Origin of the sequence: Massilia hydrophila (genome assembly GCF_020208145.1) — a bacterium.
Taxonomy (GTDB): domain Bacteria; phylum Pseudomonadota; class Gammaproteobacteria; order Burkholderiales; family Burkholderiaceae_D; genus Telluria; species Telluria hydrophila.
Window position 1 is genome coordinate 1,472,999 of the sequence record NZ_JAHYBX010000001.1, and the last position, 93,572, is coordinate 1,566,570.

The window sequence follows — 93,572 nt, forward strand, 5'->3', positions numbered from 1 at the left end:
GCTGATGACGAAGGGACCGGTGACGGTCACGGTCTTGTTCTGGCCGGCGTTGGCGTTGTCATACCGGCCCTGGACGGGGCCGTCGATGACGACGGCGTCGCTGGCCACGATGCCGCTGAGGACGAACTGGCCGGGAGCCAGCGTCGCGACGGTATTGCCGTCATAGACCTTGCGCACCTGGCCGGTGAGCCCGATCTGCGCTTCGCGCGGCGTGATCGAGGCGGTGGTGGTGAGCGGGCCTTCCAGCACGTAGTTGGCGGCGTCGCGGCCGGCCGCTCCGCTGGCGGTAATCGTGACGGTCTTGTTGTTGCCCACGTTCTTGGTGTCGAATTGCCCGTTGAGCTGGCCGGCCCTGAAATCGTCGCCCGGCAGTACGCCGGACAGGCGACCGCTGACTTCGGCGTTGCGCGTGCCGTCGTAGACCTTGTCGGCGGCGACCAGGCCGTCGGCGGTAACGGGGCGCGGCGTGATGTCGGCGGTGGTGCTCAGGTTCGACGGCGGGCGGAAGACGTAGTTGCGTGCATCGTCACCTGCCAGGGTGCCCACGGTAACGCTGACTTGCTTGTCCTGGCCAACGTCCTTGGTGTTGAACAGGCCGTGCAGCTCGGTGAGCCTGACGTCGTCGCCCTCGATGCTGTTGAGCAGCAGGCCGCTGACGGAAGCGTTGCGGCTGGCGTCGTAGACCTTGTCGGCGGCCACCAGGCCACCCACGCTGAGCTCGCGCGCGGCAATGTCGCCGACATAGTTTTGTTTCGCGCCATACACCGGGACGCCATGGACGGTCTGGACCTTGAACAGTTCTCCGTCACCGCGGTAGATGATGGGCTTGTCGGTGCCGACGTGCTTGTCTTCGAAGTTCGCCTGGGCAGTCGTCCAGCTGCCGGTGCGCACGAGGTCGAAGCCGACAGGGATGTTGCTCGACAGGACGCCGGTGAAGTCGGCATTGGTTCTACCGTTGTAGTCGCGCTGTACGACTTTTAGCTGAAGATCGAGTGATTCAGGTATCACGATGCCGTTCTGGCCGACACCAGAAAGCGGAGGCCTGTTCCAGGACCCGTCGTTGGCGAGTGCGTCGACCAGAACAAATCGGTAGTCCAGTTCGGAGAAGGCGTCTGCGTTGAAACTTGAGCCGGGGCGATAGAAAAACAGCCAGCGCCCATTATTGGCAGTTAATTCGCTCCCATTGCTTGAAAATTCGCTGCCTGTGAAATTGATGGCATTGCCGGTCGCCCCCGACGAAAGCCGAGCTGCATTCAGGTTGGTCCGACTGCTTTCATAGAACTGTGGGCCGCCAGAGGCAACCTGTGCTTGGTTGATGTCAATTACGGTCCCTAACAATGCAACTGGGTTTGGACCGCCGATGATTCTGCTCCCTCGCAAGAGGATGTAATCGCTTGAGTTGGGGTTAGTGGAGTTATCCCCCGGGGTTGGCCCACTTATACGAATGCCTCGATTAGTTGTAACCGTGCTTCCTTCCAGCAAGCTTACCTTTGAGCCTTCCAATGAAACGTTGTAGCCAAACAGATTTGCTTCGCTGTCGAGGGCGGATATGCTGCCACGCATGGTGAGTGTTCCGTCCCGCGCCATGACTTTCATGATTCCAGCACGGTTGCCCGAGGTGTTCAGAACCGCGTTTTCTCCGATCAGGACGTCGGATCCGCTTAGCCTCATGTCGGCGCTGGCCGCGTTCGGACTAGCTTCTCGTCCAAGGTTCGAGAGCGTGCCCATCACTGTCAGCGTACCAGTCCTGGCATCGATGTTCAGTTGCCCGCCATTGATACCCGATGAGTCCACTCGCCCGGTTTCACCAACCGTCACCTTGGCGCCGCTGAGTGTCGCCAGGCCGCCATTGCCGTCATGACCATCGACCCAAATCGTACCTGACACGCTGAGATCCTCCGCCGCGTCGATATGCACTTTTCCGCCTTCAGCGCTGTCTGCGAGAACCATCCCTGACACGGATATCGCGCGGCCTCGCAGTGTGACATCACCTCCGCTGGGCGTAACGTTATCGTTATCGTTATCGCCATCGTCTTCGCTTTCCAGGCCGTATGCGCTTACCGTTCCCGCCACATCCAAGGTACCGGTCGCGTCTACCTTGATCGTTCCCCCCTTAATGCCTTCTGCTGCGACCCTGCCAGTGATCGCTATGTTCCCTCCCTTGAGGACGACGCCGCCGCCAGCGCCGTCGCCACCGTCCGCCCATACAGAGCCTGCGACGGCTAGTTGTTCGCTTGCATCCAAGGTCACGTTTCCACCCTTGTTGCCGTCCGCCCAGACTGCCCCGCTGATAGTAAGGTCGCGCCCCTTCAATGTGACATTGCCGCCAGTGCCATCGTCACCGTCCGCCCAAACGGAACCTGAGACGGCGAGCTTGTCGCTTGCTTCCACATTCAAAGTCCCACCTTCGGCGCCGTCTGACCAGACGGACCCGTCGACGGCGACGTCGCGCCCTTTCAGTGTGACGTTCCCACCAGAGCCGCTGTCGCCTTGCGCCCACACCGAGCCTGAGACCGCTAACTGCTCCCTTGCTTCCAGTTTCAGGGTTCCTCCCTTGCTGCCATCCGCCCAAATAGACCCGTCAACAGTGACCTTCGCTCCGGAAACGGCAACGGCGCCGCCAACACCGGTTCCGCTCCCTGAAGCGTCGACGTCTCCGCTAACAACACTTGTCGCGGCGGCGGAAACGTCAATGGAGCCACCGTTGTGGCCGGCCGCTGAGAGATCGCCTTTGACCAGGATTCCCGCTGTTTCGGATTTGATCGCGATAGTGCCACCTGAACGACCGGCCTCGATGGACCTGGCGCTGGTTACACTGCCTTCGCCAAGGGTCACGTTCCCTTTCCCAAGGATGTCGACTCTGCCCAGCGCATCCAGGCTCTCGGCGCGCACGATCCCTGCCTGGTTGACGATCCCTCCATGCAGGTCGATCCTGCCATCGATCGCCGTCACCGTGCCGGTATTCACGGTCTGCTGGTCCGACGCATTCACCCGCAGCGTGATGTTTGGCAGCCCCGAGTCTACGATCTCGACGCTGCTCCCGGACGCAAGGACAACGCTGCCCTGCTGCGCATGGATGGTTCCCGTGTTCTGGACCGTCCCGCCCACCAGCCACACCCGGCCGCCGAAACTGGTGCTGATCGCCCCGTCGTTGCGCACTTCCCGGTTCGCGCCTCCCGCCGCGTCGAACCTAGCGCGTCCGGCCAGGAAGTCGGCATTCGACAACGCCATGGTCGATGCCACCAGCCCGCCGACATCGATCCGCGCACCCTGGCCGAACAGCACGCCATTCGGATTGATCAGCCACACGCTCCCGTTCGAGGTCAGCGCCCCCAGGATCTGCGACGGGTCGTTCCCGACCACCCGGTTCAGCACCTTGCTGGCCGCATCGGCCTGGGCGAAGTGCACGGTGTTCTGCGTGCCGATCGAAAAACTCTGCCAGTTCAGGACCGCGTTCGGCGAGTTTGTGATGGTCATCTGGCTGCCGTTGGTGTTGATGCCGGCATTGCCGTTGACGACCTGGGCTCCGGTGGGCAACTGGGCCCAGGCCGGGATGGCGCAGGTGCCGAAGGCGGCGGCCAGCGATGCGGCGATGGCATGCAGCGCGAAGCGGGCGCATGGGGCGGGGCGCGCGGCGCGCGGTACGGATAGCTGTCTCATGTTGTCACCTCGCGAGGTCGATGCGTGAATGAGGGGTCGTGCTCAGAAAGCCAGGTTGACGGCGACGTGTCCACGCACGTCGCCTTTCGCAGTTGCCGAGCCCTGCCTGAGGGCGCGGCCGAGGTCCAGGCTCGCGCTGAGCCTGCGGTTCCATCCGAAGCGGGTGCCGATGCCGACGCTGCTCAGCGAGCAGGTGGTGGACGTCCCCACGCCGCAGGCCAGGTCGCCATGGTTACGTACCCGTCCATGGTCGATGAAGAGGTAGGGCTGCACGCGCAGCTTGTCGGCCAGGTTCGGCACCGTGGCGGCCAGCTCGATGCGCGCCAGCAGGCCCAGGTCTCCGCTCGCTTCGCGCTCGCGGTAGCCGCGCACGCTGTTCACGCCGCCCACCCCGTAGCGCTCGGCCGAGATCAGCCGGTGCGGGCTGTATTGCAGTTCGAGCCGACCGTTCAGCGACAGGATGCTGCTTAAACGACGCTCGGCAAACGCCGTCATGCGCGTGATCGCATAGTGGCGCTTGCCGCCGATGCGCGCCGCCTCGTAGGTGTTGCGCGCGCTGCCGCCCGCGTTCACCGAGGCCGACAGGTTGACGCCATAGGCCAGCTCCGCGCCCTGCTTCTGGCCGACATAGGCGATGCTGAGCGGGATGGTGGTGACGTCCACCGCCGCCGTGCCGCACTGGTCACGGCCGAAGTCGCCGAAGCTGCAGGTGTCCTCGTAGTCGCGCCAGTCCAGGCCCAGGGTCACCTGGTGGTCGTATTCGCCGAGGCGGTCCAGGTAGCGATTCAGGCGCACCCCGGCCATCGTGCCCTTGCCGGTGAAGGCCAGGGTGCCGAGGGTGGCGATGGCGGTGGCGATGCTCACGCTCGAATGTGCCACGTAGGCATCGACCGATGCCGCCTGCGCGTACAGCGGCACCCGGTAGCTGGCACTGAAGATCTTGACCTTGTCCGGGTCCTCGGGCGAGGTCTGGAATTGCAGGGTCCCTACGTGATCCCGCCCGAACAGGTTGGCGTGCTGCACCCCAAGGCTGAGCCGGTGGCGGCCGGTGAGCGGCGTGCCGGTATTGTTGTAGCCGACCAGGTACTGCAGCGGATCGACGTCGGTCACGTCCACGCTGGCGTCGATCTCGCCGCTGCGCGCGCCGGCGGCCAGCGTCACTTTCAGGTGCTTGGCCGGATTGTCGTTGGCCAGCTGGATGTCGCGGTCGATCGCGCGCACCAGGGGCGTCGTGCCCTCGCGCAGGTGGGGCAAACCGGCGCGCACGTTGGCCGTGTCGAAGTGCTCGTTGCCGGTCACCCGCACATTGGCCAGCTTGCCCTCGACCACGCGCATGACGATCTGGCCGTCGCCGCTTTGCTGCGGCGGAATGAACACCACCACGCCGCCATAGCCCGCATCGCGGTAGGCCTGCTGGACGCGCGCCGCCGCCGCGTTGAGCTCGTCGAGCGAACGCTGGCTGCCAGCCAGGTCGGCCGTCAGGGCACGCACGGTGTGCTCGGGCAGCAGGGTATTGCCTTCGACCCGCACGCCGGCCACCGCCATCTTCTGCGGCTCCTGCGCCGCTGCGCCGCCCAATGGACATAGCAGCAGCATGGCGCAGGCGGCGCCGCGCAGCAGGCCGCGAGCATGTGCCGGAGCGAGGGGAGGGGAGGAACTGGCCGGACGGAAGGCATGGGCGAGCAGCGACACAAGCGTGCGCAGGCGTAGAGTCATCGTTATCCCCTTCAGAGCGTACTGGACATGTGGCCGGGCCGGCCCGGTAAGCCGGGCGCCCGCTATGCGCATCGCATGCCCCGCGCCCGCACGAACCCCATGACCGGATAGGGCCATCGAAAAACTTGAGTGCAGGAAAGAAGCCGTTGAGCGCTATTGCCGCGATTAAACTATTATTTAGAGCTATTTATCGCAAGACTCAGAAGCTGAATAAATACTACTCCTTCATTCCGCTTTGATAAAAAAATTTTAACTTGTGGTGTGCATACAACCACAACCGTGACGCGCCGGCGCCACCTGCAGCGCCGCCGCTTGGGGCCAGACGTCGGCTTCGCCGCTGCACCCAATGCACACACCGGTTATGATTGGCGTTCATTCAACACAGGAACCGACGCTCCATGACGACTTCCAGCTATCCCGATACCCGCCTCCTCATCGCCAACGAATGGCGCGACGCCACGGGCGGCAAGACGATCCCGGTGCTGAACCCAGCCACCGGCCAGGCCATCGGCACCGTCGCCCATGCATCCATCGCCGACCTCGATCACGCGCTGGCCGCGGCCCAGCAGGGCTTCGAAGCCTGGCGTGCCGTGAGCGCCGCGGAACGCGCCGCGACCATGCGCCGCGCCGCCACCCTGCTGCGCGAACGCGCCGCCGACATCGCGCGCCTGCTCACCCAGGAGCAGGGCAAGCCGCTGGCCGAAGCCAAGATGGAAACCATGGCCGGCGCCGAGATCATCGACTGGTTCGCTGCCGAAGGCATGCGCGTGTACGGCCGCATCGTCCCGGCGAGGAATCCCGCCGCGCAGCAGCTGGTGCTGAAGGAGCCGGTCGGTCCGGTGGCTGCCTTCACGCCCTGGAACTTCCCGATCAACCAGATCGTGCGCAAGCTGTCGGCCGCGCTGGCTACCGGCTGCTCCTTCCTGTGCAAGGCGCCGGAAGAAACGCCCGCCTCGCCGGCCGCCCTGCTGCAGTGCTTCGTCGATGCCGGCGTGCCGCCGGGCGTGGTGGGCCTGGTGTTCGGCGACCCGGCCGAGATCTCCGGCTACCTGATTCCGCATCCGGTCATCCGCAAGGTCACCTTCACCGGTTCGACCCCGGTCGGCAAGCAGCTGGCGGCGCTGGCCGGGGCCCACATGAAGCGCGCCACCATGGAGCTGGGCGGCCACGCGCCGGTGATCGTGGCCGAGGATGCCGACGTCGCGCTGGCCGTGAAGGCCGCCGGCGCCGCCAAGTTCCGCAACGCCGGCCAGGTGTGCATCTCGCCGACCCGCTTCCTGGTCCACAAGGCGATCAAGGACGAGTTTACGCGCGCCATGGTCAAGCATGCGGAAGGCCTGAAGCTCGGCGACGGCCTCCAGGATGGCATCACCCTCGGGCCGCTGGCCAATGCGCGCCGCCTGACCGCGATGGCGAAGGTGGTCGAGGACGCGCAGGCCAGGGGCGCCACCGTGGCGCACGGCGGCCAGCGCGTGGGCGAGGCGGGCAACTTCTTCGCGCCGACCATCCTGGCCGACGTGCCGCTCGAGGCCAGCGTGTTCAACGACGAGCCCTTCGGACCTGTGGCGGCGATCCGCGGCTTCGACACGCTGGAGGAAGCGATCCAGGAGGCGAACCGCCTGCCTTACGGGCTGGCCGGCTATGCCTTCACGCGCTCGATCAAGAATGCGCAACTGCTGATGAACCGGGTCGAGGTGGGCATGCTGTGGATTAACCAGCCGGCCACGCCAAGCGCGGAGCTGCCGTTCGGCGGTATCAAGGATTCCGGCTACGGGTCGGAGGGCGGGCCGGAAGCGCTGGAGGCCTATCTGAACACCAAGGCGGTCTCCATGATGGGGATGTAAGCGGCCCGCGATACCAGGTTGCGCCTTCCCGCGCCGCGTCGGGCCGCATGGGCGCCGGCAAACGCGGATTCAGGGCACACTGGCGCCTGATTCCACAAGGTTGAAGGAGCGGGGATGGCGGCACAGGGCGCGACGGTCGAACAGGGCATACGCCTGGCGGGTGTGGGCAGGTTCCAATACCGGCTGTTCGCGATCTTCGGACTGGTCTGGATGGCCGATGCGATGCAGGTGCTGTCGATCGGTTTCACCGCGCCCTCGATCGCCCGGACCTTCGGCATCGGCGTGCCGCAGGCGCTCGAGACGGGCACCGCCTTCTTCATCGGGATGCTGCTCGGGGCCTTCGGCTTCGGACGCCTGGCCGACCGCATCGGGCGCCGGCCCGTGCTGATGGCGGCGGTGCTGGTCGACGCCTGCTTCGGCGTGGCCTCGGCCTTCGCGCCGGATTTCCACTGGCTGCTGGCCTTGCGCTTCCTGACCGGCATCGGCGTGGGTGGCACGCTGCCGGTCGACTACACCATGATGGCGGAATTCCTGCCCAGCGACCGGCGCGGACGCTGGCTGGTGATGCTCGAATCGTTCTGGGCGGTGGGTACCATCGCGCTGGCGGTGCTGGCCCTGGTGGCGCTGCGCTGGGATGCCGATGCCTGGCGCCTGATCTTCTTCGTGACCGGACTGCCGGCCCTGGCGGGCGTGGTGCTGCGCCTGTACGTGCCGGAGTCCCCCATGTACCTGAACCGCAACGGCAAGGCGCAGCAGGCGCGCAGCGTGCTGGAACGGGTGGCGCGCGTCAATGGCAGCGCGCAGGCGATCCCGCCGCTGCTGCCGGAAGCCCCGGTGCGCGGCGCCCTGAAGGCGCTGTTCGCGGGCACGCTGCGGCGCCGCAGCCTGGCCCTGTTCGCGGCATGGGGCTTGACCTCGATCGCCTACTACGGCGTGTTCGTCTACCTGCCGGTGCGCTTGAGCGCGCAGGGCTTCGGCTTCATGCGCGGCCAGGAATTCCTGATCGTGCTGGCACTGGTGCAGCTGCCCGGCTTCGCGCTGTCGGCCTATGGCGTGGAGCGCTGGGGCAGGAAGCCCACCCTGGTCGGCTTCCTGCTGCTGAGCGCCGCGGGCTGCATGGCCTACAGTTTCGGCAGCGCCACCGCACTGGTGGTCGGCTCGACCCTCCTGATGAGCTTTGCCCTGCTTGGCACCTGGGGCGCGCTGTACGCCTTCACCCCGGAGGTCTATCCGACCGAGCTGCGCGCCAGCGGCATGGGCATGGCGGGCGCCGTGGCGCGCTTCGGCGGCCTGTTCGCGCCGGCCATCGTGGCGCCCGTGATGGCGACCCACTTCACGCTGGCGCTGGGGATGCTGGCGGCCTTCCTGGTGCTGGGCGCCGCGGCGGTCGGGATGGTGGACGTCGAATCGCGCCGGCGCGCGCTCGACTAGTCCGGCATCAGCGGAACTCGCCGCGCCCGCCGCCCTTGCCATCCTCGTCCGGCCCGTCGGGGGTACGCGCGGTGGGCAGGTGCCAGCCGTAGCGGATTGCGGCCACGCGCAAGCCGAAGCACAGGGCGGCGCCCGCGCAGGCGGTGGCGGTGGTGGGTAGCTGCAGGGCGTCGCCCAGCACCACCACGCTGGCTCCGGCCAGGGAGGCGACCGCGTAGATGTCCGAGCGCAGCACGGCCGGCACGTCGGACAGCAGCACGTCGCGCGCGATGCCGCCGCCGATCCCGGTCAGCATGCCGAGCAGCGCGGCCATCACGGGTTCCAGTCCGAACACGAGCGCCTTCTGGGCGCCGGCCACGCAGAACAGGGCCAGGCCGGCGCCATCGAAGATCAGCACGGCGTTGCGCAGGCGGTTGACGAGCGGATACCAGAACAGGATCGCGAGCCCGGCCAGCAGCGACACCGCCAGGTAGCGCCAGTCGCTGATCGCGGCCGGCGGCGTGGCGCCGATCAGGAGGTCGCGCACGATGCCGCCCGAGTTGGCGGCAACGAAGGACAGCACCAGCACGCCGAACACGTCGAGCCGGCGGCGCGCGCCGGCGGTGGCGCCACTGAGGGCGAATACGAAGGTGCCGATCAGGTCGAGGGTCAGCACCAGGGTTTTCATGGCGGCTCCCATGTCGAGAGCGAGTACGGCGAACACGTGGGTCCTTGCGTCGGGGTGGCGGAGAATGCCCGGCATGGTAACGCAGAATCGCGTTGCGCCGCCCGCCGGGCTCTGCTTTGCGCCCCGAAGCACCCCTCCACACGCCCGCTTCTTAGTCCGCTTCTTAGTCCCGCTTCTCAGTCCCTGTGCGCTTCGAGCCAGCGGAAGATCGCCGGCCACAGTTCGCCATGGGCGCTGGCGCCGACCAGCACGCCCACATGCTGCAGGTTGACCCCGACGTCGCCGCCATAGTGCAGCAGGCACTTGTGCGTGCTGGCCGCCGCGTCGTGGAAGCGTGCCAGGGCCGCTACCGGAATCAGCCGGCTGCGCGGGTCGACCACGCCCAGCAGCGGCGCGCGCAGCGCCTGCGGACCAATGCGGCGGCCGTCGATCTCCAGCTCGCCGCGCATGAAGGCGTCCCTGCGGTACAGGTCCTCCACGAGCTCGGTGAACAGGCGCCCCGGCAGCGCGAATTCGTCGTGGGTCCAGCGCTCCACGCGCATGTGGGTGGCGAGCCGCTCCGCGCTGCCGAGGGAGAGCCAGCGGTCGGCCATGCGCTCCCACTGGAAGGCCCGTGGCTCGGCCAGTGCGCTCATCAGGTTGAGGAAGACGCCTGGCACCTGGCCGAAGGCGGCGGCCACCCGGCCGGCGTCCGGCGTCGCTTCCACCAGCGCGCGGAACGGGCTGGCGGCGCCGCCGAAGTGCAGGGGCGACTCGAGCAGGACGGTGGCGCGCACCCGGTCGGGATGCAGGCAGCCGTAGATGGCCGCCAGGATGCCGCCCAGCGAATGGCCGGCGACGGTCAGCGTGCCTTCCGCGCTGTCGGCCTCGATGGCCTGCTGGCAGGCGGCCAGCAGGCGGCTGCCGTAGTCGGCCAGGCCGAGATCGGGCCCGTCTTCGGGCAGCGGTGTCCATTCGGCCAGGTAGACGCGATAGCCGGCATCGATCCAGCGGCGCACGACGCTGACCTCGGGCGCGAGATCCCAGATATAGGAACGCTTGATCGGGGCCGGCACCAGCAGCGCGGCCGGTGCACCGGCGTCGGCCTGCCCGTCGTAGCGGCGCAGGTTCAGGCCGGGTTCGCGGTGCAGGACCGTATGCGGGCTCTCGCGCGGGCCATAGCCGGCCTGTTCGAACAGCCTGCCGCGCGCCTGGCGGCTGCGGTCCATGTGCTTGAGGGCGGCGGCGCCGGCGGCGGTGTAGTCCGGCAGCCCGAAGGGGGAGGTGGTCGGTGCGTACATGGGGCTCTCTTGGTGGTCATCGTTGACGGGACCTGCCACTCTACGCCGCCCGCACCTCGCCCACAATCGCGCGCGCCGCCTCGCGCGCCGGCCCTTGCGGCGTATTAAACTGGCGGAACGCAGCGCTTTCCGGAAGTCTCAACATGGGTTACCGATTCCTCGCCGATGCCGTGCTCCTGCTGCACCTCGGCTTTATCCTGTTCGTCGTGTTCGGCGCCTTGCTGGTGGCGCGCTGGCCGCGCCTGCTCCCGCTGCACCTGGCGGCCGCGGCCTGGGGCTTCGGGATCGAGGTGCTGGGCGCGGTCTGCCCGCTCACCTACCTCGAAAACCGCCTGCGCGCGCTGGCGGGCGTGGCCGGCTACGCGGACGGCTTCATCGAGCACTACCTGCTGCCGCTGGTGTATCCGGGCGCGATGAGCCGCGGCCTGCAACTGGCGCTGGCCGCCGGAGTGCTCGCGGTCAACGCGGCGCTGTATGCCTGGCTCTGGCGGCGCCGCACCCGGGTGCCCTACTCGACCCAGGCGAAACCGTCGCGCGCCATCAGCGCGAACGATTCGGCCGGGCCCCAGGAGCCGGCCGGATAGGGGTGGGGCTTCTCGCCCAGCGTGCCCCAGCTCTCGATGATCGGGTCGGCCCATTCCCATGCGGCCTCGAGTTCGTCGCGCCGCATGAAGTGGGTCAGGCGCCCGCGCACGACGTCGATCAGGAGGCGCTCGTAGGCTTCGGCGCGGCGCTGCTGGAAGGCCGACTGCAAATCGAGGTTCAGCGCCACCTGCTGCATCTGCATGCCGCTGCCGGGCTGCTTGGCCATGATCTGCAGCTTGATCGCTTCTTCCGGCTGCAGCTCGATCACCAGGCGGTTGGCGACGCCGCCCGGCATGTCGGGGAACAGCGGGAACGGAGGATTCGCGAACTCGACCACGATCTTCGACGAGCGCCGCGCCATGCGCTTGCCGGTGCGCAGGTAGAACGGCACCTTCGACCAGCGCCAGGTGTCGATGTGGGCGCGCAGGGCGACGAAGGTCTCGGTGCGGCTGCCCGGCGGCACGTTCTGCTCCTCGAGGTAGCCGTCCACCTCCTGGTTGCCGCTGACGCCATGGGTGTACTGGCCGCGCACGGTGTCGCGCGCGATGTCCGCCAGCTTCATGCGGCGCAGCGAGCGGAGCACCTTCAGCTTCTCGTCGCGCACCGCGTCCGGCGCCAGCGAGGTGGGCGGCTCCATCGCGACGATGCACAGCAGCTGCAGCAGGTGGTTCTGCACCATGTCGCGCATGGCGCCGGTGCCGTCGTAGAAGCCGGCGCGGCTGCCCACGCCCACTTCCTCGGCCACCGTGATCTGCACGCTCGAGATGTTCGGCGCGCGCCACAGCGGTTCCAGGATCGAGTTCCCGAAGCGCAGCACCATCAGGTTCTGCACCGTTTCCTTGCCTAGGTAGTGGTCGATGCGGTAGATCTGGGATTCGGCGAAATGGCGGCCCACCGCCTCGTTGATCTCGATGGCGGAGGCGAGGTCGTGGCCCAGCGGTTTCTCGAGCACCACGCGGGCATGGGCGTCGACCAGGCCGGCCGCGGCCAGTTTTTCGCAGATGGTGGTAAACAGCGCGGGGGCCGTGGAAAGGTAGAACACGCGCTGGGCGCCGGCATGCGTGGCGCGCGCCAGGGCGCCGAAGTCGGGCGCCTGCTGGACGTCGAGGCGCACGTAGTCGAGCAGCTGCAGGAAGCCGTCCCAGGTTCTGTCGTTGTAGTTCGCGTCGGCGATGAAGGGACGCGAATGCGTGGCGATGTGGGCCAGGTAGGCGTCGCGCTCGAACTCCTGGCGCCCGGTCGAGATGATGCGGGTCGAGGACGGCAGGTTGCCGTGCAGGTAGGCCATGTAGAGCGCGGGCAGCAGCTTGCGCATGGCCAGGTCGCCCATGCCGCCGAAGATGATCATGTCGAGGGGAAGGCCGGAATCGGTGTCGTTCGCAGGGGTCATGTCGGATAGCCAAACGGTCAATGGAGGCGGCGCGCGCGGGCGCCGGCCCTGTAGCTTACCTCTTGGGAAACAATAAGGAAATGGCAAACGTCCCAGGGGGAGGCGATCCTGGTCCGGCGCTGATCACGCAAAATTCGGACACAACCGTCCTCATGCACAGATTATTTGCCTAAAGCGCAGTTTGGCAAAATTTCGCGCACCGGAATGGGACGGGTACGGCCATGAATGCCGGACCAGAAAAAACCCTTTCGTTTCACTCACGCGCTGGCGGCGCGCTTGTTGGCCTGGGTGATGGTCCAGAAATAGATGCTGCGGCCGTCCACCTCGTCCTTTCGCTCGGGTGGCCAGTCCGGCCCCATGTCGAAGGCGTGCGACACCACCCGGGTGCCGACCCGCAGCTGCCGCCACAGGCGCGGACGCAGCTTCAGGTTGACCGAGGGCAGCAGGTACAAGGTCACCACCGTGGCCGGCGAGACGTCGGCCTGGAACAGGTCGCCGACCAGGAAGTTGACGCGTCCGCTCACCCCGGCCTTTCTGGCGTTCTCGCGGGCCTCGGCGATGCGCACCGGGTCCAGGTCGATGCCGGTGCCGCGCGCGCCGCGCGCGCTGGCGGCGGTGATGACGATGCGGCCATCGCCGCAGCCCAGGTCGTACAGCACGTCCTGGCTGCCGACCCGGCCCATCTCGAGCATGCGCTCGACCACGTCCTGCGGGGTCGGTACGTAGGGCACGTCCAGGCGCGAAGGCGCGGCGGCATCCTGGGCCAGGGTGTGGCCCGGCAACAGCTGCGCGCCGGCCAGTGCGGCGGCCGACAGCAGCAGGGTACGGCGGTGGGGATCGGGCTTCATGGGCACTCCTTCACGAGGTGGTTGGGGCAGGGCTCAGGACGGGCCGCGTTCGCTGCGGCCGAGGAACAGCAGCAGGAGCCCGCCGCTGGCCAGCACCGCCAGCCCGATCCAGGCCGCGTTGATGCCGCCGAGCGACTGGCTGCCCACGTAGGACAGGCTGGACCAGAGCATGTAGGCACAGCTGGCGCAGAACAGCAGCGGCAGCGCGGGATAGAACGGCACCAGGAACGGGCGCGGCAAGGCCGGCTCGCGCCGGCGCAGCACGAACAGCGACAGGCCGCTGAGCAGGAAGAACAGCCAGAATACGGGCGCGGTGAATTCGACCATGGCCTTGAAGCCGCTGCCCGAGGCCACGCCCAGCCCGACCAGCAGCAGGGCGGCGCCGCACTGGACCGACATCGCCACCGCCGGCGTGCCGCGCTCCCCGTCCCACTGGCCGAGGCGGCGCAGCGGCGCCCAGTCGCGGCCCATCGCGAAGCCGGTGCGGGCACCGACGATCATGGTCGCGTTGATCGAGGTGAGCGCCGAGACCGCGACCAGCACCGAGATCAGCTTCTGGCCGGAAGGCCCGAAGGCCAGGCCCATGACGTCGGCCGCCAGCGCCTCGGAGCGGGCCATGCCGTGCATGCCCAGGCTCTGCAGGCAGGCCCAGGTCACCATCAGGTAGAGCACGGTGATGATGCCGATCGACAGGGTCAGCGCGCGCACCATGCTGGCGGCACCGCCGCGCACCTCGGCGCTGATGTAGGCCGCCTCGTTCCAGCCGCCGTAGGTCAGCAGCACGAACACCATGGCCAGCCCGATCGAGGCCGGGGCCGCGGTCGTGGCCGCCGCGTCGGCGGGCGGCGGCGGGGCCGGCGAGGCGAAGAAGGCCGCGGCCACCGCCAGCAGTACCAGTCCGCCGATCTCGGCCATGGTAAGCCAGGTCTGGGCCCCCGCCCCGGCGCGCAGGCCGCGCAGGTTGAGCAGCGACAGCAGCACGATGACCGCGCAGGCGTAGGCGGCCGCGCCCCAGCCCTCGGGCAGCATGGCCAGCGGCAGCGCCTGCTGCATGTAGTCGCCGAACACGAAGGCCAGCAGCGCGATCGAGCCGGTGGTGATCACGGCGAAGCGCGCCCAGCCGAACAGGAAGGCGGTACCGCGGCCATAGGCGCGGTGCAGGTAGTGGTAGTCGCCACCCGGGTGCGGATAGGCCGTGCTGAGTTCGGAGTAGCAGAGCGCGCCCACCAGCGAGATCAGGCCGCCGAGCAGCCACAGGGCGAACATCCATCCGGCGCTACCGCTGAGGCCGGCTACGATGGAAGGGGATTTGAAGATACCGGCGCCGATCACCACGCCCACGATCAGGGCAATTGCCTCGCGCAAACCCAGCAGCCGGCGCGGTGCGGCGCCGTCGCCGGCCGCGGCCGTTCTGGGCAAGTCCTCGTCGCTGCGGTCCATGCCGAAGCCGTTTCGTGCCAGTGCGTACCGGTCCAGGTATCCAGAGGAAGCATTCCGGCGAACAGCGGTCGCCGGTCCGGGGAGCAGGGCGCCGGCCGGGTGCGCAACCCGCCCAGCCTGCGCCACGCGATTATAGACAGGGCTGCCCCAGGCCCGGCGCGCGCCTGAACGTTCGCCGTCTCGCTTCGCTCAGGCGCCAGGGGGCGCGTCCAGGCGCAGGAAAGGCAGCACCCGCCGTACCAGGGCGTGCGGCGCTTCTTCCGGGATGTAGTGGCCGCAATCGAGGGCTTCGCCTTCCACCTCGGTGCCGAGCCGGCGCCATTGCGCGAGCGGATCGAAGCAGCGCCCGACCACGCCCTGCGCGCCCCACAGCACCAGCAGCGGGGTGGCGAAACGCCGTCCGGCCGCACGCTCCGCGCGCTCGTGCTCGAGGTCGATGCCGGCCGCGGCCCGGTAGTCTTCGCAGATGGCGTGGGCGGCGCCGGGCCGGGCCAGGCAGCGCGTGTATTCGGCCAGCGCGCGCGGGTCGAACGGGGCCAGGCCGGCACTGCGGCGGCCCATCACGTCGCGCAGGTAGGCGGCCGGGTCGGCCTCGATCAGGCGTTCCGGCAGCGGCGCCGGCTGGATCAGGAAGAACCAGTGCCAGTAGGCGCGCGCAAACGCCTCGTCGGCGCCCTCGTACATGGCGAGCGTGGGCGCGATGTCGAGCAGCACGGCACGGGTGACGGCATCCGGGTGGTCGGCCAGCAGGCGGTGCGCGACGCGCGCGCCGCGGTCGTGGCCGATCACGGCGAAGCGCCCGAAACCGAGCGCGCCCATCACGGCCGGGAAGTCGGCCGCCATGCTGCGCTTGCTGTAGCCGGCATGGTCGGCCGCGTCGGCGGGCCGCGACGAGTCGCCATAGCCACGCAGGTCGCAGGCGACGACGGTGAAATCGGCGGCCAGCAGGGGCGCGACCCGGTGCCAGATCGCGTGCGTCTGCGGGTGGCCATGCAGCAGCAGGAGCGGCGGCCCGGCGCCGCCCAGCACCCCCGCGATGGCAACGCCGTCCGCGCCGGGAAGGACGAAGCGGCGAAAGCCAGGAAACAGTGCTTCGGTTGGATGCGTCATGCCGGCATCATGTACCAGCCGGGCCGCGGACGGCGTCCGCCTGCCGCAGGCTCAGGCGCCGGCCGCGCCGGCGCCGGCGCCGGCGCTGAGCAGCCAGCTCACCAGCAGCAGGAACAGCACCCACAGGGACACCAGCTTGCCCAGGCGGCGGATGTCGCCGGCGTCCTCGAACAGGGTCGGGCGGCTATAGTTCACCCCCGCGAAGTAGGCGGCGAACACGGTCGCCAGGTAGTGCACGGCGCCGAACATCTCGCCCAGCTCGCCCTTGCGCGGATGGTCGATCAGCAGGTGCGACAGCGCCACCAGCACCAGGTAGGGGATCGAGGCCGCCAGCGGCGGCAGGTACAGCCCGAGCGACTCGACCCAGCGCTGCACGCCCGGCTTGACGCGCGCCACCAGCGGCAGCACCAGGTTGTGGGCCAGGCCGACGATCACGATCAGCTTCAGGATCACGTTCTTGTGCAGGCTGCCGCTGCCGACCGCCATGTTGTGCAGGTTGGTTTCGGCCTGGCGGTTATTCTGCAGGAAGAACTCGGGCGACTGGATGTCGAGGACGCGCTGGAACCAGCTGATCTCTTCGAGCGCCGCCAGCGCGCACAGCAGGCTCAGGCCGCCCAGGGCCAGCAGTTCCAGTGCGCTGCGCTCATTGCGCTTCAGGCGCTCGCTGAAGGCGAAGCCGAGCAGCAGGGCGATCACCGTGAAGCACAGGAACTGCATCCACTCGACGATGCCGTCCTCGCTCAGCAGGCGCCACAGCTTGGCGCTGTCGCCGGACCAGGCCACGGCCAGCAGCAGGACAAAGACGTTGATGAGGATCCCGGTGGCGAGCACGGGATGCAGAATCGGATTCCGGGTGGTCAAGATGACTCCTTGAGGGATGAAAACGGTTCGGTGCCGCCAGCCTGCATGGCGGGCAGCTGTGGCTCGATGGGCTGGTGCCCGCCCACGCCGCGGCGCTGCACGACGCGCAGTCCGGCCAGGCCCAGGGTCGACAGGGCCCAGGCCCACAGCAGCGGGTCGAGCAGCGCGTCCCACAGGTTCCCGGTGGGCAGGCGCGCGCCGGAGAACAGCAGGATGGCGCCGAGCAGCGCGCCGGCCTGGGCGCGGGCCCGGCCACGGACGATGCAGGCTGCGCAGGCCGCCGCCAGCAGCACCGCGAGCAGGGCCGCGCCGGCGCCGAAGCCGGCGTGGTAGTAGCCGTGCGCGAGCAGGCCGAAAGCATCGAGGTAGAGCAGGGTGCCGGCTGCCGCCAGCGCCGCGGCGAGGCGCAGCGGCAGGAGCGGCCGGCTGCGCGCCACGCCGTGCCAGCGCGCCAGCAGGCTGGCCGCGCACAGGCAGGCCAGCAGGGCGCTTGGGGACTGGAAGGCCAACCCCAGGTGCCAGGCCGGGGAGGCCTCGCCCGGCAGCGCCATCCAGGCCAGGCTCAGGAAGGCGATCGCGGCCAGCGGCTTGCGCGGCAGGCGCCAGCGCTGCGGCTGGGTGCGCGCCAGCAGCAGTTCGAGCACGCCGGCCACCAGCGCGGCCAGCACCAGGGCCCAGCCCAGGCGGGCATAGGCGAATTGCCAGGACAGTTCAGGCAGGCTCATTCAGATGTTCTCTCCAATGCTGATCCGGTAACGGTGGTGCGCGATTGCCTGGCGCTGGTGGGTATAGGTCAGGTGCAGCTCCCTGCCGACCAGCTGCATGGTGGGGTAGGAGAATTCGGCGCCCGCGCCGCCGCTGGCGACATCGGCCACGGTGTGCCAGGTCTGCCCGTCGCGCGAGAGCGACAGCCGCAGCAGGCTGCGCGCGGAACCGCCGTCCTGGATGTGGTTGTGCAGCATGAGGAAGTCGCCGTTTTCCAGGCGCAGCACCGCCATCGAGGTGTTCTCGTTGTTCAGTGCCAGCGGCGGCAGGTCTTCCCAGCTGGCGCCGCCGTCGCGGCTGTAGGCATGCTGCACCCGGCGCTCGTCGCTGGCGTCGCGCATCCAGGCCCTCGCCTCCGTGCCCGAGACCGGCACGATGGCCGGCTGCAGGGTCGTGGTGCGGGCGCCGATGCGCGCCATCCCGGTCGGCTCGCCGTCCGGGCCGAAGGCCATCAGCATCGGATACTTGATGCCGAGTTCGAAATACACGGGCAGCCACCAGCCGCCGTCGACCAGGCCGACCGCATTCGTGCGCACCAGCACGCTGGTATTGAACAGGGGCGACATCGGCAGCACGCGCTTCATCGCGAAGCTGGCGCCTTCGTCGGACGAGACCAGGTGCGCCACGCGCGACGCCGCCCAGCCGCCCAGGCCGGTCGCCACCACATACAGGTGGATGCGGCCGTCGGGCCCGGTCCAGGCCACCGGGTTGCCGATGCGGCGTACGCCGAAGCCGAGCGCCGCCCCGAGCGAGGCACGGCTGGCGACTTCCCATGGCGTACCCCATTTGCCGTTATGCCACTGGGCGGCATAGACCTTGACGTCCGGACCGCTCTCGCGGCTGCCGGCCCACCAGAAGGTGAGCAGGCGGTCGCCCGGCAGTGTCGCCAGGGCGCTCGCATGGGCCGAAGGGGTGTTGCGCGGCATCGGGATCAGGGAACGCGACAGTTCATGCAGGCTGACGCGCCCCGGCACCATGGCCGGCAGGCTGGCCGGGGCGGCGGCGCGCGCACTGCGGGCCCAGCGCGCCGCCTCGGCGGCGGCGACGGCCAGCACAAGGGCCGTGCAGGCCAGGACGGTGCGGCGGCGCACGGTGGCGCGCGGTAGCGGCGAATGCTCCATACACTTCGGGCGGAACCAGGCGGGCCGGTTCCGCGATACTCTGTCGATGATCGGGTTGAGAACTGCAGGGTGCGCGGCCATGTGCGAGCGGGTTGTCCGCGCTCGCCCTGAGGATGAATGGCTGGGCTAAACCTGATTAAAGGCACTATCCTACAGGAAACAGGCCGACTGTGACATAGGCCGCGTGGCGATGGCGCGCGCGCCAGGCGGGTTCACGGCGCGGGAAGCGGCGTTCGTCGCATCGTGCTTGCCGCCGCCGCGTCGTCTCTGCAGAATGCGCTATCCCGAATCGTCCCGCGAGGAAGCATGAGCAGCCTGTTCCCGGCCACCGCGGCCGCCCCCGACCACCCGCCCCCCGTCGACCAGGGTGCTTTCGCCCTGCGGCTGCTGCGCGACCTGCGCTTCGCCACGGTGGTGGGCGTGCTGGCGGCGTTCATCATCACGCTGGTGGTGGGACGTCCGGAAACCCTGTACGAGCAGGTGCTGTACTCCTGCTTCATCTCGGTGTCCGGCTTCGCCATCGTCGACACGGCCCGCCTGCTGTGCTGGCCACAGTCGGGGCGCATGCGGCGCCCGCGCCGCCAGTGGCTGGCGCTGGCGGCGGTCGGCGCCGTGGCCGCGCCGCTGGCGCACTTCAGCGCCGTGCAGCTGGTCGGGCCGCTGTTCCTGCATCCCGTGCCTTCGCTGGCCGAGTATCCGACCCTGCCGCGCCTGAGCATGGTGCTGCTGAGTTTCATGGTGCTGATGGCGGGTACCTGGCTGATCGAGTTCCGCGAAGGGCTGCGCCACGCCAGGCTGGAGCAGCAGGCGGCCCTGCTGCGCGCCGAGACCATCGAACGCCAGGCGCTGCAGGCCCAGCTGCGGCTGCTGCAGGCCCAGATCGAACCGCACATGCTGTTCAACACCCTGGCCAACCTGCAGGGCCTGATCGCGATCGATCCGGACCGCGCCAACGCCATGCTTGACCAGCTCATCCAGTACCTGCGCGCGACCCTCGGCGTCTCGCGCGCCGACAGCACCACGCTGGGCGAGGAGTTCGCCGCGATGGAGGCCTACCTCGGCCTGATGGGCGTGCGCATGGGTGAGCGCCTGCGCTATCGCCTGGTGCTGCCGGCGGAGCTGGGCCAGGCGCGGCTGCCGCCGATGCTGCTGCAGCCGCTGGTGGAGAACGCGATCGTGCACGGACTGGAACCGAAGATCGAGGGCGGCGAGATCCTGATCGAGGCCGCGGCGCGCGGTGTCCTGCTCGAAGTCAGCGTGTGCGATTCCGGCCTCGGCCTCGGCGTGGGCCTGGACCCGGGGCCGGCCCGTTCCGGCACCAGGGGCGGCGGCGTCGGCGTCGCCACCACCCGCGAACGCCTGCGCGTGCTGTACGGCGACCGCGCCGCCATCCTGCTGGAACCGGCGCAGCCGCACGGCACGCTGGCCCGCCTGACCCTACCCCTGGAGACCCCATGAGCATCCGCGCACTGATCGCAGAAGACGAACCGATCCTGGCTGCCACCCTGGCCCGCATGCTGGCCAGGCTGTGGCCAGGCCTGGAACTGCTGGGCAGCGCGCCGAACGGTGTCGCCGCCGTCGAGCAGGCATTGGCCACGCGCCCCGACGTGCTGTTCATGGACATCCGGATGCCGGGCCAGACCGGCATCGAGGCGGCCGAGGAACTGGCCGAGCGCTGGGACGGACCGGCGCCGTTCCCGCACGTGGTGTTCGTGACGGCCTACGACGACTATGCGGTGCAGGCCTTCGAGCAGGCCGCCGCCGACTACGTGCTCAAGCCGGTCAACGAAGCGCGCCTGGCGCGCACGGTGGAGCGGCTGCAGGCGCTGCTGGGCAGCAGGGCGCCGCAGGCGGACCCGCTGGCCGACCTGGTGGAACGCCTGCAGTCGCTGATGCCGGTCGCCACGGCGCCCGCGCGCCTGGACATCGTCCGCGCCGCCGTCGGCAACACCGTGCGCATGATCCCGGTCCCGGACGTCGTGTTCTTCCAGGCCACCGACAAGTACGTCAATGTAGCGACCGCCGAGAGCGAAGCCCTGATCCGGGTGCCGCTCAGGGAACTGCTGGCGCAGCTCGACCCGGCGCGCTTCCGCCAGATCAACCGCAGCACGGTGGTGAACATGGCCTGCGTGGCCAGCGCCGCGCGCGACGAGACGGGCAAGGTGACGCTCAGGCTGCGCAACCGCCCCGAGCAGCCGAAGGTCAGCCCGGTCTACGCGCACCTGTTCCGCCAGATGTGACCAGGGCAGGGCGGCGCAGCGCTTTGCTACACTAGCGGTTTTCGTGATCCCGATAGGCCCGACCATGGCGCAACCGCTGGAGCTTCGCGCACGCGCTCTGCACTCCCTGCTGGAAACCGATCCCGCCGCCAAGACGGCCGAGGTCGCGGCGCTGTGCGCCGCGCACGCGCGCGGCGCGACCGGCCTGGCGCCCGATGCCGCGCTGGCGGCTCCCGCAGGTATCCCGGGGCGGCCGGCCAGGCCCGAGCTGGTGCCGCCGCGGCTGGTGGGGCGGCGTTCGATGGCGACGCCGGAAGGGCGGGCGATGCTGGTGCACGCGCTGGCCCACATCGAATTCAATGCCGTCAACCTGGCGCTCGATGCGGTGTGGCGCTTCCCGGGCATGCCGCCGGCATACTACGGCGACTGGTTGCGGGTGGCGGGCGAAGAGGCGCGTCACTTCGAGATGCTGTGCGCGCACCTGGCTACCCTCGGCTTCGCCTACGGCGACTTCCCCGGCCACGACAGCCTGTGGGAAATGGTCGGGAAGACCAGCGGCGACGTGCTGGCGCGCATGGCCCTGGTGCCACGCACGCTCGAGGCGCGCGGGCTGGACGCGATTCCCCCGCTGCGCGCCAAGCTGGCCCAGGCCGGCGACCTGGCCGCCGCCGCCATCCTCGACGTGCTGCTGCGCGACGAAGTGGGACACGTCGAGATCGGCAACCGCTGGTACCTGTACCTGTGCGGCCTGCGTGGCCTGGAGCCGGTGTCGACCTATGAAGCGCTGACCGTGCGCTACGGGGCGCCGGTGCTGAAAGGGCCGTTCAACATCGAGGCGCGGCGCCAGGCGGGCTTCAGCGAAGCGGAGCTGGCGCGCTTCGCCTAGCCTCCCATGGATGCCGCACCGCTGCAGGGCTTCCTGCTGACGCGCCACTGGCGCGACCTGGATTCGGGCCTCGAGGTCGAGTACTGGATCGCCACCGACCAGGGTCCGCGCCGGGTGCGGCTGGCGGCGCAGACCGCGGTCGCCTTCCTGCCGCTCGAGCAGCGCGCGGCTGCCGAACTTGCGCTGCACGGCGAGCCGCCGGGCTGGGAGCTGCGCGAACTGGCCCTGTGCGACTTCCACCACCGTCCGGTGCTGGGACTGTACTGCCGCCACTACCGCCAGTTGCTGCGGCTGGAGAAGCGCCTGCGCGAATTCGGGGTCGCCGTCTACGAAGCCGACGTGCGCCCGCCCGAGCGCTACCTGATGGAGCGCTTCATCACCGCGCCGGTCCTGGTGCACGGCACGCCCGACGCGCGCGACCCGGCCCTAGTGCGCGAGGCCCAGCTCAGGCCGGACGGCGGCTACCGTCCGCGCCTGCGCCTCGTCTCGCTCGACATCGAGACCAACCAGCACGGCGAACTATATTGCATCGGCCTGCAGGGCTGTGGCCAGCGCCAGGTCTACATGCTGGGTGAGCCGGACGAGGCGCCGCCGGCAACGGCACCGGAGCGGGATTTCCGGCTCGACTACTGCGCCAGCCGCGTGGAACTGCTCGAGCGGCTCGAAGCCTGGGTACGGGAACACGATCCGGATGCGATCATCGGCTGGAACGTCATCCAGTTCGACCTGCGCATGCTGGTGCAGGCGGCCGAACGGGCCGGGCGCCCGCTGCGCCTGGGACGCGACGGCAGCGCGATTTCGACCCGCGCGCATGGCCGCTCGGAGCACTTCTTCGTGTCGATCGCGGGCCGCCTGGTCATCGACGGCATCGAGGCGCTGCGCTCGGCCAGCTACAGCTTCCCCTCGTTCAGCCTGGAGGCGGTGTCGCAAACCCTGCTCGGCGAAGGCAAGGCGATCGACAATCCCTACAGCCGCATGGACGAGATCAACCGCATGTTCGCCGAGGACAAGGCGGCGCTGGCCTACTACAACCTAAAGGACTGCGAGCTGGTCACCCGCATCTTCGAGAAGACGGAGCTGATCCGCTTCCTGCTGGAGCGGGCCAGCGTCACCGGCCTGGCCGTGGACCGCAGCGGCGGCTCGGTGGCGGCATTCGAGCACCGCTACATGCCGCTGATGCACCGCCAGGGCTTTGTCGCGCCCAACATCGGCGACGTCGCGGCCGGCGACAGCCCGGGCGGCTTCGTGATGGACTCGCGCTCCGGCCTGTACGACTCGGTGGTGGTGCTCGACTACAAGAGCCTGTACCCATCCATCATCCGGACCTTCCTGATCGACCCGGTCGGCCTGGTGGCGGGCCTGGCCGAACCGGAGGAGGCGACCGTGCCGGGCTTTCGCGGCGCGCGCTTCTCGCGCAGCCGCCACTGCCTGCCCGACATCGTGCGCCAGGTGTGGGAAGGACGCGAGGCCGCCAAGCGCGAACGGAACGCGCCGCTGTCGCAGTCGCTGAAGATCATCATGAACGCCTTCTACGGCGTGCTCGGCACCCCGGCCTGCCGCTTCTTCGACCCGCGCCTGGCCTCGTCGATCACGCTGCGCGGGCACGAGATCATGCACCGCACCCGCGCGCTGATCGAGGAGCAGGGCTATGCCGTGATCTACGGCGACACCGATTCCACCTTCGTCTGGCTCGGCGCACCGCATTCGCATGCAGACGCCGAGCGGATCGGCCAGGCGCTGGTACAGCGCGTGAACGGCTGGTGGCGCGCCCACCTGGAGCAGGAGTACGGACTGGCCTCCAGCCTGGAACTCGAGTTCGATACCCACTACTGCCGCTTCCTGATGCCCACCGTGCGCGGCTCGGACGAAGGCAGCAAGAAGCGCTACGCCGGCCTGGTGCGGCATGCGGACGGCAGCCAGGAAGTGGTGTACAAGGGCCTGGAGACGGTGCGCAGCGACTGGTCGCCGCTGGCGCAGCAGTTCCAGCAGGAGCTCTACCTGCGCGTCTTTACCGGCCAGCCCTACGCGGCCTGGGTGGCCGACTTCGTGGCGCGCACCCTGCGCGGCGAACTCGATGCGCTACTGGTCTACCGCAAGCGCCTGCGCCGCCCGCTCGACGACTACGAGCGCAACGTGCCGCCGCACGTGCGCGCGGCGAAGATGGCGGACGCCTTCCATGCCGCGCAGGGCCGTCCGCCCCAGTACCGCAGGGGCGGCTGGATCCGCTACGTGATGACGACGAGCGGACCGCAGGCGCTGGAACTGCGCGACGCCGGCGCTGCGGCGCCGGTCGACTACGCGCATTACCTCGACAAGCAGCTGGAGCCGGTGGCCGATGCGATCCTGCCCTTCCTGGGCGACAGCTTCGCCCGGCTCACCAGTCCGCAGCGCGCCCTGTTCTGAAGGCGCCGCGCTGCGCCTCAGTCTTCTTCGTGGAAGGCTTCCTCGCGCTTCCTGCGCAGCGCCGGCAGCAGCACGACCACGAGCGCCAGCGCCGCCATCGCCAGCAGGGTGGCGCTGATGGGGCGCGTTACGAACACGGTCGGGTCGCTGTGCGAGAGCAGCAGGGCGCGCCGCAGGTGCTCTTCCATCATCGGCCCGATGATGTAGCCGAGCAGCATCGGCGCCGGTTCGGCGCCCAGCTTGGCGCAGATGTAGCCGAACAGGCCGAACAGGGCCATCAGGTAGACGTCGAACTGGTTGTTGTTCAGGCTGAACACCCCGATCGAACAGAACATCAGGATCGCCGGGTACAGCCGGTGGTAGGGCACCATGATCATCTTGACCCACAGGCCGATCATGGGCAGGTTCAGCACCACCAGGAACAGGTTGCCGAACCACATCGAGACGATCAGGCCCCAGAACAGGTCCGGCTTGTCGGTCATTACCGCCGGGCCGGGCTGGATGCCCTGGATGATCATGGCGCCGATCATCAGCGCCATCACCGGGTTCGAGGGAATGCCGAGCGTGAGCATGGGGATGAAGGAGGTCTGGGCGCCGGCATTGTTGGCCGCTTCCGGCGCCGCCACGCCCTCGATCGCGCCCTTGCCGAACTGGGCCGAGTTGGGCGACACCTTCTTCTCGATCGAATAGGCCGAGAACGATGCCAGCATGGCGCCGCCGCCCGGCAGGATGCCCAGCACCGAGCCGAGCGCCGTCCCGCGCAGGACCGGCGCCACGATGCGGCGCAGGTCCTGCCGGGTCGGCATCAGGCCGGTCACCTTCTTCATCAGGAGGCTGCGGTCCTCGTCGTGTTCCAGGTTGCGGATGATCTCGCCGATGCCGAACATGCCCATCGCGACGATCACGAAATTGATGCCGTCCGCCAGCTCCGGCAGGTCGAAGGTATAGCGCTGGGCGCCCGAGTTGACGTCGGTGCCGATCAGGCCCAGCAGCAGGCCGAGCAGCACCATGCCGATCGCGTTCAGCAGCGAGCCGCTGGCCAGCACCACCGCCGCGACCAGGCCGAGCACCATCAGCGAGAAGTATTCGGCCGAGCCGAACTTGAGCGCCAGCTCGGCCAGCGGCGGCGCGAACAGGGCCAGCAGCACGGTGGCGACGCAGCCGGCGAAGAAGGAGGCCAGGGCCGCGCTGGCCAGGGCCTTGCCGGCATGGCCCTGGCGCGCCATCTGGTAGCCGTCGAGGGCCGTGACCACCGAGGACGACTCGCCCGGCAGGTTGACCAGGATCGCGGTGGTGGAGCCGCCGTACTGGGCGCCATAGTAGATCCCGGCCAGCATGATCAGGGCCGAGGTGGGCGGCAGGCCGAAGGTGGCCGGCAGCAGCATCGCGATGGTGGCGATCGGGCCCAGGCCGGGCAGCACGCCGACCGCGGTGCCGACGAACACGCCGACCAGGCAGTAGAACAGGTTGGTGAGGGTGAAGGCCGTTTCCAGGCCGAGCGCGAGGTTGGCGAAGATGTCCATTTCAGCCTCCCGTCAGCCAGGGGCCGACCACCGGCATCGGCAAGCCGAGCAGCTTGACGAACAGCAGCACTGCGAACAGGGTCAGGCCGGCCGCCAGCAGGGCGGTGGGGCCGGGGCGGAAGCTGCGGCTCGCAACTGAACTGAGCATTACCAGCACGAAGGCGGCCACCGCCAGCCCGGCGCCGCGCATCAGCACGCCGAACAGCAGCACCGAGGCCAGGATGATGAGGATGTCCTTGAGGTGGAAGCGGCCGACCGCCTCGCCCTGGCCGAAGAACGAGCGCCCGATGGCGACCAGGCCGATGAAGGCCAGCAGGTAGCCGAGCGCGGTGGGGAAGTAGCCGGGACCCATGCGCCCGGCGCTGCCCATGCCGAGTTCGCGGCCGAAATAGACCCCGGCCAGCCCGAACGTCACAAAAATGAAGCCGATCCAGAAATTCTTCGGATGGCGGATGATGGAAGCCACTGCGAACCCCTTGTTGCACGCGTCAGGAGAAAGCGGCGGACCGTGCGGCCCGCCCCCCGTTGGATGCCGCTCAGTCGGCGTACTGGCCGGCCTTGGTGATGATCGGACCCCAGCGGTCGATTTCCGCCTTCAGGTGCGCGCGCAGGGCTTCCGGCCGGGCGCGGCTGTCGGCCACCGGTTCGGTGCCGAGGTCGGCGAAGCGCTGCTTAACGGTCGGGTCCTTCAGGGCCGCGCGCAGCGCGTTCGAGAGGGTATCGATCACCGGTTTCGGCGTGCCCTTCGGTGCGTACATGCCATGCCAGACCGCCACTTCGAAGCCCGGCAGGCCGGCCTCGCTCATGGTCGGCACGTTCGGCATCGCCGCCAGGCGCTGCCTGGTCGTCACCCCGTATACCTTGACCTTGCCGCTCTTGATCTGGCTGGTGGTATTCGTGGTCTGGTCGCACATCAGGTCGACCTGGCCGCCCAGCATGTCGTTCATGGCGGGGCCGGTGCCCTTGTATGGCACGGTGGTCAGGTCGACCCCGATCGCGGTCTGGAACAGCATGCCGCACAGGTGCGAGGCCGAGCCCAGGCCGGCGTTGGCATAGGTGACCTTTTCCTTGTTGGCCTTCACGTAGGCCAGCAGCTCCTTGAAATCCTTCGCGGGGAACTCCTTCCTGGCGATCAGGGTCATCGGCACGTCGGTGACCATGCCGATCGGCTCGAAGCTGTCGATCGCGTTGTAGCTCAGCTTGCGGTACAGGCCGGGTGCGGTCGAGTGGCCGATGTGGTGCAGGAACAGGGTGTAGCCGTCCGGCGCGGCCTTGGCTACGCGCGCCGCGCCGATGGTGCCGCCGGCGCCGCCCACGTTCTCGATGATGATCTGCTGCTTCAGGGTGTTGCCCATCGACTGGGCGACCAGGCGCGCCACGGTGTCGGTCGGTCCGCCGGCGGCGAAAGGCACGATCATCGTAATGGTCTTGCCGGGATAGTTCTGGGCATGGCTGCCGGATGCCGCGGCCACCAGGGCAATGGCTGCGACGGTGCGCAGGAACGCTGTTTTCATCGGTGTCTCCTCCAAGGCTCGCTTTGGCTCGGTGTATTCGATCGATCAGTCGGCAACGCAGGCACGCGCAAGACATCAGAAGCAGGCCACGACACCAGCCGGGAGGCATCCGGCCGGCGGGCATGGAGCGCGTGCATACGCAAGGTTTGTTGTACCAGTAAATTGATTGATATGCAACTACACGTCCATGCGTGCCGCATGCGTCCCGCATGGATGCCCCGCGCTGGCGAGGCCCGATTCTGTTGACAGAATCCTACGCGCCCGACACACTCGTCTTACTGTTGAGCAGTGCCAAGCCCGCGCCGGGCGTGCCGGCTTAACTTGGCAGTTTTGTTCCCGGAGGGAAAATGTTTGCCTTGACCAGACTGGCGCCGCTTGCGGCCTTCGCCGCGCTGTTGCTGGGATACCCGCATGGCGCCCGTGCGCAAGAAGCGGTCCCGACCACCGTCGACGCCTTCAGTCCGGAGGGGCAGGTGAAGGCGGTGCGCCAGGTGACGGCGCGCTTCAGCGCACCCGTGGCACCCTTCGGCGACCTGCGCGCCGAGGCGCCGTTCGCCGTCGACTGCCGCGCCGGGGACGAGCGGCTGGACGGCAGCGGGCGCTGGATCGACGCCAGTACCTGGAGCTACGATTTCGCGCGCGACCTGCCCGGCGCCACCGCCTGCCGCTTCACGCTGCGCGACGGGCTGCGCGACCTGGCCGACCGGCCGCTGGGCGGCCAGCGCAGCTTTTCCTTCAGTACCGGCGGTCCGGCGGTCCTGCGCATGCAGCCGCACGAGGGCAGCCAGATCGACGAGAACCAGGTCTTCCTGCTGGCGCTCGACGCGCCGGCCACGCCCGCCTCGATCGCGGCGCATGCCTGGTGCCGCGCCGATGGCATCAACGAGAAGATCGGCGTGCGCCAGCTGCAGGGCGAGGAGCGTGACCGCCTGCTGGCCCTGCGCCGCGACTTCCTCGACCGCCACCTGGCGGCCTATGGCAAGGCGCGCGGCAGGCAGGCCGCGGCGCGGGGCGAACCGCTGCCCGTGGCGGTCCTGCAGTGCAAGCGCAGCCTGCCGGCCGATGCCCGCGTGAGCCTGGTGTGGGGCGCGGGCGTGGCGGCACCGAACGGCATCGCCAGCGCGCAGGACCAGGAACTGGCCTACCGCACCCGGCCCGACTTCCGCCTCTGGCTCAGTTGCGAGCGCACCAATGCGCGCGCCGGCTGCGTGCCCTTCCTGCCCTTGCGGGTCGCCTTCAGCGCGCCGGTGCCGGTGGAAGAATTGCGCAAGCTGGTGCTGGAAGAAACCGGCGGCAAGCGCCACGCGCCCCAGCTGGACGAGGAGGCGAAGGGTGGCTTTGCGAGCGCCGTGCAGTTCCCCGGCCCGTTCGGCGAGCTGGCCACGCTGCGGCTGCGGGTACCGGCCTCGCTGCGCGACGACGCCGGGCGCGCGCTGGCCGTGCCGGCGCGCGCGCTTTCCGTGAAAGTGGATCGCCAGCCGCCGTTGGTAAAGTTCGCCGCGCCTTTCGGCATCCTCGAGGCGCGTGGCGACCGCCTGCTTCCGGTCACGGTACGCAACGTCGAAGCCCCGCTGGCGACCGCCGTGCGCAGTGGCGCCACCCTGCGCGTGGAGCGCGAGGCCGACGTGCTGGACTGGCTGGGCCGCATGAACCCCTGGGGGCGCGACCCCTGGACCCAGGAAGAAGGCAAGCTGACCCGGCAACTGCTGGGGCCGAAGGCCCCGGGCCGGATCGAGCGCTTCGCGCTGCCGCGCGCCGGCGGGCGGCGCCCCTTCGAGGTGATCGGCATCCCGCTGAAGAAGCCGGGCTTCTATGTGGTGGAGGTGGCCAGTCCGCTGCTGGGCAAGGCGCTCAACGCTAAACGCGGAACCGCCTACGTGCGCACGGCTGCCCTGGTCACCAACATGGCGGCCCACCTCAAGCGCGGCGCGGAGTCCTCGCTGGTATGGGTCACCTCGCTCGACAAGGGCCGTCCTGTGGCCGGTGCCCGGGTGGCGCTGCGCGACTGCGCCGGGCGCCAGCTGTGGCAGGGCAGCACCGGCCCCGACGGCGTGGCCCATATCCGCGAAGCGCTGCCGCGCGCGAAGTGCGGCGACCAGCTGTTCGTCAGCGCGCGCAGCGGCGAGGATTTCACCTTCACCCTGTCGAGCTGGCAGAAGGGCATCGAGCCGTGGCGCTTCCAGCTGCCGCAGGGCAGCCTGGATGAGGACAGCCGCATCGTCGCCACCGTGTTCGACCGCAGCCTGCTGCGCGCTGGCGAAACCCTGCACATGAAGCACTTCCTGCGGCGCCGGGTCGGCACCGGCCTGGCGCTGGTGGCGGCGGGCGAGCCCACGCCGGTGCCCGGCTATGCCCCCCTGGGCGAGGAGACGCTCGAGCGCGGCGCGCTGCCGGCCAAGGCCTGGATCGCGCACCAGGGCAGTGGCGACAAGATCGCGCTGCCGCTGGCCTGGGACGCGGCCGGCCAGGCCCACGGCGAGTGGAAGATACCCGAGGCGGCGAAGCTGGGCGCCTACCAGGTCGTGATCGGGAACCAGGTGGCGGGCGAATTCCGGGTCGAACAGTTCCGGGTGCCAACCATGAAGGCGGTGCTCAAGGGACCGGCCCGGCCGGTGGTGGCCGCGGGCACGCTGGCCCTCGACGCCCAGGTGAATTACCTGAACGGCGGACCGGCCGGCAGGACGCCGGTCACGCTGCGCACGGTAATCGAGCAAACCCCGGGAAGTTTCGACGGCTTCGACGGCTTCAACTTCGGCGGTGGCGACGTCAAGGAAGGCATCGCGCAGCGCGGAGAAGAGGACGAGGACGGCTGGTACGAACAGGGCAACGAGCCTGACGAGGATGCCGACGACGCCGGGGCGCCCGCGCAGGAGGGCGCGCGCCAGGGCGAGGCGGCGCGCACCCAGCGCCTGGTCCTGGACCGCAACGGCGGTGCGCGCATCGAGGTCGGACAGCTCCCTGGGGTCGACCGCCCGCGCAGCCTGCTTGCCGAACTGAGCTGGCAGGACGCGAACGGCGAGATCCTCACTGCCTCCACCCGCGTGCCCCTGTGGCCGGCGGCGCTTGCGGTCGGCATCAAGCCGGAAGACTGGATGAACCGCGAGCGCCTGAAGTTCCAGGTGGCCGTGCTGGGCCTGGATGGCAAGCCGGCGCCGGGCGTGGAGGCCAGCGTCGACTTCTTCCAGCGCGCCACCTGGTCGCATCGGCGCCGCCTGGTGGGCGGCTTCTATGCCTACGAGTCGAGCAGCGAAATCCGGCGTATCGCGGGCGGCTGCCGCGGCCGCACCAATGCCCAGGGCCTGCTGTCGTGCGACGTGCCGGCGCCGGGCGAAGGCGAGATCATCCTGCGCGCCCGTGCCGAGGATGCGCAGGGGCGCGCCGCGGTCAGCCAGCAGGAAGTGTATGTGGCAGGCAAGCGTGAATCGTGGTTCGATGTCGCCGACAGCGACCGCATCGACCTGCTGCCGGCCAAGCCGCGCTTCGAACCGGGCGAAGAGGCCCGCTTCCAGGTGCGTGCGCCCTTCCGCGATGCCACCGTGCTGGTGACCGTGGAGCGCGAAGGCATCCTCGACACCTATGTGCGCCAGCTGTCCGCGCTTGAGCCGACGATCGCGATTCCGATGAAGGCGCACTATGCGCCCAACGTCTACGTGTCGGCGCTGGTGGTGCGCGGCCGGGTGGCGGAAAGCAGGCCGACCGCGCTGGTCGACCTTGGCAAGCCGGCCTATAAACTCGGCATCGCGCCGGTGAAGGTGGGCTGGGCGGCACATGAACTGCGGGTGCAGGTGCTGCCCGCGCGCCAGGTGTACAAGGTGCGCGAGCGCGCCAGCGTACGGGTGAAAGTCACGCGCGCCGACGGCAAGGCCTTGCCGGCTGGCGCCGAGGTGGCGCTGGCGGCGGTCGATACCGGCCTGCTCGAACTGAAACCGAACGACAGCTGGCAGCTGCTCGAGGCGATGATGCGTCCGCGCAGCCAGCAGGTCGAGACCGCGACCGCGCAGATGCAGGTGATCGGCAAGCGCCACTTCGGCCGCAAGTCGGTCGCCCACGGCGGCGGCGGCGGGCGCACCGCCAGCCGCGAGCTGTTCGACACCCTGCTGCTCTGGAAGGGCAAGCTGGTGCTGGACGCGAACGGCGAAGCCGAGGTGCAGGTGCCGCTGAACGACTCGCTGACCGGCTTCCGGATCGTGGCCATCGCCAGCGCCGGCAGCGGACTGTTCGGGACCGGCGCGGCCGAGATCCGCAGCACCCAGGACCTGATGCTGCTCTCCGGCCTGCCGCCGCTGGTGCGCGAGGGCGACCGCCTGCGCGCCGGCTTCACGGTGCGCAATGCGGCCCAGGCTGCGCTCGACATACGGCTGGCGGCCAGCATGGCGGCGGATGGCGGCGCGGCCCAGGTACTTCCGGTCCAGACCCTGCGGCTGGAAGCGGGAGCGGCGCGCGAACTCTTCTGGGACGTGACGGTGCCTCAGGGCGTCAGCCTGCGCTGGCAGGTCGACGCCAGCGCAGGCGCGGCGCGCGACAGCCTGCGCGTGAGCCAGGCGGTCGCGCCCGCGGTGCCGGTCCGCACCCTGCAGGCCACCCTGGTCCAGGTCGACGGACCGAAGACGGTGCCGGTCCAGCGCCCGGCCGATGCGCTGCCTGGCAAGGGCGGCGTGCGTACCAGCCTCAGCCCGCAGCTGGCCGGCGGCCTGGACGGGGTGCGCGACTACATGGCCCGCTATCCCTACACCTGTTTCGAGCAGCGCACTTCGCAGGCGGTGGCGCTGGGTGACCCGAAGCGCTGGAGCGCCGTGGCGGCGACGCTCCCGGCCCACCTCGACGGCGACGGCCTGCTGAAATACTTCGCCCCCATGCGCGAGGGCGACGACGCGCTGACCGCCTACGTGCTGTCGGTCAGCGCCGAGGCGGGCTACCCGATCGCGCCCGAGCAGCGCGAGCGCATGGAGGCCGCGCTGCTGGCCTTCGTCGAAGGCCGCATCGTGCGTGGCAGCGGGCTGCGGACCGGCGAGCTGGCGGTGCGCAAGCTGGCCGCGCTGGAAGCGCTGTCGCGGCGCCAGCCGGTGCGCGCGGCCTGGCTCCAGTCATTCCGCATCGAACCGAACCTGTGGCCGACTTCGGCCGTGCTCGACTGGTACCTGGTGCTGCAGCGCTCGCCGGAGCTGCCGGAGCGCACGTCCCTGCTGGCCCAGGCCCAGCAGATCCTGCGCGCCCGCCTGAACCTGCAGGGCACCAGCATGGGCTTTTCGACCGAGCGCAGCGACAACTGGTGGTGGCTGATGGCCTCGCCCGACGTGAACGCGAACCGCCTGCTGCTCGCCATGCTCGACAATCCCGGCTGGCGGGCCGACATCGGACGCATGGCGCGCGGCGCGCTGGGACGCCAGCAGCGCGGCCACTGGGGCACGACCCTTGCCAATGCCTGGGGCGTGCTGGCAATGCGCAAGTTCTCGGACAAGTACGAGGCGGTGCCGGTCACCGGCACCAGCAGCGTGACGCTGGCCGGCAATACCTGGCGCGGCGGTGTGCCGTCCAGCGTGCTGCAGGCATGGCCCGCGGGTCCCGCCCGGCTCGAGATCCGGCACGAGGGCGCCGGCAAGCCCTGGGCCACGGTGCAAAGCCTGGCCGCCATCCCGCTCAAGGGACCGCTCGCGAGCGGCTACCGGATCGCGCGCACGGTCACGCCGGTGGAACAGGCGCGACCGAACGCCTGGAGCCGTGGCGACATCTACCGCGTGCGCCTGGTGCTGGAGGCGCAGGCCGACATGAACTGGGTGGTGGTGGACGACCCTGTCCCGGCCGGCGCCAGTATCCTTGGCAGCGGCCTGGGTGGCGATTCGCGCATCGCCACCGGCGGCGAAGCCCGTCGCGGCTGGGTCCAGCCGGATTTCGAGGAACGCACCAGCGCGGCCTTCCGCGCCTATTATTCCTTCGTCCCGAAAGGCAGCTGGAGCATCGACTACACGGTGCGCCTGAACAGCGAAGGGCGCTTCAGCCTGCCGCCGACCCGGGTTGAGGCGATGTACAGCCCCGAGATGTTCGGCGAAGCACCGAACCCGCCGGTGCTGGTGGGACGCTGATGCGGCGCGCGGCGCTATCGGCGCTAAAGGGGCCATGGGCGCCGTGGGCACTGTGCGCGCTGCTGGCGGCACCGGCGCAGGCCGCAGTCCCCACCCCGGCCCAGGTGCGCGCCGCCTGGCAGCCGTCCGAGGCACGCCTGCTCGACCGCCATGGGGTGGTACTGGATAGCTTGCGGGTCGACCTGCAGGGCCGCCGCGCGGACTGGGTGGCGCTGGCCGACATCTCGCCGGCGCTGGGCGCGGCGGTGCTGCAGGCCGAGGACGCACGTTTCATGGAGCACGGCGGCGTCGACCTGCGGGCGGCCGCACAGGCGGCCTGGGACAACCTGCTGCGCCAGCGCCCGCGCGGCGCCTCGACCATCACGATGCAGCTGGCGGGCCTGCTCGACCCCGCGCTGCGCGCCACGCGCGAGGGGCGCAGCTGGACCCAGAAGGTGGACCAGGCACTGGCGGCGCGCGCCCTCGAAGCCGGCTGGAGCAAGGCGCAGATCCTCGAAGCCTACCTGAACCTGGCCAGCTATCGCGGCGAGCTGCAGGGCATCGGCGCCGCGGCGCGGGCGCTGTTCGGCAAGGCCCCGTCGGGCCTGGATGGGGCGGAAAGCGCGATCCTGGCGGCCCTGCTGCGCGCGCCCGGGGCGGCGCCCACGGCGGTGGCGCGCCGCGCCTGCCAGCTGGCGGCGGAGCTGGCATGGCCCGGGACGTGCGCCGCCATCACATGGCGCGCCAGGGTGGCGCTGGCGCGGCCGGCGCCCGTCGCCAGCCCAGCGACCCCGGCTGCCTTGCGCCGGCTGCTGGGCGGGGCGGGCAGCAGCGTGCGCACCACGATCGACGCCGAAGTGCAGCGCGTGGCGCGGGACGCCTTGCGGCGCCACGTGCGCGAGCTGGCCGGCCGCAACGTCGGCGACGGCGCGGCCGTCGTGATCGACAATGCCAGCGGCGAACTGCTGGCCTATGTCGCGAACACCGGCGCCAGCGAAGTCGATGGCGTGGCGGCGCCGCGCCAGGCCGGTTCCACCCTGAAGCCCTTCCTGTACGCGCTGGCGCTCGAGCGGCGCGTGCTGAGCGCGGCCTCTCTGCTGGACGACAGCCCGGTCGGCATCGCCCAGGACGACGGCGCCTACGTTCCGCAGAACTACGACCGGTCCTTCCGCGGCTACGCCAGCGTGCGGACCAGCCTGGCCAGTTCGCTCAATGTGCCGGCCGTGCGCAGCCTGCTGCTGGTGGGCGTCGAGCGCTTCCATGCGCGCCTGCGCGCCCTGGGCCTGAGCACCCTGGTCGAGGATGCCGACTTCTACGGCCCGGCGCTGGCGCTCGGCGCGGGCGAAGTGACGCTGCTGGAGCTGGCCAATGCCTACCGTACGCTGGCCAACGGCGGGCGCCACGGCGTGCCGACGCTGCGCCTTGGCGCGGGCGCGAAGGCGCCTTCCGTGGCGCAGGTGCTGGACCCGGCGGCGAGCTTCGTGGTGGGCGACATCCTGGCCGACCGCGCCGCGCGCAGCCCGACCTTCGGCCTGCGCAGCGACCTGGCCACCGCCTACTGGAGTGCGGTCAAGACGGGCACCAGCAAGGACATGCGCGACAACTGGTGCCTCGGCTACAGCGAGCGCTACACGGTCGGGGTCTGGGTCGGCAACTTCGATGGCCAGCCGATGTGGGACGTGTCCGGGGTGTCGGGCGCGGCGCCGGTCTGGCGCGAGGTGATGGACCATCTCCACCGCGGGCACCCGGGCCGCGAGCCGGCGCCGCCGCCCGGGCTGGTGCGCACCCGGGTCGCGTATGCACCAGCCTACGAGCCGGCGCGCGATGAATGGTTCCTGCGCGGGACCGAAACCGCCCTGGTCGAAGCGGTGCCGGCGGCGCGCCGTGCGCCGCAGATCGTGTATCCGGCCGACGGCAGCATCCTGGCACTGGATCCCGACATCCCCGACCGGATCGAGCGCGTACTGTTCCGGGCCCAGGGGGCGGGCGGACAGCGCTGGCGCCTGGACGGCACCGAACTCGGCCCGGCGAGCGAACCGGTGGCCTGGCAGCCGCGCGTGGGAAACCACCGGCTGGAACTGGTCGATGGCGAAGGCGCAGTGGTGTCCAGCAGCCGCTTCGAGGTGCGCGGGATTGCGGGCCCGGCGCACTAGCGGCGTGGCGTGGCCTGCTGCCAACGGCCCCGCCGCTAGCGCTCCTGCACCGGGACGTCGTGCTCGCCCAGCAGGATCTTGTCCGGCGTGATGGGCGTGCCGCGCAGGCGCCGCCCGGTGGCATGGAAGATCGCATTGCTGATCGCCGCCGATACCCCCACGATCCCGATCTCGCCGACCCCCTTGGCCCCCAGCTGCTCGCTGACGATGCGGTCGTCTTCGTTGGCGAAGATGACCTGGATGTCGTGCACGTCGGCGTTCACCGCCACGTGGTACTCGGCGAAATTGTGGTTCATGAACCGGCCAAACCGGTGGTCGGTGAAGCTTTCCTCGTGCAGCGCCTGGCTGATGCCCCACACCACGCCGCCGATCACCTGGCTGGCGGCGGTCTTGGCGCTGATGATGCGTCCGGCCGCCACCGCATTGACCACACGCGTCACCCGTACGATGCCCAGCTTCTCGTTGACCCGCACTTCGCAGAATACCGCCGAATGCACCGCACGCGTGTACTTGCGCTGCTTGAGCAGCGAAGGCTTCATGAAGAACTTCTCTTCCACGCGGTCGACACCGGCGGCGGCCAGGACATCCCGTAGCGGGACCGCGGTCTCGGGCCGGTTCCGCAGCTGCACCTTGCCGTCGGCGAATTCCAGGTCCTGCGGGCGCGCCTTCGCCAGCTTCGAACCCGGCATCGACTTCGTCAACCGGACCAGGCGCTTCTTGAGCTTGTCGCAGGCGCCGTGGACGCCGCCGCCCACGGTCGTCACGTGCGAGGAGCCGCCTTCGACCGGCGCGAAGGGCAGGGTCGAGTCGCCCAGCTGGAAGGTCACCCGCTCCAGCGGCAGGCCCAGGCTTTCGGCGGCGATCATCGACATCACGGTATAGGTGCCGGTGCCGATGTCGGAGGCCGCACTGCTCACCACCAGGCGCCCGTCCGCATGGAACACGGCGCTCACGCGCGCCAGCATCACCAGCGAATCCCACATGCCGGTGGCCATGCCCCAGCCGACCAGTTCTTCGCCGTCGCGCATCGAGCGTGGCTCCAGCGGCCGGTCTTTCCAGCCGAAGCGCGCCGCGCCCTTGTCGTAGCACTGGCTCAGCTCCTTGGCCGAATAGGGCTTGTCTTCCAGCGGGTTGCGGTCGGCGTAGTTGATGCGCCGGAATTCGAGCGGATCGATGCGCAGGCGGTAGGCCAGTTCGTCCATCGCCACTTCGAGCGCATGCATGCCGTGCGCGGCCCCGGGCGCGCGCATGTCGATCGGCGAGTGGCGGTCGTGCGCCACCAGCTTGTAGCCGAGCTTGATGTTCTTGCAGGCGTACAGCTGCCCCGACCAGTTGACCACCACCTCGACGTAGTCTTCCAGGCGCGAAGTCTCCTGGATCGCCTCGTGCAAGATCGCGCTCAGCTTGCCATCCGCGGTGGCGGCCAGCTTCACCTTCTGCCAGGTCTCGGGCCGGTGGCCGAAGCTGAACATCTGCTGGCGCGTAAGCACCACCCGCACCGGGCACGCCAGCCTGAGCGCCGCCATCACGGCCAGGGTCAGCTGGTACTGGGGGCGCAGGCCGGAACCGAAGGCGCCGCCCACATAGGGGTTGCGCACCGTGACCTTTTCCTTCGGCAGGCCGAACACGCGCGAGACGTACCAGCGGTTGTTCTGCGAGCTCTGCGTCTTTTCATAGATGGTCAGGTGGCCGTCCTCGCCATACAGCACCGTGGTGGCGTGCATCTCCATCGGGTTGTGGTGCTCGACGCCGTGGTAGAACTGCGATTCGATCTTCACCGGTGCCTCGTTCCAGGCCTTGTCGGCGTCGCCGGTGGAGCTGGGCGGGGTGAAGCCGGCCTTCAGTGGGCGCGGCTTGTAGGCTTGATCGAGGCTGGCGAGGAGATTGGTTTCATGCGCTTCCTGCTCGTAGCGCACGTCGACCAGCCGGGCCGCGTGGCGTGCCGCTTCGAAGCTGTCGGCCAGCACCAGCGCCACCGGTTGGCCGCTGTAGAAGATGCGGTCCGAGAACAGGGGGCGGAAGGGTGAGCCGCCCGGCGCCGTCATGTCCTTGTAGGCCAGGTCCCAGGAGCGGATTTTCGGTCGGTTCAGGTGGGTGAGCACCTCTACCACGCCCGGCACGGCCAGCGCGGCGCCGGTCTCGATGGCCGTGATGCGCCCGCGCGCGATGGTGCCGCTCACCACCACGCCGTAGCGCAGGCCCGGCGCCTCGTGCTCGGCGGCGTACCGGGCTTCGCCGGTCACCTTGGCGCGGCCGTCCACGCGCGACACCGGCATGCCGCTGCGCACCCGGCCGGTGCCTTCGGGCGCGGTCGGGGTGCGCAGTTCCGGAATCAGGTCGGTCATCGTGCTTCTCCCTTCGCATGGTCGGTCCCGCGCGCGGCGGTGCCGAGCGCCTGTTCGATGGCGTTGCGCGCCAGCGTCAGCTTGAAATCGTTCTGGCCGAAGCCGCGCGCGCCGCGCAGCACGATGTCGGCGGCCACGCCGAAGGCGTCGTGGCCGGGCGCCTTGCCCTCCAGCGCGGCCTCGGCTTCCTCGACCCGCCAGGGCTTGTGCGCCACCCCGCCCAGCGCGATGCGGGCGGCGCGGATGCGGCCGTCTTCGATGTCGAGGGCGGCCGCCACCGACACCAGTGCAAAAGCATAGGACAGGCGCTCGCGCACTTTCAGGTAAGTCGAATGGCGGGCGAAGCGGGCGGCGTCCGGCAGCGTGATGTGGGTGACCAGTTCGCCCGGCTCCAGCGTCGTGTCGCGCTCGGGCTGGTCGCCGGGCAGGCGGTGGAAGTCGGCGAAGGGAATGCTGCGCTCCTGCTGCCCGTCGCCTTGCGCGCGCACGTACACCACCGCGTCCAGCGCGCGCAGGGCCACGCACATGTCGGACGGGTGGGTGGCGATGCAGTGCTCGCTGGTGCCGAGGATGGCGTGCAGGCGGTTCAGTCCTTCGCGCGCGGGACAGCCGCTGCCGGGCGCGCGCTTGTTGCACGGGGTGCCCAGGTCGTAGAAGTAGTAGCAGCGGGTGCGCTGCAGCAGGTTGCCGCCGTTGGTCGCCATGTTGCGCAGCTGGGGCGAGGCCCCGGCCAGGATCGCGGCGCTCAGCAGCGGATAGCGTTCGCGTACCAGCGGGTGGTAGGCCGTGTCGGCGTTGCGCGCCAGCGCGCCCAGGCGCAAGCCGCCGCCTTCCTCGGCCTCGATGCGGTCCAGGCCCAGGCGGTTGATGTCGACCAGTTCGCCCGGCTGCATCACGCCTTCCTTGACCAGGTCGAGCAGGTTGGTGCCGCCGGCGATCGGGCGCGCGCCAGCCGCCAGGCGCGCCAGCGCGGCGTCCACGTCGCTGGCCTGGCTGAAGATGAACGGGTTCATGCGAGCACCGGACCGGTCGTGAACGGCTTGCCGGGCTGGCTCGATGCTCCCGGCTGCACGTCGTCGATGCCCATCACCTGCGCCACGGCGCGGGTGATCTGGGGATAGGCGCCGCAGCGGCACAGGTTGCCGCTCATGAGTTCGCGCACGTCGTCGACCGTTTGCGCCTGGCCTTCGGCGATCAGCCCGGCCGCCGAGCACAGCTGGCCGGGCGTGCAGTAGCCGCACTGGAAGGCGTCGCAGTCGATGAAGGCCTGCTGCAGCGGATGCAACGCGTCGCCATCGGCCAGGCCCTCGACCGTGGTGACCTCCTGGCCGTCGTGCATCACCGCCAGGGTCAGGCAGGCGTTGATGCGCCGGCCGTCGAGCAGGACGGTGCAGGCGCCGCACTGGCCATGATCGCATCCTTTCTTGGTGCCGGTAAGGCCTGCGCGCTCGCGCAGGAGGTCGAGCAGCGTCACCCAGGATTCGACGGAAAACCGCCGTTCTTCTCCATTGATGCGCAGCCGGATCGGGGTTGCCTGGTGCAGGTCCATGGGCGTCCTTTCGTGAGCGAAGCCCCTACCTTACTCCTTCGGTCAAGACCCTTCGGTTAGTTCGCACACCCAGCACGGCGCTCCGGCCTCATTGCAGCTGCAGCACCGCGACCTGCGGGTCGACCATGCGCAGCATGCGCAGCACGGCATCGGTCGATACGGTGTCGATCTGCCCGGCCATGCGGCGTTCGAATGGGTGGTCGTCGAAGGCCACGTTGGCGCGGAACATGCGTGCCCCGAGGCGCACGGCGGCCGGGATCTCGATCGTGGGCGGCTGGTAGCCGATCGAGCGCAGCCAGGCCTGGGCCTCCTGGCGCGTCTCGACCCGTCCCGCCGGGGCCAGCCCGGCGGCCAGGGTTTCCAGCACCCACTGGTTGGAGTTCTGGTACCTGGTTGAGTATACGTAGGACAGCATGTTGTAGCGCGGCTCGTGCAGGCGCAGCGGGGTGCGGCTGGCCAGCAGCGCGGCCAGCCTGTCCTGGAGCTGCGGGCCGGGAATCAGGAGCTGGGCGTCGTGGCGCACCAGGTCGGTCAGGAAGAAGTTGCCCATCCCTTCGTTGTACAAGCCTGACACCGCCGAGCCGCAGTCGTTCAGCGCGTGGACCACGGTCCAGCGGCCGGCCGGATGCTCGCGTACCGCGATGCCCATGTGCGAATAGCGCAGGCCATACTTGCCGAGGTCCTGGCCGGCGCGCGCCACCAGTGCCACCCGGGCGCCGCTGGCCTCCAGCGCCTGCACGGTGCGCTGGGCCAGGTCCATCGACAGCACCACCTCGTGCGGGGCCAGCGGGCGCTCTTCGCAGGGCTGGCCGGCGCGGGCCGGCAGGCTGGCGGCAAGCAGGGCGGGGAGCAGCAGGGCCGCTGCCAGCAGGGTGCGCGGCCTCATGCCGCCCTCGCGTGGTGCAGCAGCGCCTTGCCCGCTTCGTTCGGCAGGAAGGCCAGGGCCTTGCCCGACATGACCAGCACGTAGCCGGTGGAGGCGCCCACGACTTCCAGCGTGGTGCCGGCCGCGAGCGAGAGCCCGCCCAGTGCGCGGCTGGACAGGCGCACCGTGGCGCGGCTGGCGTCGATCGTACTTTCCAGCACCAGTTCGATGCCTTCCGCGACGGCGCTGGCGCTGGCCACCACCACGCTGCCGCCGGCGGCCACGGCCAGTATCGAGCCGCCGACGACCACGCCGGAGAGGTTGGCGCTGGCATTCGAGGCGGCCGAGGCGGCCGAGTGGCCGGCGGCCTGGCCGGCTTGGCAGGTGACACCCAGCAGGGCAAGGAGGAGGGCAGGCAGGATGCGTTTCATGGTGAACTCCGTGTGATCGATGGAGTCATGATCCCGCGCAAGCCGGCCCCCGGCAAGCGGACGGCGCAGGGTAGCATCCGCTTGCCGCCCGGGTAGCGCAGAACGATACCGCGGACGGCCTGCGCACGGTCGCTCAGGGCCCGCGGAACACGATGGTCTTGTTCCCGTGCAGGAAGACCCGGCGCTCGATATGGAACTTGACCGCCGCCGCCAGCGCCATGCACTCGTTGTCGCGCCCCACCCGCACCAGCTGCTCGGGACGGAAATTATGGTCGACCCGGGTGACCATCTGTTCGATGATCGGCCCTTCGTCCAGGTCCGGCGTCACGTAGTGGGCGGTGGCGCCGATCAGCTTGACGCCGCGGTCGTAGGCCTGGTGGTAGGGCTTGGCACCCTTGAAGCCGGGCAGGAAGGAATGGTGGATGTTGATGCAGCGTCCCGCCAGGCGCCTTGCCAGCTCGTCCGACAGGATCTGCATGTAGCGCGCCAGGATTACCAGCCCGGCGCCGGTTTCCTCCACGACTTCCAGCAGGCGCGCCTCCTGCTGTGCCTTGTTGTCCGCGTTCACCGGCAGGAAGATGAAGCGGATGCCCTCGCGCTCGACCATCGGGCGCAGGTCCAGGTGGTTCGATACCACCGCCGTGACAGCCATGTTCAGTTCGCCGTTGCGGCGGCGGTAAAGCAGGTCGTCCAGGCAGTGGTCGTCCTTCGACACCATGATCACGGCGCGCACCGCTTCCAGCGGGTCGTGGATTTTCCAGTCCATGTCGAAACGGTGCGCCACGCCATCCCCGAACTGGGCGCGGATGGCGCCGATGGCGGGCGAGCCGACCTGCAGGCGGAACACGGCGCGCAGGTAGAAGCGCGCGGTGGAGTCGTCGTCGAACTGTTCCAGCGCGCAGATGTAGCATTCGCGCTCGGCGAGGAAGGTGGCGACGGCGGCCACGATGCCGATGCCGGCGCGGCAGCTGGCGTTGAGGATGTATTCGGACGGGGCCTGCGGCGCCCGCGCCTGGTCGTTGGGTGTCATGCGTTCGTCCTGTCGGGTGGTATCGAAAATGCCTGCGCTGCCGCGGCCACGCCCCGGAAGCGGCGGCGGGTAGCCGCGGGCCTTGGGACGGCGCCGGACAAGCCTCGTGGACGAAGCAGACTCCGCCATGCTGGCGGACGCCTAGCATGGCCGATGCGGGCGGGCGCGTCAAGGCGCGCCCGGGCGGATCAGTCGCGGAACAGGTAAGTGAAGCTGCGGCTGACCGGCAGCTTTTCCTCGCTGCCGCGCAACAGCACCTGCATGCGCTCGGCATCGACCCGCTCGACCGCGGCGATGGCATTCACATTGACCAGGGTGGCGCGGTGGATCTGCCAGAAGCGGTCGCGGTCCAGGCCGCCCAGCAAGTCCTTCAGGGGGATGCGCACCAGGGCTTCCGAACCGGGCAGCACCACCCGCGTGTACTTGGTGTCGGACTGGAAGAACAGCACCTCGTCGACGTCGATCAGGCGGATCTGCTTGCCGACGGTGGCCTTGATCCACTTCATTTTTTCGGCGCGCACGCCAGGCAGGGCGCTCTTCAGGTGGCGCAGCAGGTCGCCCAGGTCGGCCGGCGACTCCTTCAGCTTGGCGCGGATGCGCGCGACCGCGCGTTCCATGCGCTCGGCCTGGACCGGCTTGAGCAGGTAGTCGACCGCGCCCGCGTCGAAGGCGTCGACCGCGTACTGGTCGTAGGCGGTGACGAACACCACGTGCGCGCTGCTGCCGATGCGCTCGGCCACTTCGAGCCCGGACAGGCCCGGCATGCGGATGTCGAGGAACACCACCTCCGGCTCGTGCTCGAGGAAACCGTCCCAAGCATCGTTGCCGTTCTCGGCCTGCAGGACGACCTGGGCCTCGGGCCAGCAGCTGGCGAGCAGTCCGGTCAGGCGCTCGCGCATCAGGGGCTCGTCTTCGGCGATCAGAATGCGGGTCATGCGGTTTCCTTGTCGGCGTTGCGTGGAATGTGGAGTTCGGCCACCAGGCCAGGATCGGCTTCGTGCAGCGCGAGGCGCGCGCCCTCGCCATAGGCCAGCTGCAGGCGGCGGCGCACGTTGTCCAGGCCCGCGCCGCTGCCGGGCGTGGCGGCCATGCCGACGCCGCTGTCGTGGACGCGGATGCGCACGGCCCCGTCCAGCGCCGCGGCCGAGACGCGGATCTCGCCGCCGCGCAGCGACGGTTCGATGCCGTGCTTGATTGCGTTCTCCACCAGGGTCAGCACCAGCATGCTGGGCACGCCGATGTGGGCCACGTCCTCGGGCAGCGCAAGCTCGAAGCGCAGCCGCGCGCCCATGCGGGCCTGCATGACCCGCAGGTACGCGGCGACGGTCGCGAACTCGCTTTTCAGGGTCAGCTGCTCGCAGCGCAGGTCGCTGAAGCTGGCGCGCAGGAAGGCGATCAGGTCGGCGGTGAGCGCGGCGGCGCGTGGGGCGCCGTCGGCCGCCAGCTGCTGCACCGCGCCCAGGGTGTTGAACAGGAAATGCGGCTCGATCTGGGCGCGCAGCACGCGCAGCTGCGCTTCGCTCAGTTCGCGCGCCAGGCGGTCGCGCTCGGCGTCGCGCTGGAGCTGCTCCATCAGGGCCGCGTGCTGGCGCCGGCGGTAGCGGCTCAGGACCAGTAGCGGCGTCGTGGCCAGCAGGCCGACCACCGCGGCGGTCGGCATGACCTGCATGAGGCGCGGCAGCTGTTCGGACAAGGGCCTGCCGTCGCTCAGGAACACGCCGACGCCGGCGCCGACGCCGCCGCAGACCAGGCCGAGCAGGAACTTGCGGCGGTTCTGGAAGGCCTGGCTGGCGTTGAACCACACGCCGATGCCGCCGAACAGCAGGCCGAAGCCGAGCAGGTTGGCGGCGAAGATGGGCACATGCCAGTTGCCCTTGCCGGTGAGCAGGGCCAGGCCGACGCCCGCAAGCGTGAAGCAAAGGGCCAGCTTGGCCAGCGCGATCCACAGGCGCCGGCCCCTGTAGGCCAGCGAAAATTCGCGCAACTGCTGGCGCTCGACCGGCGACATGGCTGCGAGATTGTCCGCCATCCTGCGCCGGTAGCCGGGCGCGACCGAGGCCGCCAGTTCGGGCCGTTCCAGCACGGCCAGCTGTTCGCGTTCGAGGTCCTCATACCAGTCGGTGATTCTGCGCCACATCGTGCTCTCCTTGCTGTTCAATATAAGGCAATGTGGGCAGTCTAGGAAAGGATGCGGCGGCCGCCAAGCAAATGGCGACGAAGGACGAATCCGCGGCGGCGAATGACGAGGCGGGCCGTGGGCGGGTCGTTCATGCTAACATCCCGGGCTTGTCTTGCGCTCTCCCGACGACGTTCATGCAGTCTCCAGACCCTTGCCACGTGCGCGCGCTGCGCCCCGCCGACCTCGACGCCGTGCTGGCGGTGCAGGCCGCCTGTTATCCGCCGGCGATGCAGGAAGCGGCCGGCGTGCTGCGGGCGCGCATCGCCGCGGCCGGCGCGACCTGCGTCGTGGCCGAGGACGAACACGGACTGTGCGGCTACCTGTTCGCCTATCCAAGCAGGCTGGGCACCGTGACGCCGCTTGGCGCGGCCTTCGATCCCGCTCCCGATGCCGATACGCTCTATGTGCACGACCTGGCGGTGGCGCCGCGCGCGCACGGCCGCGGCCTGGCGCGCCGGCTGGTCGCGCAGCTTCTGGAGCAGCCGGCCGGCTGGCGCTGGTCGGCGCTGGTCTCGGTGCAGGACAGCGAAGCGTTCTGGCGCGCGCTCGGCTATGCCACGGACACGGTGCACGACGCGGCGGCGCGCGCCGCCCTCGCCAGCTACCCGGCAGGCGCACGCTACATGCGGCGCGCCCTTGCCGGCACTTACTGAACCCGGCGCACCTTCGCCGAATTATTGGTCCCCTCGACCCTGAGGAACAGGGTGCCGAACAGGTTGCGCTCGATACGCACCTTCGGGTCGCGCATGCGCGGCAGTACCGCTTCGCTACCGTCGATCACGCGCCATACCTGGCCGTTGGCCAGGCGGATCTGCGCACCCGGTCCCCAGCCCTGGAACTCGCCGGGGATGGTGCTGGCGATCGCGTCCGGTTCGCGTTCGCGACGCTTGGCGGCTTCCAGGCCGAAGCTGGCCTCGTGGCTGGCAGCCGGCGCGGGCGCCATGGCCGGAGCAGGGGCCGGGGCTGCGGCAGCAGTCCGTGCAGCCGCGCCGCCGGAGCGGGCCGCGACCTGGATCGCGTCGTAGCAGGCCAGTCGCGCGCCGCCGTCGGGCAGGGCGCGGCAGGCCAGGATCGCCTGGTCGTCCGCCAGCGCGGCGCCGCATACCAGCAGCAGGGAGAGGGGCAGGGCTTTCATCGTCATCCTTCGCCTTTGTCATCGAAACAATTGAACTAGCGAAAGATTATATCGGCAAGCCAGGCGCCTGGGGCGTCTTGAGCGGGCCCGCGCCATTCGCCGCATACTGGCGGATGAAGTCGGCGCAATCGGCCGCGGCCAGTGGCCTGGAATAATAGAAGCCCTGGATCTGGTCGCACTCGGCCCTGCGCAGCGCCGCCACCTGGTCGGCGTTCTCGACCCCTTCGGCGATCACCGCCAGCTTCAGGCGATGCGCCATCGCCACGATGGCCTGCACGATGGCGGACGATTCGGCGCTGTGCGCCATGTCCTGCACAAAGGACTTGTCGATCTTGAGCTTGTCCAGCGGCAGCCGGCGCAGGTAGCTGAAGCTGGAAAAGCCGGTGCCGAAGTCGTCGATGCTGAGCATGACGCCCAGCGCGCCGAGGCCGCGCATCACCACCACGCTGCGCTCCGGATCGGCCATCGAGACGCTTTCCGTCAGTTCCAGTTCCAGCAGGCCCGGCGCAAGGCCGGATTCGGCCAGCAGTCCGCCCACCGTCTCGACCACTTCGCTTTGCAGGAACTGGCGCGCGGACAGGTTGACCGCGACCGGCGCCAGTGGCAGGCCCGCGTCGCGCCACGCGGCCAGCTGCGCCACCGCGCTGCGCAGCACCCATTCGCCGATCGGGACGATCATCCCGCTCTCCTCGGCGATCGGAATGAATTCATCGGGCGCGATCACGCCGTATTCCGGATGGCGCCAGCGCACCAGGGCCTCGAAGCCGGCCAGGGTGTCCGAGCGCAGCTCGACCTTGGGCTGGTATTCGACGAACAGCTCCTCCTGGGCGATGGCACGCCGCAGGTGGCTTTCCAGGGTCAGGCGGCGGCCCTGCTCGGTGCGCAGGTCGGGCGCATAGCGCACCATGGCGCCGCGGCCCTGGGCCTTCGCGTGGCGCAGCGCGGTGACGGCGTTGTTGAGCAGGGCATCGGCATCCATGCCGTCGCGCGGCAGCAGGGCGCTGCCGATGCAGCAGGTCAGGGCGATCTCGCCGCCGGGGGTGGGCACGGCGCGGTTGGTCGCGGCCATCAGGCGTTCCAGCGCCCGTTCCGGTGCCGGATCCTCGCCGTTCGCGTGCAGCAGCACCAGGAATTCGTCGCTGCCGGCGCGCGCCAGCAGGTCGCCTTCGCGCAACAAGGCCTGCAGGCTGGTGGCGATGGCCATCAGGATCTCGTCGCCGGCACGGTGCCCGAGCAGCTCGTTGAAATGCTTGAAGCGGTCGATATTGATGCAGGCCACCAGCGCCGGTGTGCGTCTGGCGCGCCAGTTGGCGATGCTGCGGCCGATCGCGCGCAGCATGGCCTGGCGGTTCGGCAATCCGGTCAGCAGGTCGTGCGCCACCAGCCAGGCCAGCTCGCCGCCCGGCGTGCCCCTGGTGTCGCCATCCGGGACGCTCAGGTCCTGCAGGCGCTCGCTCAGCGACTGCGCCGCCATTGCCAACTGGCGGTGGTAGACCAGCCCCTCCACCATGCGCGCCAGGTCGCGCAGCGCGTCGAGCTGACCCAGATCGAGACGGCGCGGGCGGCGGTCGATGATGCACAGGGTGCCGATCTTCTTGCGTTCCACCGAGTACAGCGGCACCCCGGCATAGAAGCGCAGGTGCGGTTCGCCGGTGACCAGCGGGTTGTCGGCGAAGCGCGGGTCGCGCGCGGCGTCGGGCACCACCAGCCCCTCGTCGGCCAGGATCGCGTGGGCGCAGAACGAGATGTCGCGCGGGGTTTCGGGGGTCTCCAATCCGGTGCGCGACTTGAACCACTGGCGGTCGCGGTCGACCAGCGAGACCAGCGCGATCGGCACGCCGAACAGGCGGGTGGCGGTGCGGGTGACGCGGTCGTAGCTTTCCTCCGGCGCGCTGCCGAGCAGGCGGGTCGCGTGCAGGGCCGCCAGGCGCTGCGCTTCATCGACGGGGAGGCGGGGCCGTTCCATGCCGTTCCGCTCAGGCCAGCCCGGCCAGCAGGGCGGCGGTATCCTGCGCCCCCATGCGGCGCGCCGCCTCCAGTGCGGACACGCCGTCCGCATCGCGCGTGCCCGGGTCGGCCCCGCGCGCCAGCAGCAAGCGGGCGATCTCGACCCGGTTGAACATGGCGGCGAACATCAGCGCGTCCTTGCCGCCCGGGCCGGCGGTGTCCGGTTGCGCGCCGTGCTCGAGCAGCAGGGCGGCCAGCGCCAGGTCGCCCTTGAAGGCCACGCCTGCGAGCGGGGTCTGGCCGGCGTCGTTCATCAGTTCCGGATCGGCGCCGTGGGCGAGCAGCACGCGCGCGGTAGCGTGGTGGCCGTGGTAGCAGGCCAGCATCAGCAGGCTGTCGCCGCGCTCGTTGCGCAGGTTCGGCGGCAGGCCCTGGTCCAGCAGGCCGGCCAGGTCCGCCGTGTCGCCGCTGCGCGCGTGCCGGAACACGCGGCGCACGAACGCCAGCGTGTCCTCGTCCAGGCTGTGTGCGTCGGGTGGCTGGCGGTCGGGCTGCATGGCGTCTCCATGGCGTGGCGGTGACCCATTAAAGCACAGGGGGCGGCGGCGGGGACGCACGCTTTCCACGGGGCCGACCGGCATGTGCTTGCTGATTAGCAATACATGGCCAAGCGGGCGCGAGTATTCTGGCCGGGATGCTATCGTCGGTCCCGACACCTTACCCAAACGTCAACATGTTCAAGTTCATCACCGACTTCCTGGATAGCACGCACTACCTTGGTGTGTTCCTCTTAATGGCGCTGGAAAATATTTTTCCGCCAATACCGTCCGAATTGATCATGCCTTTCGCCGGCTTCGTCGTCGCACGCGGCGACCTCAACCTGGCCGGGGTCCTTGCGGCCGGCACGGCCGGGTCGATCGCGGGCGCCATGCCCTGGTACTACGCGGCCCGCGTATATGGCAAGGAGCGCCTGAAGCGCTTCGCCGACCGCCATGCGCGCTGGATGACGGTGGGCGCGTCCGATATCGACAAGGCGATCGCGGCCTTCGACCGGCACGGCCGCTCGGTGGTGCTGTTCGGACGCCTGATCCCGGCAATCCGGACCCTGATTTCGGTGCCGGCCGGTCTTGCCTGCATGTCGCTCGGGCAGTTCCTGCTGTATTCGACGATCGGCTCGCTGGCCTGGACCGGGGTGCTCACCGGCGCCGGATTCATCCTTGAAAGTAACTACGAACAGGTCGGCAAGTACGTCGATCCGGTCTCGAAGGCGATCTTCGGCATCCTGCTGGCCTGGTACATCTACCGGGTGATCACGCACCGCCCGGCCAAGTCCGACGCCGCCTAGGCCTGGGAGCGCGCGGGGGCCGCCGCCAGGTCGGCGCCCGCGGCCGGCGCCTGGCGCGCTTCCCGTCCGGGGGCATGCGCGCGCACCGACCACGTCACGCCCGCCACCAGCAGCGCCACCGCCGCCAGTTCCAGCGGGCGCGGACCGAAGCCACGGTGCAGGAAACCGTACAGCAGTGCGAACAGGGTCTCGAACAGGATCAGCTGGCCGGACAGCGTGACCGGCACCCGGCGGCTGGCCACGTTCCACAGGCCGTTGCCGATCACCGAGGCGCCCAAGGCCAGCAGGGCATTGCAGGTCCAGAACAGGGCCAGGTCGCGCGCCGGCCCGGCCGCGCCGTCGGCCAGCGGCCAGGCCCAAGCCAGTAATCCGAGCGGGAGTGCCACCACGCCGGTGGCCAGCCCGTACAGGGCCGACCACTGGGTACTGGAAAACTGCGGATTGCGCTTCAGGTAGCGCGCATTGTCGAGTGCATACCAGCTCCAGCACAGCAGGGCACCGGCGGCGCAGGCCAGTCCGAAGGCGATCTCGCCGGCGGACCGCGACGGGCCCGCGTGCAGGAAGCTGTCGACATTGATGCAGGCGATGCCGGCGCCCACCAGCAGCAACGGCAGCGCCAGGCGCCGCAGCGGCGCCGCGCCATGGTCCTTGCGCCCCAGCAGGGTGACCAGCACCGGCAGCATGCCGACGATCAGCGAGGTCGGGGCCACCCCGGCGTACTTCACGCCGGTGGCAAGCAGCATGTAATAGACCAGGTTGCCGGCCAGCGCATGACGCAGCAAGGCCAGGTAGTCGGGACCGGCGAGGCTGGCCAGCAGGGATTTCAGGCGCGGCAGCAGCAGGACGAAGGCCATCGCGCCATAGGCCAGGTAGCGCCCCACCGCCAATTCCAGCGCCGAAAATCCGGCCAGCAGTTCAGGCACCACGAATACCAGGCCCCATACCGCACCTGCCAGCAAGCCGCACAACACACCGATCCACATACCGCCACCCAGCCCAGCACGAGCAAAACGGTGATTGTACCGCGCCCACAAAAATGCCATCAGGACACGCCGGCGCAGAAATGTTTGCTATATTAGCAAGCATCACCGACCCAGGAGACAGGCTTGTTCCCTTTTATGCTCCGCCTTGCCGGTCCGGCCGCAACGCTGGCCGCGGCCCTGCTGTGCACGGCCCCGCGCGCGTGCGCGCAGACCGAGCTGCGCATGTGGACATTGCTGGGCGGTGGCGACGGCGCCCGCATGGCCGCCCTGGTCGAACGTTTCAATGCCAGCCAGCGTGAGGTGCGGGTGACCAGCACCACCCTGGCATGGGGAGAACCTTTCTATACCAAGCTGATCACGTCATCCGTGGTCGGCGCCGGTCCGGACCTGGCCATCGTCCACCTGTCGCGCCTGCCCAACCTGGCCGGCGGCGGCGTGCTGCGCCCGATCGCCGCTGCGGAACTGCGCACTGCCGGGCTGGCGCCGGGCGACTTCTATCCGCGCCAGTGGCAGAAGTCCCTGTACGCGGGGCGCAACTACGCGGTGCCGCTCGACCTGCATCCATTGGTCCTGTACTACAACAAGGCCCTGGCTGGGCGGGCCGGCCTGCTCGACGCGGACGGGGCGCTCAAGCCGCTCGTGGGCATCGACGCCCTCGGCGACGCCTTCCGCGCCGTGCGCCAGGCCACCGGCCGGCCCGGACTGACGATGGAGAGCAGCCAGAGTTCGTACGCCGTGTGGCGCCTGTGGGTCTCGATGCTGGCCCAGCGCAACGCCCCTCTGATCCGGGACGGGCGCTTCGCCTATGGCGCCGCCGGGGCCGATTCGCTGGCGCGGGTGGCGCGCTGGTTCCAGCTTGGCTATGCCCAGCCGGGACTGGACTACGCCGCTTCCACCGGCCAGTTCATGGGCGGCCAGGCCGGTTTCATGATCAACGGCGCATGGGAAGTGCCGGAACTGGTACGCGCGAGCCGGCGCGGCACGCTCGGCTTCGACTACGGCATCGTCCCGCTGCCGCGCATGTACGGCAACGACAGCGTGTGGGGCGATTCGCATGCCTTCGCGCTTCCCGCGAACGCGGGAAAGCCGCTGCCGCCACATAAGCTGCGGGCGGCGCTGCGCTTTGTCGCCTTCGTCAGCCGGAATGCCGACGCCTGGGCCGAGGGCGGGCACCTGCCGGCCTACCGGCCGGTCGCGGAATCCCCCGCCGTGCGCGCCTTGATGCCGAACCGGCTGTATGCCGGGGCGGCGCGCAGCGTGGTCTACGACCCGGACGGCTGGTATATGGGCGCCGCCGGGCCGCTCGAGGCGATGGCCTCGAAATACCTGCCGGCGGCCCTGTCCTCGCAGCTGACGCCGGCGCAGGCGCTGCGCCTGTTCGACACCGAGGCCGCGCGCATCCTCGCCCGGCGCGCGCCGCGCTACTAGGAGCCCCGCATGCTTGATTTCCAGACTGGTCCCGGTACGGCAAGGCGCGGCGAAGGCTTGTCGGCCGCGCTACTGCTGGCGCCGTTCGTGCTCGCCTTCGTGCTGTTCTTCCTGCTGCCGGCGCTCGCAACCTTCCACATGAGCCTGACGGAGAGCAGCCTGACCCGCACCGGCGCCCTCGTCGGCATCGACAATTACCTGGCGCTGGCCGAGGATCCATCGTTCTGGGCGGCGCTTGGCAACACCTTCTACTTCGCCCTGCTGACGGTGCTGCCGCTGGCGGCGCTCGGATTGCTGATGGCCCTGCTGGTGCACCGCTTCACGCGCGCCGCGGGCTGGCTGCAGGGCGCCTTCTTCCTGCCCTACCTGCTGCCGATCTCGGTGATGACCCTGATCGCCGGATGGATGCTGCAGCCTTCCTCCGGCGTCGTCAACCACCTGCTGGGCATCCAGCGCGCGTGGCTGGCGGACCTGACCTGGGCCATGCCTTCGGTGGCGATCGCCACCATCTGGTGGACGGTGGGTTTCAACATGCTGATCTTCCTGGCCGGGCTGCGCAACATTCCGCGTGAACTGTACGAGGCGGCGGCGCTGGACGGGGCGCGCGGCTTCGCCCTGTTCCGCCACATTACCTGGCCAGCCCTGCGTCCGGTCGCCGGCATGGCCCTGGTGTTGCAGCTGATCGCCTCGATGAAGATCTTCGGCCAGACCTACCTCCTGACCGCGGGCGGACCCTTCAACACCACGCGCGTGACCCTGCATTACATGGTCGAGACGGCCTTTACCCAGAGCGATGCCGGCTATGCCGCCGCGATCGCGATGGCGTTCATGGCGATCGTGGCGGCGCTGTCGCTGGCCCAGGCCGGGCTGATGCGCTGGCTGGGCAGGAGGCAGGCATGACGCGCCGTGCGGGCAGCGCCTGGACCGCCATCGGCGCGCTGGCCGCTCTGCTGCTGGCGGCACTATGGGTCGCGCCCCTGGTGTGGGCGCTCGGCACGGCCCTGCGGCCCGAGCACGAGACCGTGTCCGCCGTGTTCCACTGGCTGCCGCGCGACTGGACCGTGGATGCCTTCGTGCAGGTGCTGGGCGCCGGCAGCGTGGGACGCTGGCTGTTCAACAGCGCGCTGGTGGCCCTCCTGGTGACGGTGTTGACCATGGCGCTGTCCCTGATGGCCGCGTACGCCTTTTCCCAGTTGCGTTTCCGTGGCCGGAGGCTGGCGTTCGGACTGGCCATGCTGGCTTTCCTGCTGCCCTTCGAGGCGCTGCTGGTACCCCTGTTCCGGATGATGAACGGGCTCGGCCTGGTCGACAGCTATGCCGGTATCGTGCTGCCCCAGGTGGTGGCGCCGGTGGCGATCTACGTCTTCAAGCGCTTCTTCGACGCGGTGCCGGCCGAGTTCCGCGAAGCGGCCGTGATGGACGGCGCGGGGCCGCTGCGCATCCTGTGGAGCGTCTACCTGCCGCTGTCAGGCAATATCGTGTGGGCGATGGCCATCGTCAGCTTCATCGGCGCCTGGAACAACTTCTTGTGGCCTTACATCATCGTCACCTCGACCGACATGATGACCATCCCGCTCGGCCTGACCCAGGTCCAGGACGCGTTTGGCGTGCGCTATGCGCGCATGATGGCGGCGGCGCTGGTGGGCGCGCTGCCGGTGGCGCTGGCCTATGTACTGTTCCAGCGCCGGGTGACGCGCGGCTTCCTCGCCGCCACCGGCCTGAAGGGATAAACGGAGAGTTCATGGCATCTGTACGCCTGCAAGGCATGACCAAGTGGTACGGGGACCAGCCGGTCCTCCAGGACATCGAGCTCGAGATCGCGGACGGCGAATTCGTGGTGCTGGTGGGACCGTCCGGCTGCGGCAAGTCGACCCTGCTGCGCATCCTCGCCGGGCTCGAGGACGCCGATGCCGGCCTCGTGGAAATCGGCGGCCAGCCGTGCAACGGGGTCGAGCCGGCACGGCGCGGTATCGCCATGGTGTTCCAGAACTATGCGCTGTATCCGCACATGACGGTGGCCGGCAACATGGGCTTCGCCCTGCGCCTGGCCGGGGTGCCGCGCGCCGAGATCGCGCAGCGGGTCAAGCGCGCCGCCGCGGCGCTGCAGATCGGCCACCTGCTCGCGCGCCGCCCGGCGGAGCTGTCCGGCGGCCAGCGCCAGCGGGTGGCGATCGGGCGCGCCATCGTGCGCCAGCCCGAGGTCTTCCTGTTCGACGAGCCGTTGTCGAACCTGGACACCGCCCTGCGCGGCCAGACCCGGGTCGAGCTGGCACGCCTGCACCGCGAACTGGGCGCCACCATGCTCTACGTGACCCACGACCAGGTCGAGGCCATGACCCTGGGCCAGAAGATCGTGGTGCTCAATGGCGGCCGTGTCGAGCAGGCCGGCACCCCGCTGGAACTCTACGAGCGGCCGGTGAACCGCTTCGTGGCCGGCTTTCTCGGTGCGCAGCGCATGAACTTCCTTCCCGGAATGCTGGCCGGGGAGGAGGGCGCGACCACCCATGTGCGCCTGCCCGGCGGCGCGGTGGTGCAGGTGGCGGCCGACGCGACCCGCGCCGCGCCGGGCGCCCCGGTGAGCCTGGGCATCCGGCCGGAACACCTGCGTCTCGCGGCGGATGCCAGGACCGTGGATGGCGGCGCCACGGTCGCCGCCACGGTATCCCTGGTCGAATACCTGGGCGAGGCCAGCATCGTCCATGTGCAGGTGGACGGGGTGCCGGAAATGCTGGCGCTGAAGTGCCGCGCCGGCGCCGGCTGGCCGGAACCCGGCGCGCGGGTGGCGCTCGACTTCGACCCGGCCCACGGCCACCTGTTCGACGCGGAAGGCCTGGCGCTGCCACGCGTGCTCCCGGACGGGGGAGCCGGCGCTCCCGGTGTACAGTAGCGGCGACGAGGGAGGCCCCATGCTCAATACCTACTGCAACCCGGTCTATCCGGAGATCATGGCCGATCCCTTCGTGCTGCGGCACGAGGGACGCTACTACGCCTATGGCACTGCGCCCGCGGGTCCGGGTGGCGGCCGTTTCCCGGTGCTGGTGTCGAACGACCTGGTCGACTGGCACCGCGCCGGATACGCCATGGCCGCCCCGGGCGCCGACGAATTCTGGGCGCCGGAAGTGGCCCATGCCGATGGCCGGTTCTGGCTGTACTACTCGCGCGGCGACAGCCAGGGCCACGGCCACCGGCTGCGGGTGGCCGTGGCCGACCATCCGGCCGGGCCTTTCAGCGACTGCGATACCCTGCTGGTGCCGGACCAGCCCTTCTCGATCGACGCCCACCCGTTCCGCGACCATGATGGCCAGTGGTACCTGTACTACTGCGTGGATTTCCTGGAGCTGGAGGACGAGCACCGGATCGGGACCGGCATCGTGGTCGACCGCATGCTGGCGATGGACCGGCTGGCCGGGCAGCCACGCACGGTGGCGCGCCCGCATGCCGACTGGCAGCTGTTCAAGAAAGGGCGCGCCATGTACGACGCGGTCTACGACTGGCACACGGTGGAAGGCGCTTCGGTGCTGGTGCATGGTGGCCGCTATTACTGCTTCTACAGCGGCGGCGCGTGGGAACAGGAGAACTACGGCGTGAGCTGGGTGGTGGCCGAACACCCGCTCGGACCGTTCACGCGGCCCGAAGGCAGCGAGCACGCGCTCCTGATGCGCACCCGGCCCGGCAACGTGATCGGGCCCGGCCATAATTCCTTCACCACCTCGCCCGACGGCAGCCAGGACTGGATCGTGTACCACGCCTGGGACCCGGCCATGACGGGCCGGCGCATGTGCATCGACCGCCTGACATGGGATGGCGGCCGCCCGTCGACGGCGGGGCCGAGCTTCACGCGCCAGCCGGCACCGGCCGGGCTGCTGTTCTAGGCCGGCCATGCGGGGCAATGCGATGTCCACCACGGTGCCGAGGCTCCTGCGCAGCGCGCTGCTGGCCTGTGCCGCCCTCGCGGGCGCGGCCTGCACGCTGAACGCGGCCAGGCCGCTGCCCGCCGGCGGCCGGCCTGCGGCGGACCGCGCCGTGATCGTGTACGGGGTACAGGTCGCGGGCCACTGGCCCCATGCGGGCTATGCCGTGCAGGTCGCCCACTACGACCCCGGGCGCCAGAACATCACGGGGGACTGCTGGCGCTTCACCCGCACCGAGGGACGCGTCGCTCCGGAGCCCGGCGCGGTCGCCTACTTCGCCTTCGACGTGCCGCCCGGCCATTATGTGTACAGTCCCTTCAACGGCGCCCCGCTGGCCGGCCCGGTGATCGCCTTCGCAGCCCCGGCCGGACGCAGCGTGTACATCGGCCACTTCACCTACGGGATGGACGGCCAGGTCTCGCTGGACCGTGCGCTGGGGCCGGCGCGGGATGGCATTCGCCGCGCGCTCCCCGGCCTGGACGAAGGGCTGGCACTGGCGCAGGCGAGTCCCGCGGCGCGGCCGCGCCCCTTCCTGTGCACACCCTGAAGTGCGCTACGCGGCCGGCGCCAGGCGTGCATATTGACGAAATCGCTTCTTTTCCTTTCTGTTACCTGTATCACTTCGCATTTATAATCGTGAATTAAGGAAAACGCCGGAAGGAAGCACCATGAACGACAGGAGTGGCAGCGCCCAGCGACTGGCGGACGACGCCGCCGCGATCCTGGAGGGCATGTCGGACGGCTTCTTTTCGGTCGACAGCGCGTGGAAGTTCGTTTATCTGAACGGGCGCGCCGAAGGCCTGCTCGGTGCCTCACGCGCCGCGCTCGTCGGCAAGACGCTGTGGGAAGCCTTTCCGGCGCTGGCCGGTACCGCGTTCGAGGAAGTCTACCGCAAGGCCATGCGCGAACATGGCGCTGCCGAGCTGACCGCCTACTATTCGGATCACCGCAGGTGGTACGAGGTGCGGATCGCTCCCGCCGCGGCCGGCCTGTCGTTCTATTTCCGGGATGTCAGCGCGCAGGTCGCGACGCAGCAGGCACTGCGCGAGAGCGAGCGCGATTTCCGCCTGATGGCGGACTCGGTCCCGCAGATCATCTGGATCGTCATGGCCTCCGGCGAGGCGGTCTACTTCAACCGCCAGTGGGAGGACTACACCGGGGTGCCCATCGTCTCGTCCACGCCGGCCGAGGTCGCCAACGATTTCGTCCATCCCGACGACCTGGGCCCGACGATGGCGGCGTGGGCGGAGGCATACGCACAGCAGCGTGGTTTCCACGTGCAGCACCGGATCCGGTCGCGCACCGGCAGCTACCGCTGGTTCCTGGTGCGCGCCGAGCCGGTCATGGACGCGGCTGGCGCCATCGTGCGCTGGTTCGGCACCTCGACCGACATCCACGAGGAAAAGATGGTCAAGCTGGCGCTCGAGGCGGCCGAGCGGCGCCATGCCTTCCAGCAGGCGCTCGCGGACCGCATCCGTCCGCTGCTCGACCCGGAGGAAGTCGCCGCCGCGGCCTGCGCCATGCTTGGCCAGTACCTAGGCGCCGGGCGCGTGGTGTACGGCGAAGCGGACGATGGCGGCATGCAGCTCGACATGAAACCCGACTGGACCGACGGCAGCCTGGCGTCGATGGGCGGCCGCCGCCTGCGGCTCGAGGACTTCGGCATGGCGGTGTCCGATATCCTGCGCGCCGGCCACAAGCTCGTGATCGACGACGTGCTGCGGGTCGATGCGGCCCAGCCGCACCTGCCGAACTACATGGAGGCCGGGATCCGGGCGGTGCTGGCGGTCCCGCTGGTCAAGGAAGGGCGGATGCGCGCCGTGCTCAGCGTGCATGACGGCGCGCCCCGGGCCTGGAGCGCCGAGCAGGTCGCGATGGCGGAAGACATGGTGGACCGCACCTGGTTCGCCGTCGAGAGCGCGCGGGCGCAGGCCGAACTGCGCGCCGAGCGCGACCAGAGCCGGCAGATCTTCGACAGCATGACGGAAGGATTTGCCCTGCTCGACAGCGACTGGACGGTCCTGCAGGTCAACGAGATCGGCGCCCAGCTGGCGCGCACGCCGCGCGCCGCGCTGCTCGGGCAGGAGCTGTGGACGGCCATTCCGCAGCTGCTGGGCAGCGAGGTCGAACGGCTCTACCGGCGGGTGCAGGCGCAAGCCCTGCCGGCGACCCTCGAATACGCGCAGGCGCTGCCGGCAGGCGGCACCGCCTGGCTCGAGCTGCGCGCCTACCCGCTGCCGGGCGGTCGCCTGGCGATCTTCTTCCGCGACATCGGCGAACGCAAGGCGGCCGAAGGCCAGCTGCGCGAGGCGGACCGCCGCAAGGACGATTTCCTGGCCATGCTGGCCCACGAGCTGCGCAATCCGCTGGCGCCGATTGGCGCGGCGGCGCATCTGCTGCGCGTCGGGCGGCTCGACCCGGACCGCGTGCGCCACACCAGCCAGATCATCGGGCGCCAGGTCGACCACATGACCCACCTGGTCAATGACCTGCTGGACGTATCGCGGGTCACACGCGGCCTGGTCGAGCTGGAAAGCGCGCCGCTCGACCTGCGCGATGTGCTGGCCGACGCCGCCGAGCAGGTGGCGCCGCTGGTCCAGGCCCGGCGCCACCTGCTGCGTGCCGAGATCGCGCCGGAAGGCGCCATGGTCGTGGGCGACAAGAAGCGCCTGGTGCAGGTGTTCGCCAATATCCTCAACAACGCGGCCAAGTACACGCCGGAGGGTGGCAGCATCACGCTGTCGCTGCTGGCGCAGGCGGACAGCGTGTGCGTCGACGTCGCCGACAACGGCATCGGCATGGCGCCGCAACTGGTGAGCCACGTGTTCGAACTGTTCGCGCAGGCCGAACGCAGCTCCGACCGCTCAGCGGGCGGCCTGGGACTGGGCCTGGCGCTGGTGCGCAGCCTGGTCGAGCTGCACGGCGGCACGGTTAGCTGCCATAGCGCCGGTCCAGGGCTCGGCAGCCGCTTCTCGGTCCGCCTGCCGCGGCTGGCCGCTGCCGCGGCCGATGCCGGCCCGGACGCAGCGGCACCGGCCATGGCCGCGGGAGGGCAGGGGCTGCGCGTGCTGGTGGTGGACGACAATACCGATGCCGCGGACATGCTGGGCATGGTGCTGGAAGGCCTGGGCCACCAGGTGGCGGTGGAATACGGCTCGCACGCGGCGCTGGCGCGCGTGCGGACTGCGTCGGCGCCGCCCCAGGTCTGCCTGCTCGACATCGGCCTGCCCGACATCGACGGCAACGAACTCGCGCGCCGCCTGCATTCGCGACCGGAAACGGCGGACGCGGTCCTGGTCGCGGTGACCGGCTATGGCCAGGAGAGCGACCGCCAGGCGCTTGACCCGGCCTTCGCGCACCACCTGGTCAAGCCGGCGGACATCGGGCGCCTGGCCGCGATCCTGGACGGGGTCGCCCGCGCCGCGCGCTCCTGACGCGGCCTCAGGCGCCGGACCCGGACGGCGCTGCCAGCAGGGCCTCGAGCTTGTCCAGGGCCATCGGCCGCGCCAGGTAGTAGCCTTGCGCCTGGTCGCAGCGCGCCGCGCGCAGGAAATCGAGCACGTCGCCGGTTTCGACCCCTTCCGCCACCACCGCCATGCCCAGCGCATGGGCCAGGTCGACGAAGGCTTTCACGAAGTCGAAGGTGGAACCGTTGCCGTCGTCCTGCAGCACGAACGAGCGGTCGAGTTTCAGCACGTCGATCGGGAAGCGGCGCAGGTAGGCCAGGCCCGAGTAGCCGGTGCCGAAGTCGTCCACCGCCAGCCGGATGCCGAGCAGTTTCAATTCGCGCAGCATCGAGGCGGTGCGCTCGATGTCCTCGATCAGGGCACTCTCGGTCAGCTCCAGTTCCAGGCAGCCGGGCGGCAGGCCGGTGCGCGCCAGCACCGCGCGCACCTCGTCGGCGAAGCCGGCCTGGGCCAGCTGGCGCGCCGACACGTTCACCGACACGACCATCGAGTGCCCGTGCTCGTCCATCAGGCGGCGGGTGCGGGCGCAGGCTTCTTCCATGACCCAGCGCCCGATCTCGACAATCAGTCCGGTCTCTTCGGCGATGCCGATGAACTGCTGCGGCGAGACCTGGCCGCGCTGCGGATGATTCCAGCGGATCAGCGCCTCCACGCCGAACAGGCGCATCCCGTCCAGGGCGTAGCGCGGCTGGTAGTGCAGCTCGAACTCGCCGCGCGCCAGCGCCGGGCGCAGCGAGACCTCGAGCGCCATCCGTTCCTGGGTCGCCACCGTCATCGCCGGCTCGAACAGGCGGTAGCGGTTGCGGCCGGCATCCTTGGCGCGGTACATCGCGGTGTCGGCGGTCTGGAACAGCAGCTCGCGGGTCTGGGCGTCCTGCGGGTACATGCTGATGCCGATCGAGGCGCCCACGATCACGTCGCTGCCGCCGACCTTGATCGGGGCGGTCAGGACGTCGAGCAGCTTGTCGGCGATGCGGGCGGCGGCCGGCTGGCCACTGGCACAATGGGCGGCCACCACGAATTCGTCGCCGCCCAGGCGCGCGATGATGTCGGTCGGGCGGATCACCCGGCGCAGGCGCGCCGCCACCTCGCACAGCAGCGCGTCGCCCATCTCGTGGCCGAAGGAGTCGTTGACTTCCTTGAAGCGGTCGAGGTCGAGGAACATGACGGCGACACTGTTGCCGGGCGGGCAGGCGTCCAGCATCTGCTGCACCCGCTCGCCGAGCAGGGCGCGGTTGGGCAGCCCGGTCAGGGTATCGTGGGTGGCCAGTTCGTGCAGCCGGCTCTCGGCCGCCTTGCGGCCCGTGATGTCGGTCATCAGCCCGGTCAGGGCCAGCGGTTGGCCGTCGGCGTCGCGCTTGATGCTGGCGTTGAGCAGCACATGGATGTGGTGGCCATGGCGGTGGCGCAAAACCGCCTCGGCGCCCTGCAGCACGGTAGCGACCTCGCCTGGTCCATGCGTGCCGATTTCCGGCGCCAGCGGCGACGACACGAACAGGTCGTCCAGGCGCAGCGCCAGCAGCATCGCACGCGGGTAGCCCGACAGCGCGCACAGGGCCGGGTTCACGTCCTGCAGCACGCCTTCGCGGTCGGCGAGCAGGTAACCGGCCGGCGTCATCTCGATCACTTCGCGCAAGCGCTGCTCGCTCGCGCGCAACTGCTGTTCGGCGCGCTCGCGTTCGCTGACGTCGCGGATCACGGCGAGGAAGAATTCCTCGCCCTCGTCGTCGAAGCGCGAGACCTGCACCTCGGCCGGGAAGGTCGTGCCGTCCTTGCAGCGCTTGAGCAGTCGCAGGAGCTGGGCCTGGCCGGCGCGCAGGCCGTCCAGCAGCGCCTGCGTCTCGGGATAGCCGAAGTTGATATCGGCCGCCTGCATGCCTGCGAACTCCTCGCGGCTGTAGCCGAAGCGGGCGCAGGCCTGGTCGTTGACCGACACGATGCGTAGCGCCTCGTCGACGATCATGATGCTGTCGCCCGCCTGGTTGAGCAGTTTGCGGAAGCGCTGCTCGCTCTTGCGCAGGGCCTGCTCCGCGGCGCGCTTGGCGGTGACCTCGTGGAAGTACACCGACAGCCCATCGTCGTTCGGGTAGATGCGGGTCTCGACCCACACCTGGCGCGGCTCCCACAGCGTCTCGAAGGTATCCGCTTCGCGCGTTTCCATCGCCCGCCGGTAGCGCGGCAGCGCGGTTGATTGCAGCAGGTCGGGCACGAGCTCCATCAGCGGGCGGCCGATCGCGGCGGCCGCGTCGATGCCGACGAAGTCGCCCGCCTTCTGGTTGGCATAGGTCAGGCGCCAGTCGCCATCGACCGCGAAGAAGGCGTCGCCGATGCTTGCCAGCATGCTGTTGAGCGCCATCTCGGAGCGCACCAGGGCCTGGCGCGCGCGCTGGCGCTCGGTGGCATCGCGCGCGCTCAGGAAGATGCGCTGATGCGCGGCCGACCAGCGCACCGCCGCCGCCATCAGGATCACCTGGCCATCGCGGCGCCGTACCTGCATCGGAAAATCGGGACGCTCCGGGTGGCCGTTCTGCAGGCTGGCCTGGACCTCGAGCGCCTCGGCGTGCTGTTCGCGCGGAAGCAGGGCGGTGTAATGCTGGCCGAGCAGCTCGCCCGGCGCATAGCCGAGCAGGACCTGCGCGGCGCCGTTCGCGCGCAAGATCACGCCGTCGGGACCGAGCACGAGCATCAGGTCGAGGGCGTTGTCGATCATCGCCGCGTTTTCTTCGGCGAGCGCTGCGGATCCGTTGTGCAAAGGATTGGAAATTTCCAAGGTATTCACTTAATTCGCGGCCCGTTGCCGCTGCTGGGGGAAGCCGCGCCGGACGGCGGCAACGCTGAGGTCGTCCAGTATAGCGTTTCCATGTGGAAACTGGCGATGTGGGCGAATTAACGACAGCTTTCCGCTCGCTGGCCTGTCGCGATAGCAACACTGTGTCTTGCGATACCCCTGTCTTGTTACATCGATGTATCAATGTTTGCGTTGAGATATTACAATTGCCGAATCCTCGACAACGCGATTCCAGCATGGCGCACCCGGCAGTTGCATTACCCCGACCCTTCGCCTCCGGCGCAGGCGCGATCGGCAAGCTCATTGACGAATTCGACTGGAGCGCCACCAGTCTGGGCCCCATCTCCGGCTGGCCGGGCGTGGTGCGCCACACGGTCGACCTGATCCTGCGTTCGCCGCTGCCCATGGTCACGATGTGGGGCGCGGACGGGATCATGATCTACAACGAAGGCTATGCCCGGATCGCGGCCGGGCGCCATCCGCAGCAGCTGGGGGCCCCCGTGCGTGCCAGCTGGCCGGACGAAGCGGCCTTCAACGACAATGTGATGCGGGTCTGCATGGGCGGCGCAAGCCTGTCCTACCGCGACGCCGAGCTGACGCTGGGCCGCCACGGCGCGCCTGAGCAGGTCTGGCTGAACCTGGATTATTCCCCCATCGTCGCCGAGGACGGCAGCGTGGCGGGGGTGCTGGCGCTGGTGGTGGAAACCACCGACAAGGTGCGCGCCGAGCGCTACCTGGCCGGCGAGCAGGACCGCCTGCGCGCGATGTTCGGCCAGGCGCCGGGCTTCATGGCCATGCTCACCGGTCCCCAGCACCGCTACGAACTGGTCAACGATGCCTACCTGGGACTGGTCGAACGCAGCGACGTCATCGGCCGCAGCGTGCGCGAGGTCCTGCCCGAGGTCGCGTCCCAGGGCTTCATCGCGCTGCTCGACGGGGTCTATGCCAGCGGCGAACCCTACAGCGGCGCGGCAAGCGAAGTCTGGCTCACCGCCGCCGACGGCGCGAGCCGCCTGCACTACCTCGACTTCGTGTTCCAGCCGGTGCGCGACCCGTCCGGTACCGTGTTCGGCATTTTCGTGCAGGGCAACGACGTCACCGAGCGGGTGCAGGCCGAGCGCGCGGTGCGCGCCAGCGAAGCGCGCTTCCGCAGCTTCGCCCAGGCCATGCCGAGCCAGGTCTGGGCCGCCGACGCGCGCGGCCAGCTGAACTGGTTCAACGAACGCATCCTGGCCTACACCGGCCTGGCGCACGAGGACCTGCTGGGCGATGGCTGGGGCCGCGTCGTCCATCCGGGCGACCTGCAGATGGTACGCAGCCGCTGGACCGAGGCGGTGGCGACCGGCACCGTGTACGAGGCCGAGGTGCGGCTGCGACGCGCCGATGGCAGCTACCGCTGGCACCTGAACCGGGCGCTGCCCCTGCACGGGGGCGCAGGCGCGGCGGGCGTGACCGACGGCTGGGTCGGCACGAATACCGATATCGAGGAACAGAAGAACACCGCCCAGCGCTACGCGGCGCTGAGCGCCGACCTGCAGGGCCAGGTGGCGCTGCGCACGGCCGAGCGCGACCGCATGTGGCGGCTGTCCAAGGACATCCTGCTGGTGTGCGGCTACGATGGCCGGGTGGAGGCGGTCAGCCCGGCCTTCGGTACCCTGCTGGGCTGGCAGGAGACCGACATCCTCGGCAAGAACTTCATGGAGCTGGTGCACCAGGAAGACCGTGGCGCCACCGTGGCGCAGATGGCGGCGCTGGCGCGCGGCGTCTACGTCTACAAGTTCGAGAACCGTTTCCGGCGCAAGGACGGCGGCTGGTGCCTGCTGTCCTGGAACGCGGCCGGCGACGAAGGCCAGGTGCACGCGATCGGGCGTGACATCACTGCCGACCGCGAGCAGCTCGAGACCATCCGCCGCACCGAACTGGCGCTGCAGCAATCGCAAAAGATGGAAACCATCGGCAAGCTGACCGGCGGCGTGGCGCACGATTTCAACAACCTGTTGCAGATCATCTCCGGCAACCTGCAGCTGCTGCAGGTGTCGGACCTGGCACGGCGCGGATCGGGCGACGCCGCGCGCTGGATCGACAGCGCGCGCTCGGCGGTGGACAAGGGCGCCAAGCTGGCCAGCTACCTGCTGGCCTTTGGCCGCCGCCAGCCGCTCGAGCCGAAGGTGGTGCGCATCGGCCGCCTGGTGTCAAGCATGGAAGACATGCTGCGTCGCTCGCTGGGAGAAGAGATCGCGATCGAAATGGTGATCTCGGGCGGGCTGTGGAACACCGCGGTGGACGTGACCCAGGTCGAGAACGCGCTGCTCAACCTCGCCATCAATGCGCGCGACGCGATGGCCGGCAGCGGGGATGGGCAGCGCCGCCTGACCATCGAAGCCACCAACGCCGTGCTCGATGACCTGTACTGCCGGTCCCACGGCGACGTGATGCCCGGCCAGTACGTGATGCTGGCGGTGAGCGACACCGGTTGCGGCATGCCCCCGGAAGTGGTGGCGCATGCGTTCGAGCCCTTCTTCTCGACCAAGCAGGAAGGCAAGGGCACCGGCCTGGGCCTGTCGATGGTCTACGGTTTCGTCAAGCAGAGCGGAGGCCACGTCAAGATCTACAGCGAGCCCGGACGCGGAACCACCGTCAAGGTCTACCTGCCGCGCTCCACTGCCGCCGAGGACCCGGTCGGGCCGGTCGAGACCGGGCAGGCGGAAACGGGCAGCGAGACCATCCTGGTGGCCGAGGACGACGAGGCGGTACGTGCCACCGTGGTCGAGATGCTACGCGGCCTCGGCTACCGCGTGCTGAAGGCGCCGGACGCCGCCAGCGCCTTGGCCGTGATCGATAGCGGGGTGCCGATCGACCTGCTGTTCACCGACGTGGTGATGCCCGGCACCCTGCGCAGCACCGACCTGGCGCGCATGGCGCGTGAACGCCTGCCAGGGCTGGCGGTGCTGTTCACCTCCGGGTACACCGAGAACGCGATCGTGCACGGTGGCCGGCTCGATCACGGGGTCGAGCTGCTGGGCAAGCCGTACACCCGCGAACGCCTCGCCGGGCGCATCCGCCAGGTGCTGGCCGGCCAGAAGCAGGGCGCGGCCATGCCCGTCCCCGCGCCTGCGCCGGGCGCGATGGCGGCCGCGAATGGCCCCCTGTCCATCGTCCTGGTCGAGGACGAGGACAGTATCCGCGCCAGCACCGCGGCCCTGCTGGCCCACCTCGGGCACCGGGTACAGGCCGCGGCCGACGCTGAAGCGGCACTGGCGCTGATTGGCGCCGACACCGACGTCCTGGTCACGGACGTGCAGCTGCCGGGGATGTCGGGCGACGCGCTCGCGGCCCAGGCCCACGCCAGGGCGCCCGGCATGCGCATCGTGTTCGCGACGGGAAACGGCGAAGTGGCGAACTGGCCCGATGCCGTGGTGCTGCGCAAGCCCTACGATCTCGACGCCCTGCTGCGGGTGCTGGGGCGCCCGGCGGCGCTGGCCTGAGCGGGCGCTGTTTCCCGCGTCCGGTCTTTCCTACATGGAGCGCCGGTCTGGGCCTATTCGTGCGCGGGCCGCGCGGCGCTATCATGGGCATCCAACCGCGAACAGGAGAGCATGATGTCGATGCAGAGCGAAGGCAAGGACGCCAAGGGCCGCAACTACCACCAGAGCACGCACGACGGCACCGGCAGCGCGGCCAGCGTGGGCACCGGCGGGACCGGCGACATCGGCGCCATGGGCAGCGAGAACGCCGGGGGCAGCCGCCAGTCGGCCAGCCGCAGCGACGACCTGCTGGCCGGCGATACCAGCCAGCAGGAAGCCGAACAGGCCTTCGGCGGCGCCAGCCAGGGCGGCGCCCTGCGCACCGGCATGGAAGGTATCGACAGCGGGGGCAAGGATGGCAAGGGCGGCAGCCGACAGGCGGAACAGCCCGGAACCCGGCAGGCGGCGGACACGCAGCGCCAGGGCGGCCTGCCGGCCAGCCAGACCGACGACGACCAGTACGACCAGGGCACTGCAGCAAAGGAGCGCTGATCCTGCCCCATCGTGGCCGCCGACGATGTCGGCGTTCTCGCCGACACGGCGCGTTTTTCCTACACGTAACATTGTCAGGATGATGACAAGTTTCTGTGTAGAATGTGGGCATGAAAGCTGAGCTCAACCATTCCCGCTCGTACCGTGGATTGACCCAGGACGAGCGGCGCACCGAACGCCGGGCCCGCCTGGTCGCGGCCGCCATTGCCGTGTATGGCGAGCGCGGCTATCACCAGGCCACCGTCAAGGCGGTCTGCGAAGCCGCCGGCCTGACCGAACGCTATTTCTACGAATCCTTCGTCAACAGCGAAGCCCTGCTGATCGATTCCTTCAACCTGGTCACTTACTCGGTACTGGGGGACGTGAAGCGGGCCGCGCGCGAAGCCGGCCGCGGACGCGTTGCGCGCCTGCGCGCCATGCTGCACGCCTACTTCTCCGCCCTGCAGCGCGAGCCCCAATCGGCGCGTGTGTTCCTGGTCGAGATCCGCGGCGTCAGCCGGGCCGTGGACCAGGCCTTCGACGCCGCCCTGCGCGCGATCGGGCACGAGGTGGCGCGCATTGTTGCCCCGTCCGGGCAGCCCGGGGACGAATTGCTGCAGGCCGGCGTGGTCGGCGGCGTCATGCACATTGCGCTGCGCTGGATCGATGCGGGCTACCGGCCCGGGATCGAGAGCGTGGTCGATTCCGCCCTGCAGCTCGGCATGCTGCTGTCGGCCCGGCCCGCGCGCGGCGCGCGGGCGCGCGCCGCCGGGACGCTTACTGCGCCTGCTCCATCTGCGTGATGGTGGCGCGCATCTCGGTGTCGAACGCGGCCGGATCGGTCGCGCCATCCACCTTCGCCATCATGGCCCGTCCCAGCCGATTGTCGGCTTCGCCACGGTAGAGCGTCGCGCCGTCGGGGCGCGCGGCCAGCATGGCGGTGAAGCGGGTCGCCACGGCGACCTTGCTGGCCAGCGTGCCCGGATCCTTGTGCTGGGCCCCCAGCATGATCGCCAGCGCCGCGTCCGAGCGCGAGATCACGCCCTTGTCGAGCGCCTGGACCCAGTAGTCCAGGCCGGCCGGATCGGCTTCGCGCTGGAACAGGTTGCGGTACAGGCCGGCAACGAATTCCCTGGTGCTGCCGGAGGTTTCGCGCGCTTCCGTGCTGTTGGCGAAGGCATCCAGCATGGCGCGCACGCCCGGATTGTCGCGGTACTGGCTGGCCAGCGCGGCCGGCTCGGTGGCCGCCGCCGCCGCCGCCAGCTGGCGGCCCCAGTGTTCCAGTCCGGCCGGGTCGGCCGGGCGGCCGAAGTAGGCCAGGTAGACGTGCTGCAGGACCGGCGTGTACGGCTGCCAGGCCACGTTGGCTGCTGGTGTGCCGGGTGCCGCTTCGGCGCCAGGCTGGGCACCGGGAGGGGTCTCGCGCTTGCCGCAGGCGGCAAACAGCAGCGGGATGGCGATGGCCAGGGCAAGCGTGGCGGTGCGCCGCGGCGCAGTTGCCGAACGTTCGGTGGAGGCGGAAGAAGCGGAATAAGCGGAAGAAGCGGCTGGCTGCATGGAAGTCCGGTGTGGTTGAGATGCCGGAAGTATACGGTTCTTTTTGCTTCTTGCACGCAGGAATGAAGGAAAAATGGCGGCGCAGCCTGCGAAGCCTGCGCCGCCATTCCTGGGCTGGGACTTAGAACTGGAAGGCCACGCCGGCGCTCAGGTTGGTCGCGTCGCTGGCAGGCTTCTGCACTTCGACCCGGGCCGAGACAGCCGGGTTGAAGGCATAGCTGAGGCCAACGCCGTACAGGGCCTTGGTGTCATGTTCCTTCGAGCGCCAGTTGTCGATGCTGGCCTTGGCTTCCAGGCGGTTCACGCCCAGGCGGCCGTACACGCTCACGCTTTCGCCCACCGGCAGACTGCCGATCACCGACAGCGACAGCTGGTCCACCTTGGCGTTGGCGCTCAGGGCGCCCGAGCGATAGTCCTCGTCGAACAGGCGACGGTAGCCGCCTTCCACCGCGAAGTTCTGGTGGAAGTTGTAACCGACGAAGGCGCCGGCGCTGGTGTCGCGCTCGCCGATACCGTCGACCTTGGTGCGGCCGACGTCGGCGCCTGCATAGAAGGTGTTGGGCTGGGCGGCGAAAGCGGCGGAGGAAGCGAGGACCAGGGCGGTGGCGGCTGCGATTTTCTTGAACATGTCATGCCTTTCTTGTTAGCGTGCGCTGGGGCTCATTCCCGAGCGCGAGGCGATTATTGCACTCAGGATAAACTTAACCTAGGCACAATTTGCAAATAATGTTTGCAAATGTAACAAAGTATGCATGGATCGTTTGCTGCTCGGGCAAACCTGGCAAAGATTCAGCGGTGGCACGACAATAAAAAAACCGCCCCGAAGGGCGGTCGTTCGGATAGCGGTCGCGCTATCCGTCGGGCGGGCGGGTATCCGCCCACGCGGTCCACACTCAAATGTGCAGCGCATGTCCGAGCGCGCGCAGGCAGGCTTCCTGCACCGCCTCGCCCAGCGTCGGATGCGCATGGATGGTGCCGGCCACGTCCTCCAGCAGGGCGCCCAGTTCGATCGACTGGGTGAAGCCTGCCGCCAGTTCCGAGACGGCGCCGCCCACGGCCTGCCAGCCGATGATGCGGTGGTCGCCCTTCCTGGCCACCACCCGCACGAAGCCATCCGTGCTTTCGATCGTCATGGCGCGGCCGTTGGCGCTGAACGGGAAGCTGGCGGTGATGATCTCGATGCCCGCCTTGTCGGCATCCAGCGGCGACATGCCGACCACCACGATTTCCGGATCGGTGAAGCAGACGGCCGGAATCGCCGCCGGGGCGAAGTGGCGCTTCTTGCCCGATACGATCTCGGCCACCATCTCGCCCTGCGCCATTGCGCGGTGCGCCAGCATCGGCTCGCCGGCCAGGTCGCCGATCGCCCACACGTTGCGCATCGAGGTGCGGCACTGGTCGTCCACCTTGACCGCGCGGCCGTCCATGTCGAGCATCAGGTTTTCCAGGCCCCAGCCGGTCGTGGCGGGCTTGCGGCCCACGGCCACCAGCACCCGGTCCGCTTCCAGCACCGCGTCGACCCCGGAAGCGTCGCGTACCCGCACCCGGCCTTCCTCGTCGAGTCCCTGCACCGAGCAGCCCAGGCGCAGTTCGACACCCAGGCGTCCCAGCGCCGCCGCGACCGGCTTGACCAGGTCGGCGTCGTAGGCGGGCAGGATACGGTCGGCCGCTTCCACCACGGTCACCTGGCTGCCCAGCTTGTGGTAGGCGGTGCCCAGTTCCAGGCCGATGTAGCCGGCGCCGACGACCACCAGGCGTTGCGGGACGCTGGCGGGGGAGAGCGCCTCGGTGGACGAGATCACCGGTCCGCCGAAGGGCATGAAGGGCAGTTCGACAGGGTGCGAGCCGGTGGCCAGCAGCATGTGCTCGCAGCGGATGCGCACGCTGGCCTGCCCCTCGCCGTCCTGGCGCACCTCGACCGTCTTGCCGTCGAGGATGGTAGCCCACCCATTCACGAGCCGGACGCCGTTCTTCTTGAGCAGGGCGCCAACCCCGCCGGTGAGCTTCTTGACGATGCCGTCCTTCCAGGCCACCGTGCGCTCCAGGTCGATGCGCGGTTCGCTGGTGGTGATCCCCAGCGGCGAGGTCTCGGCCGCGTAGCTGCGCGCCTTGCAGAATTCCTCCGCCGCGTGGATCAGGGCCTTGGACGGGATGCAGCCGATGTTCAGGCAGGTGCCGCCGGGCGAGGCGCCCTCGACCAGCACGGTCTGCACACCGAGCTGGCCGGCGCGGATCCCGGCCACGTAGCCGCCGGGACCGCCGCCGATGATCAGGAGGGTAGTATTGATGGTCTCCATGCGCCTTTACTCCACGAAGATGGTGGCCGGGGTTTCGAGGTAACCGCGGATGGTCTGGACGAACTTCGCCGCCACCTGGCCGTCGATGACGCGGTGGTCGAACGACGAGGACAGGTTCATCATCTTGCGCGCCACCATGGCGCCATCCTTGATGACCGGACGGTCGACGATGCGGTTGGGGCCGATGATCGCCACTTCCGGACGGTTCAGCACCGGGGTGGTGACGATGCCGCCCAGCGGGCCCAGGCTGGTGATGGTGATGGTGGAACCGGTCAGCTCCTCGCGCGTGGCGCGGCCGGCGCGCGCGGCATCGGCCAGGCGCGCCACTTCGGCGGCCGCCGCCCACGGGTCGAGCGTCTCGGCGTGGCGCACCACCGGCACCATCAGGCCGGCCTCGGTCTGGGCTGCGATGCCCAGCTGGACGCCGTCGTACTGGGTCAGCATGTTGTTGGCGTCATCGTAGCGCGCGTTCATCATCGGGTACTGGCGGATGGCCAGCACCACGGCGCGCATCAGGAGCGGCAGGAAGGTCAGCTTGCCGCGCTCGGCGCCATACCTGGCGTTGAGCTGGGTGCGCAGGGCTTCCAGTTCGGTGACGTCGACTTCTTCCACATAGGTGAAGTGCGGGATGTTGCGCTTGGCTTCCTGCATCTTCTCGGCGATCTTGCGGCGCAGGCCGATCACCGGCGCGGCGCGCTCGCCTTCGCGTTTCGCGTAGCGGTTGTCGCGTCCGCCGGCCTGGGCGCTGCCGCGGTGGCCCGCCACGTGGGCGTCCAGGTCGGCATGCGTGATGCGTCCGGCCGGGCCGGAACCATGCACGAACTGCAGTTCGATGCCCAGGTCCCAGGCACGCTGGCGCACGGCCGGCGCCGCCAGCGGCTTCTCGCCCTCGGCGCGCAGCGGCACCGGACCCTTCTGGTAGGCCTGCGTTTGCGGGCCCGCAGGCTTCGCCGGCGGTGGGGCCGCGGGCGCCGGGGACGGCGCGGCCCTGGAGGACGCGCCCTGGGCCGCTTCGGCCTGCGCCACCGCAGCCAGCTGCGGATCGCCCACTTCCTCGGCCGGGGCGGTGGCGGCGGCCGACTTCACCGGCTCCTGCTTCGCCTTCTCGGCCGCGCTCTTGCCAGTGAAGTTACCGGCGCCTTCCACTTCGAGGCGGATCAGCTCCGCGCCCACGGCGAGCGCCTGGCCCACGGCGCCGCCCAGCGAGGTGATGACCCCCGCCACCGGCGAGGGAATCTCGACGGTGGCCTTGTCGGTCATGACATCGGCCAGTACCTGGTCTTCCTTGACCGTATCGCCCGGCTGCACGTGCCAGGCCACGACTTCGACTTCGGCGATGCCTTCGCCGAGGTCCGGCATCTTAATGACGTGAATGCCCATCGGTTCAACCCTCCATCGCACGTTTCAGGGCCGCGCCGACACGGTCGGGCCCCGGGAAATAAGCCCATTCCTGCGCATGCGGATACGGGGTGTCCCAGCCGGTGACGCGCTCGATCGGCGCCTCCAGCTGGTAGAAGCAGTGTTCCTGGACCAAGGCCGCCAGCTCGGCGCCGAAGCCGCTGGTGCGGGTGGCTTCGTGCACGATCACGCAGCGGCCGGTCTTCTTGACCGAATTGACGATGGTCTCGAGGTCGAGCGGCCAGATGCTGCGCAGGTCGATCACTTCGGCGTCGACGCCGCTCTCGCGCGCCGCCGCTTCCGAGACCCAGACCATGGTGCCATAGGCCAGCACGGTCACGTCGTTGCCCGGGCGGACGATGGCCGCCTTGTCCAGGTCGACCTTGTAGTAGCCGGTCGGGACGTTGCCGGCCGCGTGGCCGGACCAGGGGACGACCGGACGGTCGTGGTGGCCGTCGAACGGGCCGTTGTACAGACGCTTTGGCTCCAGGAAGATCACCGGATCGTCGTTCTCGATCGAGGCGATGAGCAAGCCCTTGGCGTCATACGGATTCGACGGCATCACGGTGCGCAGGCCGCACACGTGGGTGAAGAAGGCTTCCGGGCTCTGGCTGTGGGTCTGGCCGCCGTAGATGCCGCCGCCGCAGGGCATGCGGATCACCATCGAGGAGGTGAACTCGCCCGCAGAACGGTAGCGCAGGCGCGCCGCTTCCGACACGATCTGGTCGGTCGCCGGATAGAAATAGTCGGCGAATTGGATCTCGACCACCGGGCGCAGGCCGTAGGCCGCCATGCCGACGGCGGTGCCGACGATGCCGCCTTCCGAGATCGGCGCGTCGAACACGCGCGACTTGCCGTATTTCGCTTGCAGGCCATCCGTGACGCGGAACACGCCGCCGAAGTAGCCGACGTCCTGGCCGTACACCACGACGTTGCCGTCGCGTTCCATCATCACGTCCATGGCCGAGCGCAGCGCCTGGATCATGGTCATCGGCATGCTGGTACTGGCCTGGTCCTGCTGCGGATCCCGGCCCCGGTCCTTCTCATTCGCTTGATCATCGCGCGCCATGCTCATACTCCCAGTTGCTGACGCTGCCGGCGCAGGTGCTCCGGCATGTCCTTGTAAACGTCCTCGAACATCGTGGCCGCGCTCGGGGCGCGCTCGTCGCCCAGGATGCCGTAGGATTCGGCTTCCTTCTGCGCGGCGAGGATCTCGGCCTCGAGTTCGGCCTGCACCTTGTCGTGCTCTTCGTCCGACCACCAGCCCTGTTTCGTGAGGTACTGGCGCAGGCGCTGGATCGGGTCGCCCAGCGGGAAGTGCTGGAAGTCGTCGGCCGGGCGGTAGCGCGAAGGATCGTCGGAGGTCGAATGCGGACCGGCGCGGTAGGTGACCCATTCGATCAGGGTCGGTCCCAGGTTGGAGCGGGCCCGTTCGGCCGCCCAGCGCGAGGCGGAGAGCACGGCCAGGAAATCGTTGCCGTCCACGCGCAGCGACGCGATGCCGCTGCCGATGCCGCGGGTGGCGAAGGTGACGCTCTCGCCGCCGGCGATGGCCTGGAAGGTCGAGATCGCCCACTGGTTGTTCACCACGTTCATGATCACCGGCGCGCGGTACACGTGGGCGAAGGTGAGGGCGGTGGAGAAATCGGATTCGGCGGTGGCGCCGTCGCCGATCCAGGCCGAGGCGATCTTGGTGTCGCCCTTGATGGCGGACGCCATGGCCCAGCCCACGGCTTGCGGGTACTGGGTGGCGAGGTTGCCGGAAATCGTGAAGAAGCCGGCGCGGCGCACCGAGTACATGACCGGCAGCTGGCGGCCCTTGAGCGGATCGCGCTCGTTGGACAGCAGCTGGCAGATCATCTCGACCAGCGGCACTTGCTTGGCCATCAGGAGGCTCTGCTGGCGGTAGGTCGGGAAGTGCATGTCGCCGTCTTCCAGGGCCAGGGCCTGGGCCGTGCCCAGGGCTTCCTCGCCGAGCGACAGCATGTAGAAGGACATCTTCTTCTGGCGCTGGGCGATCACCATGCGCGCGTCAAAAATGCGGGTCTTCATCATGGTGCGCAGGCCGAAGCGCAGCAGTTCGGGCTCGACCTCGGGTACCCACGGACCGACGGCGTCGCCGTTCTCGTCCAGGACGCGGATCAGGCCATTGGCGATGTCGCTGGTCTCCAGCGGCGCGACGTCGATGGGCGGACGCCGGACCGAACCGGCGGGACTCAACTGCAGATACGAAAAATCGGTCTTGCATCCCGGGCGGCCGGTAGGCTCCGGTACATGCAGCGACAGAGGCTTACTCTGACTCATAAACGCTACCCCTTTGTAAGGTGAATTGCGGCAAGCATGATACGGCGAACGGCCGCGCACACGAAGCTTTTGGCCAAGTATTTTTATTTTGCTATGCAGCATAAACGGCACGCCCGGTCCGAGGGCAACGCCCGATTGCCGGGCGCGGACGGCGTCTGTAGTATGGGACTGTGCAGCACAACTCCCATGCCTGGGCTCAAACTCGATATGCAGGAAGTCATGCAGAAAACCGCGGTCATGTTGCTGACGCTGCTGCTGGCGCTGGCCGGGATCGGCTTGCCGATCTGGCTGGCGATCGAGGAATCCGAGCGCCAGGCCTTCAAGGCCGAAAGCGCGCATGCCCTAGGCTACGCGCGCGACGTCGTGCTGCGCGCCAACGAGACCGGCCAGCAGGTGCAGGCCGCGGTGGAGCGGCTGGCCCCATACACGGCGGCGCCATGCGCGCAGGCCAGCCTGGACGAGATGCGCGAGATCGACCTTGGTTCGACCTATATCCAGGCGGTCGGCTACGTGCAGGGCGACAGCATGCCCTGTTCCTCGATCCTGGGCACGGCGCGCCGGCTCGACCTGGGACCGCCCGACTACGTGAGCGCGGACGGCGCCCGGATCTGGCGCGCGGCGCGCTTCCCGTTCGCGCCGCAGGAACGCTTCCTGGTGCTGCAGTACGGGAGGTTCGCCGCCATCCTGCACGCGCAGCTGGCGCTCGACACCGCCAAGAGCGAGCCGGACGTGGCGCTGGCCGTGCTGCCCTTCGACTTCCCGCAGCCGATCAGCGCGCGCGGCGCGGTCGACCCGGCCTGGCTGGCGCGCCTGGGCAAGGCGCGCGAGGCGGTGTTCGTGGACGGCGAGCAGCTGGTGGCCGTGGCGCGCTCGGACCGCTTCCGGGTGGCCGGGGTGGCGGCGCTGCCGCTGCACTACGTGCAGGGACGGTCGGAGGCACTGGCGATGCGCCTGGTGCCGGCCGGGCTGGCGGCTGGCGTGATGCTGAGCCTGGCGATCCTCTACCTGGCACGCTTGCAGATGGCCTTGCCGTATGCCGTCAAGAACGCGCTGCGCCGGCACGAACTGTTCCTCGAGTACCAGCCGGTCGTGGACCTGGCCACGGGGGCGTGGATGGGGGTCGAGGCGCTGGTACGCTGGCGCCGGCCCACCGGCGAGATCGTGATGCCGGACCTGTTTATCCCGATCGCCGAGCAGAACGCGCTGATCGTGCGCCTGACACGCCAGGTGCTGGACCGGGTCTGCCGCGACACCGGCTTCTATCTCGAGATGCACCCCGACTTCCACATCGGGATCAACGTCGCGCCGGCCGATTTCCACTCCCCCGGCTTCGTCGAGCACCTAGAGGAGACACTGGGGCGGATGGGCGCGCGTCCATCCAACCTGATCCTGGAAGTGACCGAGCGCGGCCTGCTCGACCCGGTCGTGGCGCGCCAGACCTCGGGTGCGCTGCGCCGGCTCGGCTTCGCGCTGGCGATCGACGATTTCGGCACCGGCTATTCGAGCCTGTCCTACCTGGAGTCGCTGGAGCTGGATTTCCTGAAGATCGACCGCAGCTTCATCGAGGCGATCGGCACCGGCGCGCCCACCAGCCAGGTGGTCGGGCACATCATCCGCATGGCCAAGGACCTCGGCCTGCGCATGATCGCGGAAGGAGTGGAGAGCCATGCCCAGGCCGATTTCCTGCGCGCCCAAGGCGTGCAGTATGGCCAGGGCTGGCTGTTCGGGCGGCCGATGTCCTTCGTCGAGGTGGTGCGGCGGATGGAAGAGATGGCACGCGCGCAGCCGCTCCACGCCACCGGTTGAACCGGGCGGCCGCCTCCTCCCCCGGAGGGGACGGATTCAGGGAATGTGCTCGGCGCCGGCCGGGGGGACCACCCAGCCATGCATCCGCTCTTCATAGACGGACACGGTCGGCGCTGGAAAACCGGGGTCGGCGAAGGCGCCGACCGGAATGCTGAGCAGGCCCGGGAACGCATCGGCCTCATAGTAGACGGTCGCCCCGCAGCGCGGACAGAAGTGGAAGCGGGCCTGCGCGCCCGAATCGCCGGCCAGCGTGTACACGCTCGCACTGCCGCTCACCGTCACGTCCGCGCGCCGGAACCTGGCCTGCTGCGCGAACGGACTGCCGGTACGGCGCTGGCAGGCCAGGCAATGGCAGATCGAGACCCGCAGCGGCGCGCCGGCCACGCGCGCCGTCAGCTGGCCGCAGCTGCAGGAAGCGAGACGGGTCGGCATGGCGCGGGTCTCCTCGATGCCGTCCTGGTCCTAGCGCAGCACCGGGAGCTCGATGTAGCTCGGATTGGCCGCATCGTGATGCAGGGCGTTGTCGGCCACCACGCCTTCCTTCTCGCTCTCGTTCGGACCACCCGTGTTCAGGTTGCGCACGAACTTCGGGAAGTTGGACGAGGTCACCTCGACCCGGATCCGGTGCCCCGCGCCGAACTGGATCGCGGTCGCGATCGGGCTCGGGCGGATGGTGGCGACCTCGCCGGCCTTGAGCGGTTCCGGGCGCTCGAAGCCGTTGCGGTAGCGGGCCCGGAAGATGGTGTCGCCGATGATCCAGGCGGTGCCGTCGGGTGCGACGTCGACCAGCTTGACGGCGAAATCGGTGTCCTTCGCGTTCGACGAGACTTTCAGCACCGCATCCACGAAGCCGGCCACGCTCACCGCCTGCGGCAGCGGGTCGCTGGTGTAGACCAGCACGTCGCTGCGGACCTCGACCGGGCGCTGGTCGAAGGCGCCGGGCACCACGATGCCGCCGTTGCAGCAGTCGCCGCCGCCGATCGTCTGCACCGGGTTCATCGGGTCGTAGCGGTAACGGTCCGGCGCTTCGCCCGCCGCCGGCGCTTCCATGCTGAGCCGGCCGTCGCCGTGCAGCGAATTGGCCCGGCCGCCGGAGCGCAGGTAGAGGCGCATCGGCCTGGCGTTCTGCGGCGGCCAGGTACTGGCACCATGCCAGCGGTTGGCGCCCATCTCGTAGTAGCGCACGTGCGGGGTGCTGGCCGGGAAGGCCTTGGCGTCGCCCTTCAGCCAGCGGTCGAACCAGCCGTAGACGGCGCCGTCGACATCGAAGCTGGTGTCGCCCATGGCGCGCGCGCCGACCGTGGTGTCGGGCCCCATGCGGGAATAGGCGCAGTGCGGGATCGGCGCCACCACCGCGTACTGGTTGGCGCTTGCCTCCTTGTCGGTGCCGGCGGCGCGCGCATGGTTGAACAGTTCCAGGTTGGGGCCGATCGAGACGTCGTACCAGCTGTTGAACCACAGGGCCGGTACGCCCCAGCCCATGCCTTCGTGGTACAGGCCGCCCTGGCGCCAGCCCGGGTCGGCCGGGGTGCGCCCGATGAACTGTTCGAAGGTGGCGGGCGGCTCGCCCAGCGAGGACAGCATCCGGTCCACCGGCAGGTGCCTGATCTGCTTGTTCCAGTCGACCGCCGGCTTGCTCGCATGCAGGTCGTTGTAGGCCTCGACCCGGGCGCGCAGGCGCTCGTCCTGGATGCCGGCGGGCAGGCGCGCGCGCAGCGGGTTGTCGACCCCGTACAGCCAGACGAAGAACAGGTTGCGCGGTACGCCGCCGGTGTACCAGTTGCCCTGTTCCTGGAAGCGCCCGACCTTGCCGATGCCGGCCCCGGCCGACATCGGCACCATCGCCGCATGCGCGGGGTGGTTCAGGGCGGCCAGGGCCAGCTGCCATTCGGCCGAGGACGAGCAGCCCAGGGTGCCCACCTTGCCGTTCGACCAGGGCTGCTGGGCGATCCACGACAGGGTGTCGTAGCCGTCGGTCTGCGGGTTGCCGAGGATCTGCCAGTCGCCTTCCGAAAAATAGCGTCCGCGCTCGCTCTGGACGATGAAGACGTAGCCGCGCTTGACCGACTCCAGCACGTAGCGCTGGGTCGAGCCTTTCAGCTTGCCCTCGTTGTAGGGCGTCTTCCACAGGATGACCGGCAGGCGGCCGCTGGCGTTCTTCGGCAGGTAGATGTCGGTCGAGAGCCTGACCCCGTCGCGCATCGGCACCATCACGGACAGCTGCTTGCTGGCGATGCGCGCCAGTTCGCCCTCCATGGCCTCGGGACTGTACTTCGCGTAGTCCTGGGCCAGGGCCAGGGTGGTGGCATCGCTGGCCAGCAGGGCCAGGGCAGTCAGGGTGGCGGCAATCTTCTTCAAAGGCGGTCTCCTCGGGTGGAATGGGCGTTGCTATGCGTAGACACTTTAGCAAGCGCGCGCCCGGCAGGCCAGCGCCGCGTGCAGCGCCACCCCCGCGCTGCGGCTATTTGGCGTCTTTACCCGCGCCGCGCAGCCGGTAGCCCAGGCCCAGCAGGAGCAGCCAGGCCGGCATCATCCACACCGACACCCGCAGGCCCGGGGTCAGGTACATCACCAGCACGATCCCGGCCAGGAACGCCAGGCACAGGTAGTTCGTGAGCGGGAACAGCGGGCTGGGGAAGGCGGTGGCCTGGCTGGCGGCGGCCTTGGCGCGGCGGAAGCGCAGGTGGCTCCAGCAGATCATGCCCCAGTTGATGACCAGGGCGGCCACGGCCAGGCCCATCAGCATGCCGAAGGCTTCGCGCGGCAGGAAGTAGTTGATGCAGATGCAGATGCCGGTGGCCACCGCCGAGACGCCCAGCGCCGCCAGCGGCACGCCGCGCCGCGAGAGCTTGAGCAGGGCGCGCGGCGCATTGCCCTGTTCGGCCAGGCCGAACAGCATGCGGCTGTTGGCGTACACGCAGCCGTTGTAGACCGACAGGGCGGCGGTGAGCACCACCAGGTTCAGCACGTTGGCCACCAGGTTGCTGTCGAGGGCGGCGAAGATCAGCACGAAGGGGCTGCCTCCCAGCACCACCTTCTGCCACGGGTAGAGCATCAGGAGCACGGCCAGCGCGCCGACGTAGAAGATGGCGATGCGCCAGATGGCCTGGTTGATCGCACGCGGGATCGTACGCCCCGGGTTGTCGGCTTCGGCGGCGGTGATGCCGATCATTTCCAGGCCGCCGAAGGAGAACATGATCACCGCCATCGACAGCGCCAGGCCGGCAAAGCCGTTCGGGAAGAAGCCGCCGTGGCGCCACAGGTTGTCCACGCCCGCCTGCGGCCCGGCGCTGTCGCTGAGCAGCAGGTAGCAGCCGAACACGATCATGCCGACCACCGCCGCCACCTTGATGATCGCGAACCAGAATTCGAGCTCGCCGAACGCCTTCACGTTGAGCAGGCTGAGCGCGTTGACCAGGCAGAAGAAGCCGAGCGCCGAGACCCAGGTGGGAATTTCCGGGAACCAGTACTGGACGTAGATGCCGAGCGCCGACAGCTCGGCCATGCTGACGAGGATGTACATCACCCAGTAGTTCCAGCCGGAGACGAAGCCCGCCATCGGGCTGCCGTACTTGCTGGCGAAGTGGCCGAAGGAGCCGGCCACCGGCTCCTCGACGATCATCTCGCCCATCTGGCGCATGATCAGGAAGGCGACCAGGCCGGCCAGCGCATAGCCGAGCAGGGCCGAAGGGCCGGCCTGCTGGATGGTCTGGGCCACGCCCAAGAACAGGCCGGTGCCGATGGCGCCGCCGAGGGCGATCAGCTGGATGTGGCGGTTCTTGAGGCCGCGCTTGAGGGTGGCGCCGCCTGGTTCGGCAAGGGTGTGCTGCAGTTTGTCCATCGTCGGCCTTAAGGTGGGTGCTGCGAAAGTTGCCTTAAAGCCAGCGATTCTACTGCATCGCGCGCCGGCGTGGACGCCGGGCCGGCGCAAAACTGGCGCCGCCCGGCGCCGGTTCAGTAGCGGCGGTAGCCGCCACGCCCGAGCGGATAGCGGCGCGCCATGCGGCCGCCGAACTTCTTCCAGAGCAGGCCTGCAATGGCCATCATGATCATCTTGCGCATGGGGTTCTCCTTCGCGAAAGCGGGCCGCGCGGCGCGCGGCATCGGAACCAGCCTAGCAGGAAGGCGGACGGCGTGGCGCAGGCCTTCAGCCCGGCATCGTGAAGAAGGCCAGCATCCCGACCAGGGCCGCGCCCAGCATCAGCAGCACGAAGCCGGACAGGCGCGCCAGCGCGCCGAGGCGGGCGCCCTGCGGGCGGCTGCGCAGCAGGTAGAGCCCGATCCCGAGCGGGGCCGCTGCCACCACCGCCGAACTCATCCAGCGCGGGCGGCGGTACAGGCGCGCTTCGCTGTCGAGGCGGTACCAGTAGTAGGGCAGGAAGCTGAGCAGGAAGGCGCAGAGCAGGGTCCACCAGGCCGGCAGGTGCAGGCGGGTGGCGCCGGACAGGGCTTCGGTCATGCCGCAGGCAAACATCAACATCAACAGCGCGTACAGGGTGTTCTTGGGAGTCATTGCATTGAATCTGGAGCGAAGGCGCCGAGCATAGCACCCGGCGCGGGGCGCGAAATTCAACAAAACTCACCACCGCGCACGAATATGCATGTTGCCTATCGTAAATATGGCGCCACATTGCCCGCGATGCGGGCCAGTTCCGCATCGCTCAGGGGCAGGGCGCGCAGGGCGGCCCAAGCCTGGCGCGGGCGCAAGTTGGTGGGCGTGGCCGCATCCGAACCGAACAGGATCCGGTCCAGGCCCACCATGCGCAGCCGTGCCGCCATCTGGCGCGCCTGTTCCGGGGTGATGGCGGGGGTGGCGATCGAGGCGATGTCGAAGTAGAGGTGGCGCGTGCGCGGGTCCTTGCGCGCCGCCGCCTCGGCCAGCACCCGCATCACGGCCTGGGCCGGCGGGTCCTCGTAGCCGGGCCCGGCGCCTGCCAGGTGCGCCACCTGCACCACGCTGTCCGGCGCCTCCGGCATCAGCTGCTCGAGCAGGGCGCGCGCCTGGGCTTCGCCATACGGGCGCTGGAGCGAGACCGAGGCGCGCAGGTGGATCGCGATCGCCATCCGGTGCCGATTCGCGGCGCGGAATACCTCCTTCAGGCGGGCCACGTGGTCCGGGTTCTCGAGCTGCACGTCGGAATTCCCGAAATGCATCTTGATCCCGTGGCGCAGGCCGGGGAGGGCGGCGCAGCGCTCCAGTTCGGCCAGCGCATAGTCCTTCAGCGGGTTGAAGCCGCAGAAGGCGCGCAGCCGGTCCGGACACAGGGCCGCCTGGGCCGCGGTCCAGTCGTTCTCGGCGCGGACCTTCGCATATTCGTCCGGCACCGCGCGCGAAGGGCGGCCGAACATGTAGGCGGTGGACATCAGCACGGCGCGCCCGATGCCGGCTTCGTCGAGCAGGGCGACCAGTTCCGCCGCCGCCAGCTCGCGCAGCGCGTCGGGGCCGGGAGCGGGCGCGATCAGGGCGATGATCGGGGCACTGAACAGGTGCTGGTGGTGGTCGGCCTGCGGGACGGCGGGCATGCCGTCGGCGGCGCGCGCGCCGGGCCCCGGCAGCAGCGACAGCAGGAAGGCCAGGAAGAGCGCAAAACACGGGGGAAAACACGGGGAAAAACACGGGGTGGACAGGCGGCGCATGGCGGTTCTCGCTCGATGGACACCGGCCCAGGCTAGCGGGCGGCGGCGCCGCTGTCCATCACAAATGGATGCATATGCCGGCGGCGCGTCCATCCTGTGCGGATTCGTGGGCCGCTTCCGCTGCGCCCTCAGGTGCAGCGTAACGACCTGCACGCAGTATAGGAAGAAAGCTGCGGCGGGTCTGCCCCCCTGGCGGGGGGAAGGCGCGGGTCGGGACCGCCCGCCGCGCCGCGCGGGCGCCAGTGCGCAAGTTCAGTCGTCCGGCGCCTGCGCGGCGCCGAGCGTGGCCAGCACCTCGTCCAGCGGCGCCGGACGGGCGAACAGGTAGCCTTGCATGCAGGGACAGCCGTGACGCACCAGGTAGTCGGCCTGCTGCGCGGTCTCGATGCCTTCGGCCACCACGCGCAGGCCGAGGTGGTCGGCCATCGCCAGGATCGACTGGACGATGGCGGTGCCGTTGACATCGTTCGGCGTGTCGCGGATGAAGCTGCGGTCGATCTTCAGCTCGTACAGCGGCATCTTCTTCAGGTAGGCCAGGTTCGAATAGCCGGTGCCGAAGTCGTCCACCGAGAAGCGGATCCCGAGCGCGGCCAGCGCGTGCATGCGGGCAATGGTCTGGTCCAGGTCCGACACCAGCAGGCCCTCGGTGACTTCGAAGATCAGCCCGTGCGCCGGGGCGCCGGTCTCGCGCAGCACCGCGGCGACCTGCTCGACGAAGTCGGGCTGGCGGAACTGGGCCGGGCTGACGTTGATGGACAGCGGCAGCGAGTGGCCGGCGCGCTCGAGGCGCAGCCAGGCCTCGCAGGCCTGGCGCAGCACCCAGTTCCCCAGCTCGACGATCAGGCCGCTCGCCTCGGCGATCGGGATGAAGGTATCCGGCGCCACCATGCTGCCGTCCGCGCGGCGCCAGCGCATCAGGAGTTCGGCGCCGACCGGCTGCCGGCGCTGGTCCACCTGCAGCTGCAGGTGCATGGCCAGCTCGCCGTTGGCGAGGGCGTGCGCCAGGTCGCGCTCGATGCCGAGTTTCTGCTCTGCCTCGGCCAGCATGCCATGTTCGAACAGGGCGACCCCGTGGCGTCCGGCCGCCTTGGCCTGGTACATGGCGACGTCGGCCTCGCGCAGCAGGTCGTGCGCGCCTTGTGCGCAACGCTGCAGCAGGGTCACGCCGATGCTGCCCGAGGGGCGGTAGTGGTGTTCGCCGATCGCCACTTCCTCGCCGAGCGCGCCCAGCACCTTGTGCGCGATGCGCATCGCGGTGCCGGTGGCGGCCTCCGGGTCCTTGCCCAGCCCGCCCAGCAGGATCACGAATTCGTCCCCGCCCAGGCGGGCCACGGTGTCGTCGGCGCGCACGCTCGCCACCAGGCGCGCCGCGACGTGCTTGAGCAGGGCGTCGCCGGTGGCGTGGCCGCGCGCGTCGTTGACCTGCTTGAAGTTGTCGAGGTCGATGAACAGCACCGCGCCCAGGGCGCCGCCGCGCTGGCGCGCCGCCACCAGCGCTTCCAGGCGCTCGGTCAGCAGGCGCCGGTTGGGCAGGCCGGTCAGGCCGTCGTAGAAGGCCAGCCGGTGGATCGCCTTGGCCGAGTTGCGGCGCTCGGTGATGTCGCGTCCCACCACGACCCAGTGGGTATTGCGCCCGCCCTCGCTGGCGAAGGGCACCATCTCCACTTCCAGCCAGTAGGGTTCGCCGGCCCGGTCGTAGCTCACCAGTTCGGCGCGCACCGCCTCGCTGCGCGCCAGCGCGGCCTGGATGCGGGCGACTTCGGCCGGGTCGGTGTCGGGCCCGGCCAGGATCTGCATGCTCTGGCCGACGATGTCCTCGCGCCGGTAGCCGGTGCGGCGCTCGAAGGCTTCGTTGGCGAAGATGATCGGCTGGGTCACGCCTTCGCCTTCGACCGCGCGCGCAATCAGCACCATGTCGTTCAGGCGCGCTACCGCGGCCGAAGTCAGGCGCAGCTCGGCGTTCAGTTCGACCAGCCTGGCCTGCTTGGCCTCGAGCGCGGCGGCGCCGCTGCGCACCTCGTCCAGGGTCTGCGCCAGGCCCTTGAGCAGGGCGCCGCAGCAGACCGTGAGGACGGCGCCCACGCACAGGTAGTTCAGGGCCACGGCGATGCTCGGCAGCAGGGCCCCGTCCGGCACGCCGTTCACCAGGAAGCGCGCCTGGCCGGTCATGCCCAGCACCAGGATGGTGGCCCCGCACAGGCCCAGGAAGGCCAGCGCGGGGCGGATCCCGAGCAGGATCACCGCCAGCACGGGCGGTCCGATCAGGTAGAGCTGGCTGACGCCGCCCACGCCCAGCATCAGGCCCACGCCCACCAGGTACATGATGGCCAGCAGGTGCATCACGCGCCAGGCGTAGGCCAGGCGCTTGCTGCGCCAGACGCCGAACAGCCAGGCCACCGCCAGAACGTCCATCAGCGCGATCGGCCACAGGCCCTCGGCCAGCGCGAAGACGATGCTGGGAATGGCGGCCGCTGTCCCCAGCGCCAGGGTGGCGCCGATCAGGGTCGCGAAAATGCGGGAGCGCCAGTGCGCCAGGTCGTGGTTCTCAGTCATGCGTTGCAGCGTACGCATGCCGGATGGTTGTTCAGCGCACTATGGATTGGTTAAGGGAAACATGATACCTGTCGTCGGCCGGCACCGACGATCCGGGACGATTGTCGCACGTCCACCGCATGGGAGCGGCTCACATGCCATGCGGCAGGCCGAGCTGGCGGTTGGCCGGCACCGCGATGTCGATCAGTTTCGGGGGCGGCAGGTTCAGGGCGCCCATCAGGGCCACGAAGTCCTCGCGCGAGCGTCCGGCCAGGCGCGCGTTATGGTGCTTCTCCCAGCCGATGGTGGTCACCGACTGGCCCTTGTAGTCGTGGCCCGGCCAGACCCGGGTGGCCTCGTCCAGGGTGAACAGCTTGCGCGTGATGCTGTCGTACAGGGCGGAGGCGGAGCCGCCCTGGAAGTCGGTGCGCCCGCAGCCGTCGACCAGCAGGGTGTCGCCCGAGAACAGGTTGCCGCGCCACAGGTAGCACATGCTGCCGGCCGTATGGCCCGGCGTGTGGATGACGGCGATCTCTTCGCCGGCGCCGAAGGCGATCCGGTCGCCGTCCTCGAGCTGGACCTCGGCCGGCGGAATGCCGCAGCCGCTCGGCACGCAGGCCCGGGCGCCGGTGAGGGCGCGCAGGCGGCCGGCCGAGGTGACGTGGTCGGCATGGGCATGGGTTTCCAGTACGTGGGTCAGGCGCAGCCCGAGGCGCTCGATGTGGGCCAGGTCGCGCTGCCAGTGGCGGTCGACCGGATCGATGATCGCCGCCCCGGGGTCGCCCGGCGCCGCCAGGATGTAGGTATAGGTCGAGGATTCGGCGTCGAACAGCTGGATCGGGTTGACTTGCATGGGCTTCTCCTGGTTGCGCCGACCTTGTACCACAGCTTGCGGGCCGGGGGAAGAGCCCAAAGGTTCAGCGCCGCTCGGGTTCCGGCGCCGGCGCGGGCGGGTCCTGGCGCGAGACCAGGATGCGGTCGATGCGGTTGCCGTCCATGTCCATCACTTCGAAGCGGAAGCCCTCCCAGTCCACCATGTCGGACGGCTTCGGGATGTAGCCCAGCTGGTAGAGCAGGAAGCCGGCCAGCGTATGGTAGGCGCCTTCGTCCTCGCCCGGGAAGGCGAGCCCGGTCTCGAGCAGGTCGCGGAAGCGGTCGAGCGCCACGCCGCCATCGAGCAGCCAGCTGCCGTCGGCGCGCTGCACCGCGTCGGCATCGTGCTCCTCGCCCGCCACGGTGACGTCGCCCACCAGCGCGCTCATCACGTCGCTCAGGGTGACCATGCCCTGGATGTCGCCGTACTCGTCGACGATCAGGGCCAGTTCGGCGCGGTTCTTCTTGAACATCTCGAGCAGGGCCATCGCGCTCACCGTCTCCGGCACGTACAGCAGCTCCTGCACCGCGCCGTCGATGTCGATGGTATCGATGCTGCCGGTGCGCACCGCCTGCCCGAACAGGTCGCGCGCCGTCACGTAGCCGAGGATGTGCGAGCGGTCGCCGCGGCATACGGGAAAGCGGCTGTAGGGATTGGCGGCGATGGTTTCCAGGTTGTGGCGGCGCGCATCCTCGAGGTCGAGGATCACCAGGTCCACGCGCGGCGTCATCAGGGATTTCAGGTGCTGGTCGTCCAGGCGCAGCGCGCGCTGCACGATGTCGTACTCGGTTTTCTCGAAAACACCGGTGTCGGCGCCTTCCTTGATCATGCCGGTGATGTCTTCCTCGGTCGGCGCTTCCTCCTTCGCCTCGCGGATGCCGACCAGGCGCACGATGGCGTTGGTGCTCATGGAGAGGAAGGCCACGAAGGGCGACATCAGCACCGACAGCAGGCGCAGCGGCTGGGCGATCAGGATCGCCATCGTCTCCGGGAAGGCCATGGCGATCCGCTTCGGCACCAGTTCGCCGAAAATGATCGAGGCCACCGTAATCACCAGCACCACCGTCGCCAGCGCCACTTCGCGCGCATACGGCCCGACCACGGGCAGCTGCTCGAGATGCGGGGCCAGGTGGCTGACCAGCGAGGCTTCGCCGAAGGCGCCGTTGAAAATGCCGATCAGGGTGATGCCGACCTGCACCGTGGACAGGAAGTGGCTGGGGTCGTCGGCCAGCGCGAGCGCGGCGCGTGCGCGCCGGCTGCCTTCCTCCGCGCGCCGCTCGAGGCGGATGCGCTTGGCCGAGACCAGTGCCAACTCGCTCATGGCGAACACTCCATTCGTCAGGATCAGAAGGGAGATGATCAGTATGTCGGTCAGCACGGGCGCGGGGCCTCCGTCGGACAAACCGGGCCGCGGCCGGGCGCGCCAGGAGCGGCGCACGCCGCATCATCGCATGCCGGCCGCGGTTCGCGCCACACGAATTGCCAAATCGGCATCAAGGGCGGCGCGGAAGCGGAATCAGGGACGGGTAGGGTCGAACTGCTTCGCGATCCCGGCCCAGCAGGCCTGGTAGTCGCCCTGCAGCTGGGGCGAGGCCAGGGCCGCCGCGGTCGGGACCAGCACGTTGCGGGTCTCGAACATGAAGGCCATGGTGTCGGCCACCTTGTGCGGGCGGCTGGTGTCGGCGCTGCTGGCCTTGTCGAAGGTGGCGGCGTCCGGGCCGTGCCCGCTCATGCAGTTGTGCAGGCTGGCGCCGCCGGGCACGAAGCCCTCGGCCTTGGCGTCGTAGGCGCCGTGGATCAGGCCCATGAACTCGCTCGCCACGTTGCGGTGGAACCAGGGCGGGCGGAAGGTGTCCTCGCCCACCAGCCAGCGTGGCGGGAAGATCACGAAGTCGAGCGTGTCCACACCCGGCGTATCGCTGGGCGCCTGCAGCACCAGGAAGATCGACGGGTCCGGATGGTCGTAGCTGATCGAACCGATGGTGTTGAAGTGGCGCAGGTCGTACTTGTAGGGCACGTAGTTGCCGTGCCAGGCCACCACGTCCAGCGGCGAATGCCCGATCGGGGCGCGCCACAGGCCGCCGCAGAACTTGGCCACCAGTTCGAACTCGCCTTCCAGGTCTTCGTAGCGGGCGCTAGGGGTCAGGAAGTCGCGCGGGTTGGCCAGGCCGTTCGAGCCGATCGGCCCCATGTCCGGCAGGCGCAGCAGCGCGCCGAAGTTCTCGCAGATATAGCCGCGCGCCTCGCCGTCCGGCAGGCTGACCTGGAAGCGCACACCGCGCGGGATGACGGCGATTTCCTGGGGCGCGATCTCGAGCAGGCCGAATTCGGTGGCGATCGCCAGCCGGCCCTGCTGCGGCACCACCAGCAGCTCGCCGTCGGCGCTGTAGAAGTAGCGTCCCGCCATGTCGCGGTTGGCGGCATACAGGTGGATCGCGCAGCCGCTCATCGCCTCGGCCGAGCCGTTGCCGGCCATGGTCACCCAGCCATCGATGAAGTCGGTGGGCACGCCCGGCATCGGCAGCGGGCTCCAGCGCATCTGGCTGGGCGGCGCCGGGGTATCGAAGCGCGACACGATGCGCCCGGCCGGCAGCGGGCTGAAGCTGCCGTGCACGGCGCCCGGGCGGATACGGTACAGCCAGCTGCGTCGGTTGTGGGCGCGCGGCGCGGTGAAGGCGGTGCCGGACAGCTGTTCGGCGTACAGGCCATAGGCCACGCGCTGGGGCGAATTGCGGTGCGCGGGCAGGGCGCCGGGCAGGGCTTCGGTGGCGAATTCGTTGCCGAAGCCGCTCATGTAGGCGCTGGCGGCCGGCGCGCGTTCGACGGACTGGCTCATGGGGTTCTCCTGGTTGGGAATCGCCGCCACTGTAGAAGAAATCACAGGGTTTTACGAGATGAATAGAAGAATGTAGACTATTGATATACTAAATACTACTGGCAGGGCAGGCGCGCCGCGCCCACAATGCATCCTGCCCGCACATCCATGATCGAACCGCATGCCATCGACCTGAACCTGCTGGCGGTGTTCCAGGAAGTCTATCGGGAACGGCAGATCTCCTCGGCCGCGCGCAGGCTGGGCCTGAGCCAGTCGGCGGTCAGCAATGCGCTGGCCCGGCTGCGCCGCGCCTTCGGCGACGAGCTGTTCGTGCGCACCGCGAGCGGCATGCAGCCGACGCCGCTGGCGGCCCAGATGGCCGAGCCGATCGGGGCGGCGATGGCGCAGGTGGCGCTGGCGCTGAACCAGCGCAGCCGCTTCGACCCAGCCAGCAGCCGGCGCCGCTTCGTGCTGGCCATGACCGACGTCGGCGAGATTTATTTCATGCCGGCCCTGATCGAGCGCTGCCGGGCCCTGGCGCCGCAGGTCGAGATCAGCTCCCTGCGCGCCGGGGCGCTGGCCTTGAAGGAGGCAATGGAAAGCGGGCGGGTGGACCTGGCGGTGGGGCCCTTCGAGGATATCTCGGAAGCGCTGTACCAGCGCCAGCTTTTCCGCCAGCCCTATGTGACGATGATGCGCAAGGGCCATCCGCTCGCCAGGGGTGAGCTGAGCCTGGAGCGCTTCGTGCAGGCCGAGCACCTGCTGGTCGATGCGAGCGAAAGCCCCTACGACCGCATCAACGCGCTGCTGGCGCGCGCCGGCGTGGGCGGCGAGCGGGGTGCCGCCGTGCGCTTCCGGGTGCCGCATTTCACCGCGGTGCCCTACATGGTGGCGGGCTCGGACCTGGTGGTCACGGTGCCGCAGAAGCTGGCCGAGCGCGCCGCCCAGCCCTTCGGCCTGGAATGGGTGCTGCCGCCGCTGGAACTGCCGGCGCTGCAGACCAACGTGTTCTGGCACCGGCGCTACAACCAGGACCCGGGCAACCAGTGGCTGCGCGGATTGCTGGCCGAGCTGTTCGCCGAATAGAAGCACCGCATTACCCCGGCCGCCAGGAGACGGCGGCCACCCGACAACGTCATACAAGGAACAAGAAATGGCAGACCTGTTTGAGAATCCGATGGGATTGGATGGCTTCGAGTTCGTCGAGTTCGCCTCGCCCACCCCGGGCGTGCTGGAACCGGTGTTCGAAGCGCTCGGCTTCACCAAGGTGGCGCTGCACCGCTCGAAGCAAGTGGTGCTGTACCGCCAGGGCGGCATTAACTTCATCGTCAACAACGAGCCGAAGAGCTTCGCATCCTACTTCGCCGCCGAGCACGGTCCGTCCGCCTGCGGCATGGCCTTCCGCGTGAAGGACGCGCACAAGGCGTATGCGCGCGCGCTCGAACTCGGCGCCCAGGCGATCGAGATCCCGACCGGCCCGATGGAACTGCGCCTGCCGGCCATCAAGGGCATCGGCGGGGCGCCGCTGTACCTGATCGACCGCTACGACGAAGGCGGCAACACCGGCAAGTCGATCTATGACATCGACTTCGAATGGATCGAAGGCGTCGAGCGCAACCCGGTCGGCCACGGCCTCTCGATCATCGACCACCTGACCCACAACGTCTACCGCGGCCGCATGGCCTTCTGGGCCGGCTTCTACGAGAAGCTTTTCAACTTCCGCGAGATCCGCTATTTCGACATCAAGGGCGAATACACCGGCCTGACCTCGAAGGCGATGACGGCGCCGGACGGCAAGATCCGCATCCCGCTGAACGAGGAGGGCAAGGCCGGCGGCGGCCAGATCGAGGAGTTCCTGATGCAGTTCAACGGCGAAGGCATCCAGCACATCGCCCTGTTGACCGACGACCTGATCGCCACCGTCGACAAGCTGCGCGCGGCCGGCGTGCCGCTGATGGCGCCGCCGCCGGACACCTATTACGAGATGCTCGACGAGCGCATCCCGGGCCACGGCCAGGACGCCGCGGCGCTCAAGATGCGCGGCCTGCTGCTCGACGGCGCGGTCCAGGATGGCAAGGCGCGTCTCCTGGTGCAGATCTTCGGCGTGCCCCAACTGGGCCCGGTGTTCTTCGAGTTCATCCAGCGCAAGGGCGACGACGGCTTTGGCGAAGGCAACTTCAAGGCCCTGTTCGAGTCGATCGAACGCGACCAGCTGCGCCGCGGCGCGATCGCGGGCGCCCCGGCCACCGCCTGAGCCAAGCACGGATGCGCGGCGGGCGCGCGGCGGGCGCACGCCGGCCGCGCGCTTTTGCTATGCTGGACCTTTTGCGCCCGTCCAGCCCATGCTCGCCGCCTTCACCATCCTGCTGCTGTTCCAATGCCTCGGCGAAGGCATCGTCTTCCTGTTCCAGCTCCCGATTCCCGGCCCGGTGGCCGGTATGCTGCTCCTGATGGCGGCGCTGGCCGCCTGGCCACCCTTGCAGGACAGGATCGAGGGGGCAGCCAATGCGCTGCTGTCGCACCTGTCCCTGCTGTTCGTGCCGGCTGGGGTCGGGATCGTCGCCACCGCCGCCCGTGGCAGCGGCCACTGGCTCGCCATCCTTGCCTCGCTGGCCGCCAGCACCGTGCTGACGCTGGCCATCACCGCACTGCTGCTGCGCGGGCTGGGAAAGGACAGCGATGCCTGACTTGCCCGCCTTCGGCGAATTGGCCCGCTTCTGGGTCTACCTGTCCGCGTCGCCGCTGCTGGGGCTGACCATGACCCTGTGCGCCTACCTGGCGGCCTACCGCATCACCGCCGTCTTCAAGGGCGCGCCGCTGGCCAATCCGGTGGCGCTCGCGATCGGCCTGCTGGCCCTGGCGCTGTGGCTGTCCGGCATGTCCTACCAGACCTATTTCGCCGGCGCGCAGTTCGTCCATTTCCTGCTCGGTCCCGCCACGGTGGCGCTGGCGCTGCCCCTGGTGCGCCAGTTGCCGCGCCTGCGCCGCTCCCTGCTGCCGCTGTCGTGCGCGCTGTTGTGCGGCTGCGTGGTGGCGATCGTGTCCAGCGTCGCCGTGGCGCTGCTGCTGGGCGCGACGCCCGAGCTGGCGGCCACGCTCGGGCCGAAGTCGGCGACCTCGCCGATCGCGATGGCGGTGTCCGAGCGCCTGGGCGGGATCCCGGCCCTGAGCGCGGCGCTGGTGATCGGGACCGGCATCTTCGGGGCGATGACCGGGCCCTGGCTGTTCGACCGCCTGCGCATCGCCTCGCCGGCGGCGCGCGGCTTCGCACTCGGCCTGTCGGCGCACGGCGTCGGAACCGCGCGCGCGTTCCAGACCAGCGCCGAGACGGGCGCCTTCGCCGGCCTGGCGATGGGACTGAACGGCGCCCTGACGGCGCTGCTGGCGCCGTGGCTGGTGCCGCGCGTGATGGCCTGGTTCGCGTGAAGGAGGGCGCTTGGCCCGTCTGGCCCGCCCGGCCGGGGGCGGGGGCAAAAGAAAACCGGCCGCGATGGCGGCCGGCATCCAGCTTGCCCGCAGCGGGGACTCAGGCCGGGTTCGACTTCCAGGTCTTCTTCGGTGCGAAGGCCTTGGCGGCGAACAGCGCGCTGGCCAGGCCGACCACCACGGCGGCGGTGCTGCCCGAGAATCCGACCGCGTGTTCCTTGGCCAGCTTGCCGGCCTTCGGTCCCACCAGTTCCATGCGGCGGCGGGTCATCTTGGCGCCCATGTCGGACAGCATTTCGCGGCTCAGCTTGGCCTCGGCGTGGGGCAGCAGGGTGGTTTCCTCGTCGGCCACGTGGTGCATCACGTCGCGCATCAGCTCCATCACCAGCTTGTCGTGGCGCGGATCGGCGCCGCTGGTACGGCGTAGTTCGGCGATCAGGCGGCGCATCTCGTCGTGCTCCGGCTCGGCCTTGTGCATGAAGGGTTCGCCCGCATCGCGCTGGCGCATCACCGGGTAGAAGATCTCTTCCTCGAGCGTGGCGTGGATTTCCAGCGCATCGCAGATCGTGTCCGCCAGCGCCTTCTTCACCCGCGCCGGCTTGTCCTTCTCGTACTGGTGGAAGGTGACCATCACGTGCGAATGGTCGAAGCGGATCATGTTGGTGATCGTCGGACTCAGCTTATTCAGGTTAAACATCGGTACCCCCTTTATGGTCATATAGCTAACATGGTAGTGCGCCGTGACGCATGCTTACTGTAGGAGCGCACGCCGCGCCCTTGTCAGCATGGAGCGAAGGGGACTGCCGGTGCAGGCTCGCGCCCTCGTAAACCAGCTTTCTTCTCCCCTTGATCAGATTCAACAATTTCAGCGACATCGTTAATTGTCGCCCTAGTCCTACACTGGCACGCGCGAACACCTGATCCCCACTGCCGGGCCACGCTGCGAAGATGAATCCATGGGTTGGCGGACACGACGCCACCCGAAGGGCGACGCTCCGGCGCGCCGTTTCACTCATCAACGGAGGAATTGTTCATGTTTGCACATAACAAACGCCTGCAATATACGGTCCGCGTCAGCGAACCGAATCCGGCCCTGGCCAACCTGATGCTGGAGCAGTTTGGCGGACCGCAGGGCGAACTGGCCGCGGCCATGCGCTACTTCACCCAGGCCGTATCCGAGGACGACCCGGGCCGCAAGGACATGCTGTACGACATCGCGACCGAGGAGCTGAGCCACCTGGAGATCATCGGCCACATCGTCGCGATGCTGAACAAGGGCGCCAAGGGCCGCCTTGCCGAGGCCGTGGACAGCGAGGCCGACATGTACAAGGCGATTACCGGCCCCGGCAACGACAGCCATATCACCCAGGTGCTGTACGGCGCCGGCACGCCGCTGGTCAATTCCGCTGGCGTTCCCTGGACCGCCGCCTACATCGATTCGATTACCGAGCCGACCGCCGACCTGCGCTCGAACATCGCCGCCGAGGCGCGCGCGAAGATCGTCTACGAGCGCCTGATCGCGCTGACTGACGACCCGGGGGTGAAGGAAGCGCTGGGCTTCCTGATGACGCGCGAAGTGGCGCACCAGAAGTCGTTTGAAAAGGCGCTGTACGCCATCGAGCCGAACTTCCCGCCGGGAAAAATGCCGGCCGATCCGCGCTTCGCCAGCGTGTACTACAACATGTCTCAGGGTCCGGGCGAGATGCGCGGCCCCTGGAACCAGGGTGCCGACTGGGACTTCGTCACCGACCGCGAAAAGCAGCAGGCGGTGGACGGCGGCTCCGGCGAAGCCGAGGTGGCGCTGCCGAGCAGCGACATCGACATCCTCAAGCAGATGGCGATGCGCACCATGTCCGACCCGATGTCGACCCCGCGCACCGGTGCGGAACTCGGCATGAGCATGCAATCGGACAGCAGTGCTACGATGGGCGGATCGTCGGGCAATGCGATGGGCCGGGCGGTCACCGCCAACAACGGCGGCGAGCTGGATGACACTGGCATGAGCCATCCGGTCGACAAGGGTGTGTCCAAGTCGATGAAGGCGATGAAGCCGGGCAAGAAATAGCAGAGCGCCGCGCGCCCCGGGCGCAGCCCGGCGCGCGCGGCCGAGACTGGATAGTGCATGGATTCTCATACGGACAAGTACCACGACAGGCGCCTGATGTCGCTGCGCGGGCTCCTGCGCGCGCTCAGCCTGCGGCGCGTGCTCGGCTTCCTGGTGTGTGGCGTCGGCGGCATCCTCCTGCTGGGCAGCCTGGCGGAACAGGTCATGAACGCCGATCCGCGCATGCACCGCGCCCTGCTGGGTGGCGCCACCGCGGCGGCGGCGACGGCGCTCGGGACCTTGCCGGTCCTGCTGGCGCAGAATTTTTCAAAACGGGCCTACGATTCCTTCCTCGGTTTCGGCGCCGGCGTGATGCTGGGCGCCACCGCATTTTCGCTCGTCATTCCCGCAATCGCCGCGGCCCGCTCGGCCGGCGCGGGGAGCTGGGAAGCGAGCCTGATGGCGGGTGCAGGCATCATGGCCGGGGCCGGCGCCATCCTGCTGCTCGGCCGCGCCGTGCACGCCGAGGATATCCTGGCCGAAGGCGAGGCCGGCGTCTCGCTGCGGCGCGCCTGGCTGTTCGTGTGGGCGGTGGCCCTGCACAACCTGCCGGAAGGCCTGGCGATCGGCGTCGGCTATGCCGGCATCGACCTGGAAAAGGCGAATGCCCTGGCCACCGGGATTTCGATCCAGGACGTGCCGGAAGGCCTGGTGGTCGCGCTGGCCCTGCGCACGGTGGGCTACAGCCGCTTGAGCGCGGTCGGGATGGGAGCGGCGTCGGGCCTGATCGAGCCGGTCGCCGCCGCCGTTGGCGTGGCCCTGATCGGCATCGCGTCCGGCATGCTGCCCTTCGCGCTGGCGGCAGCGGGCGGCGCCATGCTGCTCGTAATCGCCAATGACGTGATTCCGGAGATGCGCCAGAACGGCAACGGCACCGTGGCCAGCATCGCGCTGGTGTTCGGTTTCGTGCTGATGACCGTGCTCGATACCGCGCTCTCCTGAACTCATTGACGTGAAGAATATGATGGGCATAATATGATGCTCATCATATCTACGCGGTCCGTCCATGAGCCCATCGTCCAAATCCAGCAAGCGCGAACAATCCCATCATCGTATCGTCGAGGTTGCCAGCCGGGCAGTGCGCCGCCATGGCTGTGCCGGCGTCGGCGTGGCCGAGGTCATGAAGGAGGCCGGCCTGACCCACGGCGGTTTCTACGCCCATTTCGGCTCGCGCGACGCGCTGCTAGTCGAGGCGATCGAACATGCAGGCGGCGTCAGCAGTGCAATGCTGGACCAGCGCATCGCCGTGCGCGTGCAAGAGGGAGAGGAACCGCTGCGGGCCCTGATCGCGCTTTATTTGTCCGACGAGCAATTGGCTCAGCCCGAGGAGGGCTGCGTGGTGGCCGCGCTGGTGGGGGAGCTGCCGCGCCTGGAGGAAGTGGTGCGCACTGCGGCCAGCCAGCGCCTGGACCGGCTGGTGCGGCGCGTCGCCTCCGCCTTGCCCGAGGGCGCGCAGCCGGCGCTGGCTGGCGTGATCGCCGGCGCGCTGCTCGGGAATTTGCAGCTGGCGCGGGTGCATGGCGATAACCAGGAAGGCCGGGCGGCGCTGGCGGCGGCAAGGGAGCTTCTTGTCTCGCTATTCATTCCCGTTGGCGAAACTTGACCTGCACGGTTCGTCGCGTCACTTTCTGCCGGCATTTGAAATATGATGATCATCATATGACGCTCATCATATGAAGCCTATCATATGGCGGGCATCATATTTATCGACTGGCGCTCCAGCCTGGCTCGTCGTATCCACGCGCACGCAAAAACGCCCCGGAGCGACATGCGCTGCGGGGCGTGGTGAACTGGAACGGGCGCGGTCCGGCCGCGCCCTTGCCCTAGGGTCTGTCTGACTGAGCGAAGGCGAAGAATGAGAGAATTAGATCGGGAGGGCTATGAAGATGAGCCGAACTGATCTAACCGAGAAGCAATGGCGGCGGTTGGAATCCCATCTGCCGCCAAAT

The 93,572-nt window shown here is 69.3% G+C and carries 72 protein-coding genes and 1 pseudogene (1 of these 73 cut by a window edge); 29 read left to right on the plus strand and 44 right to left on the minus strand.

Translation table 11 applies throughout. The annotated features are described in order from the left end of the window. From LE190_RS22010 to LE190_RS06710, 3 genes and pseudogenes are all read right to left on the minus strand, one after another. Positions 1-1,008: the 5' portion of a YDG domain-containing protein gene (locus LE190_RS22010; RefSeq protein WP_225238070.1), read on the minus strand. The gene continues 3,144 nt to the left of window position 1, outside the view; the window shows 1,008 of its 4,152 coding nt (coding positions 1-1,008); its start codon is at positions 1,006-1,008; the stop codon falls past the left edge of the window. A 2,001-nt stretch (positions 1,009-3,009) separates the two neighbouring features. Beyond that, positions 3,010-3,660: pseudogene (locus tag LE190_RS22015) on the minus strand (two-partner secretion domain-containing protein); the annotation flags it as partial. A gap of 42 nt (positions 3,661-3,702) precedes the next feature. Next, positions 3,703-5,376: a ShlB/FhaC/HecB family hemolysin secretion/activation protein gene (locus LE190_RS06710; RefSeq protein WP_225237951.1), complete on the minus strand. Its 1,674-nt coding sequence runs from the start codon at positions 5,374-5,376 to the stop codon at positions 3,703-3,705. A 398-nt stretch (positions 5,377-5,774) separates the two neighbouring features. On the opposite strand from LE190_RS06710, the gene LE190_RS06715 reads away from it, so the two are divergent. Next, positions 5,775-7,220 carry an NAD-dependent succinate-semialdehyde dehydrogenase gene (locus LE190_RS06715; protein WP_225237952.1) on the plus strand — a complete coding sequence of 482 codons (1,446 nt, stop codon included), beginning with the start codon at positions 5,775-5,777 and terminating at the stop codon, positions 7,218-7,220. 114 nt (positions 7,221-7,334) lie between these two features. Further along, complete coding sequence (locus LE190_RS06720; protein ID WP_225237953.1) at positions 7,335-8,651, plus strand: MFS transporter; 1,317 nt, start codon at positions 7,335-7,337, stop codon at positions 8,649-8,651. Between the two features lie 7 nt (positions 8,652-8,658). On the opposite strand, the gene LE190_RS06725 is transcribed toward LE190_RS06720, so the two are convergent. Together LE190_RS06725 and LE190_RS06730 are read right to left on the minus strand one after the other, a co-directional pair. Beyond that, complete coding sequence (locus tag LE190_RS06725; RefSeq protein ID WP_225237954.1) at positions 8,659-9,393, minus strand: trimeric intracellular cation channel family protein; 735 nt, start codon at positions 9,391-9,393, stop codon at positions 8,659-8,661. Positions 9,394-9,494: 101 nt separating this feature from the next. Continuing rightward, on the minus strand, positions 9,495-10,598 hold the full coding sequence (locus LE190_RS06730) for an alpha/beta fold hydrolase (protein ID WP_225237955.1): 1,104 nt from the start codon (positions 10,596-10,598) through the stop codon (positions 9,495-9,497). A 143-nt stretch (positions 10,599-10,741) separates the two neighbouring features. On the opposite strand from LE190_RS06730, the gene LE190_RS06735 reads away from it, so the two are divergent. Beyond that, the gene (locus LE190_RS06735) at positions 10,742-11,182 is read left to right on the plus strand and encodes a DUF2784 domain-containing protein (RefSeq protein ID WP_225237956.1); all 441 of its coding nucleotides are present in this window, start codon (positions 10,742-10,744) and stop codon (positions 11,180-11,182) included. Here the strand turns inward: LE190_RS06735 and zwf are convergent. The 7 genes from zwf to LE190_RS06770 form a co-directional block, all read right to left on the minus strand. After that, positions 11,107-12,573 carry a glucose-6-phosphate dehydrogenase gene (gene zwf, locus LE190_RS06740; RefSeq protein ID WP_225237957.1) on the minus strand — a complete coding sequence of 489 codons (1,467 nt, stop codon included), beginning with the start codon at positions 12,571-12,573 and terminating at the stop codon, positions 11,107-11,109. The two genes, LE190_RS06735 and zwf, sit on opposite strands and share 76 nt — an antisense overlap. 257 nt (positions 12,574-12,830) lie before the next feature. Then, the gene (locus tag LE190_RS06745; RefSeq protein ID WP_225237958.1) at positions 12,831-13,421 is read right to left on the minus strand and encodes an SAM-dependent methyltransferase; all 591 of its coding nucleotides are present in this window, start codon (positions 13,419-13,421) and stop codon (positions 12,831-12,833) included. Between the two features lie 33 nt (positions 13,422-13,454). Then, positions 13,455-14,861: an APC family permease gene (locus LE190_RS06750; protein WP_225237959.1), complete on the minus strand. Its 1,407-nt coding sequence runs from the start codon at positions 14,859-14,861 to the stop codon at positions 13,455-13,457. Between the two features lie 189 nt (positions 14,862-15,050). Beyond that, on the minus strand, positions 15,051-15,971 hold the full coding sequence (locus LE190_RS06755; RefSeq protein WP_225237960.1) for an alpha/beta fold hydrolase: 921 nt from the start codon (positions 15,969-15,971) through the stop codon (positions 15,051-15,053). Positions 15,972-16,022: 51 nt separating this feature from the next. After that, positions 16,023-16,832, minus strand: coding sequence for a hypothetical protein (locus LE190_RS06760; RefSeq protein WP_225238076.1), 810 nt, complete (start codon positions 16,830-16,832; stop codon positions 16,023-16,025). Next, positions 16,829-17,557 carry a hypothetical protein gene (locus tag LE190_RS06765; protein WP_225237961.1) on the minus strand — a complete coding sequence of 243 codons (729 nt, stop codon included), beginning with the start codon at positions 17,555-17,557 and terminating at the stop codon, positions 16,829-16,831. Before LE190_RS06765 ends, LE190_RS06760 begins: the two co-directional genes overlap by 4 nt. Further along, positions 17,558-18,718, minus strand: a complete 1,161-nt coding sequence (locus tag LE190_RS06770; RefSeq protein WP_225237962.1) for an exo-alpha-sialidase — start codon at positions 18,716-18,718, stop codon at positions 17,558-17,560. 306 nt (positions 18,719-19,024) lie between these two features. Here LE190_RS06770 and LE190_RS06775 point away from each other — a divergent pair, with 306 nt between their 5' ends. The 4 genes from LE190_RS06775 to LE190_RS06790 all read left to right on the plus strand — a co-directional run bounded on the left by LE190_RS06775 (position 19,025) and on the right by LE190_RS06790 (position 24,226). Then, positions 19,025-20,176, plus strand: coding sequence for a sensor histidine kinase (locus LE190_RS06775; protein WP_225237963.1), 1,152 nt, complete (start codon positions 19,025-19,027; stop codon positions 20,174-20,176). Beyond that, the gene (locus tag LE190_RS06780) at positions 20,173-20,958 is read left to right on the plus strand and encodes a LytR/AlgR family response regulator transcription factor (protein WP_225237964.1); all 786 of its coding nucleotides are present in this window, start codon (positions 20,173-20,175) and stop codon (positions 20,956-20,958) included. The genes LE190_RS06775 and LE190_RS06780 overlap by 4 nt, the downstream gene beginning before the upstream one ends. Positions 20,959-21,022: 64 nt before the next feature. Continuing rightward, a complete protein-coding gene (locus LE190_RS06785) occupies positions 21,023-21,823 on the plus strand; it encodes a ferritin-like domain-containing protein (RefSeq protein WP_225237965.1) in 801 nt (266 codons plus the stop codon). Positions 21,824-21,829: 6 nt separating this feature from the next. After that, entirely contained in the window at positions 21,830-24,226 is a 2,397-nt protein-coding gene (locus LE190_RS06790; RefSeq protein WP_225237966.1) for a DNA polymerase II, read from the plus strand. Positions 24,227-24,243: 17 nt separating this feature from the next. Here the strand turns inward: LE190_RS06790 and LE190_RS06795 are convergent, their stop codons facing one another. The 3 genes from LE190_RS06795 to LE190_RS06805 form a co-directional block, all read right to left on the minus strand. Continuing rightward, complete coding sequence (locus tag LE190_RS06795) at positions 24,244-25,749, minus strand: tripartite tricarboxylate transporter permease (protein ID WP_225237967.1); 1,506 nt, start codon at positions 25,747-25,749, stop codon at positions 24,244-24,246. Between the two features lies 1 nt (position 25,750). After that, positions 25,751-26,215 (minus strand): tripartite tricarboxylate transporter TctB family protein, encoded by a 465-nt coding sequence (locus LE190_RS06800; RefSeq protein ID WP_225237968.1) that lies wholly within the window; start codon positions 26,213-26,215, stop codon positions 25,751-25,753. A gap of 70 nt (positions 26,216-26,285) precedes the next feature. Next, positions 26,286-27,263 (minus strand): tripartite tricarboxylate transporter substrate binding protein BugD, encoded by a 978-nt coding sequence (locus LE190_RS06805; RefSeq protein WP_225237969.1) that lies wholly within the window; start codon positions 27,261-27,263, stop codon positions 26,286-26,288. A 347-nt stretch (positions 27,264-27,610) separates the two neighbouring features. Between LE190_RS06805 and LE190_RS06810 the strand changes: the two genes are divergently transcribed. Continuing rightward, complete coding sequence (locus LE190_RS06810; protein WP_225237970.1) at positions 27,611-33,343, plus strand: alpha-2-macroglobulin family protein; 5,733 nt, start codon at positions 27,611-27,613, stop codon at positions 33,341-33,343. Next, positions 33,343-35,475 carry a penicillin-binding protein 1C gene (pbpC, locus tag LE190_RS06815; RefSeq protein WP_225237971.1) on the plus strand — a complete coding sequence of 711 codons (2,133 nt, stop codon included), beginning with the start codon at positions 33,343-33,345 and terminating at the stop codon, positions 35,473-35,475. Before LE190_RS06810 ends, pbpC begins: the two co-directional genes overlap by 1 nt. A 35-nt stretch (positions 35,476-35,510) precedes the next feature. Here pbpC and LE190_RS06820 read toward each other — a convergent pair whose 3' ends face one another. From LE190_RS06820 to LE190_RS06855, 8 genes are all read right to left on the minus strand, one after another. Then, positions 35,511-37,820, minus strand: a complete 2,310-nt coding sequence (locus tag LE190_RS06820) for a xanthine dehydrogenase family protein molybdopterin-binding subunit (protein ID WP_225237972.1) — start codon at positions 37,818-37,820, stop codon at positions 35,511-35,513. Further along, positions 37,817-38,833, minus strand: coding sequence for an FAD binding domain-containing protein (locus tag LE190_RS06825; RefSeq protein ID WP_225237973.1), 1,017 nt, complete (start codon positions 38,831-38,833; stop codon positions 37,817-37,819). Before LE190_RS06825 ends, LE190_RS06820 begins: the two co-directional genes overlap by 4 nt. Next, a complete protein-coding gene (locus LE190_RS06830; protein WP_225237974.1) occupies positions 38,830-39,369 on the minus strand; it encodes a (2Fe-2S)-binding protein in 540 nt (179 codons plus the stop codon). The genes LE190_RS06825 and LE190_RS06830 overlap by 4 nt, the downstream gene beginning before the upstream one ends. Positions 39,370-39,457: 88 nt before the next feature. Then, positions 39,458-40,255, minus strand: coding sequence for a DUF2145 domain-containing protein (locus LE190_RS06835; RefSeq protein WP_225237975.1), 798 nt, complete (start codon positions 40,253-40,255; stop codon positions 39,458-39,460). After that, on the minus strand, positions 40,252-40,665 hold the full coding sequence (locus tag LE190_RS06840; protein ID WP_225237976.1) for a hypothetical protein: 414 nt from the start codon (positions 40,663-40,665) through the stop codon (positions 40,252-40,254). The genes LE190_RS06835 and LE190_RS06840 overlap by 4 nt, the downstream gene beginning before the upstream one ends. A 133-nt stretch (positions 40,666-40,798) precedes the next feature. Beyond that, positions 40,799-41,695 (minus strand): formyltetrahydrofolate deformylase, encoded by an 897-nt coding sequence (gene purU, locus LE190_RS06845; protein ID WP_225237977.1) that lies wholly within the window; start codon positions 41,693-41,695, stop codon positions 40,799-40,801. 188 nt (positions 41,696-41,883) lie between these two features. Then, positions 41,884-42,630: a LytR/AlgR family response regulator transcription factor gene (locus LE190_RS06850; RefSeq protein WP_225237978.1), complete on the minus strand. Its 747-nt coding sequence runs from the start codon at positions 42,628-42,630 to the stop codon at positions 41,884-41,886. Then, positions 42,627-43,724 (minus strand): sensor histidine kinase, encoded by a 1,098-nt coding sequence (locus LE190_RS06855; protein ID WP_439847472.1) that lies wholly within the window; start codon positions 43,722-43,724, stop codon positions 42,627-42,629. The genes LE190_RS06850 and LE190_RS06855 overlap by 4 nt, the downstream gene beginning before the upstream one ends. A 284-nt stretch (positions 43,725-44,008) precedes the next feature. On the opposite strand from LE190_RS06855, the gene LE190_RS06860 reads away from it, so the two are divergent. Continuing rightward, on the plus strand, positions 44,009-44,527 hold the full coding sequence (locus LE190_RS06860) for a GNAT family N-acetyltransferase (protein WP_225237980.1): 519 nt from the start codon (positions 44,009-44,011) through the stop codon (positions 44,525-44,527). Here the strand turns inward: LE190_RS06860 and LE190_RS06865 are convergent. Genes LE190_RS06865 through LE190_RS06875 form a run of 3 tightly spaced genes read right to left on the minus strand, consistent with a single transcriptional unit; the run spans position 44,521 to position 47,513 of the window. After that, on the minus strand, positions 44,521-45,009 hold the full coding sequence (locus LE190_RS06865; RefSeq protein ID WP_225237981.1) for a hypothetical protein: 489 nt from the start codon (positions 45,007-45,009) through the stop codon (positions 44,521-44,523). The two genes, LE190_RS06860 and LE190_RS06865, sit on opposite strands and share 7 nt — an antisense overlap. 46 nt (positions 45,010-45,055) lie before the next feature. After that, positions 45,056-46,975, minus strand: coding sequence for a putative bifunctional diguanylate cyclase/phosphodiesterase (locus LE190_RS06870; protein ID WP_225237982.1), 1,920 nt, complete (start codon positions 46,973-46,975; stop codon positions 45,056-45,058). A 10-nt stretch (positions 46,976-46,985) separates the two neighbouring features. Continuing rightward, positions 46,986-47,513 carry an ankyrin repeat domain-containing protein gene (locus tag LE190_RS06875; RefSeq protein ID WP_225237983.1) on the minus strand — a complete coding sequence of 176 codons (528 nt, stop codon included), beginning with the start codon at positions 47,511-47,513 and terminating at the stop codon, positions 46,986-46,988. A gap of 236 nt (positions 47,514-47,749) precedes the next feature. Here LE190_RS06875 and LE190_RS06880 point away from each other — a divergent pair, with 236 nt between their 5' ends. After that, on the plus strand, positions 47,750-48,301 hold the full coding sequence (locus LE190_RS06880; RefSeq protein WP_225238071.1) for a DedA family protein: 552 nt from the start codon (positions 47,750-47,752) through the stop codon (positions 48,299-48,301). Here the strand turns inward: LE190_RS06880 and LE190_RS06885 are convergent. Continuing rightward, complete coding sequence (locus tag LE190_RS06885; RefSeq protein ID WP_225237984.1) at positions 48,298-49,284, minus strand: DMT family transporter; 987 nt, start codon at positions 49,282-49,284, stop codon at positions 48,298-48,300. The genes LE190_RS06880 and LE190_RS06885 overlap by 4 nt on opposite strands. A 123-nt stretch (positions 49,285-49,407) precedes the next feature. Between LE190_RS06885 and LE190_RS06890 the strand changes: the two genes are divergently transcribed. From LE190_RS06890 to LE190_RS06920, 7 genes are all read left to right on the plus strand, one after another. Beyond that, on the plus strand, positions 49,408-50,712 hold the full coding sequence (locus tag LE190_RS06890) for an extracellular solute-binding protein (RefSeq protein WP_225237985.1): 1,305 nt from the start codon (positions 49,408-49,410) through the stop codon (positions 50,710-50,712). Positions 50,713-50,721: 9 nt separating this feature from the next. Continuing rightward, positions 50,722-51,612, plus strand: a complete 891-nt coding sequence (locus LE190_RS06895; RefSeq protein WP_225237986.1) for a carbohydrate ABC transporter permease — start codon at positions 50,722-50,724, stop codon at positions 51,610-51,612. Further along, positions 51,609-52,442: a carbohydrate ABC transporter permease gene (locus LE190_RS06900; protein ID WP_225237987.1), complete on the plus strand. Its 834-nt coding sequence runs from the start codon at positions 51,609-51,611 to the stop codon at positions 52,440-52,442. The genes LE190_RS06895 and LE190_RS06900 overlap by 4 nt, the downstream gene beginning before the upstream one ends. Before the next feature lie 11 nt (positions 52,443-52,453). Beyond that, positions 52,454-53,599 carry an ABC transporter ATP-binding protein gene (locus LE190_RS06905; RefSeq protein WP_225237988.1) on the plus strand — a complete coding sequence of 382 codons (1,146 nt, stop codon included), beginning with the start codon at positions 52,454-52,456 and terminating at the stop codon, positions 53,597-53,599. A 19-nt stretch (positions 53,600-53,618) separates the two neighbouring features. Beyond that, positions 53,619-54,584, plus strand: coding sequence for a glycoside hydrolase family 43 protein (locus LE190_RS06910; protein WP_225237989.1), 966 nt, complete (start codon positions 53,619-53,621; stop codon positions 54,582-54,584). A gap of 22 nt (positions 54,585-54,606) precedes the next feature. Beyond that, the gene (locus LE190_RS06915; protein WP_225237990.1) at positions 54,607-55,170 is read left to right on the plus strand and encodes a hypothetical protein; all 564 of its coding nucleotides are present in this window, start codon (positions 54,607-54,609) and stop codon (positions 55,168-55,170) included. A gap of 121 nt (positions 55,171-55,291) precedes the next feature. Then, positions 55,292-58,057 carry a hybrid sensor histidine kinase/response regulator gene (locus LE190_RS06920; RefSeq protein ID WP_225237991.1) on the plus strand — a complete coding sequence of 922 codons (2,766 nt, stop codon included), beginning with the start codon at positions 55,292-55,294 and terminating at the stop codon, positions 58,055-58,057. Between the two features lie 7 nt (positions 58,058-58,064). Here LE190_RS06920 and LE190_RS06925 read toward each other — a convergent pair whose 3' ends face one another. After that, on the minus strand, positions 58,065-60,800 hold the full coding sequence (locus LE190_RS06925; protein ID WP_225237992.1) for a bifunctional diguanylate cyclase/phosphodiesterase: 2,736 nt from the start codon (positions 60,798-60,800) through the stop codon (positions 58,065-58,067). Positions 60,801-61,114: 314 nt separating this feature from the next. Here LE190_RS06925 and LE190_RS06930 point away from each other — a divergent pair, with 314 nt between their 5' ends. From LE190_RS06930 to LE190_RS06940, 3 genes are all read left to right on the plus strand, one after another. Next, a complete protein-coding gene (locus LE190_RS06930) occupies positions 61,115-64,363 on the plus strand; it encodes a PAS domain S-box protein (protein WP_225237993.1) in 3,249 nt (1,082 codons plus the stop codon). A 111-nt stretch (positions 64,364-64,474) separates the two neighbouring features. Next, positions 64,475-64,894 (plus strand): hypothetical protein, encoded by a 420-nt coding sequence (locus LE190_RS06935; RefSeq protein ID WP_225237994.1) that lies wholly within the window; start codon positions 64,475-64,477, stop codon positions 64,892-64,894. 110 nt (positions 64,895-65,004) lie between these two features. Further along, positions 65,005-65,676, plus strand: a complete 672-nt coding sequence (locus LE190_RS06940) for a TetR/AcrR family transcriptional regulator (RefSeq protein WP_225237995.1) — start codon at positions 65,005-65,007, stop codon at positions 65,674-65,676. On the opposite strand, the gene LE190_RS06945 is transcribed toward LE190_RS06940, so the two are convergent. From LE190_RS06945 to LE190_RS06970, 6 genes are all read right to left on the minus strand, one after another. After that, positions 65,651-66,430, minus strand: coding sequence for a DUF4214 domain-containing protein (locus LE190_RS06945; RefSeq protein WP_225237996.1), 780 nt, complete (start codon positions 66,428-66,430; stop codon positions 65,651-65,653). The two genes, LE190_RS06940 and LE190_RS06945, sit on opposite strands and share 26 nt — an antisense overlap. A gap of 121 nt (positions 66,431-66,551) precedes the next feature. Beyond that, positions 66,552-67,058 (minus strand): outer membrane beta-barrel protein, encoded by a 507-nt coding sequence (locus LE190_RS06950; protein ID WP_225237997.1) that lies wholly within the window; start codon positions 67,056-67,058, stop codon positions 66,552-66,554. Positions 67,059-67,323: 265 nt separating this feature from the next. Continuing rightward, complete coding sequence (lpdA, locus tag LE190_RS06955) at positions 67,324-68,727, minus strand: dihydrolipoyl dehydrogenase (RefSeq protein ID WP_225237998.1); 1,404 nt, start codon at positions 68,725-68,727, stop codon at positions 67,324-67,326. 6 nt (positions 68,728-68,733) lie between these two features. Continuing rightward, positions 68,734-70,107: a dihydrolipoamide acetyltransferase family protein gene (locus tag LE190_RS06960; RefSeq protein ID WP_225237999.1), complete on the minus strand. Its 1,374-nt coding sequence runs from the start codon at positions 70,105-70,107 to the stop codon at positions 68,734-68,736. Positions 70,108-70,111: 4 nt separating this feature from the next. Next, a complete protein-coding gene (locus tag LE190_RS06965; RefSeq protein WP_224946033.1) occupies positions 70,112-71,122 on the minus strand; it encodes an alpha-ketoacid dehydrogenase subunit beta in 1,011 nt (336 codons plus the stop codon). A 74-nt stretch (positions 71,123-71,196) separates the two neighbouring features. After that, a complete protein-coding gene (locus tag LE190_RS06970) occupies positions 71,197-72,429 on the minus strand; it encodes a 3-methyl-2-oxobutanoate dehydrogenase (2-methylpropanoyl-transferring) subunit alpha (protein WP_225238000.1) in 1,233 nt (410 codons plus the stop codon). Between the two features lie 186 nt (positions 72,430-72,615). On the opposite strand from LE190_RS06970, the gene LE190_RS06975 reads away from it, so the two are divergent. Next, complete coding sequence (locus LE190_RS06975; protein WP_225238001.1) at positions 72,616-74,235, plus strand: EAL domain-containing protein; 1,620 nt, start codon at positions 72,616-72,618, stop codon at positions 74,233-74,235. Between the two features lie 36 nt (positions 74,236-74,271). Here LE190_RS06975 and LE190_RS06980 read toward each other — a convergent pair whose 3' ends face one another. The 9 genes from LE190_RS06980 to hmgA form a co-directional block, all read right to left on the minus strand. After that, entirely contained in the window at positions 74,272-74,667 is a 396-nt protein-coding gene (locus LE190_RS06980; protein WP_225238002.1) for a GFA family protein, read from the minus strand. A gap of 30 nt (positions 74,668-74,697) precedes the next feature. Beyond that, positions 74,698-76,593 (minus strand): CocE/NonD family hydrolase, encoded by a 1,896-nt coding sequence (locus LE190_RS06985; protein ID WP_225238003.1) that lies wholly within the window; start codon positions 76,591-76,593, stop codon positions 74,698-74,700. Positions 76,594-76,696: 103 nt separating this feature from the next. Next, positions 76,697-78,076, minus strand: a complete 1,380-nt coding sequence (locus tag LE190_RS06990) for an amino acid permease (RefSeq protein WP_225238004.1) — start codon at positions 78,074-78,076, stop codon at positions 76,697-76,699. A 306-nt stretch (positions 78,077-78,382) separates the two neighbouring features. Then, positions 78,383-78,748, minus strand: a complete 366-nt coding sequence (locus LE190_RS06995; RefSeq protein WP_225238005.1) for a hypothetical protein — start codon at positions 78,746-78,748, stop codon at positions 78,383-78,385. Between the two features lie 95 nt (positions 78,749-78,843). Further along, a complete protein-coding gene (locus LE190_RS07000; protein WP_225238006.1) occupies positions 78,844-79,872 on the minus strand; it encodes an amidohydrolase family protein in 1,029 nt (342 codons plus the stop codon). Between the two features lie 252 nt (positions 79,873-80,124). After that, positions 80,125-82,425: a putative bifunctional diguanylate cyclase/phosphodiesterase gene (locus LE190_RS21895; protein ID WP_307734684.1), complete on the minus strand. Its 2,301-nt coding sequence runs from the start codon at positions 82,423-82,425 to the stop codon at positions 80,125-80,127. Between the two features lie 130 nt (positions 82,426-82,555). Next, positions 82,556-83,257 (minus strand): MBL fold metallo-hydrolase, encoded by a 702-nt coding sequence (locus LE190_RS07020; RefSeq protein WP_225238007.1) that lies wholly within the window; start codon positions 83,255-83,257, stop codon positions 82,556-82,558. A gap of 64 nt (positions 83,258-83,321) precedes the next feature. Then, a complete protein-coding gene (locus LE190_RS07025; protein ID WP_369598425.1) occupies positions 83,322-84,656 on the minus strand; it encodes a hemolysin family protein in 1,335 nt (444 codons plus the stop codon). Between the two features lie 138 nt (positions 84,657-84,794). Continuing rightward, positions 84,795-86,114, minus strand: a complete 1,320-nt coding sequence (gene hmgA, locus LE190_RS07030; RefSeq protein ID WP_225238008.1) for a homogentisate 1,2-dioxygenase — start codon at positions 86,112-86,114, stop codon at positions 84,795-84,797. Between the two features lie 147 nt (positions 86,115-86,261). Between hmgA and LE190_RS07035 the strand changes: the two genes are divergently transcribed. The 4 genes from LE190_RS07035 to LE190_RS07050 all read left to right on the plus strand — a co-directional run bounded on the left by LE190_RS07035 (position 86,262) and on the right by LE190_RS07050 (position 89,519). Then, positions 86,262-87,179: a LysR family transcriptional regulator gene (locus tag LE190_RS07035; protein WP_225238009.1), complete on the plus strand. Its 918-nt coding sequence runs from the start codon at positions 86,262-86,264 to the stop codon at positions 87,177-87,179. 67 nt (positions 87,180-87,246) lie between these two features. Then, positions 87,247-88,347: a 4-hydroxyphenylpyruvate dioxygenase gene (hppD, locus tag LE190_RS07040; protein WP_225238010.1), complete on the plus strand. Its 1,101-nt coding sequence runs from the start codon at positions 87,247-87,249 to the stop codon at positions 88,345-88,347. 88 nt (positions 88,348-88,435) lie between these two features. Continuing rightward, positions 88,436-88,780 (plus strand): CidA/LrgA family protein, encoded by a 345-nt coding sequence (locus LE190_RS07045; RefSeq protein WP_225238011.1) that lies wholly within the window; start codon positions 88,436-88,438, stop codon positions 88,778-88,780. A 1-nt stretch (position 88,781) separates the two neighbouring features. After that, the gene (locus tag LE190_RS07050) at positions 88,782-89,519 is read left to right on the plus strand and encodes an LrgB family protein (protein ID WP_225238074.1); all 738 of its coding nucleotides are present in this window, start codon (positions 88,782-88,784) and stop codon (positions 89,517-89,519) included. Between the two features lie 100 nt (positions 89,520-89,619). On the opposite strand, the gene LE190_RS07055 is transcribed toward LE190_RS07050, so the two are convergent. Next, positions 89,620-90,216 carry a hemerythrin domain-containing protein gene (locus tag LE190_RS07055; protein WP_225238012.1) on the minus strand — a complete coding sequence of 199 codons (597 nt, stop codon included), beginning with the start codon at positions 90,214-90,216 and terminating at the stop codon, positions 89,620-89,622. Positions 90,217-90,552: 336 nt separating this feature from the next. Here LE190_RS07055 and LE190_RS07060 point away from each other — a divergent pair, with 336 nt between their 5' ends. The 3 genes from LE190_RS07060 (at position 90,553) to LE190_RS07070 (ending at position 93,226) form a co-directional block, all read left to right on the plus strand. After that, the gene (locus tag LE190_RS07060; RefSeq protein ID WP_225238013.1) at positions 90,553-91,584 is read left to right on the plus strand and encodes a manganese catalase family protein; all 1,032 of its coding nucleotides are present in this window, start codon (positions 90,553-90,555) and stop codon (positions 91,582-91,584) included. Positions 91,585-91,641: 57 nt separating this feature from the next. Beyond that, positions 91,642-92,565: a ZIP family metal transporter gene (locus LE190_RS07065; protein ID WP_225238014.1), complete on the plus strand. Its 924-nt coding sequence runs from the start codon at positions 91,642-91,644 to the stop codon at positions 92,563-92,565. Positions 92,566-92,629: 64 nt separating this feature from the next. Further along, complete coding sequence (locus tag LE190_RS07070) at positions 92,630-93,226, plus strand: TetR/AcrR family transcriptional regulator (protein ID WP_225238015.1); 597 nt, start codon at positions 92,630-92,632, stop codon at positions 93,224-93,226. The last annotated feature ends 346 nt before the right edge of the window (positions 93,227-93,572 follow it).

Bases quoted from the DNA above. Each gene is read 5' to 3' on its own strand.
- LE190_RS06910 (WP_225237989.1), top strand. From the start codon at position 53,619: ATGCTCAATACCTACTGCAACCCGGTCTATCCGGAGATCATGGCCGAT.
- LE190_RS06870 (WP_225237982.1), bottom strand. From the start codon at position 46,975: ATGGAACGGCCCCGCCTCCCCGTCGATGAAGCGCAGCGCCTGGCGGCC.
- hppD (WP_225238010.1), top strand. From the start codon at position 87,247: ATGGCAGACCTGTTTGAGAATCCGATGGGATTGGATGGCTTCGAGTTC.
- LE190_RS06905 (WP_225237988.1), top strand. From the start codon at position 52,454: ATGGCATCTGTACGCCTGCAAGGCATGACCAAGTGGTACGGGGACCAG.
- LE190_RS06880 (WP_225238071.1), top strand. From the start codon at position 47,750: ATGGCGCTGGAAAATATTTTTCCGCCAATACCGTCCGAATTGATCATG.
- LE190_RS06770 (WP_225237962.1), bottom strand. From the start codon at position 18,718: ATGGAGCATTCGCCGCTACCGCGCGCCACCGTGCGCCGCCGCACCGTC.
- LE190_RS06885 (WP_225237984.1), bottom strand. From the start codon at position 49,284: ATGTGGATCGGTGTGTTGTGCGGCTTGCTGGCAGGTGCGGTATGGGGC.
- LE190_RS06900 (WP_225237987.1), top strand. From the start codon at position 51,609: ATGACGCGCCGTGCGGGCAGCGCCTGGACCGCCATCGGCGCGCTGGCC.
- LE190_RS07000 (WP_225238006.1), bottom strand. From the start codon at position 79,872: ATGCGCCGCCTGTCCACCCCGTGTTTTTCCCCGTGTTTTCCCCCGTGT.
- LE190_RS07020 (WP_225238007.1), bottom strand. From the start codon at position 83,257: ATGCAAGTCAACCCGATCCAGCTGTTCGACGCCGAATCCTCGACCTAT.
- LE190_RS06830 (WP_225237974.1), bottom strand. From the start codon at position 39,369: ATGGACCTGCACCAGGCAACCCCGATCCGGCTGCGCATCAATGGAGAA.
- LE190_RS21895 (WP_307734684.1), bottom strand. From the start codon at position 82,425: ATGACTGAGAACCACGACCTGGCGCACTGGCGCTCCCGCATTTTCGCG.
- LE190_RS06750 (WP_225237959.1), bottom strand. From the start codon at position 14,861: ATGGACCGCAGCGACGAGGACTTGCCCAGAACGGCCGCGGCCGGCGAC.
- LE190_RS07060 (WP_225238013.1), top strand. From the start codon at position 90,553: ATGTTTGCACATAACAAACGCCTGCAATATACGGTCCGCGTCAGCGAA.
- pbpC (WP_225237971.1), top strand. From the start codon at position 33,343: ATGCGGCGCGCGGCGCTATCGGCGCTAAAGGGGCCATGGGCGCCGTGG.
- LE190_RS06865 (WP_225237981.1), bottom strand. From the start codon at position 45,009: ATGAAAGCCCTGCCCCTCTCCCTGCTGCTGGTATGCGGCGCCGCGCTG.
- LE190_RS06990 (WP_225238004.1), bottom strand. From the start codon at position 78,076: ATGGACAAACTGCAGCACACCCTTGCCGAACCAGGCGGCGCCACCCTC.
- zwf (WP_225237957.1), bottom strand. From the start codon at position 12,573: ATGACCCCTGCGAACGACACCGATTCCGGCCTTCCCCTCGACATGATC.
- LE190_RS06960 (WP_225237999.1), bottom strand. From the start codon at position 70,107: ATGGGCATTCACGTCATTAAGATGCCGGACCTCGGCGAAGGCATCGCC.
- LE190_RS06965 (WP_224946033.1), bottom strand. From the start codon at position 71,122: ATGCCGATGACCATGATCCAGGCGCTGCGCTCGGCCATGGACGTGATG.
- LE190_RS06950 (WP_225237997.1), bottom strand. From the start codon at position 67,058: ATGTTCAAGAAAATCGCAGCCGCCACCGCCCTGGTCCTCGCTTCCTCC.
- LE190_RS06835 (WP_225237975.1), bottom strand. From the start codon at position 40,255: ATGAGGCCGCGCACCCTGCTGGCAGCGGCCCTGCTGCTCCCCGCCCTG.
- LE190_RS07045 (WP_225238011.1), top strand. From the start codon at position 88,436: ATGCTCGCCGCCTTCACCATCCTGCTGCTGTTCCAATGCCTCGGCGAA.
- lpdA (WP_225237998.1), bottom strand. From the start codon at position 68,727: ATGGAGACCATCAATACTACCCTCCTGATCATCGGCGGCGGTCCCGGC.
- LE190_RS06825 (WP_225237973.1), bottom strand. From the start codon at position 38,833: ATGAACCCGTTCATCTTCAGCCAGGCCAGCGACGTGGACGCCGCGCTG.
- LE190_RS06720 (WP_225237953.1), top strand. From the start codon at position 7,335: ATGGCGGCACAGGGCGCGACGGTCGAACAGGGCATACGCCTGGCGGGT.
- LE190_RS06775 (WP_225237963.1), top strand. From the start codon at position 19,025: ATGAGCAGCCTGTTCCCGGCCACCGCGGCCGCCCCCGACCACCCGCCC.
- purU (WP_225237977.1), bottom strand. From the start codon at position 41,695: ATGACACCCAACGACCAGGCGCGGGCGCCGCAGGCCCCGTCCGAATAC.
- LE190_RS06945 (WP_225237996.1), bottom strand. From the start codon at position 66,430: ATGCAGCCAGCCGCTTCTTCCGCTTATTCCGCTTCTTCCGCCTCCACC.
- LE190_RS06765 (WP_225237961.1), bottom strand. From the start codon at position 17,557: ATGAGCCTGCCTGAACTGTCCTGGCAATTCGCCTATGCCCGCCTGGGC.
- LE190_RS06935 (WP_225237994.1), top strand. From the start codon at position 64,475: ATGATGTCGATGCAGAGCGAAGGCAAGGACGCCAAGGGCCGCAACTAC.
- LE190_RS06995 (WP_225238005.1), bottom strand. From the start codon at position 78,748: ATGACTCCCAAGAACACCCTGTACGCGCTGTTGATGTTGATGTTTGCC.
- LE190_RS06745 (WP_225237958.1), bottom strand. From the start codon at position 13,421: ATGAAGCCCGATCCCCACCGCCGTACCCTGCTGCTGTCGGCCGCCGCA.
- LE190_RS06795 (WP_225237967.1), bottom strand. From the start codon at position 25,749: ATGGACATCTTCGCCAACCTCGCGCTCGGCCTGGAAACGGCCTTCACC.
- LE190_RS06710 (WP_225237951.1), bottom strand. From the start codon at position 5,376: ATGACTCTACGCCTGCGCACGCTTGTGTCGCTGCTCGCCCATGCCTTC.
- LE190_RS06915 (WP_225237990.1), top strand. From the start codon at position 54,607: ATGTCCACCACGGTGCCGAGGCTCCTGCGCAGCGCGCTGCTGGCCTGT.
- LE190_RS07070 (WP_225238015.1), top strand. From the start codon at position 92,630: ATGAGCCCATCGTCCAAATCCAGCAAGCGCGAACAATCCCATCATCGT.
- LE190_RS06860 (WP_225237980.1), top strand. From the start codon at position 44,009: ATGCAGTCTCCAGACCCTTGCCACGTGCGCGCGCTGCGCCCCGCCGAC.
- LE190_RS06930 (WP_225237993.1), top strand. From the start codon at position 61,115: ATGGCGCACCCGGCAGTTGCATTACCCCGACCCTTCGCCTCCGGCGCA.
- LE190_RS06780 (WP_225237964.1), top strand. From the start codon at position 20,173: ATGAGCATCCGCGCACTGATCGCAGAAGACGAACCGATCCTGGCTGCC.
- LE190_RS06925 (WP_225237992.1), bottom strand. From the start codon at position 60,800: ATGATCGACAACGCCCTCGACCTGATGCTCGTGCTCGGTCCCGACGGC.
- LE190_RS06755 (WP_225237960.1), bottom strand. From the start codon at position 15,971: ATGACGCATCCAACCGAAGCACTGTTTCCTGGCTTTCGCCGCTTCGTC.
- LE190_RS06920 (WP_225237991.1), top strand. From the start codon at position 55,292: ATGAACGACAGGAGTGGCAGCGCCCAGCGACTGGCGGACGACGCCGCC.
- LE190_RS06820 (WP_225237972.1), bottom strand. From the start codon at position 37,820: ATGACCGACCTGATTCCGGAACTGCGCACCCCGACCGCGCCCGAAGGC.
- LE190_RS06970 (WP_225238000.1), bottom strand. From the start codon at position 72,429: ATGAGTCAGAGTAAGCCTCTGTCGCTGCATGTACCGGAGCCTACCGGC.
- LE190_RS07035 (WP_225238009.1), top strand. From the start codon at position 86,262: ATGATCGAACCGCATGCCATCGACCTGAACCTGCTGGCGGTGTTCCAG.
- hmgA (WP_225238008.1), bottom strand. From the start codon at position 86,114: ATGAGCCAGTCCGTCGAACGCGCGCCGGCCGCCAGCGCCTACATGAGC.
- LE190_RS06980 (WP_225238002.1), bottom strand. From the start codon at position 74,667: ATGCCGACCCGTCTCGCTTCCTGCAGCTGCGGCCAGCTGACGGCGCGC.
- LE190_RS06810 (WP_225237970.1), top strand. From the start codon at position 27,611: ATGTTTGCCTTGACCAGACTGGCGCCGCTTGCGGCCTTCGCCGCGCTG.
- LE190_RS06850 (WP_225237978.1), bottom strand. From the start codon at position 42,630: ATGACCCGCATTCTGATCGCCGAAGACGAGCCCCTGATGCGCGAGCGC.
- LE190_RS06730 (WP_225237955.1), bottom strand. From the start codon at position 10,598: ATGTACGCACCGACCACCTCCCCCTTCGGGCTGCCGGACTACACCGCC.
- LE190_RS06875 (WP_225237983.1), bottom strand. From the start codon at position 47,513: ATGCAGCCCGACCGCCAGCCACCCGACGCACACAGCCTGGACGAGGAC.
- LE190_RS06735 (WP_225237956.1), top strand. From the start codon at position 10,742: ATGGGTTACCGATTCCTCGCCGATGCCGTGCTCCTGCTGCACCTCGGC.
- LE190_RS06855 (WP_439847472.1), bottom strand. From the start codon at position 43,724: ATGGCGGACAATCTCGCAGCCATGTCGCCGGTCGAGCGCCAGCAGTTG.
- LE190_RS06895 (WP_225237986.1), top strand. From the start codon at position 50,722: ATGCTTGATTTCCAGACTGGTCCCGGTACGGCAAGGCGCGGCGAAGGC.
- LE190_RS06715 (WP_225237952.1), top strand. From the start codon at position 5,775: ATGACGACTTCCAGCTATCCCGATACCCGCCTCCTCATCGCCAACGAA.
- LE190_RS06975 (WP_225238001.1), top strand. From the start codon at position 72,616: ATGCCTGGGCTCAAACTCGATATGCAGGAAGTCATGCAGAAAACCGCG.
- LE190_RS06790 (WP_225237966.1), top strand. From the start codon at position 21,830: ATGGATGCCGCACCGCTGCAGGGCTTCCTGCTGACGCGCCACTGGCGC.
- LE190_RS06785 (WP_225237965.1), top strand. From the start codon at position 21,023: ATGGCGCAACCGCTGGAGCTTCGCGCACGCGCTCTGCACTCCCTGCTG.
- LE190_RS06805 (WP_225237969.1), bottom strand. From the start codon at position 27,263: ATGAAAACAGCGTTCCTGCGCACCGTCGCAGCCATTGCCCTGGTGGCC.
- LE190_RS07055 (WP_225238012.1), bottom strand. From the start codon at position 90,216: ATGTTTAACCTGAATAAGCTGAGTCCGACGATCACCAACATGATCCGC.
- LE190_RS06840 (WP_225237976.1), bottom strand. From the start codon at position 40,665: ATGAAACGCATCCTGCCTGCCCTCCTCCTTGCCCTGCTGGGTGTCACC.
- LE190_RS06725 (WP_225237954.1), bottom strand. From the start codon at position 9,393: ATGCCGGGCATTCTCCGCCACCCCGACGCAAGGACCCACGTGTTCGCC.
- LE190_RS07065 (WP_225238014.1), top strand. From the start codon at position 91,642: ATGGATTCTCATACGGACAAGTACCACGACAGGCGCCTGATGTCGCTG.
- LE190_RS06940 (WP_225237995.1), top strand. From the start codon at position 65,005: ATGAAAGCTGAGCTCAACCATTCCCGCTCGTACCGTGGATTGACCCAG.